The organism is Agrococcus sp. AC640b (assembly GCF_979255995.1).
In genome coordinates this window covers 56,015-151,492 of sequence record NZ_CEEDMM010000002.1, presented here as the reverse complement: position 1 = coordinate 151,492, position 95,478 = coordinate 56,015, and the positions used below count along the sequence as shown (strand labels likewise).

Sequence of the window (95,478 nt, the reverse complement as noted above, 5' to 3'; positions counted from 1 at the left end):
TTCGAGGCTCGCTGCGCTCGCACCTCGAGGAGCGGTTGGTGGGGCGGGTCGTGCGGGGTGAGGAGCGGGAGCGGTTGGTGGGGCGGGTCGAGCGGGAGCGGTTGGTGGACGGGTCGAGCGGGAGCGCCGGTGCGCAGCGCACGTGCGGGGCGTCGTCCCACCGGTCCCTGAGGTGCGAGCGAAGCGAGCCTCGAAGGGCGCCGAGCGTGCCGCGGCCGTGGGCCGGCCGCGCCGACACCCAGCGGACACGCAGCGCCCGCTTCGACGGATGCGGGTGGATGGGTGCAGGATCGTGTGCGTGCCGCACGACGTGACCACCGACCTCCGCGAGATGCGCGACCTGCTGCGCGCGTTCGACGACGAGGCGATCGGCATCCGCGACGCCGCGCAGCTCGACCGGCTCGGCCCGTGCGCCGCAGCGGCCTCGCAGGCGCTCGGCGACACCGACCTCGACCGCTCCGTCGCGATGTGCATCCTCGCCGCCACGCGGGCAGCCGACGAGGCGCAGGAGGCGGCGGCGAGCCACGCGCGTCGCCCCATGCTGCGGCCGATCACCCAGGCGCAGTTCGATGCGCGGATCGACGTCGCGACAGGAGCCATCGAGCTCGCGCTCGCCGACCTCGACGGCGACGCCGAGCGGCCCTCCTAGCGCCGCACGAGGCGGGCGAGCGCCCAGGCCGCGACGGGCGCGTACGCGATCGTCACGGGCAGCGGTCCGCGCAGCACGAGCCGCGTCAGCGTGCCCTCGCGGTGCGTGCCGATCTGCGTCGCCGCGACCACGGCGTGCGCGAGGCGCAGCCGCACCGGCCCGACGCGCACCGTCCACGACCACGTGCGTGCCGCCTCGTCGACGGCATCCACGCGGAAGCGTCCGGCGATGCCGCCGAGCGCCACCACGCGGCCCGTCATGCCGACACGGATGCGCGTCTCGTCGCCGTCGACCTCCACGTCGCGCAGGTGACGCGCCCACCACGTCCACCGATCGGTGCGCACGTAGCGCTCCCACGCGAGCCCCGGATCGATCGGACCGCCCACGGCGAGGTGCACGCGGCCGCGGCGCACCCTCATCGCGGCGACCCGGCGCGGTCGGCCGGCCCAAGGGCGCGGGCGGGCGAGACGTCGACGACGGCGGCTTCGCTCATGACGGCAGGGTAGCCGTCGCGTCCTGCGCGGCTCAGAACCCTGGCGCGCCCAGCAGCCGCGAGATCTCGTCGGCTGCCGCGATCGCGGCAGGCGCGAGCGCCTCGATGGAGGTGCCGGGATGCTCGAGCGCGATCGACGACACCGACAGGCCGTAGGTCACCGCGCCCGTATGGTCGCGGATCGGCGCCGACACGCACACCGTGCCCACCTCGTTCTCGCCGAGGTCCATCGCGTAGCCGCGGGCGGCGACGCGTGCGAGCTCCTCGTGCAGCGCCTCCGGCGTCGTGATCGTCAGCTCGGTGCGCGCAGGCAGCCCCTCGCGGGCGATGAGCTGGTCGACGCGCTCCGGGCTCCACGACGCGAGCACCGCCTTGCCCATCCCGGAGCAGTGCATGGGGATGCCGAGGCCGACGCGCGAGCGCATGCGGTACGGCTTCGACGCATCCTTGCGGATGACGTAGACCATCTCGGCCTCGGTGACGACGCCCACGTGCACCGTGCAGTCGACTCGGGCGACGAGCCGATCGACGATCGGCTCGGCGATCGACGAGATGTCGACGCTCGCGAGCGCTCGCCCCGCGAGGGTCAGCAGGGTCGGGCCTGCGCGGTAGCCGGCGTCGGCGTCGCCCGCGACGAACTCCTGCTCGACGAGGGTCGCGAGGATGCGGTGCACCGTCGCCTTCGCGAGGCCCGACTCGGCGACGATGTCGGTGAAGCGCGGATGCTCGAGCGCTGCCCGCAGCACGCGCAGCGTCTTCTCGCTCGCACCCGCTGTCGGGGCGGGCGAACGATCGATCTCGAGCACCACGTCCATCCCTTTCGTGCTCACCGCATCGCGGAGATCGGCACCGAGTCCATGTCGTCGAACGACTGGTTCTCGCCCGCCATCGCCCACACGAACGCGTAGTTCGCCGATCCTACGCCCGAGTGGAGCGACCATGAGGGGGACAGGATGAGGTCGCCGTCGGCGGCCATGAGGTGCCGCGTCTCCTGCGGCTCGCCCATGAGGTGCACGACGCGTGCGTCGTCGGCGAGGTCGAAGTACAGGTACAGCTCGGTGCGACGATCGTGCGTGTGCGCCGGCATCGTGTTCCACATGCTGCCGGTGTGGAGACGGGTGATGCCCATCACGACCTGGCAGCTGCGGATGCCGTCCTCGTGGATCACCTGACGCAGGGTGCGCCGGTTCGACGTCGACTGGTCGCCGAGCTCGCGGATCGTGCCGTCCTCCGGCGTCGCGAGCGCGTTCGGGAACGACGCGTGCGCCGGCGCCGAGAAGCCGTAGAAGCGTGCGGGCGCTGCGGCGTCGTCGGACTCGAACGTCACCTCGCGCGTGCCGCGACCCAGGTACAGCAGCGCCTCGGGTGCCATGGCGAAGCGCTCGCCGTCGGCGACGATCGTGCCTGCCCCTCCGACGTTCGCGATGCCGATCTCCCGGTGGTCGAGGAAGCGCTCGGAGCGGATCTCGGGCACTGCCTCGAGCGCGAGCGGCGCGTCGGTGGGCACGGCGCCCACGGCGACGACGCGGTCGAAGTGCGTGACGACCGTGCGCACCTCGCCGGGGGCGAGCAGCCCCTGCACGAGGTAGCGGTCGCGCAGCGCGGCCTGGTCGAGGCCCGGGATGTCCTCGGGGCGGCCGGGGCGGTAGGCGGAGGGCATGGTGTTCCTTTCCTGACGGATCACAGGAGGCCGAAGAGCTGCGGGAGCCACAGCGTGATCTGCGGCACGAAGACGATGACGAACAGCAGCACGATGAGCACGAGCATGAACGGCATGAGGTGCTTGATGACGGCCTCGAGCCGCACCTTCGCGACCTGCGCACCCACGAAGAGCACGGGGGCGGATGGTGGCGAGATGACCGCGATCGAGAGGTTGAAGACCATCATGATGCCGAAGTGCACGGGGTCGATGCCGTACGAGACGGCGATGGGCAGGAAGATCGGCGTGAAGATGAGGATCGCCGGCGTCGGGTCGAGCGGGATGCCGATGACGAGCAGCAGCAGCATCATGATGAGCAGCACGACGACCTTCGAGTCCGTCCACCCGAACAGCGCCTCCGACATGAGCTGCGGCAGCCGCGCGTAGGTCATGACGAAGCCGAGGATCGTCGAGACGGCGATGAGGAAGATGACGATCGACGACGTGCGGCACGCCTCGAGCAGGATGCGCGGCAGGTCGCGCACCGAGACGGTGCGGTAGACGAACGACAGCGCGAGCGCGTACAGGACCGCGATGGCCGAGCCCTCGGTGGGGGTGAAGAAGCCGGCGACGATGCCGCCGATGGCGACGACGATGAGGCCGAGCGACGGCAGCGCCTTGAGGAACGTCGTGAGGAACACCGACGCCGCGGGCCACGGCTTGCCCTTGAGCTCCGGGTGGCGGCGCGCGTAGACGAAGACGACGGCGGCGCATGCGAACGCCCACAGGAATCCGGGCACGTAGCCGGCGAGGAAGAGCGCGCCCACCGACGTGCCGCCCGCGGCGAGCGAGTACACGATGAGCGTGTTGCTCGGCGGGATGAGCATGCCCGCGGGTGCGGAGGCGACGTTCGCCGCCGCCGTGAAGGCGGGGTCGTAGCCCTCGCGGCGCTGCATGGGCGACATCGTGGCGCCGACCGCTGCCGCGGAGGCGACGGCCGAGCCCGAGACGGTGCCGAAGATCGCGTTCGCGATGACGTTCGTCTGCGCGAGCGGCGCCGGCATCCTGCCCACGAGCACGCGAGCGAGGTTGATGAGGCGTTCGGCGATGCCGCCGTTGTTCATGATGACGCCGGCGAGCACGAAGAACGGGATCGCGAGGAGCGCGAACGAGTTCGCACCGCGCACCATCTGCTGCGCGCTCGTGACGGCGCCGTTGTCGAAGCCGACGATGAGGAGCATGCAGACGGCGGCAGGCAGGCCGATGCTGATCGACACGGGTGCGCCGACGGAGAGGAGGACGACGAGGCCACCGATGAGGATGGCGCCGATGAGCGCTGGATCGATCATGCGCCGGCCGCCGCGGGGTCCTCGTGGAAGCCCTCGCGTCCTGCGTACCCGGGCGCGAGCGTGCGACCGAGGTGCAGGAGGAGGAACAGGGTGAGCAGGATGCCCGAGATGGGGATCGCGAGGTACAGCTGGCCCTGCGTGAGGGGCAGCACGGGGTTGCGCTGCGCCCATCCCTGCATGGTCTGCTCGAGCCCGCCGAACACCATGACGTACACGACGAACGCCAGGGTCGACAGGTAGGCCAGCACGTCGGCGACGCGCTGGAGCGTCTTGGGCAGACGCTCGACGACGAACTCCATGACCACGTCCGCCTTCTCGCCCACGGCGATCGCGATCCCGATGAGGCTCACCCACACGAACGTGTAGCGAGCGAGCTCCTCGGTCCAGATGCTGGGGTCGCCGAGGACGAGCCTCGTGAAGACCTGCCACGAGACGAGCGCCACCAGCAGTGCGAAGAGCACGACGCAGATGACGCTCAGCACGCGCTTGAGCCAGGTCTCGAACGTGGTCACGGCGTTCGTCATGTCAGCCTCGTGCCGCTTCGATCGCGTCGTAGACGGACTGCGTGAGGTCGGTGGTGACGCGCTCCTCGTGGATGGGCAGCACCTGCTCGCGGAAGAGGTCGACGTCGACGTCGGAGAACGTGGCGCCTGCCTCCTCTGCCGCTGCGACGGACTCCTCGACGGCGTCGGCGAACAGGCCGAGCTCGGTGTCGACGCTGTCGGTCAGCAGCCCCTCGAGGGTCTCGCGGGTGTCGTCGTCGAGGCCCTCCATCACCGACGGGTTCGCGATGAGGTAGTCGGGCATCATCAGGTGCTGCGTGTACGAGTAGTACGGCGCGATCTCGGCGTGCGAGAGCGAGGAGTAGATGAGCTCGTTGTTCTCGCCGCCGTCGAGCACGCCCGACTGGATGGCGGTGTAGACCTCGCCCTGGGCCATCGGCGTGCCGACGCCGCCCATGAGCTCCATCATGAGCACGTTCGTGTCGGAGCCGATGACGCGGATCTTCTGGCCGGCGAGGTCCTCGGGGGTCTCGATGGGGCCGTCGGTCGTGTACACGTTGCGCACGCCGCCGTGGTACGCGGTGAGCACGTCGATGTCGCTGCCGAGCAGGGTGTCGTAGAGCTCGCCGACGACCTCCTGGTCGTTGAGCACCGACATCTGGTGCTCGGGCGACTCGTACAGGTAGGGCAGGTTCACGACCGACATGTCGGGCGAGAAGTTCTCGAGCAGCGAGCCCGCGACGATCGCGAAGTCGAGCGTGCCCGACTGGACCTGCTCGATCGTCGCGGCCTGGTCGCCGAGGGTCTCGTCGGTGAAGAGCTCGAAGCGGTAGGCGCCGTCGGTCTGCTCCTCGAGCTCGTCCGACAGCGCGAGCAGCGCCTGCGCCTGCGGGTGGTCGATGTCCTGGTTGAACGCGACGCGGAACACGGTCTGCTCGGCCGAGCCGCTGTCGCCGTTGCCTCCGCCGCCGGAGCACGCCGCCAGGGCGAGTCCGAGGGTCGCGATCCCGGCGATGGCGCCGAGCCTCATGCTGCGCATGGTTCCTCCTCGTTGAGTGTCACGGTGCTCGCCATGGCGTGGACCGCTTCGGGTACGGTAGCGTGACGAAACGAAGTTCCGCAACGTGGACCTTCGAACGGAAACAGGTTTCACGGATCCGAAGGAGCATCCGCGCATGAGGGCAGCGCAGTACCGCGGCGAGCACCGCATCACCGTCGACGAGGTCGACGCCATCGAGCCCGGCCCCGGCCAGGTGCAGATCGCCGTGGCCTACACGGGCATCTGCGGCACCGACCTGCACGTGCTGCACGGCTCGATGGATGCGCGCGTCACGACGCCGCAGTCCATCGGGCACGAGATGAGCGGCACGATCGCCGCCATCGGCGAGGGCGTCGAGGGCATCGCCGTCGGCGACCAGGTCACCGTCATGCCGCTCGACGCGTGCGGCGACTGCCCGGCGTGCCTCGCAGGCAACGGACACGTGTGCCAGCGCCTCAACTTCGTCGGCATCGACAGCCCAGGCTCGCTGCAGGAGCGGTGGAACGTCGACGCATCGCTCGTCGTGCCGCTGCCCGCGTCGCTCTCGCTGCGCCACGCCGCGCTCGTCGAGCCGCTCGCGGTCGCCTGCCACGACGTCGCCCGCGGCCGCGTCGCAGCCGGCGAGCACGTCGTCGTCGTCGGCGGCGGCCCCATCGGCCAGCTCATCGCCCTCGTCGCCCGCGCGACCGGCGCGCACGTGCTCGTCGTCGAGCCCAACCCCGAGCGCCGCGCGCTCGCCGAGCGCCTCGGCGCAGACACGCTCGACCCCATCGGCGCCGACGTGCCCGCGCACGTCGACGAGCGCACCGGCGGCGCAGGCGCCGACGTCGTGTTCGAGGTCGCGGGCGTCGCCGCCACGGCACTGTCGAGCCCCCACCTCGCCCGCGTGCGCGGCCGCGTCGTCATGGTCGCCATCCACGCGCAGCCCGTGCCGATCGACCTCCACCGCGTGTTCTGGCGCGAGCTCGAGCTCATCGGCGCCCGCGTCTACGAGCGCGCCGACTTCGAGCGCGCCGTCGACCTGCTCGCCACCGGGCAGGTGCCCGCCGACGAGCTCATCACGCGCGTCGTGCCGCTGCAGGACACGCAGGCCGCGTTCGAGGCGCTCGCCGTCGGCGACGCCATGAAGATCCTCGTCGACGTCCAGGGAGCCTGAGCATGAGCACGTCCATCTTCGACCTGTCCGGCACGACCGCCGTCGTCACGGGCGCCCGCCGCGGCATCGGCTTCGCCATGGCCCTCGCGCTCGCCGAGGCCGGCGCCGACATCGTCGCCGCGTCGTCGAGCCAGGAGGCCGACGGCGGCGAGATCGGGCGCCGCGTGCGCGACCTCGGCCGCTCCTTCGAGGGCCACGCCGTCGACTTCTCGGACCGTGCGGCCGTCGAGGCGTTCGGCGCGCACGTGCGGGGCGCCGACATCCTCGTGAACAACGCGGGCACCATCCGCCGCGCGCCCGCAGCCGAGCATCCCCGCGAGTGGTGGGACGAGGTGCTGCAGGTGAACCTGTCGAGCCAGTTCGCGCTGTCGCAGGCCGTCGGCGCCGGCATGCTCGAGCGCGGCTCCGGCCGCATCATCTTCACCGCGAGTCTCCTCACGTTCCAGGGCGGCATCAACGTGCCCGGCTACGCCGCCGCGAAGTCGGGCATCGCAGGCCTCGTGCACGCGCTGTCGAACGAGTGGGCCGGCCGAGGCGTCACCGTGAACGGCATCGCGCCCGGCTACATCGCCACCGACAACACCGAGGCGCTGCGCGACGACCCCGACCGCTCGGCCGCGATCCTCGAGCGCATCCCCGCGGGCCGCTGGGGTCGCGCGGAGGACCTCGGCGGTGCGACCGTGTTCCTCGCGAGCCCCGCCGCCGCCTACGTCACCGGCGCGATCCTGCCCGTCGACGGCGGCTGGCTCGCACGATGAGCGCGCTCGCCGGGCACCGCCTCGTGCCGCTCGCCGCGCCCGAGACGGCCGCAGAGGCCCAGGTGCTCGCCGAGGGGCTCGTCGCAGGCGGCATCGGCATCGTCGAGGTCGCGCTGCGCACCCCGCACGCCATGGAGGCGCTGCTGGCCATCGCGAGCCGCGGCGACCTCGTGGCGGGCGCCGGCACCGTGCTCGACGCCGAGCAGGCGCGCGCCGCGATCGACGCCGGCGCGCGGTTCCTCGTGTCGCCCGGGCTGTCGGCCGACGTCGTCGCCCTCGCGCAGGCGGCGGGCGTCGACGTGCTGCCCGGCGTCATGACGGCGTCGGAGGTCATGGCGGCCCGCGACATGGGGCTGCGCAGGCTCAAGCTCTTCCCCGCGGGCGTCGCTGGCGGCCTCGCGTTGCTCGACGCGTACGCCTCCGTCTTCGCCGACGTCGCCTTCATGCCCTCCGGAGGCGTGAGCGAGGCGACGCTCGAGGCGCATCTGACGCATCCGGCCGTCTTCGCCGTGAGCGGGTCGTGGCTCGCCGCGGGCCCAGCGCTGCGCGACGGCGCGGATGCCGTCGCCGCCATCGCAGCCCGCGCCGTCGCGATCGCCGACTCGGTGCAGGCATGAGCATCGTGACGCTCGGCGAGGCCCTCGGCCTCGTGCTCGCGCGCCGCACGGGCGGCTTCGACGTCGTCGGCGACGCGGAGCTGTCGTTCGGCGGCGCCGAGACGAACGTCGCGATCGCGACGGCGCGCCTCGGCATCCCCACGGCGTGGATCGGCCGCGTCGGCGACGACGCCGTCGGGCGCCGCATCCTGCGCACGCTCCGCGCGGAGCACGTCGAGGCGCACGCGGTCGTCGACGCCGAGGTGCCGACGGCGATCATGCTCAAGGACCGCCCGCACCTGGGGCGCAGCCGCGTGACGTACTACCGGCACGGCAACGCGGGCTCGCGGCTCACGCCGGCCGACGTGCCGCTCGAGGCGATCGCGGCAGCCGACGTGCTGCACGTCACGGGCATCGGCCTCGCGCTCTCGCCGACGTCTGCGGATGCGGTGCTGCACGCCGTGCGCCACGCCCGCGAGGTGGGCACGACCGTCTCGTTCGACGTGAACCACCGCTCGAAGCTGTGGTCGCACGCGATCGCAGCGCCGCGCTACCGCGAGGTCGCGGCGCTCGCCGACGTCGTCTTCGCAGGCGACGACGAGGCGCGCATCCTCGTCGAGGGCACCACCGCGGAGGACCTCGCGCGCGGGCTGCAGGCGCTCGGGCCCGCGCTCGCCGTCGTGAAGCTCGGCGAGCACGGTGCCGTCGGCATCGACGCCGACGACGTGGTGCAGGTCGACGCGTATCGCGTGCCCGTCGCCGACACGGTCGGCGCTGGCGACGCGTTCGTCGGCGGCTACCTCGCAGAGCTCGTGCGCGGCGCAGACCACGTCACGAGGCTGCGCACGGCAGCGGCGGCCGGTGCCGCCGCGTGCCGCGCGGAGGGCGACTGGGAGGCGATGCCGACCCTGGCTGACGTCGCCGAGCTCGTGCGCGGCGGAGGCGACCCCGTCGACCGGTAGCCGCCCCCTGCCCTCCCCCCTCCTGGATGTTGCGTTTCGCAGGCGATCAGGGGTGGTCGAGGGGTATCTTCCCTCGAACCCCCGCGATCGCCTGCAAAACGCAATCGGTCAGGGGTCGAAGGGGCGTGGGAGATGCGCGACGATGGAGCGTGCTCAGCTCCCGTCTCCGCTCCTGGCGTCCCCTGCTGCGCACCGGTCGCGGGCAGCGGAGCCTGCGCTGGCTCAGCCGCCGCTCCGTCACGCAACGCTGGTATCCGCAGGGCGTCGACGTCGGGGACTGGCGCGGCAGGCGCACGCTCGCCGTGAGCTGGTTCCGCCAGGACGCCGAGCGCACGCACCTCGCATCGCGCATCACCCTCGTCGACCTGCGTCGCGGCACGAGCACCGACGTCGCGCTCGCGATCCCCCGCGACGGCGGTGACGGGCTCGAGCCCGCACGCATCCACGCGGGCGGCATCGCCTGGATCGGCGACCGGCTGCTCGTGGCGGCGACGGGCGCCGGCGTGTGGGAGTTCGACCTCGCCGACGTGCGCGAGGTGCGCGGCGCGGAGGCGCGCAGGGTCGCAGGGTCGCGCATGCCTGGCCTCGGCGCCCGGCACCTGGCCGTCGCGCGCACGCGCGTGCACGACGTGCCCATCCGTTGCTCGTTCCTCGGTCGCGCCTTCGACGCCGACGGCACGCCGCTGCCGCGCGTGCTCGTGGGGGAGTACCGCACCGACGACGCGGGCCGCATCGTCGAGTCGGCCGTGCCGGGGCCCGACGAGGCGTGGCCGCCGCTGGAGCCGTGGGCACCTGGCATCTCGCACATGCAGGGCGTCGCGCGTCTCGGCGAGACGGTGCTCGCGTCGCAGTCGCGCGGCACGCAGCCGGGCGCGCTGTGGGCGGGGCCGAGCGGGGCGCTCGAGCGCTCCGGCGTCGCGCTGCCCGTCGGCTGCGAGGACCTCGCGATCGACGTCGACGGCGGGATGCTGTGGACGGTCGCCGAGTATCCGTGGCGTCGCGTCGTGCGCGGCATCCCGCTCGCAGACCTCGCTCGTCGACCCGTGCCGTAGCACGACGCGACGATCGTCGCGCGGCGATGCGCGCGAGGGCGGTCGGCTGGCAGCCTCGAGGCATGCCACACGCCTCCCCGGCCCCCCAGCAGCGCCCGACGAGCGCCGAGCACGGCGCGCCCGCACCCATCCGCGTGAGCGTCGTCGTGCCGGTGTTCGAGCCGGGCGAGTCGTTCGACGACCTCATCGCGTCGCTCGACGCGCAGACGCTCGCGCAGGACCGGTTCGAGGTGCTGCTGTGCGACGACGGATCCGGCCCCGAGACGCAGGAGCGGCTGCAGCGCATCGCGAGCACGAGACCTGCCGTGCGCGTGCAGCACCTGCCGCACTCGGGATGGCCGGGCACGCCGCGCAACCACGGCGTCGACAGCGCCCGCGGCACGTACGTGCAGTTCGTCGACCAGGACGACCGGCTCTTCCCCGAGGCCCTCGAGCGACTGTGCGACTACGCCGACCAGCACGGATCCGACGTGATCGTCGGCAAGGAGGTGGGTGTCGGGCGTGCGCTCCCGCGCCGCATCTTCCGGCGCGACGTGCCACGGGCGCGCCTCGGCGAGCACGCGCTGCTCGAGATGCTCACGCCGCACAAGATGTTCCGCACCGCGTTCCTGCGCGAGCACGGCATCCGCTTCCCCGACGGTCGCGTGCGGCTCGAGGACCACCTGTTCGTCATGCGCGCCTACTTCGCCGCCGACGTGATCTCGATCCTCGCCAGCACCCCCTGCTACGCGTGGGTCAAGCATCCGGGCAGCGCGAGCGCCAAGCGCATCGACCCCGAGACGTACTTCCCGCACCTCGAGGCCGTGCTCGACCTCGTCGAGGCGCACACCGAGCCTGGCGCCCTGCGAGACCGGCTGCTGTCGCACTGGCTGGGCGGCAAGATCCTCAAGCGGCTCTCCGGCAGGCAGATGGCCAGGTATCCGGAGGCGTACCGCGAGCGGTTCCTCGACGTCGTCGAGCCGCTCGTCGAACGCCGCTTCGCGCCGACCGTCGACGCCGAGCTCGCCGTGCCGCATCGCATCCGCGCCGCGCTGCTGCGCAGCGGCCGGCGCGACGACCTGCTGGAGCTCGCCCGCTTCGAGCACGGCGCACGGTGCCACCTCGACGTCGCGTCGGCCGCATGGTCGCGCGGCGGCGGCCTGCGGCTGGAGCTGCGGCTGCGCGAGTCGGAGGGCGACGCGTGGCGTGGGCCGGACTGGCTCGACGAGCTCGCCGCGTCGGTGCTCGGCAGCACGAAGGCTGCCGCGGCGGATCGCGTCGAGCTGCTCGTGCGCCGCGCCGACGAGGTCGGTCCCGGCCGCACGGTCGCGGGCGGCACCCTCGACCGCCGCGGTCGCGCGTCGCTCGCGCTCGACCCGCTCGCCGTGTTCGCACGCGTCGACGTCTCGGAGGCGGCGACGATCGTCGCGCGCGTCCGCCGGGCAGGCGTGCCCATCGATGCGACGCTCGTCGTCGACGACGCCGTCGTCGCGGCAGCCGGTCGCTCGCCGCTGCTCGCGGGCAGCGCGGTCACGCTCACGACGACCTCGGAGGGCGACGTCGAGCTGCGGCGCCGCTCCGCGGGCGGTCTCAGGGACCTCGCCGGACGCGCAGCGCGACGTGCGCGCCTGGCGGCGAAGCCCACCGCTGGGCGCTGACGCAGCAGGCGGGCGCACCAGCGCGGTCGGCGCGCGCGTCGCGGCTGCGGCGTCACGCCTCGATCACGAGCTCCGCGATCCGCTCGTCCTGCAGGCGGAACTGCAGCCGCAGGTCGGCCTCGCCGCCTGGGAAGTCACCACGGAGGTGGGTGCGCACCGTCCACCTGCCGCCGGGTGCAGCCGACTGGCCCGTGCAGGTGGTCGTGTACGTGTACTCGCTCGCGGCGTGCTCGAGCCACGCCCGCACGGCGTCGCGTCCGACGTGCTCGACACCCTCGTCGACGACCCTCGCGGTGTCGGTGAAGACGTCGTCGGCGAGCGCTCGCCTCGCTGCGGGCTCCACCGCGTCGAGGTAGCGGCGGATCGAGTCGGGGAGGAGGTCCGCGTCGAAGGGGTCGTGGTCGGGCATGCTGGCTCGCTCTCGTGCTCGGTGGATGGGCTCGGCGTCGCGGTCGGTCGTCGGCATGCCCCCACGCTCGGGCCTCCCCCGAGGGGAAGGTCAAGCACGTCGGCGCCAGCACCCGACGTCCGTAGGATCGGGCGCGTGACCCATCGCGGCGCGCTCATGACGATCGGCGACTTCTCGCGTGCGACGCGACTGACGGCGAAGGCGCTGCGGCTCTACCACGGCGAGGGCCTCCTCGTTCCTGCGGACGTCGACCCGGCCACCGGCTACCGCCGGTACGCGGTGGCGCAGCTGACGGATGCGCAGGTCATCCGTTCGCTGCGGAGCCTCGACGTGCCGATCGACGAGATCCGTAGCATCCTCGACGCGCCGGACGTCGCATCGAGGGCCGTCGTGCTCGCGGATCACGCCGAGCGGCTCGAGCGGCAGCTGCGTCACACGTCCGAGGCGCTGCGCACCCTGCGGGGCGTGCTCGATCCCGCGCCGCATCGTGCGGCGATCGAGCACCGCGCCGTGCCGGCGACGACGGTGCTCGGCATCGAGGCCGTCATCGACCTCGCCGACCTCGGCAGCTGGTTCCACCGCACGATGGTCGAGCTCCGCACCGCCGTCGAGGCCTCGGGCGCCCGAGCGATCGGGCCGTTCGGCGGAGTGTGGTCGACGGCGCTCTTCCTCGACGAACGGGGCGCGGCGATGCTGCACGTGCCGATCGCGCCCGACGACGCGGCACCCACGGCGCGCGGTCCTGCCAGGCGGCGGACGCTCCCGGCGGCCGAGCTCGCCGTCGCGACGAGCCGCGGAGCCGACGACGCCGTCGCGGCCACGTACGCAGCGCTCGGCGAGCATGTCGCGGCCAACGAGCTCTCGGTCGAGGCGCCCGTGCGGGAGGCGTACCTCGAGGGGCTGCCGGGTGGCGACGCCGACGCGGTCGTCGAGATCGGCTGGCCGATCTTCCGCGTGCACGCGTAGCGCTCGCGGGTGCGCACGGCCGCTGCGTGCGGTGCGAGGATGGAGGGTCACCACGAGGAGAGCCATGTCGACGACGGATGCGCCCCAGACGACGCTGCCACCCCTCGGCGTCGGCCCACACCGGCGCAGGCTCGGGCTCGTCTCGATCGTCGCGTGCCTCGGCGGGCTGCTGTTCGGCTACGACACGGGCGTCATCAACGGCGCGCTGCTGCCGATGACGCGCGAGCTCGGCCTCACGGCGATCACGCAGGGCATCGCGACGTCGTCGCTCGTGTTCGCCGCCGCGATCGGCGCGCTCGTCGGCGGGCGCGTGTCGGATGCGCGGGGCAGGCGCACGACGATCCTCGGCCTCGCGGTGCTCTTCTTCATGGGAGCCGTCGTGGTCGTCGCCGCGCCGACGCTCGAGGTGCTCGTCGTCGGGCGGGTGCTGCTGGGGCTCGCGGTCGGCGGTGCCTCCACCGTGGTGCCCGTGTACCTCGCCGAGCTCGCGCCGCACGAGATCCGCGGCTCGCTGTCCGGACGCAACGAGGTGGCGATCGTGTCCGGCCAGCTCGCCGCGTTCGTCGTCAACGCGATCCTCGGTGCGGCCCTCGGGCACCTCGACGGCGTGTGGCGCATCATGTTCGCCGTCTGCGCCCTCCCCGCCGCCGCCCTGTTCGTCGGCATGCTGCGCATGCCGGAGTCGCCGCGGTGGCTCGTCGACCACGGCAGGCGCGAGCAGGCGCTCGCGGTGCTGCAGCGGCTGCGCACGCCGGAGCGAGCCGCTGCCGAGCTCGCCGACGTCGAGGCCGTCGCCCGCCTCCGCTCCGCCGATCGCGTCACGCTCGGCGACGTCGTGCGCGACCGCAGGCTGCTCGCGCTGCTGCTCACGGGCGTCGGCCTCGGCATCGGCCAGCAGGTCACGGGCATCAACGCGATCATGTACTACGGGCAGACGGTGCTCGTCGAGTCGGGCTTCGAGCGCCAGGCGGCCCTCGTGGCGAACGTCGCGCCCGGGGTCATCGCGGTGCTCGGCGGCATCCTGGCGCTGTGGATGATGGACCGCGTCGACCGCCGCACGACGTTCGCGCTCGGCTTCGGGCTGACGACGCTGTGCCAGGTGCTCATCGGCGTCGCATCGCTCGTGCTCGCCCCCGGCGACCCTGCGCGGCCGTTCGTGATCCTCGCGCTCGTCGTGGCGTTCGTGGGTGCGATGCAGACGTTCCTCAACGTCGCGTTCTGGGTCACCCTCTCCGAGATCTTCCCCGTGCGGATGCGCGGTCTCGGCGTGGGCATCGGCGCCTTCGCGAACTGGGTGACGAACGGTGCGCTCGCGCTCGCGTTCCCGTCGCTCGTGGAGGGCGTCGGCATCTCGGGCACGTTCTTCGGCTTCGCGGTGCTCGGCGCCATCGCGCTCGCGTTCGTGCTGTGGCGGCTGCCGGAGTCGCGTGGTCGCACGCTCGAGTCGCTCGAGGTCGACGCGGTGGGCGCGCACCGCTGACGCGACCTGGTGCGATGCGCGCCTGAGCGGCACGCCGAGTGCGCATGCGGCCCCGAGGGACCGCTGACGTGCGCATCGCACCAGGCCCCGCCAGCATCATCCGCTCGGCGGACGCGATGGCATGCCGCCCTCGCCTACCGTCGATGGCGATGCGCAGACCCTCCGGAGTAGCCCTCGCCGCCACCGGCGTCGCCGCGATCGTCGTCGCAGGACTCGTGACGGGCGGCGTCATGGTCGCGCGCCTCGTCGACCCGCCGAGCCCCACGACGACCGTCACGGACGAGGACGGGCAGGAGGTGGTGCTCGACTGGGCCGACTATCCCGCCGACTCGCAGCACGACCCGGCCGACGTGCTCGCCGCACCGCGGGCCGAGCAGGTGCAGCAGGTGGGCGAGGCGCACCTCGCGGCGCTCGAGGCCTCCGTCGGCCAGGTGGCACCGGAGCTCGACTGGGCGCTCGAGACGGCCGACGACGTGACCTACGAGGCGTTCCCCACCGGCGGCGGCAACGGCTACGGCGGCCCGACGCTGCACTGGATCTACAACTCGCCCACGAACCTCGGCGAGGGGCTCGACGAGGACGCCGACTGGGAGGCGATCGTCGGTGCGCTCGACGCCGAGCTCGTCGCGCTCGGCTACGACCCGATCGCGTGGGAGTTCGACCGCGAGCCGTTCGGCTACGAGACCGAGGCGGAGCGCGACGCCGAGATCGAGCGGGTGCACGGCTCGCTCGACCCCGACGACATGTGGATGTGGTCGGGCACGGCGACGCGCGGCTCGATGTGGGCGTGGGTGTCGATCTGGGACGCCAGACGCGACAGCACCCCCGCCGAGACATGGCAGGACACCGAGACGGGCGTGAGCCTCTTCGTCGGCGGCACGATCGTGTCGGAGGACGACGAGCAGGCGTACGCAGACGGCGTCGCCCCGTTCGAGGGGCTCGCGAGGCCCGAGTCGACGCACTCCGACTGAGCGCAGATGGCAGTCGCACGCGACCGCGTCAGCGGGCGCGGAGCCGCGCTCCAGGGACCGTCCAGACGGCCTCCATAGATTGAGCGGGCCCACTCCCGTCCAGCGAAGGACATCCATGTTCGGTCTCGACCTCGGCGTCGTCGTGCTCATCGCGCTCGCCATCGTCATCCTGCTGCTGCTCATCTTCGGAGCGGTGCGCCGCTACCGCATCGCCGAGCCCGACGAGGCGATCATCGTCACGGGTCGCAAGGGGCGCACGTACATCGACTCGAAGGGCGAGGAGGTCACCGACCTCTCCGGGCAGAAGGTGGTCACCGGCGGCGGCATCTTCGTCATGCCGTTCGTGCAGAAGCACTTCCGCATGTCGCTGCGCAGCCGTCGTCTGCTGTTCAACACGACGGCGCAGACCCGCAACGGCATCACGATCCACGCGCAGGCCGTCGCCGTCATCAAGGTCGGCGGCTCCGAGGAGATGATCCGTCACGCCGCGCAGCGATTCCTGTCGCAGCAGGAGGAGATCGAGTCGTCGACGCAGGAGGTGCTGTCGGGCTCGCTGCGAGGCATCATCGGCTCGCTGACGGTGCTCGAGATCATCCACGACCGCAAGGCGCTCGCCGACGCGGTGCTGCAGGCCGCCGAGGATGCGCTGACGAAGCAGGGCCTCAACGTCGACACCCTGCAGATCCAGGAGATCAACGACACCCAGAACTACATCTCGAACCTCGGCGTGCCCGAGTCCGCTGCGGTGCAGCGGGCCGCGGCGATCGCCAACACCGAGGCGCAGAAGGCGGCCGAGCAGGCGTCGATCGAGGCGAAGAAGCAGATCCTCGAGGCGAACCGCGTGCTGCAGCTGCAGGAGGCGGCCGTGCAGGCCGAGACCGACAAGGCGCTCGCGCAGGCGAACGCGGCGAAGCCGCTCGAGGATGCCGTGCAGCGGCAGGCCATCGTGCAGCAGGAGGAGATCACGGCGCAGCGCGAGGCGGAGCTCAAGGAGGCGACGCTGAACGCGGAGGTGCGCAAGGTCGCCGACGCCGAGGCGTACCGCATCCGCATCACGGCGGAGGCGAACGCCGTCGCGAAGTCGACGGAGGCGAACGCCGACCGTGCCGCGCGCGAGGCGCGCGCCGAGGCGCAGAAGGCGGAGGGCGTCGCAGAGGCGAGCGTCACCGAGGCGCGAGGCAACGCGCAGCGCACGTCGCGCATCGCAGCAGCGGAGGCGCAGAAGGCGGAGGGCGAGGCCGAGGCCGTCGCCGTCGCCGCGAAGGGTCGTGCGGAGGCCGAGTCGATCTCGGCCCGTGGTCGCGCGGAGGGCGATGCGATCGCCGCCCGTGCCGCGGCGCTCGCCGAGAACAGCGAGTTCGTGCTCGCGCAGGAGCTGCTCGAGCGGCTGCCGCAGGTCGCCGAGGCGTTCGCGAAGGCGTATGCGTCGTCGAACATCACGGTCGTGTCGGCCGACGGCACGAACAAGCTGACGTCGGACATGGTGGGCAACATCGCCTCGATGACGACGATGATGAAGGATGCGACGGGCATCGACCTGCAGCAGATCATCAACGCGACCGCGCAGGGCAACGCCGCAGGCAGCGCCGTCGCGGGTGCGCAGCGCCCCTCCGGCTCCGGCGATGCGGCGCGTGCGGCGACCGCCGCGCTCGGCACCGACCGCGGCGGCGCGCACGACTCCGAGGGCTCGGCCGACCGATGACGCAGCAGGCCGTGCAGCAGGCGGTGCCTCCGGGTCTCCCGGCGACGCTCGACGCTGCACGGCCCATGCTCGTCGGACGCGCGCTCTCGGCCGTCGGGCACGCGCTGCGCGTGCGCGAGCTGCGGTTGCAGGGCGTCGAGGGGTACGCCGAGATCGCGCTGCCCGTCGTCGACGGGCTCTACGTCGGTGCCGTGCTCGACCTGCCGACGTCGGACGTGCCGGTCACGACCGAGCTGCTCGGTCGGTGGGGTGCGACGCATGCCGACGTCGTGGGCGCGGCGACCGTCGCCGACCATCCACCCGCCGTCTCGCAGGTCGGCGACGTCGTCGTCGCACAGGGGGCCGCGTCCGTCGCGGCGGCGCTGCGCGACCCGCGACTCGCGGAGCGCCTGCTCGGCGGGGGCGCCGCGTTCCTGCTCGCGCCCGCGGTCGACGTCATGGTCGTCGCGCCGGCCGGCCGCGGCGACGCGATCCTCGCGGCGGCTCGGATCGCCGAGCGCGTGCTCGCCGGCGCCGCGAACCCGTTGAGCGCGACGCCGCTGACGCGTTCGGGCGAGGGGTGGGGCATCGCGTCGTGGCCGGCGCCCGCCGAGCCCGTCGGGCGAGCGCTGCGGGCGAGGCTCTCGGTGGCGCAGCACGCGCGCCTTCGGCAGCTGCTGGAGGCGCACTACGATCGCACGGGCGAGCAGGCGGTCGTCGCCGAGGCGACGCTCGTGCCCATGGACGACGGCGGCGCCGTCACCCGCGCACGCTTCGTGGAGGGGCAGCGCACGGTGCTGCCGCACGTCGACGAGGTCGAGCTCGTGGCCGCATCGGGGCCGTCGCGGGTCGTGCCGTTCGACATGCTCGAGGCGATCGACGGATTGCTGACGCCGCTGGAGGGCACGACGCCGCCGCTGTCGTACCCGACGCGGTTCCCGACCGAGCGCTGACGCGACGCCGAGTGCGCGGTCGCCTCGGCGCTGCGAGCGCACGTCAGGCGGTCGGGGCGCCCCAGTCCGACGGCTTCGAGTCCTTGCCGTCGAGCCACAGCGTCGTCGACTCGTCGCTGTGCGGACCCGTCGAGCCGACGTGCCTCGACGCGACGCCAGGGCCCTTCGTGATGACGTGCACCATCGCCATGCCGTGCCCGCGGCCGAGCCCGTAGGCATCCTGCAGCCACTCGAGGATGGGGGTCGCCTTCGTGTCGGCGCCGAAGCCGAGCCCGCGAGCCTCCTCCACGAGCGCACGCGGGGTCTTGCCGGTCTTCGTCTCGACCGCGTCGAGGTAGGCCTGGAACGACATGGATGCTCCCGTCGGTGCGCGGCCGCATCGTCGCGGCCGTCACCGGCATCCTGCACCATGCGCCCGGCGACCCGTCTCCGGACTGGTCGCGGTTGCACCGCAACCGTGACCAGTCGGGTGCGACCGTGACCAGTCCGGGTGCAACCGTGACCAGTCGCTACGGCAGGGGTGCGAGCCACGACACGTGGCCCTCGCGACGGTTCGCGTCGTCGAAGAGGTGACCGACGCGCTTGTAGTAGTGCAGCAGGATGGCGCGGTCGAGCACGCGCAGCTCGAGGCTCCTGGCCAGCTCGGCCTCCATCGACGCGGCATCCTCGAGCTCGCGCAGCCACACGATGACGTACAGGTTCGACGCGCCACCCGCGAGGGCTGCGCACATGCGCGTCATCGGCAGGTTCGCGATCTGCAGCGCCGTCGCCTCGAGCCGAGCCGCGGGCACGACGAGCCACAGTGCGAGCGCATGCGGCCACATCCGCTGCTCGAGCGACACGTCGATGCGCTGCTGGATCCATCCGCTCGCGAGCAGTCGCCGCACGACGCGGCGCGCGTGCGCCTCCGACGTGCCGAGACGCTCGGCGACGTCGCGTGCGCTCGCGCGCCCGTCGCCCTCGAGGGTCGTCAGCACGGTCCGCCACTGCTCACGGGTCGCGGCGTCGCCATCCGTGCGTCCCTCGTCGAGGGTCGACTGCTGCGGACGGTCGTGCGGCTGGCCGACGGCGCGCCACCGCGAGCCGTCGGAGATCATGCGCGTGACGATCGTGGTGCGCACGCCCGTCACTGCCTCGTGGGTGCCGAGCCACGACTGGATGAGCCTGCGGAACTGCGCCATGTCGTCGGCGAGGATCGTGAGCGACAGGTCGCGGTCGCCCGTCATGCCCGTGACCGAGATGATCTTCGGATGCTGCCGCAGCGTCGCCGCGACGGCGTCGACGGTGCCCGGCCGGCAGCGCACCTCGGCAAGGCCGAAGAGCAGTCCCGCCGAGAAGCCCGCGTACGTCGTGGTCCACGCCGCACCCGCGTCGGCGATGGCCTCCCAGCGGCGCCGCGCCGTCGGCGCGCTCGTGCCGATGACCCGTCCGATCGCCGCCCACGACGCACGCGGCGCGTCCTGCAGCGCCGCCACGAGCGCCAGGTCCGAATCCGACAGGTCGTGGCGATGTGGCGAGACCGTGGGATGCATGTCGAACATGATCGCAGCATTCGAGGTGCGAATCGATCATGCAACACGGATCGTGACATGAGATCGGCAAGATGCCACCCAACGTTCGTCCGCTGCGTCAGCAGCGGGTCCCGACAGCTCGGAGCATGCGATGTCCACCGACTCCACCACGACGCTGACGCTCGCCGACGCCAAGGGCATCGGCGGGCGCATCCTGCGCGGCATCGAACGCGTGGGCAACAGGCTGCCCCACCCGTTCTACCTGTTCCTCATCATCGCGGGCATCGTGGCGGTCGCCTCCGGCATCGCCGCGCTGCTGGGTGCCGAGACGCTCGATCCGGCCACGGGCGAGACCGTGCCGATCCGCAGCATCCTCTCCGGCGAGGGCGCCGTGTACGCGCTGACCACCGCGATCACGAACTTCGTGACGTTCCCGCCGCTCGGCCTCATCGTCACCGTCATGCTCGGCATCGGCGTCGCCGAGCGTCTCGGGCTGCTGAAGGCCGCGATGCGCGGCGCCGTGCTCGCAGCCCCCGGCTGGGCCGTGACGTTCGTGGTCGTGGTCGTGAGCCTCATGGGCAACCTCGCCTCCGACTCGGCGATGGTCATCCTGCCGCCGCTCGCGGCCGCCGCGTTCCTCGCCGCAGGCCGCCACCCGCTCGCCGGCTTCGCCGCCTCGTACGCCGCCGTCGTCGCCGGCTTCAGCGCCAACGTCGTGCCGGCGGGCACCGACGTGCTGCTGTCGGGCATCACGACGTCCGCTGCGCAGATCGTCGACCCCGAGGCATCCGTCTCGCCGATCGCCAACTACTTCTTCATGGCGACGTCGACGCTCATCCTCGCGATCGTCATCACCGTCGTCTGCCAGCGCTACGTCGAGCCGCGCCTCACCCCGTACCAGGGCGGCGACGCCGACGCGGACGCGTCGAAGCCCCTCGAGCCCATCGAGCGCCGCGGCCTGCGCATCGCCGCCCTCTCGACGCTCGTCTACCTCGCGCTCGTCGCGACGGTGCTGCTCGTCCCCGGCTCGCCGCTGCAGGGCGAGGGCGGCCAGATCCTGCGCTCGCCGTTCATGACGGCGCTGCCGATGTTCATCCTGTTCCTGTTCCTCGTCGCAGGCGTCGCATACGGTCTGGGCGCGAAGACGCTCACGAAGGCGACGCAGGTGCCCGAGCACATGACGGCCGCCGTGAAGGACCTCGTGCCCTTCATCGTCGTCATCTTCACCGCCGCGCAGGCCATCGCATGGTTCAACTGGTCGCAGCTCGGGCTGCTGCTGGCGACCTCGGGGGCGGAGGCGATGGAGGCGACGGGTCTCGGCGGCATCGGCGGGCTGCTGCTGTTCAGCCTCTTCTGCACGCTGCCTGCGCTGCTGCTCGCGAGCGGCTCGGCGCTGTGGACGCTGCTCGCACCGATCTTCGTGCCCATGTTCATGCTCGCCGGCATCGACCCCGCCTACGTGCAGGCCGCGTTCCGCATCACCGACTCCGCCACGAACCCGCTCGTGCCGATGAACCCGATGCTGCCGGTCGTGCTCGGCCTGCTGCAGCGGTGGGAGCCGAAGGCGGGTCTCGGCACGCTCTTCAGCCTCGTCATCCCGTTCACGCTCGTCATCTGGGGCGTGTGGCTGCTGCAGTTCCTCGTGTGGGGCCTCTTCGGCCTGCCCGTCGGCCCCGGCCACGGCCTCGAGCTGCAGTGAGCGCGCTCCGCGCGACCCGCGCCACCCCGACCGCCAACCACCCGACCGGCCCCAAGGAGGTCCTCCCCGTGTCCATCACCACCGTGCGCCCCGCCGCGGCATCCGGCATCGCCGCGATGCCCGAGACGATCGCCGAGCTGCAGACGCTGCTCGAGGCGAGGCTGACGACGCTCGTCGACGTCGCAGCCGACCTGCACGCGCATCCCGAGATCCGCTTCACCGAGACCCACGCCGCCGCACGCCTGACGGCGGAGCTCGAGCTCGCCGGGTTCGCCGTCGAGCGCGGGTTCGCCGGTCTCGACACCGCCTTCGTCGGCCGCTGGTCGACGCCGGGCGCAGGCGCCGACGCCCCCACGGTCGCGATCTTCTGCGAGTACGACGCCCTCGAGGAGATCGGCCACGCCTGCGGCCACAACGTCATCGCCGCGTGCGGGCTCGGCGCCGGGATGCTCGTGAAGGACGCGCTCGAGGCATCGCCCGTGCCCGCGCACCTCGTCGTCATCGGCAGCCCAGGCGAGGAGGGCGCGGCAGGCAAGGTGCCCATGATCGACGGCGGCGTGCTCGACGGCGTCGACCTCGCGATCATGGTGCACCCGTCGGGGTCGGATGCGGTGCGCGGATCGTCGCTGTCGCGCGTGGCGCTCGACGTCGACTTCCACGGCAAGGCCGCGCACGCCGCGGCGGCACCCGAGCTGGGTCGCAACGCGCTCGACGCCGCCACGCTGTCGCTCACCGCCATCGGCATGCTGCGCCAGCAGATGACCGACGACGTGCGCATCCACGCGATCATCACGAACGGCGGGCAGGCGCCGAACATCATCCCCGAGCGTGCGAGCCTGCGGATCTTCGTGCGCGCGGGCGACCGAGACCACCTGCTGACCGACGTCGTGCCGCGCGTCCAGGCATGCTTCGACGGCGCGGCGCTCGCGACCGGCACGACGGTCGAGATCGCCGAGAACACCCCGCCGTACTTCTCGCTGCGGTCGAACCCGACGCTCGTCGACGTCGCCGAGGCGGCCTACGGCGTGCTGGGGCGCGAGCTCGAGCCCGACCCGACGCTCGCGGGCTCGACCGACATGGGCAACGTGAGCCACGTCGTGCCGTCGCTGCATCCCATGATCTGCCTCGCGCGCGACGTCGCGCCGCACACGCGCGAGTTCGCGGCGGCGGCGGGCTCTGCGGAGCTGGCGCCGCCTACGATCGCCGACGGTGCCGTGATGCTCGCGGCGACCGCGCTCTCGGCGTTCCGCGACCCGGCGATCGTCGCCGACGCGAAGGCCACCTTCGAGGCCTGACCGTCCGCACGTCGACTGGTCGCCGTTGCACGTCGACTGGTCACCGTTGCACGTCGACTGGTCACCGTTGCACCCGGGACCCGTCGTCTCAGGTGCGACCGTGACCAGTCGACGGCCTGGTCAGCCCGAGAAGGCAGAGATCGCCGACGGGGCGCTGACGCCCGAGCCGGCGCTGTGGTCGCCCACGGGAGCCGGGACCGGAGCGGGTGCGGGTGCGGGGGCGGGAGCCGGAGCCGCGACCGGAGAGGGCGCCGAGTCGACCGGAGCCGGCGCGGGCGCTGCCGGCGCGGGGACGGTCGGTGCAGGCGCTGCGGGCGCCGACGCCGCCGACGAGGCAGGTGCGCTCGGCGCCGAGACGACCGAGGCGTGGTCGCCGGAGATGCGGACGGTGACGCCCGACTTCTCGATGACGCCGGCGCCGGTGACGACGCCGGACTGGGCGACCTGCGTCGTGCCTGCGACCGGCATCGCGTTCGCGGTGGCGAGCGCGCCGACCGCGACGAGGCCGAGGCCGAGGGTGCCGGCTGCGCCGACGGTGATCCAGGTGCGCTTCTCCATGATGATGCTCCTTCGAGGTGGTGGTCCCTGCTGGGTACGACCACTGTCGCGAGCCGCCGTGAGGTGCACGTGACGGCCTCGTGAGAGACCTCTCACGAGCCGCGATGGTGGAGGGGCCGAGGCATCCGCGACGGATGCGTCGGCCCCTCCGAGCCGTCGTCGGTCGCCCGAGGGGGCTGAGACGGGCGTGACGCAGGCTCGGCGCCAGCGGCGCGTCGCTCGCGAGGAACGGGGGCCGTGGCGGTGACACCACGGTCGTCGCCGCGCGTGAGGCGCAGGTGACGCGCAGATGAGAGCCCTCTCACCCTGCGACGGCGCACGGGATGCGGTGCACGAGACGCGGCCGAGGCGGGGTCCCGCGCCCGCAGGCTAGGGCCCTGCGACCTCCACGAGGCGCGCGGCCTCCTCGAGCATCCGCTCGGCGCGCTCGTGCGCGCCCTGCTCGACCGCAGACACCGCATGCGCGACGAGGTGCGCCGCCGTGAGCGCGCGCGAGTGCGGGCCGTCGAGCCAGCGCGCCGACGCGACGTCGGCGAGCACGTGCAGCGCGAGCGCCGCCTCGGTGCGGCCGGCGGACTCCGTGAGCAGCGCGCTCGTGCGCGCGTGACCGATGAACGCCGCGGAGTCCTCGTCGCGATCGCCGACGCCCGCGGTGTCGACGTCGATGAGGCCGCTCACCGTGCCGTCGTCTGCGAAGAACAGCTGCCCAAGGTGCAGGTCGCCGTGCACGACGACCGGCAGCGTCACGTCGCGGCGCCGCTGGTGCACGGCGTCGCGGATGCGGGTGGCGACGTCGGTGCGCTGCGGCCACGCCTGCGCGAGCCGGGCCGCGTACCAGTCGATGCGCGACGCGAGCGCCGGCCGGGCGGCACCCGTCACATCCGCGCGCTCGAGCCCGACCCTCGCGACGTCGACGGCCGCGAGCAGCGCGTCGGGTGCGAGTCGCGTCGCGGCCTTCGGCCCGGGGGTGCCGTGCGCCTGCTCGATGAGCATGCAGCCCTGCGGCGCCCACCTGGGGATGCGCGGCACGGGCACGCCCGCCTGCGCGAACGCCGAGTGCAGCTGCGCGATGTGCTCGGTGACGCCGGGCGGCACGATCTTCAGGAAGTGGTCGCCGTCGGCGCCGCGCAGGCGCAGCACCGCGCGCTTGCCAGGGCGGTAGGCGACGATCTCGGACTCGAACGTGCCCGAGATGCCGAAGCGCTCCAGCAGCCTCGCGGCCGACTCGCCGAACGCGGCGACGGGCAGGGTCGGCAGGCGCGGATCTGCCGGGTGCAGCCAGATGCGCGCCGTCACGGCGTCGCCGACCTTCAGCACCATGCCCGTCTCCTCGGGCACGGCGTCGCCGGAGGTGTCGACGAAGTAGGTCAGCAGCGTGTCGTCGTCGTCGACCTCGAAGCCCGCGATGACGCCCGCGCCGAACGGGTCACGCGAGACGAGACGCCCGGGTCGACCGAGCGCCTGCTCGAGCAGCTGCGACTCCATGACAGCATCCTCCCAGCCGGCGCTGGGCGGGCGCTGACCTTGCGTGAGACCTCTCTCATGTGCGTCACGCTGCCGTGACGCGACGGGCAGGATGGGTGCATGAGCGAGGGGCGCGGGCGACTGCCGGTCGTGAGCGTGCGCACCCGCATCGTCGCGGCGCTCGGGCTCATCTCGGCGCTCGCCGTGCTCGCCGCCGGCGTCACGGCCTACCTCGTCGAACGCAACCGCATCCTCGACCAGGTCGACGCGCAGCTGCAGACCGCCGTGGAGTCGGTGCGCGAGCTCGCCGCCGACCCGCCTGGCGACGCGACGGGGTGGCAGGGCGCCGACGAGCTGCTCGCCACGGCGCTGTCGCGCATCGCACCGGACGACCACACGGGTGCGCTCGGGGTCGTCGCCGGTCAGGCTGCCCTCGAGCCCGGCGTGACGATGGACGTGCGGCTCGCCGACATCGCCGGCCTGCCGGAGCGCGTCTCCGCCGAGACCGGTGGCGCGGCCGTCGTGCTCGGCACGATCGTCGACGACGGCGTCACCCTGCGCTACGTGGCGGTGCCGCTGGAGGTGACGGGGGAGGCCGGCACGTCGACGGCGATCTTCGTCATGGGCTACGACCTCGCCGCCGAGCTCGCAGAGCTCGACGATGCCGCCTCCGTGTTCCTCGTCGCTGCCGCGATCGGCGTGCTCGCCGTCGTCGTCATCGGCTTCGCGATCGCCGGCCGGCTGCTGCGCCCCATCCGCGACCTGCGCCTGCTCGCCGAGCGCATCGCCGCGTCGGGGGTGTCGGAGCGGGTGCCCGTCACCGGCAACGACGACGTGTCGCAGCTTGGCGTCACCGTGAACGCGATGCTCGATCGGCTCGACGGCGCGCTGACGGCGCAGCGGCGGCTGCTCGACGACGTCGGCCATGAGCTGAAGACGCCCGTCACGATCGTGCGCGGCCACCTCGAGCTCATGGATGCGACCGACCGGGGCGACGTCGAGCAGACGCGCGACATCGCCATCTCGGAGCTCGACCGCATGGCGGGCCTCGTCGGCGACATCCAGCGCGCATCGAGCGTCGACGTCGTCGAGACGTACCGCTTCCGACCCACCGACGTCGCCGAGCTCACCGAGCAGATCGCGGCGACGGCCTCCGGCATCGACGGCGCGACGGTGCGGCTCGGGTCGACGACGCCCGTCGTCGCGGTGCTCGACGTCGAGCGCATCACGCAGGCGATGCTGCAGCTCGTGCAGAACGCCGTCACGCATGCGGGCGGCGTGGTCACGGTCGCATCGCGGCGTGCTGGCGACCGCGTCGAGCTCATCGTGCAGGATGCGGGGCCCGGCGTGCCCGACGCGCAGAAGGAGGCCGTCTTCGAGCGGTTCCGACGCGTGGAGACCGGCCGCGGCAAGGCTGGCAGCGGGCTCGGCCTCGCGATCGTGCGTCGCATCGCGGAGGCGCACGGTGGCACCGCACGCGTCGAGGACGCCGTCACGGGTGGATCGGCGTTCGTCGTCGCGGTGCCGCTCGATGCGTCGCTCGCCGATGCATCCGCCGCCGCCGACGCATCGCCCTCCGACGCATCCGCCGCCGACCGGACCTCGGAGGCGGGCGCGTCCACGCGGCGCCCGTCGGTCGTCGGCGAGGATGGGGAGCACGCGTGACCACGCGACGACCGAGGGGAAGCCGATGCCGTCGATCCTGATCGCCGAGGACGAGGAGCGCATCAGCGCGTTCGTCGAGAAGGGTCTGCGCGCCGCTGGCTTCGCCACGACCGTCGCGGCGACGGGCACGGCAGCGCTCGACCTCGCCCTCAGCGACGAGTTCGACCTCGTCGTGCTCGACGTCGGCCTGCCCGGCATCGACGGCTTCGAGGTGCTCGAGCGGCTGCGCGGCTCGGGCGCGACGGTGCCGGTCATCATGCTCACGGCGCGCTCGTCGGCCTCCGACACCGTCGCGGGCCTCGAGGGCGGCGCCGACGACTACGTGCCGAAGCCGTTCCGCTTCGACGAGCTGCTCGCCCGCATCCGCCTGCGCATCCGCCGTGAGGGGGCGGTGGCGTCGACGGAGGTCGAGGCCGATGGCGTGACGCTCGACGTGCGCACGCGGCGCGCCCGGCTCGACGGACGCGAGGTCGACCTGTCGGCTCGGGAGTTCGCGCTCGCGGAGGAGCTCATGCGCAATCGCGGCAACGTGCTCTCGCGCGAGCAGCTGCTGTCGCGAGTGTGGGGGTTCGACTTCGACCCGGGTTCGAACGTCGTCGACGTGTACGTGCGGTACCTGCGTGCGAAGCTCGGCGCCGAGCGCATCGAGACGGTGCGTGGCATGGGCTACCGCTTCCGCTGACCCGCGCCGACGTGTCTGCGGATTGCGTCGTGCAGGCGATCACGGTGGTTCGAGGGGCATCTTCCCTCGGCTACCCCAGATCGCCTGCGAAACGCACTCTGCGCGCGGGGTCGGAGGTCGGAGGTAGCGTCTGGGCATGGTCGACGTCGCGCTCATCCTCCCTCCCGATCAACCGCCCGAGCGCTACCGCGACGTCGCGGTCGCCGCCGATGCAGCGGGGCTCGACGAGCTGTGGGTGTGGGAGGACTGCTTCGCCGAGTCCGGCGTCGCCGCTGCAGCCGCCGTGCTCGCGTGGACGCCGCGCATCCGCGTCGGCATCGGCCTCATGCCGGTGCCGCTGCGCACCGTCGCGCTCGAGGCCATGGAGGTCGCGACGCTCGCGCGCCTGTTCCCCGGGCGGCTGCTGCCCGGCTTCGGTCACGGCGTGCTCGAGTGGATGGGGCAGGCGGGCGTGCGCGTCGACTCGCCGCTCACGCTGCTGCGCGAGCACGTCGACGCGCTGCGGTCGCTGCTGGGCGGTGAGACCGTGACGAGCGACGGACGCTACGTGCGCCTCGACGACGTCGCGCTGCGGTGGCCGCCCGAGGTCGTGCCACCGCTGCTCGTCGGCGCCATCCGCCCACGCACGCTCGAGCTCGCTGGCGAGCACGGCGACGGCGTCATCCTCACCGAGGGCGCCGACGTCGAAGCCGCCCGCGAGCGCATCGACGCCGTGCGCGACGCGCGGCGCGCGGCCGGCCGCGACGGCGAGCCCGCCGCGGTCGTGTTCCTGTCGGTCCCCGTCGACGCGACGGTCGACGTCATCGCCACGCAGGTGCGGGCGCTCGAGGGCGTCGGGGCGACGAGCGTCGCGGTCTGCATCGTCGAGGCCGACGGCGGCCCGCCGATCGGGGATGCGCGCCTCCTCGACGCCGTGCCGGTCGTCGCGGCGGCGCGGGAGGCCGTGCAAGGGAGCTGAGCCGTCAGGGTCCGACGGTCAGGTGCCCGGCGGCGTCAGTCGTCGTCGAGGTCGTCGTCGAAGTCGTCGTCATCGTCGTCGTCGCCAGGTGGGGCGACGGGGGCGACGGGCGCGGGCGCGACCGGTGCGGGCTCGGTGGTGGGCTGCGTCGGTGCAGGCTCCGCGGGCGCCTCGCTCGGGGTGGGCTCGGTGGGCGTCGCGGTCGTGCCCGGCCCCACGATCGGCGCGGCACCCGTCGCCGTGCCCGCCGAGTCCTGCAGGTGCGCCATGGCCGACGCGACGCCCCAGGTGAGCCCCGCGAGCATCGCGACGACCGCCGCGACGGCGACGACGCGTGCGAGCATCCGGGTCATGCTCCGATCCTCGCAGCCTCAGGCGGTGGGGGCCACCCCGCCAGGCAGCGGGGTCGCGTGCTGCGGCACGAGCTCGTCGTCGCGCGGCGGCGGGGGAGGCGTGCCGTCGCCGAACGGCGAGCCGCCGAGCTCCTCGCGGCCGTGCGGCTCGAGCCAGCCCTCGAGCGCCGGGCCCTTCGGCACGATGCCCGACGGGTTCACGTCCTCGTGCACCACGTAGTAGTGCTCCTTGATCTGCGCGAAGTCGGTCGTGTCGCCGAAGCCGGGCGTCGTGAACAGGTCGCGGGCGTACGCCCACAGGTTCGGCATCTCGGTGAGCCGCTGCCGATTCGCCTTGAAGTGCCCGTGGTAGACGGGGTCGAAGCGCGCCAGCGTCGTGAAGAGACGCACGTCGGCCTCGGTGATCGATCCGCCCATGAGGAACCGGCGTGTGGCGAGCCGCTCCTCGAGCCAGTCGAGCGCGGTCCACAGCCGGTCGTACGCGGCGTCGTACGACGCCTGGGATCCGGCGAACCCGCACCGGTACACGCCGTTGTTCACCTCGGTGTAGACGCGGCGCATCACCGCATCCATCTCCTCCCGCTGCGCCGCGGGCAGCAGGTCGGGGGCGCCGTCGCGGTGGTGCGCACGCCATTCGGTCGACAGGTCGAGCGTCATCTGCGGGAAGTCGTTCGTGACGACGGCGCCGGTGGGGATGTCGACGATCGCGGGCACGGTGATGCCCTTCGGGTAGTCGGGCGTCCGCCGGAAGTACGCCTCCTGCAGCCGCTCGATGCCGAGCACGGGGTCGACGCCGCCGGGGTCGAGGTCGAACGTCCACGACCTCGCGTCGTGCGTGGGTCCGCACATGCCCACCGACAGCGCATCCTCGAGCCCGAGGAGGCGGCGCACGATGAGCATGCGGTTGGCCCAGGGGCACGCGCGAGCGACGACGAGCCGGTAGCGGCCGGCCTCGACGGGCCAGCCGTCGGCGCCGTCTGCGGTGATGCGCGACTCGATGTACGCGGTGTCGCGCGTGTACTCCTGGCCGGGGGCGACGTAGTCGGAGGGCATGGTGCTCACGCTACGCGCAGTGCCCATGTGCGCGCCCAGCGCCCGGATCCGTGATCGGTCGCTGCTGTCGTCCGATCGGGCAGCCGTCGTAGCGAGGCGACGCTCGAAGCTGCGACGACTGCCCGATCGCGGTGACTCGGAGTCTCGTGGGCGGCGCGACCGAGCGCCTGGCGGGTCAGGCGCCGACGAGGATCTCCGACAGCGGCTTGCGCGCGCGGGGTGCGTGCTCGCGCTCGCGCAGCACCTCGCCGAGCGCATCGGCGTCGCCGAGGGTGCCGAGCGCCACGACGGTCACGGGCTGCAGGCGCTGCTCGAGGCCGAACGCCTCGCGGGCGGCGTCGGCGTCGAATCCCGACATCTGGTGCACGACGAGGCCGTCGGCGTGCGCCTGCACCGACAGGTGCGCGACGGCCTGGCCGAGGTCGTAGACGGCCGTGCCGTTCGCGCGGCCCTCCTCCGACTCGATCTCGGCGATCGCGAGGATGAGCACCGACGCGTTGGGCGCCCACTGCTGGTTGAACTCGGCGAGGGTCGACACGATGCGGTCGAACGCGTCGGTGCCGCGGCGTGCGACGACGAAGCGCCAGGGCTGCGCGTTGTAGGCGCTCGGGCTCCACCTGGCGGCCTCGATGGCCTTCGACAGGAGGGCCTCGTCGACGGGCACGGGCTCGTAGGCGCGGGGGCTCCAGCGTGCCTGCAGCACGTCGAGGATGTCGTGGTCGGTGGGGGCGGTGCGGTCGACGATCGTCATGTCGGCTCCTGGATTCGTGGACGGATGGACCGGTCGCCGTTGACCCGTGGAGTCCAACGATCCGCGCCCGTCAGCATTCCCGATTCGTTCGAATCCGAACGATCACCTCGTGGCCTCGCGACCGTGATGGTGGCCCGCGAGACGCACGGCCATCTAGGACTTCGTCGTCTGCAGCTCCTCGGTGGGTGCGAGCAGGGTGAGGGTGCCCGTGCGGCTCATGCGGTCGGCGCGACGTTGCCGCGTCCACCAGACCGCCCCGATCGCGAAGGCGATGAGGGCGGTCAGGACCGCGACCATGATCGCCCAGCGGGGCCCGTACGCGTCCGCGACCCAGCCGACGATGGGGGCGCCGATGGGGGTGCCGCCGAGGAACACCGCCGAGTACAGCGCCATGACGCGGCCGCGCATCTCGGGTGCCGTCGACAGCTGCACCGTCGAGTTCGCGTTCGTCATGAACAGCTGCGCCGTGAAGCCCGCGAGGGCGAGGCCTGCGGCGAACAGCCACAGGTTCGGCACCCACGCGAGCGCGGCGCACGCGAGGGCGAACGCGCCGAGACCTCCGATGACGAGCGTCCACCGTGGTCGCTCCGAGCGGGCGGCGAGCAGGGCGCCGGAGACGGATCCGATCGCCATCGACGACGACAGCAGCCCGAACGTGTCGGCGTCGGCGCCGAACTCCACCGTCATCGTGGAGATGAAGATCGGGAAGTTGAGCCCGAACGTGCCGAGCGTGAACGCCATGACCATGACGATGACGATGTCGTGCCGCCTGCCGACGTACTTCATGCCCTGCACGATGTCGCCGAAGCCGCGGGCGCCGCGGGGCGCGGGTTGCAGCTCGCCACGGCGCAGTCGCAGCAGCGCGACGATCATCGCGACGAACGTGAAGGCGTTGAGCAGGAAGACGGGGCCGGCGCCGATGAGCGCGATCGACAGGCCGGCGACGGCGGGGCCTACGAGTCGGGCGCCGTGGAACGAGGCGGAGTTCAGCGCGACGGCGTTCGAGATGTGGTCCTGGCCGACGATCTCGGAGACGAAGGCCTGCCTCGCGGGGTTGTCGAAGGCCTGCGTCGAGCCGAACAGGGCTGCGAAGCACCACACCATCCACAGCTCGAGCACGCCGGTCACGGCGAGGACGCCGAGCGCGAGCGACAGCACGCCGAGCGTCGACTGCGTCACGAGGAGCACGTTGCGCTTCGGGAAGCGGTCGGCGACGAGGCCGGAGATCGGCACGAGCAGCAGCTGCGGACCGAACTGCAGCGCCATGGTGACGCCGACGGCCGTGGCGTCCTGGTCGGTGAGCTCGGTGAGGGTGATCCACGAGATCGCGGTCGCCTGCATCCATGCGCCGACGTTCGAGATGAGGGCGCCGACGAACCAGGTCCGGTAGTTGAACAGGCGCAGGGAGCGGAACATCACGCGTGGGCCTCCGTCGCGACGGGGCCGTGCAGCCGGGTGCGGTCGTGGGTGGGATGCGGGGTGCCGACGATCATGCGTCGGACTCGGCGATGCGCTCCATGATGCGCGCGGCGTCGTGCAGCGTCGCGCGCTCGTCGGCAGTGAGGGCGTCGAGCCGCGTCGCGAGCCACGCGTTGCGGCGCCTGCGGGTCTCGTCGATCATCTGCTGGCCGGCGTCCGTGATGACGAGCAGCTGCTTGCGCCCGTCGGTCTCGTGCGGCGTGCGGTCGACGTAGCCGTGGTCGACGAGGCCCTGCACGGTGCGCAGCATGCTCGGCGGCGTCACGCGCTCCTTCGCGCTGAGCTCCTGCAGCGTGACGGGGCCGCACTTCTGCATGGTGCCGAGCGCCGACATGTGGGGGAAGCCGAGCGTCTCGTCGGCGACCGATCGGCGCAGGCGCCTGCTCAGGCGCGCGACGGCGATGCGGAGGTCGTTGGAGAGTGCGAGAGAACGAGGCATGCCATTCGTTAGCCTAACGAATCTCCAGCCGACGCGCCAGCGAGCGCTCGCGGCGGCGAGGCTCCCGAACGCGCGCGACGACGTGGGTCGACCCGTCCACCTGTACCCCTCGTTCCCTGCGGTTCGCCTCGCGCTCGACGGCCGAGCGCGCCGCGCTGCTATACCAACGACACCGCATCTCGGCAGCGGGGGAGGCGGAGCAGGGCCGGCGTCGTCGGCCAGGCATCGACCGCCCCGCAGCCAGATCCGCGGACGGCGACGAGCACACGATGGAGGTGGGCGATGCGCATGGAGGTCCTCGGCCCCGAACCGTCTGGCCGCCGCCGCTGGCTGCAGGTGCTGGCCGGCTGGCCGACGCCCGAGCCCTTCGCGCACCCGACGTTCGTCGAGCTCTTCGCGCCCCTCTGCGCACCCCGCCCGACGCCGCTCGACGACGCGGGTCTGGCCCTCGGAGACGGGGGAACAGCCGGGGCACGCTTCGGGGGACACTGCACGCGGCACGCATCGTGCGACGCCGCCGAGGCGCGACTCGCGGTGCTCTCGCTCGACGACGGCACCGTCGCGCTGCCCTTCACGCTGCAGCGGAACGCGCTCGGCGCCGACGTCGTCGGGGCCTACGGCTACGGCGGCGCCTTCACGTGGGGCGTCGCGCCCCCCGTCGAGGAGTTCTGGGCCGAGTTCGACGCGTGGTGCCGCAGCGCGGGCGTCGTGTCGGAGTTCCACCGCATCCACCTGTTCGACGACGCCATCGCGCCGTTCCCCGACGGCGTGCGCGTGCGATCGACGAACGTCGTGTGCGACCTGCGTCCCGAGTGGGATGCGATCTGGGCCGACGTCGACCGGTCGGTGCGCAAGAACGTGCGACGCGCCCAGAGCCAGGGCGTGCGCGTGGAGGTCGATCGCGGTCCGCGCCTGCTGCCCGACCTCGCCCGCATCTACGCCATCACGATGCAGCGTCGCGAGGCGCACGAGCGGTACCGATTCCCGGCCGAGACGTTCGACCGGCTCGCCGACGAGCTCGCCGACCACGTGGTCGTCGCCGCCGCGTCCCACGGATCCGTCGTGGTCGCCGCCGAGCTGCTGCTGCTGTCCGGCACGCGGCTGTTCTCGTTCCTCGGCGGCTCCGACGTCGACGCGTACGCCCTGCGGCCCAACGACCTCGTGAAGGTCGAGCTCATGCGCTGGGGGCGCGCCCACGGCGTGACCGATCTCGTCCTCGGCGGCGGGCACCGGCCCGGCGACGGCATCGAGCGGTTCAAGCGCCGCTTCGCACCGACCGGCATCGTGCCGTTCCGCACCGCCGAGCGCATCCACGACGTCGACGCGTACGCGGCGCTCAGCGTCGGGCTCGACGACGCGGTCGAGCACTTCCCCAGGTACCGGGCGCCCGCGGCGGTGGCGCGGTGAGGCTCGGGCCCGGGGTCGTCGGCCCCATGATCGAGTCCGGCGCATGGGTCGTCGGGATGCTCGGCGCAGCGTGGAGTGCGCAGCTGCTCGTCGGGGATGCCTCCCTGCTCGCCGTCCTCGTCGCGACGCTCGCGCTCGCGACGATGCAGCTGCTCGCGGGTCGCGTCGCGATGCGCCTGCGGCTGCGCAGCCCCTTCGCCGCCATGCCGTCGCTGCTCGTGAGCGTCACGTCGTTCGTCGCGTGCGGCGTCGCGGGCACCCTCGCGGCCGTCGTGGCGGTCGGCGGCATGCTGCCCGTCGTGCTCGTGCCCACGGCGACGCTGCTCGCGATCGTGCTGCACGCCGCGAGCAGGCACGTCGTCGAGCAGGTGCTCGACGTCGTGCGGCGCCGCGCGAGGCACGAGCGCGCGCTCGTCTACGGCGCAGGATCGCTCGGTGCCGTCAGCGTCCACCAGATGCACGCAGACGACTCGTCGACGTTCGTCGCGGTCGGCATGCTCGACGACGACCCGCGCGTCGCGAACCGCGACGTCGAGGGCGTCCGCGTGCTCGGCACGCTCGCCGACCTCGCCAGGACGGCGACGGCGACGCGAGCGACGACGCTCGTCGTCGCCGTCGCGCACGCCGATGCGGCGCTCCTGCAGCGTGCGACGGCCGCAGCGACCTCCGCGGGGCTCGCGACGAAGGTGTTCCCGTCGCTCGCCGAGGTGCTCGGCGGCCGCACCCAGCTCGTCGACCTGCGCGACGTCGAGGTCGCCGACCTCATCGGCAGGCGACCGATCGACACCGACCTCTCGCGCGTCTCCGACGTCGTCGAGGGCAGGCGCGTGCTCGTGACGGGCGCGGGTGGCTCGATCGGCGCCGAGCTGTGCAGGCAGCTCCACCGGCTGCGGCCCGCCGAGCTGCTCATGCTCGACCGCGACGAGACGGTGCTGCAGTCGCTGCAGGTCGACCTGCACGGCGACGGACTGCTCACGAGCCCCAGCGTCGTGCTCGCCGACATCCGCGATCGCGACGCGATCGCGGCGCTCATGCTCGAGCTGCGCCCGGACATCGTGCTGCATGCGGCGGCCCTGAAGCACCTGCCGCTGCTCGAGCGCTACCCCGAGGAAGCGTGGAAGACGAACGTGCTCGGTACGCGCAACGTGCTCGAGGCCGCGGCAGCAGCGGGCGTGCGCACCTTCGTCAACATCTCCACCGACAAGGCCGCCGACCCCACGAGCGTGCTCGGTCGCTCGAAGCGGCTCGCGGAGGCGCTGACCGCGTCGCACGCGCAGCGCACGGGCGGCAGGTACCTCTCCGTGCGGTTCGGCAACGTGCTCGGCTCCCGTGGGTCGATGGTGCCGCTGTTCGCGCGACTCATCGCCGAGGGCCGGCCCCTCACGGTCACGCACCCGGACGTGACCCGCTACTTCATGACGATCCCCGAGGCGTGCCAGCTCGTCATCCAGGCGAGCGCGATCGGCGCGGGCGGCGAGGTGCTCGTGCTCGACATGGGCGAGCCCGTGCGCATCCTCGACATCGCCGAGCGCATGATCGCGATGTCGGGCAGGGACGTCGAGATCGTCTTCACGGGGCTGCGGCAGGGCGAGAAGCTGCACGAGCGCCTGCTCGGCGTCGACGAGCTCGACCAGCGGCCCTTCCATCCGCTCATCTCCCACACGTCCGTGCCCGCGCTCGACCCGGAGTCGCTCGCCTCGGTGCGTCTCGGGTGGCTGGGCCCCGTGCCGAGAGGCGTCGTCACATGACCCGCATCTTCCTGTCCCCACCCGACGTCGGCGAGCACGAGCGGCTCGCGGTCGTCCGTGCTGTCGAGTCCGGCTGGGTCGCCCCCGCCGGTCCCGAGCTCGAGGCGTTCGAGCGCTCGCTCGCCAATCGCGTCGGCGTCGCGCACGGCGTCGCCGTGTCGTCGGGCACCGCCGCGCTGCACCTCGCGCTGCTCGCGGTGGGCGCGCGCGCCGGCACCGTCGTCGTCACGGCGACGCTGACGTTCGTCGCGACCGTCAACGCGATCCTCTACACGGGGGCGACGCCCGTGCTCGTCGACTGCGGCGACGACGGCATGATCGACGCCGCCCTCCTGTCCGAGGCGCTCGACCGGCTCCGCGGCGAGGGCGCCGTCGTCGCGGCGATCGTGCCGGTCGACCTGCTGGGCGGCACCGCCGACTACGCGGCGATCGAGCCGCTCGCCGCCGCGCACGGCATCCCCGTCGTCGTCGACGCCGCCGAGTCGCTCGGCGCGCGTCGCGCAGGCAGGCAGGCGGGCTCGTTCGGCGCCGTCTCGATCGTGTCGTTCAACGGCAACAAGATCATGACGACGTCGGGAGGGGGCATGCTCCTCACCGACGACGCCCGCATCGCCGATCGGGCTCGGCACCTCGCCGGGCACGCGCGCGAGCCCGTGCTGCACTACGAGCACCACGAGGTCGGCTTCAACTACCGCATGAGCAACGTGCTCGCCGCGCTCGGTCGCGCGCAGCTCGAACGGCTCGACGGCATGATCCTGCGCCGCACGGCCATCCGCGCGCGCTACCGCGCCGTCGCATCCGGCACGACCGCGCACGTGCTCGGCGACGACGACGATGCCGACAGCTGCTGGCTGACGGCGCTGCTGCTGCCCACGGAGCACGAGGCAGCCGCCCTGCTCGACCACCTCGCCGCCGCCGACGTCGAGGCACGACCCCTCTGGAGGCCCATGCACCTGCAACCCGCCCATCGTCGGCTGCGCGTGCACGGGGGCGCGGTGAGCGAGCGGATGTCGCGCACGGGCGTCACGCTGCCGAGCGGCTCCAGCATGTCGGCCGACGACATCGACCGCGTCTGCGCCGTGCTCGACGAACGGCTGCGGGCATGAGCCCCGTCGCCTACGACCGCGTGAAGCGCGTCGTCGACCTGTCGGTCGCCCTCGTGGCACTCGTCGTGCTCGCGCCGCTGCTGCTGCTCGTCGCGCTCGTCGTCGCGGTGGGGCTCGGGCGTCCCGTGCTCTTCCGGCATCCGCGGCCCGGCATCCACGGGCGCACGTTCACGCTCGTCAAGTTCCGCAGCATGCTCTCGATCGACGAGGCGCGCGGGCTCGTGCGCGACGAGGATCGCGTCACGCGGCTCGGTGCGGGGCTGCGGGCGACGAGCCTCGACGAGCTGCCGTCGCTGTGGAACGTGGTGCGCGGCGACATGAGCCTCGTGGGGCCGAGGCCGCTCGAGCTGCGCTACCTGCCGAGGTACGACGCCGTGCAGGCGCGTCGGCACGACGTGCGGCCGGGGATCACGGGGCTCGCGCAGGTGCGGGGGCGCAACGCGCTCGACTGGGAGCGCCGCCTCGCCCTCGACGTCGAGTACGTCGAGCGCCGCAGCCCCGCGCTCGATGCGCGCATCGTCGCCGAGACGATGCTGCAGGTCGCGCGCCGCGACGGCATCGCGATGCAGGGGCACTTCAGCGCACCGGAGTTCCTCGGAACGGGGCGAGCATGACCCGCACGATCGTCATCGTCGGCGCAGGAGGGCTCGGCCGGGAGGTGCTCGACATCGTCGAGGCATGCAACCGGCAGCAGCCGCGTCGCTACCGCGTGCTCGGCATCGTCGACGACGGCCCGTCGGTCGTGAACGCCGGCCGGATGGCCGCGCGCGAGATGCCGCTGCTCGGCACCGTGGCCGAGTGGGCGGCGAATCGCAGCGGCGCCGACTGCATCATCGCGATCGGCGACCCAGCCGCGCGTGCGCGCGTGCACCTCACGCTCGGCGACTCGGCGCGCAGGAGCCCGGAGGTCGTGCATCCCACGGCGACGCTCGGCAGCCTCGTGCGGCTCGGGCCCGGGGCGATCGTCGGACCGGGGGCGCAGATCGCGTCGAACGTCGAGATCGGCGAGCACGTGTACCTCGGCACCGGCTGCATCATCGGCCACGACGTGACGCTGCGTCCCTTCGCGACGGTGCTCGCGGGCGCCGTCGTCTCCGGCGACGTCACGCTCGGCGCCGCGAGCGTCGTCGGCGCGCGCGCCGTCGTGCTGCAGGGGCTGACGATCGGCGCGCACGCGACGGTCGGGGCGGCCGCGTGCGTCACACGCGACGTCGAGCCGTCGACGACCGTCAAGGGCGTGCCGGCCCGATGAGCCGTCGGCTCGCGTTCGTCGTCACGGACGAGGTCACGGCGGCCGCCTTCCTGCGGGGCTACCTCGCGTCGCTGCGCGACGACGGCTGGGACGTGACGGTCGTCGCCTCGTCGAGCACGGGTGCGCTCGCGCGCCTCGCCGCACGCGAGGGCGTCGCCGCCGCCCCCGTGGCGATGCGCCGCGAGCCCGCGCCGCTCGCCGACCTGCGCTCCCTGTGGCGGATGCGGGCGACGCTGCGCGCGCTCGCACCCGACGTCGTCGTGGCGGCGACGCCGAAGGCGAGCCTGCTCGCGATGCTCGCGGCGCGCACGCTCGGCGTGCCAGCACGCGTCTACCAGGTGTGGGGGCTGCGGCTCGAGACCGTCGCGTGGCCCGCGCGCATCCCGCTGCTCGCGCTCGAGCGGCTGACGGCGCGCGCGTCGACGCTCGTCGTCGCGAACAGCGCGAGCCTCGCCGACGCGCTCGTGGCGCACGGCATCGCGGGCGACGTCGTCGTGCCGGGTGCGGGCAGCTCGCACGGCGTCGACACCGCACGGTGGTCGCTGGATGCGGTGCTGCCGCAGCCGCCCGTCGAGATGGGTCGAGCTGGCGACGACGACGCGCTCGTCGTCGGGTTCGTCGGGCGCGTGCACCGCGACAAGGGCATCGACGTCGTGCTCGACGCCGTCGCGCTGCTCGCGACGCCCGTGCGGCTCGTCGTCGTCGGACCGAGCGAGGATGCCGCCGTCGAACGGCGCCTCGCCGCGAGCCCGCACGTCGTCCGCGTCCCGTTCGTCGACGACCCGCGCGGCATCGTCGCCGCGCTCGACGTGCTCGTGCTCGCGACGCGGCGCGAGGGGTTCCCCAACGTCGTGCTCGAGGCCGCGGCGCTCGAGGTGCCGACGATCACCACCGACGCCACCGGCGCACGCGACGCCGTCGTCGACGGCGAGACCGGGTGGATCGTGCCCGTCGACGATCCGTCGGCGCTCGCGGTCGCGCTCGACGAGGCACGCGATCCGGTGCTGCGCCGCAGTCTCGGCTCCGCTGCGCGGGCGCGCGTCGTCGCGGAGTTCGAGCAGGTCGACGTCTGGCGCGCTCAGCGTCGCACGCTCGCCGAGCACGTGGGCGTGCGGGCATCGCGATGATGGCCCCCGGCATCCTCGACGGCGTCGCCGACCCCGAGGTCGTCGCGAGCCTGCTCGTGCTCGGCGTCGTCGGCGCGCTGCTGCTGGGTGCTGCGACGCGCGGCGAGGCCGGCTGGCTGCGTCGCCCTGCGCTCGTCGCCGTCGCCTGCTCGGTGCTCGTGCTGTGCGCGCGGCTCGTCGTCGACGTCACGATCGCCGACGACGAGGTCACATGGCACCACCTGGGCGTGCAGGCCGCCGAGCAGCTGCTCGGCATCACCGAGACGCAGCTCGACTACGTCGACGGCAAGGAGGGCTACCTGTGGCTGCTCGGCGCCGTCTACGCCGTCGCGGGGCCCGCGCCGATCGTGCCGATCGCGCTCAACGTGCTCGCCCACGCGTCGCTCGTCGTCGTCGTCGGTCGCCTCGCGATGCACGTGGGCGCCGAGCTCCCGAGGCTCGACGACGAGGCGCGGCTGCTGGGCGCGAGGGCCGCGGCGTGGGCGACCGCGACGCTGCCGACGATCGCGTTCTGGGTGCCGCGCGAGCTGCGCGAGACGATCACGGCGCTCGCGGTCGCGGTGGCGGCGCTCGGCGTCGTCCTCGCGATCCGGCGGCGCACGCCCGTGCCGCTCGCGATCACGGCGCTCGCGATCGCCGCGCTCTGGCCGATCCGCGAGACGACGGCGACCGCGGTGCTCGCGGCGGCCGCGGTCGCGGTGCTCGTCGGGTGGGCGCTGCATCGTCGTCGACCGAGCCTGCATCTCGCGCTCGTGCTGCCGATGGTCGCGCTGCTCGCCGTCGCGGCGTGGCAGCTCGCCGACGGTGCGGTCGGGCTGGCCCCCGACGAGATCGCGTTCCGCAACCGAGACCTCGCGACGGCCGACAGCGCCTTCGCGGGCGCGGCGCTCGAGGGCGGCGACTCGCTGCTCGACATCCTCGCCATCGGGCTGCCGCGCGTGCTCGCGGGCCCCTTCCCGTGGGAGGTGTCGCTCTCGCCCGTCATGCTGCTCGCCGCCGCGGAGGGCGCCGTGTGGGTCGCGACCGTCGTGCTCGCGATCGTGCTCGTCGCGGCGGGAGGCGGCGGTCGCTCCGCCGTCGTCGTCGCGCTCCTCATCGTCGCGGCGACGCTCGTGGGCGCGCTGACGATCAGCGTCGCCAACTACGGCCTCCTCGCGCGTGCGCGACTGCTGCCGCTCGTCGTGCTGCTGCCGCTCGCGGGCCTCGCGATCGGATTGCTGCGGCAGCGGCGCCGTGCCCTGCAGACGCGCCTCGCATGGCGTCGCCGGCCGATCGTCGAACGCGAGTCGACGTGAGCCGCGTGCTCGTGCTGCACTGGGGCACGCGCGGGGGAGGGCCGCAGCTGCACGCGGGCCTCGTCGACGAGCTCCGCCCGCGGGCGTCGCTCGCGATCGGCGTCGACCGTGCGAGCGAGTGCGCGGCGTCGCTCGAGGCGCAGCGGCTGCCCACGTTCCGCATCGGCGGCCGATCGCGGCTGGTCCGCGTGCTGCAGCAGCCGCTCGACGCCGTCCGGCTCGCGAGGTTCTGCCGTCGCACGGACGTCGACGTGATCGTCGAGGTCATGGACCATCCGCTGCACATTCTGCCGCGCATGCTCGCGCGGCGACTGGGGGTGCGGGTCGTGGGTGCCGTGCACGACGCGACGCGACACCCGGGGGAGGAGAGCGTGCTGCTGGCCGCGGTGGCCGCGTGGTCGCTGCGCACGCTCGACGCCGTGCTGGTCTTCTCGAGCGGCGTCGCCGAGTCGGTCGGCGCGCGCACCGACGCGCCGATCGTGCAGACGGTCCACCCGGCCTTCGGCGTGCCGAGCCCGCCGCGCACGGCGCCGGACGGCGGCACGGTCGTCGTCGGGCTCCTCGGCAGGCTCCTGCCCTACAAGGGCGTGCCGCGCCTGCTCGACGCCGTCGCCGCGCTGCGAGCCCGCGGCATGGACGTGAGGGTGGCGATCGTCGGATCCGGCTCCCTCACGCTCGACGACGCTGCGCTCGCCGCAGCGGCGGCGACCGTCGATCGACGATGGGTGCCCGTCGCGCTCCTCCAGCAGGAGGTGCTCGGCTTCGACGTGCTCGCGCTGCCGTACGACGAGGCGAGCCAGTCGGGGGTCGTGGGACTCGCGTGGAGCAGCGGGGTCCCCGTCGTGGCGACGCCCGTCGGCGGGCTCGCCGAGCAGGTCGGGCTCGGCGGCGGCGAGGTCGCGGCCTCGATGGCGGCGTCGGCGTTCGCCGATGCCATCGCCGCCGTCGTCGGCGACGCCGAGCGGTACGCCGCGTCGTCGCGAGACGGCCTCGCGGCGGCGGCGTCGTCGTGGGGCCGCATCGGCGACGACGTGCTGGACGCCGTCGAGCTCGTGCGCGCCGGGAGGCGGTCGCGATGACGTGGGGTCGTGCGGCACGCCTCACGGTGTGGAACGCGCTCGCGAGCATCACGGCGCAGCTGCTCGCGGTGCTGACGCTCGGTCCTGCCGACTTCGGCACGTTCGCCCTCGCGACGCTCGGGTACGGCCTCGCGTCGTCGCTGAGCCTCACGCTCGTCGGCGAGGCGTGGACGCGCGACGGCCGCCACGATCCGTGGGCGCGATGCTCGACCGTGCTCGTCGCGCTCGCGGCCGTCGTGACGATCGCGGGCCTCGCGGTCGCGCTCGTGCTCGCGTCGTGGACGGCGTGCATCCTCGCCGCGGCCATCGGCCTCGCGACGTATCGGCTCGGCGCCCGATTCCACGCGCTGAGCGTCGGCGACCTCCGTCACGTCGGACGCGCGGACGTCGCCGCGTTCGTCGTGACCCTCGCGACGTGGGCGGCGGCTGCGCAGATCGTGGATGCGCTCACGGCCGTCGCCGTCGCGTGGCTGCTGGGCTCCGCGGCATCCGTGGCGCTCTCGCGCCGTCCGCGCCGCGAGCGCGGCGCGCTGCGGCGATGGGCGACGCTCCACGCGCGCAGCATCCGCGCGCTCGCCCTCGACGCCGCGATGCTCGACGCGAGCGTCATCGGCGTGCCGCTGCTGCTCGCTCCCATGCTCGGCCTCGGCGACTTCGGCACCTACCGGGCGCTGTCGAGCGCCGCGGTGCCCGTGCGGCTCGTGCTCTCGCCCCTGCGGCCGATCCTCGCCACGGTGCCGCTGCGCACCTCGATGGCGCCGCGCTCCCTCGCGCTGCTCGTGGCCGCGGGCGTGCTCGTCGGCGGCGGCGTCGGCGGCGCGATCGCCGTGCTCGGCCACATGCCCTTCGTGCAGGGCACCGTGCTGGCGGCGCTCGCCGAGCACGCGCTCGTCGTCGGGGCGTTCACCGCCGCGAGCATGCCGCTCTACGCGGCGCAGATGATCGCGCGGTCGCGGCTCGAAACGCGTCCGCTGCTGGCCTTCCGCCTGTCGAGCCTCGTCCTCGGCGTCGCGCTGCCGTTCGCGGGCCTCTCGACCCTCGGCCTGCCCGGCGTGCTGTGGGGTGCGACGGTCGCGGCCGTCGCCGACGCCGTCGTGGTGCTCCTGCTGCTGTCGCGCGCTCGCCGACGTGCCGACGTCGTCGGATCCGGTGCGGCGTGACGACGCGCGCGGGAGGGTCAGGGCTGCGCGTCGGCGGGCTCGCGACGTCGGCGGCGCAGCGCACTGGCCCCGGGTGCGAGCAGCACGACGCCCAGCAGCGCGGCGCCCGCACGGTCGAGCGCGTCGATGGCGCGTGCGAGGTCGGGCGTGCGCGTGCGGCGCTCGCGCACGATCAGCAGCACGCCGTCCGAGTGCTGCGCGAGCACGGCGGCGTCGGTGACGGCGGGGAGCGCGGGGGCGTCGAGCAGCACCCAGTCATACACGGAGCGCGCCTCGTCGAGCAGGTCGACCATGGCAGCGGAGTCGAGCAGCTCGCTCGAGTGCGCGACGGACGCGCCCGCTGCGAGGACGTCGACGGAGGTCTCCTGCCACGGGGTCGTCGCGTCGACGAGCTCGGCGTCGTCGCCGAGCATGTCGGAGAGGCCGACGGCGCCGACGGCTCCTTGCGGCTCGGGACGCGCGTGGTCGCCCAGGTGCGCGTCGATCACGAGCACGCGAGCGCCGGACTCGGCGAGCGCCACGGCGAGCCGCATCGTCGTCGCGGATGCGGCGCGACCCTCGCTCGCGCCCGAGCCCGCACCGACCACGAGCACGGCTCGAGCCCCGGCGTCCAGCCCGAGCGAGCGGATGCTCGTGCGCAGCGACCGGAAGTCCTCGGCGACGACGCCCGCGGCGCTCGGCTCGCGGCCCGACGACGCGATGCGTCCGAGCACGGGAGCGTCGACGAGGCGGCGCAGATCGTGCTCGGCCTCGATGCGCGGATCGGTGCTCGCGCGCACGATGGCGATCGCGATGCCGAGCAGGAGGCCGAGCAGGAACCCGAGCCCGAGCGACAGCTCGAGGCGGGGGCTCGCGGCGCTCGAGGGCACCGTCGCGGCGTCGGTCACGGTGAGCGCGATGGGGCTCGCGGCCTGCGCCGTCGACTCGAGCTCGACGACCGCGGCCTGCAGGCTGCGCGCCGTCGCGTTGGCGACGTCGGCGGCCTCGTCGGCGGAGGGTGCGTCGACGCGCACCTCGATGAGCGCGGTCGAGGGCACGACGACGCCCGTGACGCGCCGCGCGAGCTCGCTCGTCGACTCGTCGAGGCCCAGCTCGTCGATGACCTGGCTCAGCACGAGGTCCGAGCCGACGAGCTGCGCGTACGTCTCGACGCGGGAGATCGCGAAGTCGTTGCCCTGCAGGATCTCGGCCGTCGTCGCGGCGGACTCGGTCGACACGAGCACCTGCGCCGTCGCACGGAAGACGGGCGGCTGGGCTGCGAACGCGACCGCGCCGATCGCGAGCCCGACGAGCGCGACGGCCACGACGAGCACCCAGGAGCGTCGCAGGAACCCCACGACTGCTCCGACCTCCATGGCGTCCCTCTCTCCGGTGTGGACATCATGCCCGCGAAGTCCCGGGATCCTCGCCGATCCGCCGCATCCGGGGGACGGTCGTCCCCCGGCATCGGGGGACGGTCATGACGGGGATGCGCGTGCTGCTCGTCGGCGGCGCCGGCTTCATCGGCACGCACGTCGCCACGAGCCTCGCTGCCCGCGGACACGAGCCCGTCGTGCTCGACGACCTCTCGAACGCGCACGCCTCGGTCGCCGGTCGGCTGTCCAGGATCGTCGGCGGCACGGTGCCGTTCGTCGTCGGCGACGCCGCCGACCCCGCGGTGGTCGAGGCCACGTTGCGCGCGCACCAGCCGGATGCCGTGATCCATCTCGCGGGGCGGAAGGCCGTCGGCGAGTCGGTCTCGGTGCCGCTCGGCTACTACCGCGTCAACCTCGGCACCCTGCAGACCGTGCTCGCCGGCGTGCTCGACCACGGGATCGCGCGCTTCGCGTTCAGCTCGTCGGCGACCGTCTACGAGCATCCCCGTGCGCTCCTCACCGAGTCGGACCGCACGGGCCTCGCGCTCACGAGCCCGTACGGGCGCACGAAGGCGATGGCCGAGTGGATCGTGCGCGATGCGTTCGCGGCGTGCCCGGGCGCATCCGCGACGCTGCTGCGCTACTTCAACCCGGTCGGGGCGCACCCGAGCGGCCTCATCGGCGAGGACCCGCTCGGCCCGCCCAGCAACCTGCTGCCCGCGGTGTCGCAGGTCGCCGCAGGTCGGCGCGACGAGCTGCTCGTGCTCGGCGACGACTACCCGACGCCCGACGGCACCGGCGTGCGCGACTACGTGCACGTGCTCGACCTCGCCGACGGGCACGTCGCGGCGATCGAGCGCGCGCCGCAGGGCGTGACGGCCATCAACCTCGGCACCGGCACCGGCGCGTCGGTGCGCGAGGTGCTCACGGCGTTCGAGCGCGTCGTCGGGCGTCCCGTGCCCGCGCGCGTCGTCGCCCGTCGCCCTGGCGACGCGGCGATCGCGACGGCCGATGCGACGCTCGCGCGCACCCTGCTCGGCTGGGTGCCGACGCGGACGCTCGACGACGCCTGCGAGGATGCGTGGCGCTGGCAGCGGCTGCACCCCGGCGGGGGCGGATGACGCGGGTCAGTCGTCGTCGACCGCTGCCGACTCGCACTCGCCGAGGAGCGTCGAGCGGACGGGCGCGAAGATGCCCTCGAGGTGCGTGGCGTCGTCGTCCGAGATGCGCGAGAGGAACAGCTCCTCCACGTGCCGCGCGTGCAGCGGCCGCGCCCTGCGCAGCATGCGGCGCCCGGCATCGGTGAGCACCGCGTCGGTGCCGCGACGGTCGGCGGTCGACGCCTCGCGGCGCACCCAGCCCTTCGTCTCCATCTGCTGCATGCGGTAGGTGAGGCGTCCGGGCGCGAAGGCGAGCTGGCGCGCGAGCGTGCCCATGCGCAGGCGCTCGCCGTCGGCCTCCGACAGCAGCAGGAGCACGTTGAAGTCGGCGAGGTCGAGGCCGCACGCGTCCTTCAGCCGCCGTTCGAGGGCCGCCGCCAGCATGGCGCTGCCCTCGAAGTAGGCGCGCCACGCCTCGGATGCCGCGGTCATGCCTCGAGGGTACGGCGCGAGGCTGGTGGTCGGCTCCGTCGTGGAGCCCGTCATCGACCCAGCATCGACGCGAAGTCGTCGAACGCGCCGCCCTCGGGGTCGAACGGGTCGGTCTTGGGCGCGCGCGGCATCTGCGTCACGAGGCGGGCGAGCTCGCGGCCCGCGCGGTCGATGCGCGACTGCAGCGCCGCATCCTGCCCCCAGTCCTCGGTGGCCGCGAAGACGCCCGTGGGGGCCACGACCGCCCCGAGGTACGCGAAGAGCGGGCGCAGCGCCGTGTCGACGACCATCGAGTGCCGCACGGTGCCGCCCGTCGCGGCCAGCAGGGTGGGGATGCCGGCGAGCTCGCGCTCGGCGATGCCGTCGATGAACGACTTGAACAGCCCCGAGTACGACATCGTGAACACCGGCGTGACGGCGACGATCGCGTCGGCGGTCGTGACGCGGCGAACGGCGTCGTCGAGCGCGGGTGGCGCGTGGCGCGTGACGAGGTTCGTGGCGATGTCGTGCGCCAGGGGGCGCAGCTCGATCGCGTCGAGCGTCGCGGTGGTGCCGGAGCTGGCGAGCGCCGCCTGCGTCGCGGCGCCGAGGCGCTGGGCGAGCATCGTCGTGGTCGACGGGTCGCCGAGGCCCGCGCTCACGATGGCGATGCGGATCGGTGCGGTGTCGGTCATGGTGTCCTCCTGCAGGTCCAACGGGCGCGAGCGACGCGCGATTCCGGTGGGGATGTGGTGGGCCCGGGGCTCAGGCCCGATCGGGCGCGATCGCCGCTGCGGTGTCGACGTCGTCGCGCACGGCGGCGTCGGCGTCGGCGGGTGCTGCCGCCGCAGCATCCCGGGCGGCGACGAGCGACGCGTGCGTCGGGGCGTCGGGCACGCCGGGCGCGCGCAGGCGGTCGAACTCGGCGCGCAGCGTCGGCACGACCTCGCGGCCCAGCATCTCGAGCTGGTCGAGCACGACCTCGAGCGGCAGGCCCGCGTGGTCGATGAGGAACAGCTGCCGCTGGTAGTCGCCCGCGTAGTCGCGGAACGACAGCGTCTTCTCGATGACCTGCTCGGGCGTGCCGACGGTCAACGGGGTCTGCGCCGTGAAGTCCTCGAGGCTCGGGCCGTGACCGTACACGGGGGCCTCGTCGAAGTACGGGCGGAATCGACGCTTGGCCTCGGCCTCCGTCTCGGCCATGAAGATCTGGCCGCCGAGGCCGACGATGGCCTCCTCCTGCGCGCCGTGCCCGTGGTGCTCGAAGCGCCTGCGGTAGAGCTCGACCATCTGCTGGGTGTGCTCCTTGTTCCAGAAGATGTTGTTGTGGAAGAAGCCGTCGCCGTAGTAGGCGGCCTGCTCGGCGATCTGCGGCGTGCGGATCGAGCCGTGCCAGACGAACGGCGCGACGCCGTCGAGCGGCGCGGGCGTCGAGGTGTACCCGGTGAGCGGGGTGCGGTGCTTGCCCGACCAGTTCACGACCGGCTCGCGCCACAGGCGGCGCAGCAGGTCGTAGTGCTCGATCGCGAGCGACAGGCCGTCGCGGATGTCGTAGCCGAACCAGGGGTAGACGGGGCCCGTGTTGCCGCGGCCGAGCGTGAGGTCGACGCGGCCGTCGGCGAGGTGCTGCAGCATCGCGTAGTCCTCGGCGATCTTCACCGGGTCGTTCGTGGTGATGAGCGTCGTGGCCGTCGAGAGCTGGAGCGTCGTCGTCTGCGCCGCGATGTAGGCGAGCGTCGTGGTGGGGCTCGAGGAGAAGAACGGCGGGTTGTGGTGCTCGCCGAGCGCGAAGACGTCGAGACCGACCTCCTCGGCCTTCCTCGCGATCGCGACGACGTCCTGGATGCGCTTCGCCTCGCTGGGCGTCTGCCCGGTGGTGGGGTCGCGGGTGATGTCGCTCACGGTGAAGATGCCGAACTGCATGCTGCTCATGGCCGCCTCCTGCTAGGTCTGCCGATCCAAGTATTTCGAATCTGAAGCAATCTAACCAGTGTCTGCCGGATCCATTCCCGCAGCGCGAACCGTGCCGTGCGCCCGGGCGTGGCGTCGGGACGCGGCGTCGGGACGCGGCGTCAGCGCGTCGTCGAGGCTGCATTCCACCCGAAGGCCCGCGCTCGCCGCATCGCGACGCTCCAGCCGTCGACATCCACCCCCGGCGGTGGCACCATCGCAGGCATGCAGCCCATCACCGAGCTCGCACCCGACGAGATCTTCGTCTTCGGCTCCAACGCGCGCGGCGTGCACGCCGCCGGCGCCGCCAGGACCGCGCACGAGCGATTCGGCGCCGTCTGGGGCGAGGGCGACGGGCTGCACGGCCAGTCGTACGCGATCGACACCATGAGCGGCGCCGACGTGCTGGCCGACCGCGTCGCCGCCTTCCTGCGCTTCGCGGACGAGCATCCTCGCCTGCGCTTCCTGCTCACGCCGATCGGCACCGGCATCGCAGGCCATGCGGCCCACGAGGTGGCGCCGCTGTTCGCGGCCGCGCCTGCGAACGTCGTGCTGCCCGCCGAGTTCGCAGACCTGCTGTAGCGGCCCATCCACAGGCTGCGGCGCATGGCAAGCGCGTGCGAGGCACGCGCGGATGCGAGTACCGTGCCGTAGCCGAACCTTGTGCGCCCGCCCGCGGAGGCCATCCGTGCGACGTGCGCCGCACCAGCGGAAGGGACAACCGAACATGACCACGCAGCAGAGCACCGAGCCGGACGGCGGCGCAGCGTCGCACGGCAGGCTCGAGGTCGACGACGTCATCGTCGTCGAGCGCAAGAAGGTCCGAACCGCCATCTCGGGCACCGTCGTCGGCAACTTCATGGAGTGGTTCGACTTCGGCATCTACGGCTACCTCACCGTCACCCTCGCCGCGGTGTTCACCGCCGACCTGCCCGACCCGTGGGGGCTCCTCGTGACGCTCCTCGGCTTCGCGATCTCGTTCATGGTGCGCCCGCTCGGCGGTCTCGTGCTCGGTCCGCTCGGCGACCGCATCGGCCGCCAGAAGGTGCTGTTCTTCACGATGGCGATGATGGCGACCGCGACGGCCCTCATCGGCGTGCTGCCGACCTCGGCGCAGATCGGTCTGTGGGCGATCGTGCCCCTCTACCTGCTGAAGATGCTGCAGGGCTTCTCCACCGGCGGCGAGTACGCCGGTGCGACGACGTACGTCACCGAGTTCTCGCCAGACAGGTCGCGCGGGTTCTGGGCGTCGTGGCTCGACGTCGGCTCGTACGTCGGCTTCGCTGCGGGCGCCTCGGTCGTCGCGCTCACGACCCTCGCGACGAACGCGATCTCCGGACCCGACGCGATGGTCGAGTACGGCTGGCGCATCCCGTTCCTCCTCGCCATCCCGCTCGGTGCGGTCGCGATCTGGTTCCGCCTCCGCATCCCCGAGACGCCGTCGTTCGAGGTCGCCGAGCAGGCGGGCTCCGTCGCGAAGGACGCAGGCGACCCGCTCGCGCGGCACGGCATCCTCGGCATCCTGCGCCACCACTGGCGCCCGATCCTCATCGCGATCGCGCTCGTCGCCGCGACGAACAGCGCCGGCTACGCGCTCACGAGCTACATGCCGACGTACCTCGAGACCGAGGTGGGCGTGTCGAACCTCATGGCCGCCGTCGCGACCGTGCCGGTGCTCATCCTCATGTCCGCCTTCCTGCCGCTCATCGGCAGGCTGTCGGATCGCATCGGCCGCAAGCCCGTGTACGGCATCGCCGTGATCTCGACGCTCGTGCTCATGGTGCCCGCGTTCGCGATCATGCAGATCGGCGAGGAGTGGGCGGTGTTCATCGCGCTCGCGATGGTCGCGATCCCCGTCGCGTTCTACGTCGCGATCTCGGCGTCGGCGCTGCCCGCGCTCTTCCCGACCGCGACGCGCTTCGGTGCGATGGGCATCGCCTACAACCTCGCGGTGTCGCTGTTCGGCGGCACGACGCCGCTGTTCTCGCAGGGGCTCATCGAGCTCACGGGCAACACCTTCATGCCGGCGTTCTACATCATGTTCTTCGCAGCCCTCGGCGGCATCGCGATGCTCACGATGCGCGAGTCGGCCAACCGCCCGCTCATCGGCTCGGTGCCCGCGGTCGAGACGCGCGAGGAGGCGGAGGCGGTCGTCGAGCGGCAGGACACCGACCCGCTCATCGACACGTCGCAGATGCCGGTCGTCACCGCGCGCGGCTGACGCTCAGCGCTCGCCCTCGGCTGCGAGGGCGAGCGCGAGCGTGGCTCTGCCGAGCGCCTCGGAGGCGCGGACGCCCGTGAGGGTCTCGATGCGGGCGATGCGCTTGCGGATCGTGTTCTCGTGGGCGAAGAGCGCGTCGGCGACCGCCGCGACGCGCCCGTCGAGCCTGCACAGCGCCTCCGCCGTCGCGACGAGCTCGCCGTGGTGCCGGACGTCGTGGTCGCGCAGCGGCGCGAGCACGTGGTGCCGGAACGGGCCGAGCTGCTCGGGGGTGAGCCGCTCGACGAGCCCATCCCACGTGGCGAGGTCGCGCGGCCCCGCCGCGCCGTCCCGGCGGGCGGCGATGCCGAGCGCTGCGCGCGCCTCGCGGATGCCGCGCGCGAGATCCCGCAGGCGGATGCCGTCGGTCCAGCCGTGCGCCACCCCCTCGAGGCGATCGCGCGCACCGACCCGCGAGGGCATGACGACGATCGAGACGTCGTCGAGCCTGCCGACGAGCGCGGGCACCGCATCGAGCGGCACGGGCTCGCGCGTCGCGACGACGACGAACTCGTCGCGGCCCGGCGCGAGGCCGAGGAGGCGGTCGCGCAGCACGAGCGGGCTCGCGAGACCCTGCTGCACGGCGTCCATGAGGAAGCCGACGCGCTCGTGCTCGCGCTCGACCTCGCGGCTGTCCGCGAGCGTCGCGGCGACGCGCTCGCTGATCGCGACGAACGGCGTCGACGGCGGCACCGTCAGCACGCAGAGGCCCACGGCGTTCGCCGCCTCGACGAGCTCGGGCGGCGCGTCGTCCCTCACGACGCCGAGCGCGTAGCCGATCGCCGCGGGCCTCGAGCCGAGCACGGCGTGCACGAAGTCGCGGTGCTCGTCGCCGTGCAGCATGACGCCCGACACGAGCAGCAGCTCGTCGCCGCGGAGGTAGGGGCTCGGGTCGGGCAGATCGGTGGGGAGCGCCCACCGCACGGGGCGATCGAGGCCTACGGGGCGCCCCGCGATCGCGAGGCCGAGGTCGGGCCACGCCGCGACGTCGCCCACGACGAGGCCGGATGCGCGCTCGAGTCCCACACCGCGACGCTACGACGCAGGTGTGACCGCCGCGTTTCCGCGTCGTTACCCGCGGTGGAGATCCCTCCACCCGACGAGGCGCGGCACGCACGGTTCCCACCGAGTCTCGGTCGAGCCGGCCGCTCGGCGCCTCGCAGCGGGTGCGATGGAGCATCCCGACCGAGAGGCACCCATGTCCACCATCGCCCCCGACGCCGCTTCGGCGCCGACGACGCAGGAGCGCGTCGACCAGGACTTCCCGTTGGCGCGCGTGCCCGCGCACGCGCGACGCGGCTGGTTCTCGATCTTCGTCGTGATCGCCGGCTTCCTCTTCTTCACGCCGACGATGGTGACGGGTGGCCAGGTCGCCGGCTCGTTCGGCTTCGTCGGCTTCGTCGGGCTCGCGCTCGTCGCGACCTCGATCCTCGCGCTCTACGTCGCGACGCTCGCTGCGGTGAGCGCGTCGACGGGGCTCTCGACGGTGCTGCTGTCGCGGCTCGTGCTCGGTCGCATCGGCGGCAAGTGGGCGTCGATCGTGCTCGGCGGCACGCAGATCGGCTGGTACGGCATCACGGTCGGGGTCCTCGCCAACCTGCTCGACGCCGCGTGGGGCTGGCCCGCGTGGATCTCGTCGATCGTCGGCGGCATCGTCATGGCGACGACGGCCTACTGGGGCTTCAAGGGCATCGAGGTGCTCTCGTGGGTCTCGGTGCCGCTCATGCTCGTGCTGTGCATCTGGGTGTCGGCGCTCTCGCTCGACGAGGTCGGCGGATGGGCGGGCATGCTCGCGACCGAGGGCGACGGCTCGATGCCGGTCGGCCTCGCGCTCACGGCGATGATCGGCACGTTCATCTCGGGAGGCACGCAGGTGGGGAACTGGACGCGCTTCTCCCGTCGAGCCTCGACGGCGTTCGCGATCGTGCTCGGCACCGTCGTCGTCATCGAGCTCGCGATGCTGCTGTTCGGCGGCATCGGCGCCATCGCCTTCGGCGAGGCCGACTTCACGACGCTGCTGCTGAGCCTCGGGCTCGTCGGCCTCGCCGTCTTCCTCCTCGTGTTCAACCTGTGGACCACGAACGACAACGCCGCGTACGCCTTCGGCGTCGCGGGTGCCGAGCTCTTCGGCAAGGGCGACAAGCGTCCGTTCATCGTGGGAGGCGTCGTGATCGGCATCGCCCTCGCCGTCACGGGCGTCGCCGACTCGATGACGATGTTCCTCGTGCTGCTCGGCACCGTCATCCCGCCGCTCGGCGGCGCGATCATCGGCACGTTCCTCTTCGTGTGGCGTCGGCGCGACCCCGGGCTCTCGGTCGACGACGTGCCGCTCGTGCGCTGGCCCGGCGTCGGCGCGTACGCGCTCGGCACGGCGGCCGCCGTCGTCGGCTCGGTCCTCGGGCTCGGCAGCCCTGCGATCCAGGGCGTGCTCGTCGCGCTCGTCGCCGCGCCGGTCCTCGCGGCGATCGCCGAGCGCTCGGCGGCACGGCGATGAGCGGCTCGGTGCGGATCGTCGGCGCCGAGTGGATCACGATGACGGGCGCCGACACGGCCCCCGAGCGCTGCGACGTGCGCATCGTCGACGGCGTGATCGCCGAGATCGGCCTCGACCTCGCGCCCGAGGCGGGCGAGACCGTGCTCGACGGCCGCGGACTCCTCGGCACCCCGGGGTTCGTCAACGCCCACACCCACTCGTGGGAGTACCTCTACAAGGGTCGCTACGACAACCTGCCGCTCGAGCTGTGGATGCTGTCGTCCTACCCGATCCTGGGCCAGCATCCGCTGTCGACCGACCTCATCCGGCTGCGGTCGCAGCTGTTCGCCGTCGAGGCGATGCTCGGCGGCACGACGACCCTCGTCGACGACGTGCTCGAGATGCCCGGCCAGGATGCCGCGCAGCTCGCCGCCGTGTTCGAGGCCTACGAGGCCGTCGGGGTGCGCGCGAACGTCTCGGGCCACATCATCAACCGGCCGTTCGTCGACACGCTGCCCTTCGTCGAGGCGTACCTGCCTGACGAGGTGCTCAGCGACGTGCGCGCGCAGGGCATGGCCTCCGCCGAGGAGTACCTCGCCTTCTCCCGCGAGGCCTTCGCGACGCACGATCGGTCGGCGGGTGGCCGGCTGCGCTACATGGTCGCGCCGTCGGGGCCGCAGCGCTGCACCGACGACCTGCTGGTCGGCGCCGCCGACCTGGCGCGCGAGCACGCAGCGGAGTGCCACATCCACGTGCTCGAGACGAAGGTGCAGGCCGTGACGGGCCACGAGCTCTACGGCTCGACGCTCGTCGAGCACCTGCACGCGATCGGTGCGATGGGACCGCAGACGACGTTCGCGCACGGCATCTGGCTCACCGACTCGGACCTCGACCTCGTCGCCGCGACCGAGACGAACGTCTCGCACAACCCGATCTCGAACCTCAAGCTCGGCTCGGGCGTGCTGCCGTGGCGGGCGTACCACGACCGCGGCGCGACGCTCGGGCTCGGGACCGACGGCTGCTCGTCGAGCGACACGCCTCGCATCCTCGAGGTCGTGAAGATGGCAGCGCTGCTGCACAAGGCATCGGGACCCGAGTACGACGCGTGGCCGACCGTCGCGGAGGTGCTGCGCGCGGCGACGATCGGCGGTGCGCGCACGGCGAGGCTCCACGACGCGATCGGGTCGATCGAGGTCGGCAAGCGCGCCGACGTCGTGCTCTTCGACACCGAGACGCTCGCGTTCACGCCGCGCAATCGGCTCGACCAGCAGCTCGTCTACAGCGAGAACGGCTCGTCGATCGCCTACGTGCTCGTCGACGGCGTCGTGACCGTCGACCACGGGCGCACGACGCTCGTCGATGCCGAGGCGCTGCGTCGCGAGCTCGCGGGCGTCGCCGACGAGATCCGCGCCCACCAGGACGGCCTCGATCGCGTGAACGCCGTGTTCGCGCCCGCGTTCCGTCGCATGCATCTCGAGAGCGCTGCGATCGACGTGGGCGTGCACCGGTGGATCGGCGACGAGCGCGCGCTCGTCGCGTCGCGGGGCTGAGCACGGCCGCCCTCCGGCGGCCTGCGAGATGGTTCGGCGCTCTGCGCGCGAGTCGCTCGCGGGCCGCCGCTCGACGGCCCGGGCGTGTCGGGAGCGACGGGGACCGCCGGGATCCCATGTCTCGACTGGGCAGACGGCGGGAGGCGACACGCCCGGGATGCATGCCGCCGCCGGCATGGGCAGCCAGCGAGGAAGTTGTTCGCGTGGCTAAGGTCCTATGACCGTTCGGGGCTTCGAGCCCATCCCTTGACTCCAGGAGAGCCATGCCCCACGGCGACGCGCACCATCCCACGACCTCCGACGCACCGGCTGCGGGAGTCGATCCAGGAGGGCGTCGCCTCGAGGTCGACGACGTGATCGTCGTGCCGACGTCGCGGGTCAAGAAGGCCATCTCGGGCACCGTCGTCGGCAACTTCATGGAGTGGTTCGACTTCGGCATCTACGGCTACCTCGCCGTCACGCTCGCCGTGGTCTTCACCGCCGATCTGCCGGAGCCGTGGGGCCTGCTCGTCACGTTGCTCGGCTTCGCGATCTCGTTCCTCGTCCGCCCCCTCGGCGGCCTCGTGCTCGGTCCGCTCGGCGACCGCATCGGCCGCCAGAAGGTGCTCTTCCTCACGATGGCGATGATGGCGATCGCCACGGCGCTCATCGGCCTGCTGCCGACGTCGACGCAGATCGGCCTGTGGGCGATCGTGCCGCTCTACCTGCTGAAGATGGTGCAGGGATTCTCGACCGGCGGCGAGTACGCGGGTGCCTCGACGTACGTCACCGAGTTCTCGCCGGACCGCTCCCGCGGATTCTGGGCGTCGTGGCTCGACGTGGGCTCCTACGTGGGCTTCGCGGCCGGAGCCTCCGTCGTCGCGATCACGACGGTGCTGACCGAGTGGCTCGCGGGCCCCGGCGCCATGGTCGAGTTCGGCTGGCGCATCCCGTTCCTCGTGGCCATCCCGCTCGGTGCCGTCGCGATCTGGTTCCGCCTGCGCATCCCCGAGACGCCCGCGTTCGAGGCCGTGCACGCAGAGGGCGCCTCGCGGCCGAACGACCCGCTGGCCCGCCACGGCATCCTCGGCACCATCCGCCACCACTGGAAGGCGATGCTCGTCGTCGTCGCCCTCGCGGCTGCCACCAACACCGTCGGCTACGCGCTCACGAGCTACATGCCGACGTACCTCGAGCGCGAGGTCGGTGTGTCGAACCTCCTCGCGGCCATCGCGACCGTGCCGGTGCTCATCGCGCTGTCGGCGCTGCTGCCCGTCATCGGCCGCATCAGCGACCGCGTCGGCAGGAAGCCCGTCTACGTCGTGGCCGTGGCGTCGACGCTCGTCGTCATGGTGCCTGCGTTCGCCATCATGCAGATCGGCGAGCTGTGGGCCGTGATGGTCGCGCTGTGCATCGTCGCCGTGCCGGCCGCGCTGTACATCGCGGTGTCGGCGTCGGCGCTGCCCGCCATGTTCCCGACGGCGACGCGGTTCGGCGCCATGGCGATCGCCTTCAACATCTCGGTGTCGCTCTTCGGCGGCACGACGCCGCTGTTCTCGCAGGCGCTCATCGAGCTCACCGGCAACACGTACATGCCGGCGTTCTACATCATGCTGTTCGCGGCGCTCGGTGGCGTGGCCCTGCTGTCGATGCGGGAGTCGTCGAACCGTCCGCTCGTCGGCTCCGTGCCGACGGTCGAGACGAAGGCCGAGGCCGTCGCCGTCGTCGAGCGGCAGGACGCCGATCCGAGCATCGACCTGCGCTCGATGCCGCTCGAGGTCATCCGGGCGAACGACGCCGGCGCCGACGACGATCGCGAGCTCACGCGCGCCTGACTCGCGTCCTCGATCGGGCAGGAGCCGCTGCGATCCGGCCTCCGACTCCGCAGCTCCTGCCCGATCAGGCGTCAGAGGCGACCAGTCGCGCGGTGGTCGCGCGGGGCACGGCGCCGTGGGCGGCGCGCTGCCGACGGATGGGCGAGGGGCGCCTCCGAGGAGTACGCTGCACGCCGGAGCAGTCGGAGGTAGGCAGTGCCCAAGTTCGCCGCGATCCGGCAGGACCACACGTTCGTCGACCTGCAGGGCGTCACCATCCACTGGTACTCGTGGATGCCAGGCAAGCCGAAGGCGATCGTGCTCATCGTGCACGGCGTCGGCGAGCACGCGCTGCGCTACGAGCACGTCGCGCAGCACCTCGTGCAGGCAGGCTTCGGCGTCGCGGCGCTCGATCAGCGCGGGCACGGCGCCACGGGGCTCGAGCAGACCGGCGGCGACGTGAGCCGGCTCGGCAGGCTCGGCCCGGGCGGGGGCGCGGCGGTCGTCGGCGACGTCGTCGCGCTCGTCAAGCGCCTCCGCGGCGAACGCCCCGGCCTGCCGCTCGCCGTCATCGGCCATTCGTGGGGGTCGCTCACGATGCAGCGGTTCCTCAATCGTCACGCGCCGCTCATCGACGCCGCAGTGCTGTCGGGCACGGCGTACCGCCTGCCCGGCTGGATGACGGCCGGCGACCTCAACGTGCGCCACAAGCACCTCGGCGACACCGGCTACGAGTGGCTCTCGCGCGACCCCGCGGTGCAGGAGGCGTTCGCCGCCGACCCGCTCACCTTCCCCGCCGACGTCATCAGGCTCTTCGGGCCCATGGAGGCTGCGCGCCTGCTCGGCGTGCCGGCTCGCTCGCTCGGCGTCGACATCCCGCTGCTCGTCGCCGTGGGCTCCGACGACACCCTCGGCGGCGAGGCGTCCGCGCGTCGGCTCGTGCGGGCCTACGAGGAGCGGTCGGGGCTCACCGACGTCACCCTGCGCGTCTACCCGGGCGCACGGCACGAGATCTTCAACGAGATCACGAAGGCGAAGGTGCTCGACGACCTCACCGCGTGGCTCGACGCGCACGTCGCGCCCGAGCGCGAGGGCCGTCTCGGACGCAGCTCCACCCCGGCGCCGTAGCCCGGCACCTCGCGCGGGGCGCGGCTCGCGGGGCGGATGTGCTGCGCGAACGGCCGCTGCGGGAGCACCATGGGTGCATGGACGAGGTCCCGCACCCGCGGGCATGGCGCATCGCCGCGCCGGCCCTGCTCGGCTGGAACGTGGTCGGCGGCGTCGTGGGCGGTGCGCTCGTGGTCGTCGCGGTGCACCTCTCGCCCAGCGGAGGCACCGGCGCGTTCGCGCCCGGTGCGCTGCCGCTGACGATCCTCGTCGTGGGCGTCGCGGCCATGCTCGGCGCCGTCGGTGGCCTCCTCGGTGGCGGCACGCTCGTGCTCGCGCGCGGACGCAGGCCGACGCGTCGCACGGTGGTGCGCGGCATCGCCGCCGGCCTCGCGGTGTGCGCGCTCGTCGCGGGCGCCGCGATCGTCGCGCCGATCATGCCCGACGCCACGCGGCCGCTCGCCGTCGCGATCGGCCTCGCCATCGGCGCCGTCATGCTCGGGCTCGCGTTCCGCTCGCGCGAGGTGCACTGGCGCGAGGACGCGCCAGGCGGCGCCACCGTCGCCACGGGGTCGGGCGCGGGTGCGCGACCCAGCGACGACCCCATCCGCGACCTCGTCGACCCGCCCGCCGATCGCTGAGCCGTAGGCTGGGAGGCGGTCCCACGCAGGCGAGGAGGCGCGCGATGCACGGCGAGTACAAGGTCCCGGGCGGCAAGCTCGTGGTCGTCGACGTCGAGTCGGACGACGACCGCATCACCGAGTTCCGGCTGTCCGGCGACTTCTTCCTCGAGCCCGACGACGCGCTCGAGCAGATCGACGCGGCCGTGCTGGGCATGCCCGTCACGGCGACGGCAGCCGAGATCGGCACCGCCATCCGCGAGGGGCTGCCGGAGGGCGTCACGATGCTGGGCCTCACGCCGGAGGCCGTCGGCGTCGCGCTGCGCCGTGCGCTCGCGAAGGCCACGTCGTTCGCCGACTACGAGTGGACGATCGTCGACGACGAGCCGCGTCTGCCCATCCAGCACGTCGCGCTCGACGAGGTGCTCGCGAACGAGGTCGGCCAGGGACGCCGGGGCCCCACGCTGCGGTTCTGGAACCTGTCGGGCCCAGCCGTGTACATCGGCTCGTTCCAGTCGTACCGCAACGAGGTCGACCCCGAGAGCGCCGAGCGCTTCGGCATCCCCGTCATCCGTCGCATCTCCGGCGGCGGGGCGATGTTCTCGGAGCCCGGCAACGCCATCACCTACTCGCTGTACGTGCCTGCCGACCTCGTGCAGGGCATGAGCTTCGCCGACTCGTACGCGTTCCTCGACGCGTGGGTGATCGAGGCGCTGCAGGCGCTCGGCATCGACGCGAGCTACGCACCGCTCAACGACATCACGTCGCCGCAGGGCAAGATCGGCGGCGCGGCGCAGAAGCGCCTGGGCTCCGGCGGCGTGCTGCACCACGCGACGATGTCGTACGACATGGATGCGGAGAAGATGGTGCAGGTGCTGCGCATCGGCCGCGAGAAGCTCTCCGACAAGGGCACGACGAGCGCGAAGAAGCGCGTCGACCCGCTGCGATCGCAGACGGGCATGGCGCGCGAGGCCGTGCAGGAGGCGCTCAAGGCCACCTTCCGGCGCCTCACGAACGCGACCGACGGCGAGCTCACCGCAGCCGAGCTCGCGGAGGCCGACGCGCTCGTCGCATCGAAGTTCTCGACCGAGACCTGGCTGCACCGCGTGCCGTAGCCGGTCGGCGGTCGACGTGGGTGCCGTCCAGGCGGCGCCTCAGATGCTCGACGTGCTCCCCACCAGCAGCGCGACGAACGTCACGAACCAGCCGATCGACCATGCGATCGAGCCGAGGATCGCGAGGATCGACAGCACGATCGCCCAGACGGCGAGCCCACCGCCGCCGAGACGCTGCACGCGTGCAGCGATCGCGATCTGCAGCGCGGGGATCGCGACGGCGAGCGTGAACAGGCCCAGCAGCGGGATCGCCGAGACGACGCATGCGACGATCGCCCAGGTCAGCGCGCGCGTCGCGACCCTCGTCGAGCGCTGCGAGGCGAGCATCGCGTCGGGGATGGGCTGGAACTGCTGCGGCGGGGCGAAGCGGTGCTGCTGGGGCTGGGGCTGACCGGGCTGCGGTGCACCCCATCCGGGGCCTGAGCCTGCACCAGGTGGCGGGGGAGGCATGGTCACCGGCTCATCGTGGCACGCGCGCCCGCGTGTTCCCAGCGAATCTCGGCCAAGATCGGACCCATGCTTGACTTCTCCCTCGAGTTCACGCCCGACCTGGTCGCCGTGTTCCTCACCCTCTTCGTGCTCGAGGTCGTCCTCGGCGTCGACAACGTCATCTTCATCTCGATCCTCGCCGCGAAGCTGCCGGTCGAGCAGCAGGCGAAGGCCCGCAACCTCGGCCTCACGCTCGCGATGGTCATGCGCGTGCTGCTCGTGCTGCTCGCCGGCTGGATCATCACGCTCACGCAGCCGCTGTTCACGCTCGGGTTCCTCGACGGCTCGCCGTTCGATCCCGAGTTCTCCGGCAAGGACCTCATCCTCATCCTCGGTGGCGGCTTCCTGCTGTACAAGGCGGTCACCGAGATCCACCACAAGCTCGAGGGCGCCGACGACCACGGCTCGACCGGTGGTGCCGCGAAGGCGACGTTCGGCGCCGTGCTGGCGCAGATCCTGGCGCTCGACCTCGTGTTCTCGCTCGACTCCGTCATCACCGCGGTCGGCATGACCGACCGCATCGTCGTCATCATCACCGTCGTCGTGCTGTCGTTCGGTCTCATGCTCATCGCGGCGAAGCACATCTTCACGTTCGTCAACAACCACCCGACGGTGAAGATGCTGGCGCTCGCGTTCCTCGTGCTCATCGGCGTCTTCCTCGTCGCGGAGGGCTTCGGCTTCCACATCGAGAAGGCCTTCATCTACGGGCCGATGGCGTTCGCGGTGCTCGTCGAGGTGCTGAACCTCGCGTACGCGGCCCGCAAGCGCAAGCGTGCTGCGGCTGCCGAGGCGGCGAAGCCCGAGCCCGTGCGCCTGCACTCCGGCTACACCGTCGAGGAGGAGCGGGAGGCGCTGCAGGCCTCGTCGAAGGCCGCGACCGCCGAGCCCACCCCGGAGCGGTAGCGCGTGCTCGACGTGACGCTCAGCGGCTCGTCGAGGGCGATCTTCCCTCGGCGGCCCGCACGGCGTCACATCCGGCCCGCCGGCCAGCGTCGTCCGCACCCAGCCGCGGTGGCGTACGATGGCTCTCGCTGCCGCAGGGCAGCGCTGGGGATGTAGTTCAATGGTAGAACTGGTGCTTCCCAAGCACCCAGCGCGGGTTCGATTCCCGTCATCCCCTCCAGTGGGCAGCGCGATCGCGATCCGATGCGGGCCCGACTGACGACGCGGTCGCATCCGCTCGGCAGACCCTCCTCGCGGACCAGCATCCGCCGTCGAAGGCCAGCTTCACGAGGGGATGCCATGTCCGAGCCGATCACCGTCGCCATCGAACGCCACGTCGATCCGACGAAGCAGCGCTACGCGCTCAGCTGGGTGCGGCAGGGCATCGACCTCGCCCACACGCATCGCGGATTCCTCGGATCAGGATGGGTGCAGGCTCGCCCTGGCAGCGACACGTGGCACATGCTGTACCGATTCGACACCGCAGCGAACCTGCACGCGTGGGAGGCGAGCGACGAGCGCCGCCTGTGGCTCGACGCCGGGGCCGACTTCGCCCGCGAGGCGAGCGTCGAGCGTCGCAGCGGCATCGAGGGATGGTTCGACTCCGCCGCAGGCGAGGGCGTGCCAGGGGACCGCGTCGAGGTGCGCGCCGCCGAGCCCGTGCCGCCGCGGTGGAAGCAGGGCGTGGTCGTGTGGCTGGGGTTCTTCCCCGTCAACGTGCTCGTCACGCTGCTGCTGGGCCTCATCCCCGGCTTCTCCGGCGTGCCCATCGTGCTGCGCCTGCTCGTGACGAGCCTCGTGCTCACGCCGATCATGGTGGGCTTCGTGCTGCCGGCGATCACGCGGCTCTTCCGCCCGTGGCTGCTGCGCGGCCGCGACTGACGCACCGCATCCCTCGTTCCGAGGTGCGCCTGCTGCGCTGAGGTGCGCGTGCAACCGCACCTCGCTGCAGCAAGCGCACCTCGCAACGGGATCTGCGACCGGGACGGCGCGCGCACCGACCTCGTCGGACGCCGGCTACGCGGATGCGGGGGCGAGCACCTCGACGCGGTTGCCGAAGCCGTCGAAGCAGTGGAACCGCTCGTAGCCGGGGAACGTGCGCCGATCGGTCCAGACGACCTCGAAGCCACCGTCGGCGACGCTGGCACCGAGCCGCTCGAGCTCGGCGACCGACTCGACGACGACAGCCGGATGCGCCTTCCGCGCAGGCACGAACGGATCCTCGCGCCCCATGTGGATCTCGACCACGACGGCGCCGGCGTCGTCGTACGCCCGGAACCAGCAGCCGCCCCGCGCCGCCATGGGCTCGGGCTTCGGCACCTCGGTCAGCCCGAGGCGGTCGCGCCAGAAGGCGCGCGCCTCGTCCTCGCCGCCGATGGGCATCGCCACCTGCACGTGGTGGTGTCGCACGCGTGCCTCCTCGTTCGTGGATGGGCGTCGTCGCCCGGGCGCGACGCTACCGGGAATCGGCGGCGCATCCGAGGGTTGCATCCTCCATGCGACTCGTCATCCTGCACGGCTACGGCGCCTCGCCGGCCTCCCACTGGTTCTCGTGGCTCGCCGACGAGGTGGGCGACGCGGCCGACGCCGTCATCCCGGAGCTGCCCGAGTCGGATGCGCCCGAGCGGGGCGCGTGGGTCGCCGCCGCGCATGCCGCGATCGGCGACGAGGGCGACGTCGTGGTCGTCGGGCACTCCCTCGGCACCGTCGCGGCGCTGCTCGCGCTCGCGCACGTCGATCGTGCCCGACTGCGCGGCCTCGTGCTCGTGTCGCCGTTCTGGGAGCCGGTGCCGACCGTGCCGGGCGTCGACGCGTTCCTCGCCGACCTGCCTGCGACCCCCGACCTGCGCGACGTGCCGCTGGTCGTGCTCGCGAGCGACGACGACCCGATCGTCGACCCCTCGCTGTCGGCGAGGGCTGCGGCGCTGCTGGGCGTGCCCGTGCAGACGGTGCCCGGTGGTGGCCACTTCCTCGACCGCGAGGGCTGGACGGCGCTGCCCCAGGTGCGCGACGCGGTGCTGGGGATGCTCGCGCGCGACTGACTGCGGGCGCGGCTGTGGCGCGGAGCGACGCCGCAGGTCAGGCCGTGGGGATGCTCGGCCACTCGACGACGCCGAGCTCGACCCACACGAGCGTCGCCGCGACGGCGAGCACCGCGACGAGCGCGAGGGTGCCCGCGAGCGCGATGTACGCGCGGCGGCGCCTGCCGGTCGTGATGCGCTGCATGCTCCACGACAGCGGTGCCGCGACGAGGGCGACGAGCACCGCGATCGACGGAGCGACGAGGTGGGGGATGCACGCGAGCACCGCGAGCACGATCGTGCCGACGATCGCGGGCCACGGGGGTCGGTCGGCGTGCGCCGCCGCGGCTGCGGCGTCGGCGTCGTCTGCGGCGTCGGAGGTCTCGTCGAGCTCGATGCGCTGCGGCAGCGGCACGCGGATGATCGGCGGCAGCTCGCCGCGGCGCAGCCGTTCGATCTCGTCGCTCACGCATCCATGATCGCGCGATCGGCTGCCGACCGCGCGCCGGGCCGCCGCCCGCGGGCGCGCGTGCTCGATGGCGGCGACACGAACCGTCGCGGTCGGTCGTCATCTGGTCGCGAGGCATAGCATGTGGCACATGGCACAGGACTCCTCCGCGCACCGGATCGCTGCGCCGGAGAGCCTTCGCGAGCAGGCGGAGCGCTCGGTGTCGTCTCGCATCGTCACCGGCGAGTTCCGTCCGGGGCAGGTGCTGACGGTGCCGTCGCTCGCCGCCGACTTCGGCGTGAGCGCGACGCCGGTGCGGGAGGCGCTGCTCACGCTCGTGCGCCGCGGGTTCCTCGCGCCGGTGCGCAACAAGGGCTTCCGCGTCACGGAGGTGACGGTCGACGAGCTGCGGGAGATCACCGCGGTGCGCCGCATGCTCGAGGTGCCGCCGATGCGCACGGTCTCCGGTCGCATCGACGAGGCGCTCGCCGAGGATCTCGCACAGCTGGCGTCGGCGATCGAGGGCGCGTTCGAGTCGCGCGACTTCGAGGCGTATCTCGCCGCCGACACGGCCTTCCACCTGCGCATCCTCGAGGTCGCGGGCAACCGCAGGCTCGTGGAGCTCGTGGCCGACCTGCGCACGCAGACGCGGCTCGTGGGCCTCGTCGAGGGCGACGTGGAGACGCTGCGCGACTCGGTGCACGAGCATGCCGAGCTGCTGCAGGCGCTCGTCGCCGGCGACGCCGAGGCGGCGGCGGCGATCATGGATCGCCACCTCGACCACATCGGCGGCGTGTGGAGCGGTCAGGCGGAGGACGCCGCGGGCTGATCGAGCGCCACCTCGCAGTGGTGTGTAACATGCTACCCACGGCGGAGGGGGTGGCATGCGACGGACCGGGATGCCCTCGCGCCGCCTGCCTGAGACGGTGGGCGCATGCGCGTCGTGATCGTGGGCGCCGGCATCGTCGGCGCCGCCTGCGCGGAGCTGCTCACGCGCTCGGGGGCCGACGTCGTCGTGGTCGACCGTGCAGGCATCGCCGCCGAGACCTCGAGCCGCTGCGAGGGCAACCTGCTCGTCAGCGACAAGGAGCCAGGGCCCGAGGCGCAGCTCGCGCTCGTCTCCGGCGAGATGTGGCGCTCGCTCGCCGCGCGGCTCGACGGCGAACGGCGCCCTGGCCAGCCGCCCACCGAGCTCGAGCAGAAGGGCGGCATCGTCGTCGTCTTCGACGGCGGGCAGGTGCCGCTGGCCGACCTCGCCGGGCGGCAGCGCGCCATCGGCATCGAGGCGGAGCCGCTCGACGCCGCCGCGCTGCGCGCCGCCGAGCCCGACGTCGCCCCGGACGTCGCGGCCGCGATGTGGTACCCGCAGGATGCGCAGCTGCAGCCGGCCTTCGCGACGATGGCCCTCATGGCCCATGCGCAGGCGCGCGGCGCGCGGCTCGTCCGCGAGGAGGTCGTCGGCGGCATCGTGCGCGGCGGCAGGCTGTGCGGCGTGCGCACCGCGACGGGCGCCATCGAGGCCGACGTCGTCGTGAGCTGCGCCGGCCCCTGGGCGGCCGACCTCGCAGCCGTGCTCGGCGGCCACGCGCCGATCCTGCCGCGGCGCGGGCACATCCTCGTCACGACGCCCATGCGGCAGCGCGTCCATCACAAGGTCTACGACGGCGACTACGTCGGCGCGGTCGGCTCTGCGGATGCGGCGCGGCAGACGTCGACGGTCGTCGAGTCGACCCCGGCGGGCACGGTGCTCATCGGATCGAGTCGAGAGCGCGTCGGCTTCGACGCGGTGCCCTCGCTCGCCGCCATCTCGCAGATCGCCGCGAAGGCCGTGCGGGTCTTCCCGTTCCTCGAGCGCACGACGCTGCTGCGCTCGTACACGGGCTTCCGCCCGTACGCTCCCGACCACGTGCCGATCATCGGCGAGGACGCGCGCCTGCCCGGTCTCGTGCATGCCTCGGGGCACGAGGGTGCCGGCATCGGCCTCGCCCCGGCCACGGCTGCGCTCGTGGCGCACGCCGTGCTCGGCTCGGCGGCCCCGATCGACCCCGAGCCGTACCTGCCGACGCGACCGACGCTCCAGGAGGCGGCATGACGACCATCCGATTCGACGGCGACGACCTCACCGGTGGCGAGGGGCGCACGATCGCCGGGATCCTGCTCGAGCACGGCATGGTGTCGTGGCGCACGGCGGCGGGCGCGCAGCGCGGCATCTTCTGCGGCATCGGCGTCTGCCACGACTGCCTCGTGACCGTCGACGGGGTCGAGGGCGTCCGCGCGTGCCAGCGCGAGGCGGTCGACGGCGCCGTCGTCGAGCGGGAGGAGCGGGCGTGAGGCACGTCGTCGTGCTCGGAGCGGGCCCCGCTGGCCTCGCTGCGACGCGGGCTGCGCTCGCCGCTGGCGCTCGTGTGACGCTGCTCGACGAGGGCGAGCGTCCCGGAGGGCAGTACTGGCGGCATCGTCCTGGCGTCACGGATGCGCGTCTGCAGCACGACTGGTCGCGCTTCCGCAGGCTCGAGGCGGCGGCGGCGGGCGCCGACGTGCGGCATGCGACGAGCGTCTGGTCGATCGAGGTGCGAGACGGCCTGCGGGTGCACGCCGTCTCCGGCCCGGCCGACGCCGCGGGCCGCGCGCGCGTCGTGGTCGACGCCGACGCGCTCGTCATCGCGACGGGCGCGCACGACAGGGCGCTGCCCGTGCCGGGCTGGACCCTGCCGGGGGTCTCGACGGCGGGGGCTGCGCAGGCGCTCGCGAAGCGCGACGGGGTCGCGATCGGTCGTCGCACGCTCGTGTCGGGCTCCGGGCCGTTCCTGCTGCCGGTCGCGCAGTCGTTGGCGGCCGTCGGCTCGACGGTCGTCGAGGTGCTCGAGGCCTCGCGCGTGCGAGGGCTCGCGGCGGGCTGGTCGTCGCGACCGTGGGAGCTCGTCGGGCTCGCTGGCAAGTCGGGCGAGCTCGCCGGCTACGCGCGCGAGCTGCTGCGCCACCGCATCCCGTACCGGGTGGGGCAGGGGGTCGTGGCGATCCACGGCGATCGTCGCGTGGAGTCGGCGACGGTGGCGCGGCTCGACGCGCGGTGGCGGCCGATCGCGGGCTCCGAGCGGGAGGTCTCGTGCGACGCCGTCGCGCTGGGTCACGGCTTCACGCCGCGGCTGGAGGCGGCGATCGCCGCTGGGTGCGCGATCGGGCCGGATCGCTTCGTCGTGGTCGATCGGTCGCAGGCGACGAGCGTGGCGGGCGTGTACGCCGCTGGGGAGGTCACGGGCATCGCGGGCGCGGACGCCGCGCAGGCCGAGGGGCTCGTCGCAGGCTTCGTCGCAGCCGGGGGTCGTCTCGACGATCCGCGCGTGCAGGCCGCGTCGCGCGCGAGCGCCAGGGGCCGGCGCTTCGCGGCGAGGCTCCTGGCAGCGCACGGCATCGGTCGCGGCTGGGTGTCGTGGCTGCGCGACGACACCGTGCTGTGCCGGTGCGAGTCGGTGCCGGTCGGCGCGGTGCGGGCGGTGGCGCAGCACGCGCATCGTCCGATGCGGCTCGCGTCGCGCGCGGGTCTGGGCGCCTGCCAGGGGCGCACGTGCGGGCGCGCCGTCGAGGATGTCGTGCGCGCGTGCGGCGGCGACGCCGACGGCGCGCTCGATCGACGGCCGGTCCTCGGCTCGGTGCGTCTCGGGGAGGTCGCGCAGGCCGGGATCGTCGATGACCGAGACGTGATCGAGACACGTTCGTAACGTCGAGACGCTTGACTCGACCGCATCACCATCTGAAATATGTGACAGGTCACACTCTACGAGAGGCGGATGCGATGGAGACCCTGCGGAACGTACGAAGCACGGCGCTCGTGGCGGTCGCCGCCGCGACCGCGCTGGTGCTCTCCGGCTGCGGAGGCGGCGGCGACGCCGACTCGCAGGGGAGCGACGTCGACCTCACCGACGCCGGATTCGCGCTCGAGCGTCCCGAGCCCCAGCAGGGCGGCGTGCTGACGGTGCTCGGCTCCGTCGACCTGTCGCACCTCGACCCGGCGATGGGCAACGACGGCAACGTCAACAACGTCTACAACCTCATCTACCGGCAGCTCACGCAGTACGTCTACGACCCCGAGACCGCCGAGCTCGAGCTCGTCGGCGACCTCGCGACCGACACGGGCACGCCGAACGACGACGCGACGGAGTGGACGTACACGCTCCGCGACGACATCTTCTTCGAGGACGGCACGCCCATCACCTCCGCCGACGTGCGCTTCGGCATCGAGCGCTCGCTCGACCCGGCGCTCGCGATCGGCAACGACGAGCACCTGATCCTCCAGGGCGCGAGCTCCTACCCGGGGATCTACCAGGATCCCGCCGGCCTCCCGTCGATCGCGACGCCGGACGACCAGACGATCGTGTTCACGCTCGAGCAGCCGCTGGCATCGTTCGCAGACGTCGCCGCCACCCAGGTCTTCACGCCGTTCCCGGCTGGCGAGGTCGACGCGCAGCAGCTCGACGCCATGCCGATCTCGTCGGGGCCGTACCGCGTCGAGTCGTACCAGCGAGGCGACAGCCTCTCGCTCGTGAGGAACGAGGAGTGGGTCGCCGAGACCGACGAGATCCGACCCGCGTACCTCGACGGCTACGAGTTCCTCTTCGGGCTCGACCCCAGCACGATCGACCAGCGGCTCCTGTCCGCGCAGGGCGACGACGTGAACGCGATGGCGGCGTCGACGAACGGCCTGCTGCCTGCGAACCTCGCGCAGGCGACGGCCGACACCGCGCTGTCGTCGCGCATCGTGCAGTCGCTGCCCACGTGCACGATGTACATGGCGATGAACACGACGACCCCCGGGCTCGACGACGTCCGGGTGCGACAGGCCATCAGCTACGCGATCGACCGGTCGAGCGTCGTGACCGCCACCGGCGGCCCGTCGATGGCGCAGACCGCGAGCGACATGCTCACGCCGCAGGTGCCGGGCCGCGTCGAGTTCGACCTGTACCCGAGCGAGGGCGACGGCGGCGACGTCGAGACCGCGGTGCAGATGCTCGAGGAGGCCGGCTACGGCGAGGGAGACCTGTCGTTCACGATGGACGTGCGCAACCTGCCGAAGTGGCAGGCGCAGGCGCAGTCGGTGCAGCAGTCGCTGCAGGCCGTCGGCATCGACGTCGAGCTGAACGTCATCGACGCCGCGACGTTCTACGAGGTCGTCGCGACCCCCGCCCAGCAGAACGACCTGACCGTGACCGGCTGGTGCTCCGCATGGCTGTCCGGCAACCCGCTGCTCACGCCCCTGTTCGACGGCGACAGCATCACCGAGACCGGCAACACGAACATCGCCCAGCTCGACGACCCCGAGATCGACGCGATGTTCGACTCCGTCGAGGCGATCGTCGACATCGACGAGCAGAACGACGGCTACGCGCAGCTCAACGAGATGATCATCGAGCTCGCGCCCGTCGTGCCGCTCGTGCGCGAGACGCCGCTGCAGATGGTCGGCTCCAACGTCGGCGGCGCCTACGCGCACGCGGGTCGGACGGGCTACATCGACTACGCATCCGTCGGGCTCATCGACCCGGAGGGCTGAGCATGAGCGTCGCCTCCCAGCTCGCTGCGGAGGACGTCGAGGCGACCGCGGGCGGGGCACGTCCCCCCGCCCGCGGGCGCGCCTGGCTCGCAGAGCTGCGGCGGCCGACCGTGGTGCTCGCGATCACGTTCCTCGTGCTCGTCGTGCTCATGGCGCTGCTCGCCCCCGTCCTCACCGGCATCACCGGCAACGGCCCGAACGCCTTCAACGAGGACCGCATCGACCCCGCTCGCGGCGGCATCCCGATCGGTCCGTTCGGCGGCATCTCCGCGCAGCACTGGTTCGGCGTCGAGCCGCTCAACGGCCGCGACATCTTCGCCAGGATCGCGTTCGGCGCGCAGACGTCGCTGCTGATCGCCGCGTCGGCGGCGCTGCTCACGACCGTGCTCGGCGTCGCGTTCGGGGTGCTCGCCGGCTACCTCGGCGGCATCGTCGACCAGGTCATCAGCCGCGTCATGGACTTCCTCATGGCCTTCCCGGCGCTCATCTTCATGATCGCCGTCCTCTCGGCGATCCCAGGAGGCAACCGCCCGCTGCTGCTCGTCGTCGTGCTGTCGGTGTTCGGCTGGCCCGCGATCGCGCGCGTCGTGCGGTCGCAGGCGATGTCGGTCGCGTCTCGAGACTTCGTCGAGGCCGCTCGCGCCTCGGGAGCGGGCAGGCTGCGGATCGTGTTCGGCGAGGTGATGCCGAACCTCGCCGCGACGATCATCGTCATGGGGACCCTCACCGTCCCGACGTTCATCGCGACGGAGGCGGGCCTGTCGTTCCTCGGCGTCGGCGTGCAGCCGCCGGCACCGTCCTGGGGGCAGATGATCGCCTCCGCGGTGCAGTGGTACGCGTCGAACCCCATGTTCTTCGTCGTGCCAGGCACCTTCCTCACGCTCACGGTGCTGTCGTCGATGGTGCTCGGCGACGCGATGCAGCGGGTGCTGGCGAAGGGGGCGCAGGGCTGATGGCCTGGTACGTGGTCAAGCGGCTGCTCGCCGCCGTCGGCGTGCTGTTCGCCGTGGTGCTGTTCACGTTCGTGATCTTCTTCTGGCTCTCGCCCGACCCGGCCGCGAGCATCTGCGGGCAGACGTGCAGCCCGGAGCGCATCGAGAGCATCCGGTCGATGCTCGGCGTCGACCAGCCGTTCCTCGTGCAGTTCGGCACGTTCCTCGCGGGCATCGTCGCCGGACGCTCGTACGGCGAGGGCGCGTCGGCGATCCTGTGCGACGCTCCATGCCTCGGCTACAGCTTCCAGACCCGCGAGTCGGTCGTCGCGATGATCGCCGATCGCCTGCCCGTGAGCGTCACGGTCGCCGTGGGCGCCGCGGTGCTCTGGCTCGTCGTCGGCGTGACCGCCGGCCTCGTCGCCGCCGTGAAGCAGGGCACGTGGTGGGATCGCGGGGCCATGGCGCTCGCGCTCGCCGGCATCGCGCTGCCGAACTACTTCGTGGCGCTCATCCTGCAGTACGTGCTCGTCGTCGAGCTGCGCGTGCTGCCGTTCCCGCAGGCGGTGCCGTTCGCCGACGATCCGCTCCGATGGCTGCAGGCGTACATCATGCCCTGGATCGTGCTGTCGCTCATGTACGCCGCGATGTACACGCGGCTCACGAAGGCCAACGTGGCCGACACGCTCGCGGAGCCGTTCATGCGCACCGCGCGCGCAAAGGGCCTCTCGCCGCGCGTCCTCATGACGAAGCACGCGCTGCGCCCGTCGCTCACGCCGGTCGCCACGCTCTTCGGCATGGACTTCGCCGCGCTGCTGGGCGGTGCGCTCATCACCGAGACGGTCTTCGGCCTCAACGGCGTCGGCAAGCTCGTCTACGACGCGATCGGCACGAACGACCAGCCGGTCATCATGGGCGTCACGATCCTCGCGGGCGTCGCCGTCGTGCTCATGAACATCGTCGTCGACCTCGTCTACCCCGTGCTGGATCCGCGCGTGCGGACGGGGGCGGCCCGATGAGCGCGCTGCTCGAGGTCGAGGGGCTGCACGTGGAGTTCGGCCCGGAGTCCGCGCCGACGGTCGTCGTGCGCGACACGTCGTTCACGATCGAGGCGGGAGCGACGCTGGGCGTCGTGGGCGAGTCGGGCTCCGGCAAGTCGATGACGTCGCTCGCGATCATGGGGCTGCTGCCGCGCGGTGCTCGCGTCCGCGGCTCCGTGCGCTTCGACGGCGAGGAGCTGCTCGGCCGCACGGACGCGTGGATGCGCAAGCGGCGCGGCGACCGCATCGGCATGGTCTTCCAGGATCCGCTGTCGTCGCTCCACCCGTACTACGCGGTCGGGGCGCAGATCGCCGAGGCGTACCGCGCGCACCGTCGGGTGTCGCAGGCGCAGGCGCGGCGGGTGGCGATCGAGGCCATGGAGCGCGTGCGCATCCCGGAGGCCGCCTCCCGCTACGGCCACTTCCCGCATCAGTTCTCCGGCGGCATGCGGCAGCGCATCATGATCGCGATGGCGCTCGTGTGCGAGCCCGAGCTGCTCATCGCCGACGAGCCCACGACGGCGCTCGACGTGACGGTGCAGGCGCAGATCCTCGAGCTGCTGGCCGCGGTGCAGCGCGAGACGGGCATCGGCATGCTGTTCATCACGCACGACCTCGCGGTCATCAGCGAGCTCGCCGACCATGTGCTCGTCATGCAGGGCGGAGACGCGGTCGAGTCGGGCACCGCCGAGCAGATCTTCTCGGATCCACGGCACCCGTACACGAATCGGCTGCTGGACGCGACGCCGCGCATCGACGAGGAGGTCGCGCCGTGAGCGAGCCGCTGCTGACCGCGAGGGATCTCGTGAAGGAGTTCGCGCCGAGCGGGCTGCGCGTGCGCGCACGGACCCCGTTCCGCGCGGTGGACGGGGTGAGCATCGACGTGCACGCGGGCGAGACGCTCGCGATCGTCGGCGAGTCGGGCTCCGGCAAGTCGACGACGGCGCGCCTCGTCGCGCGCCTGCTCGATCCGACGAGCGGCACGATCGCGCTCGAGGGCGAGGACGTCACGCGTGCGACCGACGCGCGCCTGGCGTCCCTGCGCCGCACGGTGCAGTTCGTGTTCCAGGATCCGTACTCCTCCCTCAACCCCCGGCACGACGTCGCGCAGATCGTGTCGGCGCCGCTGCGCTACCAGGGCATCCGCTCGTCGGTGCCGCACGCGACGCGCGTGCACGAGCTGCTCGAGCGCGTCGGGCTGCAGGCGTCGGACGCGAAGAAGTACCCGCACCAGTTCTCGGGCGGGCAGGCGCAGCGCATCGGCATCGCGAGGGCGCTCGCGGTCGATCCGAAGGTCGTCATCTGCGACGAGGCGGTGTCGGCGCTCGACGTGTCGGTGCAGGCGCAGGTCATCGACCTCCTGCGAGGCCTGCAGCGCGACCTCGGCATCGCGTTCGTGTTCATCGCCCACGACCTCGCGGTCGTGCGGCAGATCGCGCACCGCGTCGCCGTCATGCACGGCGGTCGCATCGTCGAGCAGGGCACGCGCGACGAGGTCTTCGACGCGCCGCGCGAGGAGTACACCAGGGCGCTGCTGGCAGCGGTGCCGAGGATCCGCCCCGAATGGGAGCAGAGCAGAAGGAGCAGGACGCAGCATGACGACGGCCACTGACACGCGCACGAACGCCGAGGCCCGGTTCCGCGAGGTCTCCGAGGAGGAGTGGGCGTGGCGGCTCGTCGACCTCGGCGAGCAGCACCACGGCGGCGAGGTCGTCGACGACTTCCTCCCCGACGAGACCGCGGCCGCCTGGACGGCACGCGGCGAGCGGTGGCGCGCGACGATCGCGCAGGTCGAGGCCATCGATCCGGCCGAGCTCGACGACGCCGCGCGCGTCGACCGAGAGGTCTACCTCGACCAGCTGCGCACGCTCGTCGCCCGCGTCGACCACGGACTGCACGAGCGGCCCGCCAACGCCGACTCCGCGTTCTGGACCGACCACATGGGCAGGGCGCGGCGCGCACGCACCGACGAGGACGACGCGCAGCGACTGCTCGCGCAGCTCGCGCAGCTGCCGCGCTGGTTCGACGAGCACATGGCGAACATGCGCGCGGGGCTCGCGCGCGGCTTCGGTCCGGCACGGATCTCGATGGTCGGCAGGCAGGAGCCCGTGCGCGGCGTCGCCGAGGCGCTCGACGCGCAGTCGACGCCGTACTGGCTGCCGTTCGCGCAGCTGCCCGCGAGCGTGCCCGGCGACCGGCTCGCCGCGCTGCGCGCGCAGGCGGAGCAGGTCATCGGCGAGCACGTGATCCCCGCGTACCGCAGCCTGCTGGCGTTCCTCGAGGAGGAGTACCTGCCGGGGCTGCCCGAGACGGTCGCGGCGACCGAGGGTCCGGACGGCGCCGCGTTCTATCGCAGCCAGCTGCGCGAGTTCACGACCACCGACCTGTCGCCGGAGGAGATCCACGCGCTCGGCCACGCCGAGGTCGCCGCGATCCTCGCCGAGATGCGCGAGATCGCCGTCGAGACCGGCTTCGACGGTGACGTGCCCGCGCTGCTCGCCCACATGCGCACCGATGCGTCGTTCTACGCCGCGACGCCCGAGCAGCTGCTGAAGGAGGCGGCGTGGGTGTGCAAGCGGTTCGACGCCGTCGTGCACCGCTGGTTCGGCACGACGCCTCGACAGCGCTTCGGCATCGTCGAGCCGCCTGCGGACCTCGCGCCGTTCTACACGTTCGGGCGCGGCGGCCTCGACGCGTACACGCTCAACACGTACAACCTGCCTGCGCGACCGCTGTACTCGCTGCCTGCGCTGACGTTGCACGAGGCTGCTCCCGGACACTGCTTCCAGATCGCGCTCGCGCACGAGGCCGACGCGATGCCCGGCTACCGTCGTCGCATCTACATCTCGGCGTTCGGCGAGGGGTGGGCGCTGTACACCGAGCGCCTCGGCGTCGAGATGGGCATCTACGAGACCGCGTTCGAGCGCATGGGCATGCTGAGCTTCCAGATGTGGCGCGCCGCTCGGCTCGTCGTCGACCCCGGCATGCACGCCTTCGGGTGGTCGCGCGAGCGCGCGCAGGACTTCCTGCGCGACCACACCGCGATCGCCGAGCACGAGATCGTCACCGAGATCGACCGCTACATCGCGTGGCCGGGGCAGGCGACGGCGTACCACGTGGGGCAGCTCACGATCCTTCGGCTGCGTGCGGCGGCCGAGGAGCGCCTCGGTGCGCGCTTCGACGTGCGCGCGTTCCACGACCTGGTGCTGGGGCTGGGCAGCGTGCCGCTGTCGGTGCTCGAGCAGGAGGTCCATCGAGCCATCGACCGCTGGGAGGCTGCAGCATGACCGCCATCACCATCACCGACGCCGTCGTCTTCGACGGGTCCGACGTGCTCGAGGGGCGCGTCTCGGTCCGTGCCGTCGACGGTGTGATCGTCGCCGTCGGCGACGTCGCTCCCCAGCGCGGCGACGTCGTCGTCGACGCCGCGGGGCGCACGCTGCTTCCCGGTCTCATCGATGCGCACATGCATGCGTACGGCACGAGCACGAGCCAGCTCGAGATCGGGCAGTCGCGGCTCAGCTACGTCGCGATCGCGGGGGCGCAGCGGCTGCGGCGTGCGCAGGTCCGCGGGTTCACCACGATCCGCGACGTCGCAGGCGGCGACCCCGGGTTCGCGCGCGCCATCGCGGAGGGACGCACCTCGGCACCGCGCTACCTGTACTCGGGGCCGGCCATCAGTCAGACGGGCGGGCACGCGGATCCGCGCCCTGCGGAGGTCGAGGAGTGCGGGCACAGCCACACGGGCGAGGTCGTCGACGGCGCGGACGCGATGCGCCGCGCCGTGCGCGAGCGGTTCCGCACGGGCGCGCACTGCGTGAAGATCATGACCTCCGGCGGCGTCATCTCGCCCACGGATCCGCTGCGGCTCGTGCAGTTCAGCACCGAGGAGGTGCGCGTCGCGGTCGAGGAGGCGACCAGGCGCGACTCGTACGTCGCGTCGCACGCGTACTCGCCCGCCGGCATCGCGCACGCGGTGACGAACGGCGTGCGCACGATCGAGCACGGCAACCTGCTCGATGCGCCGACCGCTGCGCTCATGGCCGAGCACGGCGCGATCCTCGTGCCGACGCTCGTCGCGTACGACGCGATGGATCGGCGCGGCGAGGCGATCGGGCTCGCGGCCTCCAGCCGCGACAAGAACCGCGAGGTGCTGGATGCCGGCAAGGAGGCGATCGCGCTCGCCCGGGCGGCGGGCGTCGTCATCGGCTTCGGCTCCGACCTCATGGGCTCGCTGGAGGACGATCAGCTGCTGGGCCTGCGCCTGCAGTCGGAGGTGGAGGGCATGCTCGAGACGCTGCGCTCGGCGACGAGCGTCAACGCGGGCATCCTGGGCCTCGACGACGTCGGCACGGTCCGCGTCGGCAGCCGGGCCGACCTGCTGCTCGCCGACGGCGATCCGCTCGCCGACGGTGCCGTGCTGTGGGATGCGGCGCGTCCACGCCTGGTCGTGCAGGACGGCCGCGTGGTCGCGGGCGACGAGACGACTGCCGCCACAGGAAATGTGTAACATATGACACATCAGACGGGATCGGCGTCGCATCGCGCCCACGGGAAGGCTCACCGCATGACCAGCATCGACCTCGGCGGCGTCGTCGTCGCCACCACGCTCGCGTTCCGCGAGGACGCCGCAGCGCCTGCCGGGCTCGCCGTCGACTACGACCGCTTCGGTGAGCACGTCGACTTCCTGATGTCCAACGGCGTCCACGGCGTGGGCCCCAACGGGTCGCTCGGCGAGTACTCCTCGCTCACCGACGCCGAGCGCCGTCGCGTCATCCAGGTCGCCATCGAGGCCGTCGACGGCCGCGGCATCGTGATCGCAGGCGTCCACGGCGTCGGCAGCCACCAGGCGCGCGCATGGGCAGAGACCGCGGCGGAGGACGGCGCCGACGGCGTGCTGCTGCTGCCGCCCACCCTCTACCGCGCGAGCGACGCAGAGGTCATCGCCCACTTCGAGGAGGTCGCGAAGGTCGGCCTGCCGATCATGGCCTACAACAACCCGTTCGACACGAAGGTCGACCTCACGCCAGCGCTCGTCGCCCGTCTCGCCGAGATCCCGGAGGTCGTCGCGATCAAGGAGTTCTCCGGCGACGTGCGACGCGTGTACGAGATCGCCGAGCGGTGCGACATCGACATCGTCGCGGGCGCCGACGACGTGCTCTTCGAGTCGCTCGTCAACGGCGCGGTCGGCTGGTTCGCCGGCTACCCCAACGCCTTCCCCAAGGAGGCCGTCGCGCTCTACGAGCTGTGCATGCGCGGCGACTGGCACGAGGCCAAGGCGCTCTACCAGCGGCTCGTCGCCGTGTTCCGCTGGGACTCGCGCACCGAGTTCGTGCAGGCCATCAAGCTGTCGATGGACATCTGCGGCAACTCCTACGGTGGGCCCACACGGCCCCCGCGCGGGCCGCTGACGCCCGAGCACGCCGCCCAGGTGCGCGCGGACACCGAGCGGGCGCTCGCCGCGATCTCCGAGATGCAGGCAGCATAGGCCCGTGCGCGCCTCTCGGGTCTTCAGTGCGGTCGACTCGCACACGGAGGGCATGCCGACGCGCGTCGTGACCGGCGGCATCGGCGTGATCCCCGGTGCCACGATGAACGAGCGGCGGCTGCACGCCATCGAGCACCTCGACCACGTGCGCGGTCTGCTCATGCACGAGCCGCGCGGGCACGCGTCGATGTCGGGCGCGCTGCTGCAGCCCTCGACGCGCGACGACTGCGACTGGGGCGTCGTCTACATCGAGGCCAGCGGCTTCCTGCCCATGTGCGGCCACGGCACGATCGGCGTCGCGACGGTGCTCGTGGAGACCGGGATGGTCGAGGTCGTCGAGCCCGTGACGACGATCGCGCTCGACACGCCGGCGGGCAGGATCGTGGCGCGCGTCGACGTCGTCGACGGCGCCGCCGAGCGGGTCACGATCGAGAACGTGCCCGCGTGGGTCGAGCGTCTCGACGCGACGATCGACGTGCCCGGCCTCGGCACCGTGCCGTACTCGGTCGCGTTCGGCGGCAACTTCTACGCGCTCGTCGAGCTCGACGACCTCGGGCTGCCGTTCGACCGTGCACGCAAGGACGACCTGCTGCGCGCCGGCCTCGCGATCATGGACGCCATCAACGAGCAGGCGCCGCCCCGGCATCCCGAGATCGATGGGGTCGACCACGTGCACCACGTCGAGCTCATCGCCCCCGGCTCCGACGCCATCCGCTCCCGCCACGCCATGGCGATCCATCCCGGCTGGTTCGACCGGTCGCCGTGCGGCACCGGCACGTGCGCGCGCATGGCCGAGCTGCACGCGCGCGGCGCGCTCGCGCTCGAGACCGACTTCGTGAACGAGTCGTTCATCGGCACCGAGTTCACGGGCAGGCTGCTCGGCACCACCCGCGTCGGCGGAGCGGATGCAGTGCTGCCGCAGATCAGCGGCCGCGCCTGGATCACGGGCATGGGCCAGTACCTGCTCGACCCGCGGGATCCGTTCCCGTCGGGCTTCGAGTTCTGACGACCGACCGCGGGCGGCACGCCCGCAGCATCTGGAGGACAGCCATGCAGGCACCCACGACCGACGTCGACGCCGTCGCGACCGCTGCGGCGGGCGCCGCCGACGCCTTCGCAGCGACCGAGCCGCGCGCACGCGCCGCGGCGCTCGTCGCCGCTGCCGACGCGATCGACGCCGCAGGCCCCGACCTCATCGCCATCGCGATGCGCGAGACGGGGCTGCCGCTGCCTCGGCTGCAGGGCGAGGTGCGTCGCACGACGGGGCAGCTGCGGCTGTTCGCAGAGGTCGTGGCCGACGGCGGGTACCTCGACGTGCGCATCGACGAGGTCGACGCCGACTACGCCGTGGGTCCTCGGCCCGACGTGCGCCGCATGCTCGAGCCCGTCGGGCCCGTGCTGAACTTCGCCGCGTCGAACTTCCCCTTCGCGTTCTCGGTCGCGGGCGGCGACACCGCCGCCGCCCTCGCGGCGGGATGCCCCGTCGTCGTCAAGGCGCATCCCGGCCACCCCGACCTCGCCGACGCGACCGCCGCCGTCGTGGCCGACGCGCTCGAGGGCGCGGGCATGCCCGAGGGCGTGCTGCAGCTCGTGCACGGCGACGACGCGGGCGTCGAGCTGCTGCGCGACGAGCGCATCCGGGCTGGCGCGTTCACGGGCTCCGCACGCGTCGGGCGACTGCTCGCCGACGTCGCCGCCGCGCGCCCGCGGCCCATCCCGTTCTTCGGCGAGCTCGGCTCGGTGAACCCCGTCTACGCCACCGCTGCCGCCATGGCGCTCGAGCCTGACCTCGTCGCGCAGTTCCTCGCGTCGGTCGGCGGCTCCGCCGGGCAGCTGTGCACGAAGCCCGGGTTCCTGTTCGTGCCGGCCGACGCCGACCTCTCGGGGGTCGAGGCGGCGCGCGACGCCGAGCCGCAGCGACTGCTCAACGACGGCATCGGGCGCGGCTTCGCGGCGCGTCGCGCCGCCGTGCTCGAGACGCCGGGCGTCACGACGCTCGTCGAGGGCGTCGTGCGTCGCGACGACGGGCTGGCGTGGGCGTCTCCGACGATCGTCGAGACGACCCTCGACGCGCTCGAGTCAGCAGGCGACGCCCTGCTCGAGGAGTCGTTCGGACCGTTGTCGATCATCGTCAGGTACGACGACCTCGACGCGCTCGCCGTGGTCCACGAGCGGCTCTTCCCAGGCAACCTCACCGCGACGGTGCACGCGGGCCCCGACGAGGCGGAGCGCATCCGACCGCTCGTCGGCGCCCTCGCGCGCACGAGCGGACGCGTGCTGTTCGGCGGCTGGCCGACGGGCGTCGCGGTGACGGCGGCGATGCAGCACGGTGGGCCGTACCCCGCGACGACCACCGACGGCACGAGCGTGGGCACGGCGGCGATCGGGCGGTTCCTGCGCGGCGTCGCGTATCAGTCGGCGCCGCACCCGCTGCTGCCGCCTCCGCTGCGCGACGACAACCCGTGGGACGTGCCGCAGCGCAGGCACGTGGCCGGTCGCTCGCAGTCGTGGGGCTCGCTCACCGGCGTGTGACGCGCGCTACTGCTGCACGATCGCGCCCGTGTCGGAGGTGATGGGGGGCCGCCGCGCGGTGAGGGCGATGCCGGCGGCCGCGACCGCGACGAGGCCGAGCGCCACGACGTCGAGCGCGCCGAGCAGCTCGCCGACGACGAGCAGCGCGAGCACGGCTGCCACCGCGGGCTCGAGCGCCATGAGCACGCCGAACACGCGAGGCGGGATCCGCCGCAGCGCAGCGAGCTCGAAGCCGTACGCGATCGCGCTCGACAGGATCGCGACGCCCAGCACGGGCAGCAGCAGCCAGGGCTGCGCGCTCACGCCCGTCACGGCCCCGCCCACGCCGAACGGCGTCGTCAGCACCGCCGCGATGCACATCGCCGCCGTGAGCCCGCCGACGCCGGGAACGAGCTCGCCCACCCGGTGCGACGCGAGGATGTAGCCCGCCCAGCACACGCCGGCTGCCAGGGCCAGCAGCACGCCCGCGACGTCGAGGGCGCCCGCGAGCGACTGCGCGCCGATGATGCCGACGCCTGCGGCGGCGAGCAGCACCCAGGCGGCCTCCGTCCATCGTCGCGACAGCGCGAGCGACAGCACGAGCGGGCCCAGCAGCTCGCACGTGACGGCGAGCGCGAGGGGGATGCGGTCGGCGGAGAGGTAGAACAGCAGGTTCATGCCCGCGAGGGCCACGCCCAGCAGCACGACCGCGCGCCACGTGCGCCGATCCCACGAGCGCACCTTCGGGCGAGCGATGGCGAGCAGGATGAGCGACGCGAACCCGAGCCGCAGCCACGTCACCGCCGACGGGTCGAGATGCTCGAACAGCAGCTTCGCGACCGAGGCGCCCGCCTGCACCGAGCAGATGCCGGCGACCACGAGCGCGATGCCCACGCCGCCGCTCCTGTCCATCCGCACAGGACGACGCTAGGGGATGCGGGGCGCTGCGGGGTGCTCCGCCGCCGACCGCTCCACGCGGTAGAGCGCGAACGGGATCGCCGACAGCAGCGCGCTCGCCGCGGGCACGAGGGTGATCGCCACGAACACCGTCTGCCGCATCGCGTCGGTCACGACGACGCCGGACTCGTAGCCTGCGGCGGCGACGAGCAGGCCGAACACGAGCAGCGACAGCGCCGTCATGATCTTCGCCGCGAACGTGAGCGTCGCGAACGAGATGCCGTCGCCGCGCACGCCCGTGCGCCGCTCGGCGTCGTCCACGGCGTCGGCGATCATCGTGGCCTGCACGACGAGGAACAGCCCGAGCGCGAGGCCGTGCACGACGATGCATGCGACGAGGCCTGCGACGTCGGGGTAGCCGACGAACCACATCGCGGTCGACACCGCGGCCGACACGAGGGCGCTGCCGACGGCGACGGCGCGCGGCGACACGCGCCGCAGCAGCAGCGGTGCGAGGAACGCCGACACGACCATGCCGGCGATGATCGCCGCCCCGACGACCGTGAACACGCCCTCGTCGCCGTAGGCGATCACGACGAACACGGCGCCGCCCGACTGCACGACGAACCTGCCGAACCCGAGCACCGACCCGACGAGCACGAGCATGAGCGGGCGATTGCCGACGAGCGTCGCGACGAGGATGCGCAGCGGCACGCGCTCGGCGGCGACGGCGCGCTCGCGCGTGTGCGTGAAGGCGAGCAGGAACAGGCCCATGCCGACGACGGACACGAGGGCGACGGCCAGCGTCCACCCCGTGGCGCTCGGCTCGCCCTGCGGCGACAGCAGCCGTGCGAGCCACGGCATCCCGAGCGTCGCGACGCCCAGCGAGATGGCTCCGAACGCGCGCACGTTCGCGATGACGCGCGTGCGCCGCTGCGGATCGGGGAAGGCAGAGCCGATGAGCCCCCAGAACGGCACGTCGCACATCGCGTACGCGAAGCCCCACAGCACGTAGGCGACCCCGAACCAGGCGAGCTGCAGCGCTTCGTCGAGCCCGGGCGGCACGGCGAACAGCAGCGTCGTGAGCACCACGAGCGGCAGCGTCGATGCGAGCACGTACGGCCGCATCCTGCCCCATCTGGTGCGCGTGACGTCGACGATCGACCCCATGACGGGGTCGGCGACGGCATCGACGATGCGCGTGATCGTGACGAGCGCCGTGACGACGGCGACGCCGGCCGACGACAGGCCCGCGTGCTCGATGAGGTACACGAGCATGAACGTCGTCACGGTCGTGAGCACGAGGTTCTGGCCGATGCCAGCCGTCACGATCGCGGTCGCCTGCGTGCGGCCGGGCAGGTCGCGCAGCAGCCACGGCGCGCGGGACCCGGATGCGAGCGAGGGCGCGGACGCCGACGCCGGCGCGTCGTCGGTCACGGCGAGGCCAGCACGAACGTGGCGATCTCGAAGGGTCGCAGCGCGATCGCGGCGAGGTCGGCGGGCGCGCCGTCCGCGTCGACGCGGCGCTCGAGCATGTCGGTGCGCCATGCGGCACGGTGGGGGATCGACGTGGTCAGCGACGTGGTCGTCGCGCGACCGAGGGCCTCGTAGAGGCGCACGACGGTGCCGTCGGAGTCGTAGGCGGGCGCGATGGTCTCGACGATCACGCCGGGGTCGTCGGCCGTCGCGAGCGGACGCAGGGCACGGGCGCGGCCGGGCACGACGCGCACGGGCGCCTGCAGCCGATAGCCGTCTGCGACGACCTCGTGCAGCGCGCCGGGCGCGTACGGGCGGATCGCGTACGTGAACGCGTGCTCGCCGCGGTCGGCAGTCCGGTCCGGGAACGTCGGGGAGCGCAGCAGGTTCAGCGACACGAGCCCGTGCTTCGCGCGATGCCCGTACTTGCCGTCGTTGAGCAGCGCGAACCCGCCCGCGGCGTCCTCGACGGCGAGCCAGCGGTGGGCGCACACCTCGAACTGCGCGCGCTCGACGCTGTCGCGCTCGGTGGTCGCGCGGCGGATGTGCCCCATCTGGATCTCGCACAGCGCCTCGTCGCCGAACCGCGTCGGCCGATGCTCGGCGCGCAGCATGCGGTGCGTCTGCCGCCAGTCGACGCGCGTCTCGAATCGCACGAGGCTCGAGCCGGCCTCGAGCACGACGTCCTGCTCGATGCGCACCTTCGGTCCGACGAGCACGTGGCGGCGGATCGCGCGCGGGCCGTCGACGTGCCACGACCGAGCGGTCACGCGCAGCGGTCGGCCGGGCGCCGCGGCGGCTCGCGGCGAGATGTCCCACGCATCCCACGGGATCTGCAGCGGGTCGCGGTGCAGCACGAGCCGATTGAGGCCCTCGCCGGCATGCTCGAACCCGTCGGCGTCGACCATCGAGGCGATCGCGCCGGTCGCGTCGTCGAAGCGCAGCGCGAGCACGCCGTTCGCGAGGCCGGAGGCGTCGGCGACGAGCTCGGGATGCTCAGGCTCGACCGTGAGCGCAGCCGTCGCGTACGGCGGCACGTGCGCGCGCATCCAGGTGCCGTCGACCCGCACGGGCTCGTCGCGCGCGACCGGTGCGAGGTTGAGGGCGGCCGGCGCGTCGCCCGCGGCGGGCAGGGCGTCGACGAGGGCCGCGATGCGCGCCTCGACGTCGGCGGCGAGCCGCTCGAAGGTCGCGACCGACTCGCGGTGCACCCGAGCGATCGACGACCCAGGGAGGATGTCGTGGAACTGCTGCAGCAGCGCCTCCTGCCACACGGGCTCGAGCGCATCGCGCACCTGCGCGCGCACCTCGGGGCCGTGCGCGGCGGCGAGGGCCTCGACGTCGTGCAGCAGGCGCTCGAGCGTGCGGTTCCACCGCTTCGTCGCCGCCTGCGTCGTGTACGTGCCCTGATGCTTCTCGAGGTACAGCTCGCCGCGATGCGTGTGGGGCACGTCGCGGGTCGCGAGGTCGCGGAAGAAGCTCGATGCGCTGCCGCGGCGCACGCGCGGCAGGCCGCGGATGCCGGCGCCGTCGATGCCGATCTCGCGATCGAGCACCTCGTGGTGCACCTCGCCGGGTCCGCCGCCGCCATCGCCGCCGCCGTAGACGAGCAGCGCGGAGCCCAGGTCGCGCTCCGGGTGCTGCCGCAGCCCTCGCAGCAGGCCGTCGGCAGCGGCGCGACTGTTGTAGTCGCCCTCCGGCGGCATGTGCACGAGCACCTCGGAGCCGTCGATCCCTGCCCACCGGAAGGTGCGGTGGGGGAAGTCGTTGACCTCGTTCCAGGCGAGCTTGATGGTCTGGAACCACTCCATGCCCGTGCCCCGCAGGATCTGCGGCAACGCCCCCGAGTAGCCGAACGTGTCCGGCAGCCAGCACAGCCGGAGGTCGTCGTCGGCGAGGCCGAGCTCGCGCTGCAGGAAGCGCCTGCCGACGACGGCCTGACGGATGAGCGACTCGCCGCTCGGCAGGTTCGTGTCGGGCTCGATCCAGAACGAGCCCTGCGCCTCGATGCCGCCGGACGCCACAGCATCCTGCAGCTGTGCGAACAGGGCGGGCTGCTCGTCGCGCATCCACTGCATCTGCTGCGGCTGGCTCGTGCCGTAGACGACGTCGGGGCGTCGCTCGAGCGTGCGCAGCTGCCGCACGTACGTGCGCGCGGCCTTGCGGCGCGTCTCTCGCAGGGGCCACAGCCAGGCCATGTCGAGGTGACCGTGGCCGACGGCGGTGTACTGCAGGTCGGCCGTGGCGGGGGCGTCTGCCGCGGGGCGGGCGAGCGCGGGCGCGAGGCAGGCGCGCGCCGCCGCGAGGTCGCCGGCGCGGAAGCACCGCCACGCGTCGTCGAGCGACGCCTGCACGACGCGGGCGAGCACGGCGTCGTCGGTGTGCCCGACGAGCATCGTGAGCGTGAGCGCGTCGAAGTAGAGGGCGTACGCCTCGTCGTCGCGCACCGCGAGGTGGGCGCCGTGGAAGACGGCTCGGCCGACGGGGTAGATGAGGAGGCCGTTGTAGGTCGCGTCGGCGTACAGGTCGATGGGCGACGTCGCGTCGACGCCGCGCACCGTGCGGAAGCGGCCACCAGGATGCGGCAGGTCGCCCTGCAGGTACACGGTCGAGACCGCGTCGAGCACGGCGCCCGCGGCATCGTGCACGAGCGCCTCGCCACGGATGCCGAGCAGCACCTCCGCGCGCGGGTGGGTGGCGGCGGGGCCCGTGACGTGCAGCCATCCGCACTCGAACACCTCGCCCCACGCGGTGCCTGGCCGGATGGGGCGGAAGTCGCGCGCCTCCCACTGCCCGAACGGCGTCGGCTCCTGCGAGGTGAGGATGCGCGTCTCGAGCGGTGCGATGCGGTGCCAGATGCGGGCGCGCATCGCGCGCAGCCTGCGGTACGCCGTCGGCTGCTCGGCGGGGAGGCCGACGAGCCAGCTGGCGAGCGCGCGCACGACACCTCCCGTGGATCGAGGGCCGCCCGGCGTCGTGCGCAGGGCGGTCGCGACACAGCGTAGGCCTGCGCTGTGTCGCGCGGGCTGTGCGCCGCCGCGCCTCGCACCGGGAGCGCGCATGCCGCGGCGGGCATGGGGGGCGCGTGCGAGCATGGCCGGGCGCGCCGAGCACGGCGGGTGACGACGAGGGGATGCGCATGCCGAGCGACCGACTGCAGGCGCCGATCGCACCGAGCGTGCGGCTGCCCGCGCTCGACGACGGAGCGCCCGGCTCGCTGCACGCCGCGGCCGTGCTCGACCGCGTGCGCATCGTCGACGCCGACTCGTCGGGCGTCGACCTCGCCGAGCTGGCCCTCTCCGAGTGCGCCATCGAGCGCTGGCAGGCGACGGGCGCGATCCTCAGGCACGCCCACCTCGTCGAGTCGCGCATCGAGCGCCTCGACGCCGCCACGCTCGACGCGTCGCGCAGCGTGTGGCGCGACGTCGAGGTGTCGGCGTCGCGCATCGGCTCCATCGACCTGTCGGATGCGAGCCTGCGCTCGGTCGAGATCGTCGGCTGCAAGCTCGGGCACGTGAACCTGCGCTCGGCGCGCGTGCGCGACCTCATCCTGCGCGACTGCACGATCGACGTGCTCGACGTCGGCGACGCCGAGCTCGACCGCGTCGCCTTCCCCGGCTCGACCGTCGCGACGCTCGAGCTGCCCCGCGCGACGCTGCGCCACGTCGACCTGCGCGGGCTCGAGCCGCGAGCCGTGTCGCCCGTCGAGTCGCTCGCGGGCGCGACGATCGACGCCGACCAGCTGCACCTGCTCGCACCGGCGTTCGCCGCGCACCTCGGGCTGCGCGTCGTCGACTGAGCCGCTCGCCGCTTGCCGCTTGCCGCTCGCCGCTCGCCGCTCGCCAGTCGTCGGGCTCGTCGCACCCGTCGCGCGTCCCGCGCCGATGCCGCACCGACCCGCATAGGTCGCGCAGAGGTGCGGTGGGAAGACTGCCGCGCGTCCGAAGACGATCGACGCACGAAGGATCCCCATGCGCCCGCTGTCCGCATCCGCTCCGCTCGCCTCCGACGTCGCGCTGCTGCTGCTGCGCCTCGTGATCGGTGGCGTCATGGTCGCGCATGGCGCGCAGAAGCTCTTCGACCAGGGACTCGATGCGACGGTCGCGGGCTTCGCGGGCATGGGGGTGCCTGCGCCCGAGATCGCGGCGCCGTTCGTGATCGGCGTCGAGCTGCTCGGCGGCGCCCTCGTCGTGCTGGGCGCGGCGCTGCCGATCGTGGGGGTGCTCGTGGCCATCGACATGGCCGTGGCGCTCGCGCTCGTGCACGCGCCGTTCGGCGTGTTCGTGAGCGAGGGCGGCTGGGAGCTCGTCGCGGCGCTCGGCGCCGGTGCGCTGGCGCTCGCGGCGGTCGGCGGTGGCCGCATCGGCGTCGACGGCATGGTCGGCGGCCGCTCGCGCAGCCGTCGCCGCGCCGCAGCCTGATCGGCCGCGGCCCGGCGGGGCAGCCCTGCGCCCCTGCGCGGCATGCGGCGCGCGAGGCCGTGCCTGAGTGCAGGATGGATCCCGTGACGATCCCCGCGAAGGCCCTCGCCATCCAGCAGCAGCTGCGCGATCTCGGCGTCGACGTCGAGATCATCCGCTTCCCTGGCGGCGTGCACACCGCGAGGGCCGCTGCGGAGGCGCTCGGCATCGAGGTGGCGCAGATCGCGAACTCGCTCATCTTCTGGATGGCGGATGCGCCGCTGCTCGTCATGACGAGCGGCGCGCACCGCGTCGACACGGCCAGGCTCGCGGCCGACCTGGGCGAGGGTCCCATCGAGCGTGCGACGCCCGACCAGGTGCGCGCGGCGACGAGCCAGGTGATCGGCGGCGTCGCGCCGCTTGGGCATCCCGTACCCATCCGCACGATCGTCGACGTCGCGCTCGCCGACCACGACCGCATCTCGGCGGCGGCGGGCACCCCAGACACCGTGTTCCTGTGCACGTTCGACGAGCTCGTGCGCGTCACGGGCGGCGAGATCCGCACCGTCGGCGACTGACCTCCACCGTCGCCGACACCCTCCCTGTTCCGAGGTGCGCGTGCTGCACTCAGGTGCTGTTGCAACCGCACCTCGCCGCAGCAAGCGCACCCCGCAACGCTGCAACCGCACCTCGCCGCAGCGACCGCACCTCGCAACGCCGCAACCGCACGTCGCTCACGCAGCAATCGGTCGTGAACGCAAGTCCAGCGGATGCACGCCCGACGCCCCGTAATGTCGACGAGGTGAGCGACGCACCTGAGGTCTGGCCCGGCACCGCCTATCCGCTGGGAGCCACGTACGACGGCAACGGCACGAACTTCGCCCTCTTCACAGAGGTCGCGGAGCGAGTCGAGCTGTGCCTGTTCGACGAGGACGGCACCGAGACGAAGGTCGACCTCGTCGAGGTCGACGCCTACGTCTGGCACGGCTACCTGCCGAACGTGCAGCCCGGCCAGCGCTACGGCTACCGCGTGCACGGGCCGTACGACCCCGCGAACGGGCAGCGCTGCAACCCGTCGAAGCTGCTGCTCGACCCGTACGCGAAGGCCACGAGCGGCGACATCGAGTGGGGCCAGCCGCTGTTCTCGTACACGTTCGGCGAGCCCGAGACGCGCAACGACGAGGACTCGGCGCCGTACATGACGCACTCGGTCGTCATCAGCCCCTTCTTCGACTGGTCGGGCGACCGCGCGCCGAAGATCCCCTACAACGAGTCGGTCATCTACGAGGCGCACGTCAAGGGCCTCACGCAGCTGCACCCCGACGTGCCGGAGGCACAGCGCGGCACGTACGCGGCCGTCGCGCATCCGAGCCTCATCGCCCACTACAAGAAGCTCGGCATCACTGCCGTCGAGCTCATGCCCGTGCACCAGTTCGTGCACGACTCCACGCTCCAGGAGAAGGGGCTGCGCAACTACTGGGGCTACAACACCCTCGCGTTCTTCGCACCCCACGCCGAGTACGCCGCCTCCGGCACGCTCGGTCAGCAGGTGCAGGAGTTCAAGGGCATGGTGAAGGCGCTGCACGCAGAGGGCATCGAGGTGATCCTCGACGTCGTCTACAACCACACCGCCGAGGGCAACCACATGGGCCCGACGCTGAGCATGCGCGGCATCGACAACGCGGCCTACTACCGCCTCGTCGAGGGCGACCAGCAGCACTACATGGACTACACGGGCACGGGCAACACGCTCAACGTGCGCACGCCCCACGCCCTGCAGCTCATCATGGACTCCCTGCGGTACTGGGTGACCGAGATGCACGTCGACGGCTTCCGCTTCGACCTCGCCTCTGCGCTCGCCCGCGAGTTCTTCGACGTCGACCGCCTGTCCACGTTCTTCGAGCTCGTGCAGCAGGATCCGGTCATCAGCCAGGTCAAGCTCATCGCCGAGCCGTGGGACGTCGGCCCCGGCGGCTACCAGGTCGGCAACTTCCCGCCGCAGTGGACGGAGTGGAACGGCAAGTACCGCGACACGGTGCGCGACTTCTGGAGGGGCGAGCCCGGCGCCGTCGGCGACTTCGCCAGCCGCCTCGCGGGCTCCGCCGACCTCTACGAGGACTCCGGGCGCAGGCCGTTCGCCTCCATCAACTTCGTCACGGCCCACGACGGCTTCACGATGCGCGACCTCGTCTCGTACAACGAGAAGCACAACGAGGCCAACGGCGAGGACTCGAAGGATGGCGAGAGCCACAACCGCTCGTACAACCACGGCGTCGAGGGGCCGACCGACGACCCCTTCATCCTCTCGACGCGCGCGCGTCAGCAGCGCAACCTGCTCGCGACGCTGCTGCTGAGCCAGGGCGTGCCGATGATCCTGCACGGCGACGAGCTGGGCCGCACCCAGCAGGGCAACAACAACACGTACGCGCAGGACTCCGAGCTGTCGTGGATCGACTGGGACAGCGCCGACCACCCGCTCATCGAGTTCACCGCTGCCGTCGCGCATCTGCGGCACGAGCACCCCACGTTCCGCCGCAAGCGCTTCTTCACCGGCTCGTCGGTGCGCACCGGCGACGGGCAGCGGCTCAACGACATCGTCTGGCTCGCGCCGAACGGGCAGCCGATGGAGTCGGACGACTGGCAGAGCCCCGACGACAAGACCATCGGCATGTACCTCAACGGCCACGGCATCGCCGGCCGTGGCGCCCGTGGCGAGCGCATCGAGGACGACCACTTCCTGCTCTACAGCAACGCCTCCGAGCAGGACGTCGTCGTGACGCTGCCGAGCGAGGAGTACGCATCGAGGTGGGCGGTCGCGATCGACACCGGCGGCGAGGTGGGTGCCGAGATCCTCGAGCCCGGTGCCACGGCGACGATCATGGCGCGCAGCCTCGTGCTGCTGCAGGAGTCGCACCCGCCCGCCGAGAGCGACGACTCGTCGGTCGCGGCCTCGGTGGCGAGCTACGCGCACTCGTCGTCGGACGACGAGCCCTCGACCGCGACCGGCGCGATCGCGATCGCGATCGGGCAGAGCCCGCGGTCGGTGCCCGAGCCGCCGGCTGATGCCATGCAGGAGGAGGCCCTCGCCGTGGCCGAGCAGATCGAGCCCGCGCCCGGCTCCGACGCCGACTCCGACGAGCGCGCCTGATGCGCACGCCCACGAGCACGTACCGGCTCCAGATCACCGCGGAGCAGACGCTGCACGACGCCGCAGCCAGGCTCGAGGCGTTGCACGACCTCGGCGTCGACTGGGTGTACCTCTCGCCCATCCTCGCCGCCGAGCCCGGATCCGACCACGGCTACGACGTCGTCGCGCACGACCGCGTCGATGCCTCGCGCGGCGGCCCGGAGGGGCTCGCAGCGCTCTCGGCGGAGGCGCGCAGGCTCGGCATGGGCGTGCTCGTCGACATCGTGCCGAACCACGTGGGCGTCGCGACGCCCGAGCAGAACGCAGGGTGGTGGGACCTGCTGCGGCTCGGCCGCGACTCCGCGCACGCGGAGGCGTTCGACGTCGACTGGTCGCAGCACGACGGACGCATCCTGCTGCCGATCGTCGGCGACGACGACGACCTGGGCGGCGGGCGCGTCGACCACGTGACGATCGACGGCGACGTGCTGCGCTACTGGGACACGGCGCTGCCCATCGCGCCCGGCACGGAGCCGACGGGCGACGAGGACGCGAACGCGGTGCTCGCACGCCAGCACTACCTGCTCGGGCACTGGAGGCGTGGCGACGACGAGCTCGCGTACCGCCGCTTCTTCGCGGTGACGACGCTCGCGGCGATCCGCGTCGAAGATCGGGCCGTGTTCGACGCCTCGCACGTCGAGATCCGCCGCTGGTTCGACGAGGGCCTCGTCGACGGCCTCCGCGTCGACCATCCGGACGGCCTCCGCGACCCCGAGGGCTACCTGCGCGACCTCGAGGGCCTCACGGGTGGCGCGTACGTGCTCGTCGAGAAGATCCTCGAGCCCGGCGAGGAGCTGCCTGCCTGGCCCACGGCGGGGACGACCGGCTACGACGCCCTCGCGCTCGTCGACCGCGTGCTCACCGACGCGAGCGCCGAGCAGCCGCTCGATGCGATCGACGCGCGGCTGCAGGGCGAGCCGACCGACTGGCACGCCCTGATCCACGGCACGAAGCGCGGCATCGCCGACACGATCCTGCGCGCAGAGGTGCTGCGGCTCGAGCGCGAGGTGCGTGCCGCGCACGCCGACGCCCCTGGTGACGTGGCCGACGCGCTCGCAGAGCTGCTCGCGTGCTTCCCCGTGTACCGGTCGTACCTGCCGGAGGGTGCCGAGCACCTGCAGCATGCCGCGGACGCGTCGGCACGGTGGCGGCCCGACCTGTCGGCGACGATCGCCTGGCTGCTGCCCATCCTGCTCGACCCGTCGGAGGAGGCCGCGCGGCGCTTCCAGCAGACGAGCGGCATGGTGATGGCGAAGGGCGTCGAGGACACGGCGTTCTACCGGTACTCCAGGCTCACCTCCCTCAACGAGGTCGGTGGCGACCCGAGCGTCTTCGCGCTCGAGCCGGCGGCGTTCCACACGGCGATGGCGAGGCGGCAGGAGCAGTGGCCGCACGCGATGACGACGCTGTCGACGCACGACACGAAGCGCGGGGAGGACGTGCGCGCCCGCATCTCGACCATCGCGGAGGTGCCGGCCGAGTGGGACGCCCTGCTCGAGCGGATGCTGCCGCACGCGCCTGCGCAGGACCGGCCGTTCTCGAGCCTGCTGCTGCAGGCCGTCGTCGGCGCGTGGCCCGCGAGCCGGGAGCGGCTGCACGCGTACGCCGAGAAGGCGGCGCGCGAGTCCGACGCGACCACGCACTGGACCGCGCCGGATGCCGCGTACGAGACTGCGCTCGCCGCGTTCGTCGACGCGTGCCTCGAGGGGGAGGGGCGCGCTGCGATCGAGGACCTCGTCGCCGCCGTCGACGCCGGCTGGCGCTCGAACGTGCTGTCGGCGAAGCTGCTCGCGCTCGCGATGCCCGGCGTGCCCGACGTGTACCAGGGCTCGGAGGTGCGCGAGCTGTCGCTCGTCGACCCCGACAACCGTCGTCCGGTCGACTGGGCGGAGGCGGATGCGCTGCGCGCGCGTGCCGCGGCGGAGCCCGCGCACGTCGACGACCTCGAGCACGCGAAGGTGCGCCTCGTGCGCGAGACGCTGCGGCTGCGTCGCGACCGGCAGGAGCTCGTCACGTCGTACGCGCCGGTGCTGCCGCACGGCGACGCCGCCGAGCACGCGCTCGCGTTCGACCGCGGGGGTGCCATCGCGGTCGTGACGCGGCTGCCGCTCGGGCTCGCCCGTCGCGGCGGGTGGGGCGAGACGACGCTGCCGGTGCCCCAGGGGCGCTGGGTCGAGCTGCTCTCGGGCCGTCAGGTCGACGGCGGGTCCGTGCGGCTCGCCGACCTGCTGCGCGACCTGCCCGTGGCGCTGCTGGCACCCGCGTCCTGACGCAGACGTCCTGACGCTCGCGCGTCGGCTCCCAGCCGCCGCGCGACCGAGGGGGCTAGCGTCGCGCCATGCGCACGACGAGCGACGACCAGGCCGAGCCCGCCCACGGCGATGCACCGCGGCGCGCGTCGCCGCGCTTCATCGTGCCCGTGCCCGTCGGCAGCGTCGCCCCCGCGGCATCCGAGTAGGCGGCGACCGCTCCTCGAGCGCCGATGGGGCCGGCGCCCGCGCGGCCGGACGCCGTCGCGTTCGCGGTGACGCTGCTGCGGGTCGCGCTCGCGCTGTCGGTCGTCGGGCTCGGCGCGCTCGTCGTCGCCACCGCGATCGCCGCGCAGGTCGCGGCGCGGTCGGGCGTCGGGTCCGACGCCGTCGCGGTCGGCGCCGTGGTGCTGCTCGGGGCGGGCGCCGTCGTGCTCGTGGCGCAGGTGGTGCTCACGGTGCTCGTCGCGCGGGGCGTCGACGCGGCGCGCGCGTGGCTCGTGCTCGTCGCGGCCGCCGCCGTCGTGCTCGCGCTCCTCGCAGGCGGCACGGGCGCTGCTGCGCTCGGCGCCGTGGTGCTCGTCGTCGCGGTCGCGGCGCTGTTCGTGCCCTCGTCGTCGGCGTGGTTCCGCCAGATGCGCGCTCGCTCGGGTCGGTGATGCGCACCCAGTCGGCATCCGGCCCGCGCCGATAGCGTCGCGCCATGACGACTGCAGACGGTCCCGCGCCGCGGCTCGGCGACGAGGCGCGGGCGGGGATCGGCCCCGTCGATCCGCCCGAGCAGGTCGCGCCGCTGGGCCAGGGCGAGGCGCCACCGTCGCTCGGCGCCGTGCCGACGTGGGATTGGCGCTCTGGCACCGACTTCTCCGGGCTCGGCGGGCGCTCGTCGGCATGGGAGCCCAAGCCCTACGATCGCGGCGGCGACGACGTGTCGGTGCCCGACGAGGTGCCGCCCGTCGCGATCGTCGACCCGTCTGCGGGCCTGGCCGCGATCGCTCCGCCCGCCGCGCAACGGCATCTGTCGCTGCCGGGCGCCATCGCCCCCGAGATCGCGGATGCGGCCGCTGCGGCCCGCGCCGAGGCGGCGTCGGTCGCGCTCGGCGCGCGCACGACGACGTCGGCAGCGTGGTCGTCGACGTCTGCGGCGCGCGACGTCGCCGCGCGTGCGGCGTCGACGGGCGCCCGTGTCGCGCCCGGCGCGGTCGTGGCGGCGCGCATCGCGCTGTGGGTCACGGCCGTGGGCACCGTGGTCGGCACGGCGGCGCTGCTCGCGCTCGAGGCGGCAGGCGGCGCGCGGCTCGACGAGGACGCCGTCGCCATGCGCGTCGTGCCGGCGCTCCTCCTGCTCGTCTCGACGCTGGGCGCTGCGGCGCTCGTGGCGCGGCGGTCGCCGAGCGCGCGCATCATGGCGGTCGTCGCCGGCGCGATCGCCGTGGTCTTCGCGGGCGTCCTGCCGATCGTCGTCGTGCCCGTGCCGGTCGCGGCTGCGCTCCTGCTGCTCCTGCCCTCGTCGCGCACGTGGTGGCGGCGCGACGCGTAGGCATCCAGCCGGCATCCACACGACGTCCAGCCGACGGTGGCGATCGTCTCGTACGGTCGGAGCATGACGATCTCGAACGAGCCCTCCCGCCACGACGAGCCGCACGGTCAGGCGACTCCGCAGCCGTTCGGCATCGCCTCCGGATTCGAGCAGCGCACCGGTGGGCGCTTCGTGCAGAAGCCCGGCACGGTGAAGTGGGGCCTCGGCATCCTGTGGGCGGGCGTCGTCCTCACCGTCATCTTCGCGATCATCGCGATGCTGCTGCTCGCCGGTGCCGGCGCGAGCGCCGTCTCCTCCGGCGGCGGCGAGGTCCTTGGCGTCGCAGCGATCTTCCTCGTCGTCGCGATCGCGATCGTCGTCGTGCAGGCCGTGCTGCTGGTCTTCGCGGGCAGGGGGCGGGGCTGGGCGCGCATCGCGCTCGCCGTCGTCTCCGGGCTCAGCCTGCTCACGACCCTCGTGAGCGGCGACAGCATCAACGTCGGCTCCGTGCTCACGATCGTCGCCGTCGTGCTGCTCTTCCTGCCCGCCTCGAACGAGTGGTACGCCTCCGAGTCGCAGCGCGGTCGCTGACCACGTGCCCTCGCTCGCGTCGGGTGCGCAGCCGCGCACCGTCCGCATCGCCCGCGTCGTGCTGCACGTCGTCGCCGTCGTGTGCGTGCTCGCCGGCGTCCTCCACGCCGTGGTGCGTCTCGGCGAGCCCGAGCGCGACGGCGGCGCGACCACGGTGCTGCTCGCCGCCGCGAGCATGGCCGTCGTCGGCGTCGTGGTCGAGGTCCTCGCCATGCGTCTGCGTGCGAGCGCGGTCTGGGTGCGCACCGCCCTCGTCGCCGTCATGCTCGCGACGCTGCTGCTGCCGTGGATCGGCCTGCCGTCGATGACCCTCGCGACGATCGGGCTGCTCGTGGCGATCGCGCTGCTGCTCACGCGCGATGCCAGGCGCTGGTTCGACGCCGGCTCCCGCGCGTCCCGCTAGCACGTCGCGCGCACCCCTGTCGCGTCCAGCCGACGTGCGCCAGGCTGGAGGCATGGTCGACCACGAGTACCGAGTCTGGGCCCCGCGCGCGACACGCATGCGCCTCGTCACCGAGGGTGCCTCCACCGAGATGGAGGATGTCGGCGGCGGCTGGTGGCGCCAGCTCGGCCCCGCGGGGGAGTACGGGTTCCAGATCGGCGACGACGACGCCGTGCGCCCCGATCCGCGCTCGCGCAGGCAGCCGCGCGGCGTCCACGAGCGGTCGCAGACGTTCGACCCGTCCGAGCACGACTGGCAGGACGGCGACTGGACGGGCAGGCGTCTCGCAGGCGGCGTCGTCTACGAGCTGCACGTGGGCACGTTCACGCCCGAGGGCACGTTCGACGCCGCCGCGACGAGGCTCGAGCACCTCGTGTCCCTCGGCGTGACGCACGTCGAGCTGCTGCCGGTCAACGCGTTCAACGGCACCCGCAACTGGGGCTACGACGGCGTGCTCTGGTACGCGGTGCAGGAGGAGTACGGCGGGCCCGCCGGCTACCAGCGCTTCGTCGACGCCTGCCACCAGGCAGGGCTCGCCGTCGTGCAGGACGTCGTCTACAACCACCTCGGCCCCTCAGGCAACTACCTGCCGCTCTACGGGCCCTACCTCGGCGACGACCGCAACACCTGGGGCGAGGTCGTGAACGTGCGCGAGCCCGAGGTGCGGCGCTTCATCGTCGAGAACGCGCTGTACTGGCTGCGCGACATGCACGTGGATGCGCTGCGGCTCGACGCGGTGCACGCGCTCGTCGACGACCCCGACGACCACATCCTCGAGGCGCTCACGGTGGCCGTCGCGTCGGAGTCGGCGCATCAGGGCAGGCCGCTGACGCTCATCGCCGAGTCCGATCTCAACGAGCCGCGGCTCGTGACGCCGCGCGAGGGAGGCGGCTACGGACTCGACGCGCAGTGGAGCGACGACTATCACCATGCGATCCACGTGGCGCTCACGCGCGAGACGAGCGGCTACTACGGTGACTTCGCGCCGCTGGGAGCGCTCGCGAAGGCGCTCGAGCGCGGCTTCTTCCACGACGGCACGTTCTCGACGTTCCGCGAGCGCGAGCACGGCGCGCCGATCGACGTCGACCGCATGCCGTCGTGGCGACTCGTGGTGAGCGCGCAGAACCACGACCAGATCGGCAACCGCGCCGTCGGCGACCGCATCGTCGACGTGCTCGACGACTCGCAGCTGCTCGTCGCGGCGCTGCTGCTGTACGCGGGCCCGTTCACGCCCATGCTGTTCCAGGGCGAGGAGTGGGCGGCGTCGAGCCCGTTCCAGTTCTTCACCTCGCATCCGGAGGAGGAGCTCGGCAGGCTGACGGCCGAGGGCCGCATCGCCGAGTTCGCGGCGATGGGCTGGGATGCCGACGTCGTGCCCGACCCGCAGGATCCCGAGACGTTCCGCCGCTCGGTGCTGCGGTGGGAGGAGGTCGGCTCCGGCAGGCACGCGCGGGTGCTCGAGGGCTACCGCAGGCTCGCTGCGCTGCGGCAGGAGTGGGCGGCGCTCACCGACCCGTCGCTCGCCGCCAACCGCGTCGTCGTCGACGAGGAGGCCCGCACCCTGCGGCTCACGCGCGGCGGGTCGCTGCGCATCGCCGGCTCGTCCGACGTGGATGCGGCGCCGGGCACGGGGCCGGTCGAGGTGCTCGTGAACGTGGGCGACGCGCCCTGGGATGCTCCGGTGCCGCTGGGCTCGCGGCTGCTGTTCGGCACCGCGGATGCCGTGGCGCTCGACGACGCCGCTGTGCGCCTGCCGCCGGGCAGCGGTGCCCTCGTGGCGCTGCCCATCGCGTGATGCGACGGCCGCATGCGTGCGCGCATGCGGCCGGCACGCTCATGCCTGCGCCGCGGCCTCAGCCGACGGCGTAGACGAACGCCGACCGCGACCGTCCGAGCACGAGGAGGCCGTCGCCGGCGGCGCGCAGCGCCGTCCCCTCGACGGACTGCGTGCGCTGGCGTCCGCTCAGGTCGAGCGCGATGCTCGAGACCGAGGCCACGTCCTCGACGAACACGTACCCGAGCGCGATCGCGGTCACGACGCGCATGTCCTCGGAGAGCGGCTCGGAGGCGGGGCGGGCGGTGCCGTCCACGAGCGACCACAGCGTCCGGGTCGTCGCCGCGCCGTCGTCGGCGCGGACGATCCATGCCGTGAGCTCGCCGCCCGCCCCGTCGTCGCCGAAGCACGGATACGGCTCGCTCCGCTCGAGGAGCGTGTCGCCCGTCGCGATGTCGACGATGCGGGCGTCGCCGTGCTCGTCGATGAGCGACGCCATCGAGCGGCCGGTCACCGTCACGCGCTCGCCGACGCCGGCGTGCCAGAGGGTCTCGCCGCCCGCGCGGGCGAGCGCGACGACGCGGTCGGCGCCGTCGACGCGCTCGAGGCCGAGCACGGCGTCGCCGACGTGCGTCGCGACGATGCCGGGGCGCTCCCAGACGGTCGATCCGTCGGTGGCCGCGAGCGCGACGACGCGGGCCGCATCCGCCTCGACGGGAGCGGCGTCCGGCACCCCGGCGGCACCGACCTCGCCGACGTTCGCGAAGCACCGGTCGTCGTCGGCGTCGACGACGGTGGCCGTGACGGGGAACGCCTCCGTCGTCATGCGCACGTGCCAGCGCGTCGCACCGGTCGCGATCTCGAGCGCAGCGATCCCGTAGCCCTCGTCGAGGTCGGTCACGTCGGGGGCGCACGGCTGCCCCGACCAGCACATGTCGATGTACGTCGCGACCATCGTCACCCCTGCGGTGCGCGACGCGGCGACGCGCGTCGGCGGGCGCGGGTGCAGGCGCGAGCCCTCCGCCGCGAGCCGCGCCTCGACGTCGGCGAGGGTCCACAGACGCGCGCCGGTCGCGGCGTCGACGACGACGAGACCGCCGCTCGCCTCCGCCGGCGACGTCGAGTCGTCGCGCAGCAGCATGGCACCGCCGACGATCGCGATGCCGGCGCTCTCGACGCCGAGGTCGTCGGAGTCGTACAGCGGCACGAGGTCGAGGTCGGGCGACGGATCGTCGATCGGGTCCGGTGCGGCCGGCGTGGGCGTCGGGCTCGGGGGCGAGGGCGATGGGGTCGGTGCGGTGCAGCCGACGAGCGCGGCGAGCGCGACGGTGCCGGACAGGCCCAGGAGGGCGTCTCGGC

At 73.0% G+C, this 95,478-nt stretch carries 90 protein-coding genes and 1 tRNA gene (1 of these 91 running past the window's edge); 63 read left to right on the top strand and 28 right to left on the bottom strand.

Annotated elements, in window-relative coordinates; translation table 11 throughout:
• The first annotated feature begins 298 nt into the window (after window positions 1–298).
• Window positions 299–649 (top strand): hypothetical protein, encoded by a 351-nt coding sequence (locus ACZ6H8_RS01650; RefSeq protein ID WP_464143725.1) that lies wholly within the window; start codon window positions 299–301, stop codon window positions 647–649.
• Here the strand turns inward: ACZ6H8_RS01650 and ACZ6H8_RS01645 are convergent.
• From ACZ6H8_RS01645 to ACZ6H8_RS01620, 6 genes are all read right to left on the bottom strand, one after another.
• Entirely contained in the window at window positions 646–1,068 is a 423-nt protein-coding gene (locus tag ACZ6H8_RS01645) for an SRPBCC family protein (RefSeq protein ID WP_464143724.1), read from the bottom strand. The two genes, ACZ6H8_RS01650 and ACZ6H8_RS01645, sit on opposite strands and share 4 nt — an antisense overlap.
• A gap of 106 nt (window positions 1,069–1,174) precedes the next feature.
• Complete coding sequence (locus ACZ6H8_RS01640) at window positions 1,175–1,957, bottom strand: IclR family transcriptional regulator (protein WP_464143723.1); 783 nt, start codon at window positions 1,955–1,957, stop codon at window positions 1,175–1,177.
• An 11-nt stretch (window positions 1,958–1,968) separates the two neighbouring features.
• On the bottom strand, window positions 1,969–2,802 hold the full coding sequence (gene kduI, locus ACZ6H8_RS01635; protein ID WP_464143721.1) for a 5-dehydro-4-deoxy-D-glucuronate isomerase: 834 nt from the start codon (window positions 2,800–2,802) through the stop codon (window positions 1,969–1,971).
• Between the two features lie 20 nt (window positions 2,803–2,822).
• Window positions 2,823–4,130 carry a TRAP transporter large permease gene (locus ACZ6H8_RS01630; RefSeq protein WP_464143719.1) on the bottom strand — a complete coding sequence of 436 codons (1,308 nt, stop codon included), beginning with the start codon at window positions 4,128–4,130 and terminating at the stop codon, window positions 2,823–2,825.
• Window positions 4,127–4,654, bottom strand: a complete 528-nt coding sequence (locus ACZ6H8_RS01625; RefSeq protein WP_464143718.1) for a TRAP transporter small permease — start codon at window positions 4,652–4,654, stop codon at window positions 4,127–4,129. Before ACZ6H8_RS01625 ends, ACZ6H8_RS01630 begins: the two co-directional genes overlap by 4 nt.
• Before the next feature lies 1 nt (window position 4,655).
• Window positions 4,656–5,672 (bottom strand): TRAP transporter substrate-binding protein, encoded by a 1,017-nt coding sequence (locus ACZ6H8_RS01620; protein ID WP_464143716.1) that lies wholly within the window; start codon window positions 5,670–5,672, stop codon window positions 4,656–4,658.
• 136 nt (window positions 5,673–5,808) lie between these two features.
• Here ACZ6H8_RS01620 and ACZ6H8_RS01615 point away from each other — a divergent pair, with 136 nt between their 5' ends.
• The 6 genes from ACZ6H8_RS01615 to ACZ6H8_RS01590 all read left to right on the top strand — a co-directional run bounded on the left by ACZ6H8_RS01615 (window position 5,809) and on the right by ACZ6H8_RS01590 (window position 11,833).
• Window positions 5,809–6,828, top strand: a complete 1,020-nt coding sequence (locus ACZ6H8_RS01615) for a zinc-dependent alcohol dehydrogenase (RefSeq protein WP_464143715.1) — start codon at window positions 5,809–5,811, stop codon at window positions 6,826–6,828.
• A 2-nt stretch (window positions 6,829–6,830) separates the two neighbouring features.
• A complete protein-coding gene (locus ACZ6H8_RS01610; protein WP_464143713.1) occupies window positions 6,831–7,586 on the top strand; it encodes an SDR family oxidoreductase in 756 nt (251 codons plus the stop codon).
• Window positions 7,583–8,203, top strand: a complete 621-nt coding sequence (gene eda / locus ACZ6H8_RS01605) for a bifunctional 4-hydroxy-2-oxoglutarate aldolase/2-dehydro-3-deoxy-phosphogluconate aldolase (protein WP_464143711.1) — start codon at window positions 7,583–7,585, stop codon at window positions 8,201–8,203. Before ACZ6H8_RS01610 ends, eda begins: the two co-directional genes overlap by 4 nt.
• Window positions 8,200–9,144 (top strand): sugar kinase, encoded by a 945-nt coding sequence (locus ACZ6H8_RS01600; protein WP_464143710.1) that lies wholly within the window; start codon window positions 8,200–8,202, stop codon window positions 9,142–9,144. Before eda ends, ACZ6H8_RS01600 begins: the two co-directional genes overlap by 4 nt.
• A gap of 149 nt (window positions 9,145–9,293) precedes the next feature.
• Entirely contained in the window at window positions 9,294–10,196 is a 903-nt protein-coding gene (locus ACZ6H8_RS01595) for a hypothetical protein (protein ID WP_464143708.1), read from the top strand.
• A gap of 62 nt (window positions 10,197–10,258) precedes the next feature.
• Window positions 10,259–11,833: a glycosyltransferase family 2 protein gene (locus ACZ6H8_RS01590; protein ID WP_464143707.1), complete on the top strand. Its 1,575-nt coding sequence runs from the start codon at window positions 10,259–10,261 to the stop codon at window positions 11,831–11,833.
• Between the two features lie 52 nt (window positions 11,834–11,885).
• Here the strand turns inward: ACZ6H8_RS01590 and ACZ6H8_RS01585 are convergent, their stop codons facing one another.
• Complete coding sequence (locus ACZ6H8_RS01585; RefSeq protein ID WP_464143705.1) at window positions 11,886–12,299, bottom strand: nuclear transport factor 2 family protein; 414 nt, start codon at window positions 12,297–12,299, stop codon at window positions 11,886–11,888.
• A 78-nt stretch (window positions 12,300–12,377) separates the two neighbouring features.
• Between ACZ6H8_RS01585 and ACZ6H8_RS01580 the strand changes: the two genes are divergently transcribed.
• From ACZ6H8_RS01580 to ACZ6H8_RS01560, 5 genes are all read left to right on the top strand, one after another.
• Window positions 12,378–13,208 carry a MerR family transcriptional regulator gene (locus ACZ6H8_RS01580; protein ID WP_464143703.1) on the top strand — a complete coding sequence of 277 codons (831 nt, stop codon included), beginning with the start codon at window positions 12,378–12,380 and terminating at the stop codon, window positions 13,206–13,208.
• 64 nt (window positions 13,209–13,272) lie between these two features.
• Window positions 13,273–14,688, top strand: coding sequence for a sugar porter family MFS transporter (locus ACZ6H8_RS01575; protein ID WP_464143701.1), 1,416 nt, complete (start codon window positions 13,273–13,275; stop codon window positions 14,686–14,688).
• A gap of 149 nt (window positions 14,689–14,837) precedes the next feature.
• Complete coding sequence (locus ACZ6H8_RS01570; RefSeq protein ID WP_464143700.1) at window positions 14,838–15,659, top strand: hypothetical protein; 822 nt, start codon at window positions 14,838–14,840, stop codon at window positions 15,657–15,659.
• A gap of 115 nt (window positions 15,660–15,774) precedes the next feature.
• A complete protein-coding gene (locus ACZ6H8_RS01565; protein WP_464143699.1) occupies window positions 15,775–17,361 on the top strand; it encodes an SPFH domain-containing protein in 1,587 nt (528 codons plus the stop codon).
• Window positions 17,358–18,293 (top strand): hypothetical protein, encoded by a 936-nt coding sequence (locus tag ACZ6H8_RS01560; protein ID WP_464143698.1) that lies wholly within the window; start codon window positions 17,358–17,360, stop codon window positions 18,291–18,293. Before ACZ6H8_RS01565 ends, ACZ6H8_RS01560 begins: the two co-directional genes overlap by 4 nt.
• A gap of 43 nt (window positions 18,294–18,336) precedes the next feature.
• Here the strand turns inward: ACZ6H8_RS01560 and ACZ6H8_RS01555 are convergent, their stop codons facing one another.
• Together ACZ6H8_RS01555 and ACZ6H8_RS01550 are read right to left on the bottom strand one after the other, a co-directional pair.
• On the bottom strand, window positions 18,337–18,645 hold the full coding sequence (locus ACZ6H8_RS01555; RefSeq protein WP_464143696.1) for a DUF4287 domain-containing protein: 309 nt from the start codon (window positions 18,643–18,645) through the stop codon (window positions 18,337–18,339).
• Between the two features lie 157 nt (window positions 18,646–18,802).
• Window positions 18,803–19,834 (bottom strand): Lrp/AsnC family transcriptional regulator, encoded by a 1,032-nt coding sequence (locus ACZ6H8_RS01550; RefSeq protein WP_464143694.1) that lies wholly within the window; start codon window positions 19,832–19,834, stop codon window positions 18,803–18,805.
• Window positions 19,835–19,955: 121 nt separating this feature from the next.
• Between ACZ6H8_RS01550 and ACZ6H8_RS01545 the strand changes: the two genes are divergently transcribed.
• Both ACZ6H8_RS01545 and ACZ6H8_RS01540 read left to right on the top strand, forming a co-directional pair.
• Window positions 19,956–21,503, top strand: coding sequence for an AbgT family transporter (locus ACZ6H8_RS01545; protein WP_464143693.1), 1,548 nt, complete (start codon window positions 19,956–19,958; stop codon window positions 21,501–21,503).
• Window positions 21,504–21,571: 68 nt separating this feature from the next.
• The gene (locus ACZ6H8_RS01540; protein ID WP_464143691.1) at window positions 21,572–22,798 is read left to right on the top strand and encodes an amidohydrolase; all 1,227 of its coding nucleotides are present in this window, start codon (window positions 21,572–21,574) and stop codon (window positions 22,796–22,798) included.
• A gap of 120 nt (window positions 22,799–22,918) precedes the next feature.
• On the opposite strand, the gene ACZ6H8_RS01535 is transcribed toward ACZ6H8_RS01540, so the two are convergent.
• Together ACZ6H8_RS01535 and ACZ6H8_RS01530 are read right to left on the bottom strand one after the other, a co-directional pair.
• The gene (locus ACZ6H8_RS01535; protein ID WP_464143689.1) at window positions 22,919–23,356 is read right to left on the bottom strand and encodes a hypothetical protein; all 438 of its coding nucleotides are present in this window, start codon (window positions 23,354–23,356) and stop codon (window positions 22,919–22,921) included.
• 369 nt (window positions 23,357–23,725) lie between these two features.
• Window positions 23,726–24,841 carry a phosphotransferase family protein gene (locus tag ACZ6H8_RS01530; RefSeq protein WP_464143688.1) on the bottom strand — a complete coding sequence of 372 codons (1,116 nt, stop codon included), beginning with the start codon at window positions 24,839–24,841 and terminating at the stop codon, window positions 23,726–23,728.
• Window positions 24,842–24,940: 99 nt separating this feature from the next.
• On the opposite strand from ACZ6H8_RS01530, the gene ACZ6H8_RS01525 reads away from it, so the two are divergent.
• The 3 genes from ACZ6H8_RS01525 to ACZ6H8_RS01515 all read left to right on the top strand — a co-directional run bounded on the left by ACZ6H8_RS01525 (window position 24,941) and on the right by ACZ6H8_RS01515 (window position 28,125).
• The gene (locus ACZ6H8_RS01525; protein ID WP_464143686.1) at window positions 24,941–26,485 is read left to right on the top strand and encodes a sensor histidine kinase; all 1,545 of its coding nucleotides are present in this window, start codon (window positions 24,941–24,943) and stop codon (window positions 26,483–26,485) included.
• Window positions 26,486–26,510: 25 nt separating this feature from the next.
• Window positions 26,511–27,167, top strand: coding sequence for a response regulator transcription factor (locus tag ACZ6H8_RS01520; RefSeq protein ID WP_464143684.1), 657 nt, complete (start codon window positions 26,511–26,513; stop codon window positions 27,165–27,167).
• Window positions 27,168–27,303: 136 nt separating this feature from the next.
• Window positions 27,304–28,125 carry an LLM class flavin-dependent oxidoreductase gene (locus ACZ6H8_RS01515; RefSeq protein ID WP_464143682.1) on the top strand — a complete coding sequence of 274 codons (822 nt, stop codon included), beginning with the start codon at window positions 27,304–27,306 and terminating at the stop codon, window positions 28,123–28,125.
• Between the two features lie 35 nt (window positions 28,126–28,160).
• Here the strand turns inward: ACZ6H8_RS01515 and ACZ6H8_RS01510 are convergent, their stop codons facing one another.
• From ACZ6H8_RS01510 to ACZ6H8_RS01490, 5 genes are all read right to left on the bottom strand, one after another.
• The gene (locus ACZ6H8_RS01510; RefSeq protein WP_464143680.1) at window positions 28,161–28,478 is read right to left on the bottom strand and encodes a hypothetical protein; all 318 of its coding nucleotides are present in this window, start codon (window positions 28,476–28,478) and stop codon (window positions 28,161–28,163) included.
• Window positions 28,479–28,496: 18 nt separating this feature from the next.
• The gene (locus ACZ6H8_RS01505; protein ID WP_464143678.1) at window positions 28,497–29,531 is read right to left on the bottom strand and encodes a glutathione S-transferase family protein; all 1,035 of its coding nucleotides are present in this window, start codon (window positions 29,529–29,531) and stop codon (window positions 28,497–28,499) included.
• A 175-nt stretch (window positions 29,532–29,706) separates the two neighbouring features.
• Entirely contained in the window at window positions 29,707–30,282 is a 576-nt protein-coding gene (locus ACZ6H8_RS01500) for a nitroreductase family protein (protein WP_464143676.1), read from the bottom strand.
• Between the two features lie 153 nt (window positions 30,283–30,435).
• Window positions 30,436–31,698, bottom strand: a complete 1,263-nt coding sequence (locus ACZ6H8_RS01495; protein WP_464143734.1) for an MFS transporter — start codon at window positions 31,696–31,698, stop codon at window positions 30,436–30,438.
• A 73-nt stretch (window positions 31,699–31,771) separates the two neighbouring features.
• Window positions 31,772–32,200 carry a MarR family winged helix-turn-helix transcriptional regulator gene (locus ACZ6H8_RS01490; protein WP_464143674.1) on the bottom strand — a complete coding sequence of 143 codons (429 nt, stop codon included), beginning with the start codon at window positions 32,198–32,200 and terminating at the stop codon, window positions 31,772–31,774.
• Between the two features lie 282 nt (window positions 32,201–32,482).
• Between ACZ6H8_RS01490 and ACZ6H8_RS01485 the strand changes: the two genes are divergently transcribed.
• The 9 genes from ACZ6H8_RS01485 to ACZ6H8_RS01445 are packed head-to-tail and all read left to right on the top strand — an operon-like array spanning window position 32,483 to window position 42,374.
• Window positions 32,483–33,607, top strand: coding sequence for a GNAT family N-acetyltransferase (locus ACZ6H8_RS01485; RefSeq protein WP_464143672.1), 1,125 nt, complete (start codon window positions 32,483–32,485; stop codon window positions 33,605–33,607).
• A 26-nt stretch (window positions 33,608–33,633) separates the two neighbouring features.
• Window positions 33,634–35,355, top strand: a complete 1,722-nt coding sequence (locus ACZ6H8_RS01480; RefSeq protein ID WP_464143670.1) for a polysaccharide biosynthesis protein — start codon at window positions 33,634–33,636, stop codon at window positions 35,353–35,355.
• The gene (locus ACZ6H8_RS01475; RefSeq protein ID WP_464143669.1) at window positions 35,352–36,461 is read left to right on the top strand and encodes a DegT/DnrJ/EryC1/StrS family aminotransferase; all 1,110 of its coding nucleotides are present in this window, start codon (window positions 35,352–35,354) and stop codon (window positions 36,459–36,461) included. The genes ACZ6H8_RS01480 and ACZ6H8_RS01475 overlap by 4 nt, the downstream gene beginning before the upstream one ends.
• The gene (locus tag ACZ6H8_RS01470) at window positions 36,458–37,075 is read left to right on the top strand and encodes a sugar transferase (protein ID WP_464143667.1); all 618 of its coding nucleotides are present in this window, start codon (window positions 36,458–36,460) and stop codon (window positions 37,073–37,075) included. Before ACZ6H8_RS01475 ends, ACZ6H8_RS01470 begins: the two co-directional genes overlap by 4 nt.
• Window positions 37,072–37,713: an acetyltransferase gene (locus ACZ6H8_RS01465; RefSeq protein WP_464143665.1), complete on the top strand. Its 642-nt coding sequence runs from the start codon at window positions 37,072–37,074 to the stop codon at window positions 37,711–37,713. The genes ACZ6H8_RS01470 and ACZ6H8_RS01465 overlap by 4 nt, the downstream gene beginning before the upstream one ends.
• Window positions 37,710–38,840: a glycosyltransferase family 4 protein gene (locus ACZ6H8_RS01460; protein ID WP_464143663.1), complete on the top strand. Its 1,131-nt coding sequence runs from the start codon at window positions 37,710–37,712 to the stop codon at window positions 38,838–38,840. Before ACZ6H8_RS01465 ends, ACZ6H8_RS01460 begins: the two co-directional genes overlap by 4 nt.
• Complete coding sequence (locus tag ACZ6H8_RS01455; protein WP_464143661.1) at window positions 38,837–40,135, top strand: hypothetical protein; 1,299 nt, start codon at window positions 38,837–38,839, stop codon at window positions 40,133–40,135. The genes ACZ6H8_RS01460 and ACZ6H8_RS01455 overlap by 4 nt, the downstream gene beginning before the upstream one ends.
• Complete coding sequence (locus ACZ6H8_RS01450) at window positions 40,132–41,214, top strand: glycosyltransferase (protein ID WP_464143659.1); 1,083 nt, start codon at window positions 40,132–40,134, stop codon at window positions 41,212–41,214. Before ACZ6H8_RS01455 ends, ACZ6H8_RS01450 begins: the two co-directional genes overlap by 4 nt.
• A complete protein-coding gene (locus ACZ6H8_RS01445) occupies window positions 41,211–42,374 on the top strand; it encodes a hypothetical protein (RefSeq protein WP_464143658.1) in 1,164 nt (387 codons plus the stop codon). The genes ACZ6H8_RS01450 and ACZ6H8_RS01445 overlap by 4 nt, the downstream gene beginning before the upstream one ends.
• A 17-nt stretch (window positions 42,375–42,391) precedes the next feature.
• Here ACZ6H8_RS01445 and ACZ6H8_RS01440 read toward each other — a convergent pair whose 3' ends face one another.
• Window positions 42,392–43,729: a tyrosine-protein kinase domain-containing protein gene (locus ACZ6H8_RS01440; RefSeq protein WP_464143656.1), complete on the bottom strand. Its 1,338-nt coding sequence runs from the start codon at window positions 43,727–43,729 to the stop codon at window positions 42,392–42,394.
• A gap of 104 nt (window positions 43,730–43,833) precedes the next feature.
• Here ACZ6H8_RS01440 and galE point away from each other — a divergent pair, with 104 nt between their 5' ends.
• Window positions 43,834–44,850, top strand: a complete 1,017-nt coding sequence (gene galE, locus ACZ6H8_RS01435; RefSeq protein WP_464143654.1) for a UDP-glucose 4-epimerase GalE — start codon at window positions 43,834–43,836, stop codon at window positions 44,848–44,850.
• Between the two features lie 6 nt (window positions 44,851–44,856).
• Here galE and ACZ6H8_RS01430 read toward each other — a convergent pair whose 3' ends face one another.
• From ACZ6H8_RS01430 to ACZ6H8_RS01420, 3 genes are all read right to left on the bottom strand, one after another.
• Window positions 44,857–45,321, bottom strand: a complete 465-nt coding sequence (locus ACZ6H8_RS01430) for a MarR family winged helix-turn-helix transcriptional regulator (RefSeq protein ID WP_464143652.1) — start codon at window positions 45,319–45,321, stop codon at window positions 44,857–44,859.
• Between the two features lie 50 nt (window positions 45,322–45,371).
• Complete coding sequence (locus tag ACZ6H8_RS01425; RefSeq protein WP_464143651.1) at window positions 45,372–45,995, bottom strand: CE1759 family FMN reductase; 624 nt, start codon at window positions 45,993–45,995, stop codon at window positions 45,372–45,374.
• A 70-nt stretch (window positions 45,996–46,065) separates the two neighbouring features.
• Window positions 46,066–47,223 (bottom strand): LLM class flavin-dependent oxidoreductase, encoded by a 1,158-nt coding sequence (locus ACZ6H8_RS01420; RefSeq protein WP_464143732.1) that lies wholly within the window; start codon window positions 47,221–47,223, stop codon window positions 46,066–46,068.
• A gap of 252 nt (window positions 47,224–47,475) precedes the next feature.
• Here ACZ6H8_RS01420 and ACZ6H8_RS01415 point away from each other — a divergent pair, with 252 nt between their 5' ends.
• On the top strand, window positions 47,476–47,832 hold the full coding sequence (locus ACZ6H8_RS01415; RefSeq protein WP_464143650.1) for an A1S_2505 family phage non-structural protein: 357 nt from the start codon (window positions 47,476–47,478) through the stop codon (window positions 47,830–47,832).
• A gap of 145 nt (window positions 47,833–47,977) precedes the next feature.
• On the top strand, window positions 47,978–49,471 hold the full coding sequence (locus tag ACZ6H8_RS01410; RefSeq protein WP_464143649.1) for an MFS transporter: 1,494 nt from the start codon (window positions 47,978–47,980) through the stop codon (window positions 49,469–49,471).
• Between the two features lie 3 nt (window positions 49,472–49,474).
• On the opposite strand, the gene ACZ6H8_RS01405 is transcribed toward ACZ6H8_RS01410, so the two are convergent.
• Window positions 49,475–50,536, bottom strand: coding sequence for a PucR family transcriptional regulator (locus tag ACZ6H8_RS01405; protein ID WP_464143648.1), 1,062 nt, complete (start codon window positions 50,534–50,536; stop codon window positions 49,475–49,477).
• A gap of 172 nt (window positions 50,537–50,708) precedes the next feature.
• Between ACZ6H8_RS01405 and ACZ6H8_RS01400 the strand changes: the two genes are divergently transcribed.
• The 6 genes from ACZ6H8_RS01400 to ACZ6H8_RS01375 all read left to right on the top strand — a co-directional run bounded on the left by ACZ6H8_RS01400 (window position 50,709) and on the right by ACZ6H8_RS01375 (window position 58,168).
• Complete coding sequence (locus tag ACZ6H8_RS01400) at window positions 50,709–52,004, top strand: cytosine permease (protein ID WP_464143647.1); 1,296 nt, start codon at window positions 50,709–50,711, stop codon at window positions 52,002–52,004.
• Window positions 52,001–53,533 carry an amidohydrolase family protein gene (locus tag ACZ6H8_RS01395; protein ID WP_464143645.1) on the top strand — a complete coding sequence of 511 codons (1,533 nt, stop codon included), beginning with the start codon at window positions 52,001–52,003 and terminating at the stop codon, window positions 53,531–53,533. Before ACZ6H8_RS01400 ends, ACZ6H8_RS01395 begins: the two co-directional genes overlap by 4 nt.
• A gap of 263 nt (window positions 53,534–53,796) precedes the next feature.
• Window positions 53,797–55,347 carry an MFS transporter gene (locus ACZ6H8_RS01390; RefSeq protein WP_464143643.1) on the top strand — a complete coding sequence of 517 codons (1,551 nt, stop codon included), beginning with the start codon at window positions 53,797–53,799 and terminating at the stop codon, window positions 55,345–55,347.
• Between the two features lie 195 nt (window positions 55,348–55,542).
• Window positions 55,543–56,454: an alpha/beta fold hydrolase gene (locus ACZ6H8_RS01385; protein ID WP_464143642.1), complete on the top strand. Its 912-nt coding sequence runs from the start codon at window positions 55,543–55,545 to the stop codon at window positions 56,452–56,454.
• Window positions 56,455–56,531: 77 nt separating this feature from the next.
• Window positions 56,532–57,074 carry a hypothetical protein gene (locus tag ACZ6H8_RS01380; protein WP_464143641.1) on the top strand — a complete coding sequence of 181 codons (543 nt, stop codon included), beginning with the start codon at window positions 56,532–56,534 and terminating at the stop codon, window positions 57,072–57,074.
• Between the two features lie 44 nt (window positions 57,075–57,118).
• Complete coding sequence (locus tag ACZ6H8_RS01375; protein WP_464143639.1) at window positions 57,119–58,168, top strand: lipoate--protein ligase family protein; 1,050 nt, start codon at window positions 57,119–57,121, stop codon at window positions 58,166–58,168.
• 39 nt (window positions 58,169–58,207) lie between these two features.
• Here the strand turns inward: ACZ6H8_RS01375 and ACZ6H8_RS01370 are convergent, their stop codons facing one another.
• On the bottom strand, window positions 58,208–58,624 hold the full coding sequence (locus tag ACZ6H8_RS01370; protein WP_464143637.1) for a hypothetical protein: 417 nt from the start codon (window positions 58,622–58,624) through the stop codon (window positions 58,208–58,210).
• A gap of 60 nt (window positions 58,625–58,684) precedes the next feature.
• Here ACZ6H8_RS01370 and ACZ6H8_RS01365 point away from each other — a divergent pair, with 60 nt between their 5' ends.
• The 3 genes from ACZ6H8_RS01365 (at window position 58,685) to ACZ6H8_RS01355 (ending at window position 60,481) form a co-directional block, all read left to right on the top strand.
• Window positions 58,685–59,560 (top strand): TerC family protein, encoded by an 876-nt coding sequence (locus ACZ6H8_RS01365; protein WP_464143635.1) that lies wholly within the window; start codon window positions 58,685–58,687, stop codon window positions 59,558–59,560.
• 146 nt (window positions 59,561–59,706) lie between these two features.
• Window positions 59,707–59,780, top strand: a tRNA-Gly gene (locus tag ACZ6H8_RS01360).
• Between the two features lie 119 nt (window positions 59,781–59,899).
• On the top strand, window positions 59,900–60,481 hold the full coding sequence (locus ACZ6H8_RS01355; protein ID WP_464143633.1) for an antibiotic biosynthesis monooxygenase: 582 nt from the start codon (window positions 59,900–59,902) through the stop codon (window positions 60,479–60,481).
• A 135-nt stretch (window positions 60,482–60,616) separates the two neighbouring features.
• Here ACZ6H8_RS01355 and ACZ6H8_RS01350 read toward each other — a convergent pair whose 3' ends face one another.
• A complete protein-coding gene (locus tag ACZ6H8_RS01350; RefSeq protein ID WP_464143632.1) occupies window positions 60,617–61,009 on the bottom strand; it encodes a VOC family protein in 393 nt (130 codons plus the stop codon).
• 86 nt (window positions 61,010–61,095) lie between these two features.
• Here ACZ6H8_RS01350 and ACZ6H8_RS01345 point away from each other — a divergent pair, with 86 nt between their 5' ends.
• Window positions 61,096–61,641: an RBBP9/YdeN family alpha/beta hydrolase gene (locus ACZ6H8_RS01345; protein WP_464143631.1), complete on the top strand. Its 546-nt coding sequence runs from the start codon at window positions 61,096–61,098 to the stop codon at window positions 61,639–61,641.
• Between the two features lie 37 nt (window positions 61,642–61,678).
• Here ACZ6H8_RS01345 and ACZ6H8_RS01340 read toward each other — a convergent pair whose 3' ends face one another.
• The gene (locus ACZ6H8_RS01340) at window positions 61,679–62,089 is read right to left on the bottom strand and encodes a hypothetical protein (RefSeq protein WP_464143629.1); all 411 of its coding nucleotides are present in this window, start codon (window positions 62,087–62,089) and stop codon (window positions 61,679–61,681) included.
• 130 nt (window positions 62,090–62,219) lie between these two features.
• On the opposite strand from ACZ6H8_RS01340, the gene ACZ6H8_RS01335 reads away from it, so the two are divergent.
• From ACZ6H8_RS01335 to ACZ6H8_RS01270, 14 genes are all read left to right on the top strand, one after another.
• On the top strand, window positions 62,220–62,897 hold the full coding sequence (locus ACZ6H8_RS01335; protein ID WP_464143627.1) for a GntR family transcriptional regulator: 678 nt from the start codon (window positions 62,220–62,222) through the stop codon (window positions 62,895–62,897).
• Between the two features lie 105 nt (window positions 62,898–63,002).
• Window positions 63,003–64,160, top strand: coding sequence for an NAD(P)/FAD-dependent oxidoreductase (locus ACZ6H8_RS01330; RefSeq protein ID WP_464143625.1), 1,158 nt, complete (start codon window positions 63,003–63,005; stop codon window positions 64,158–64,160).
• Window positions 64,157–64,399, top strand: coding sequence for a (2Fe-2S)-binding protein (locus ACZ6H8_RS01325; protein WP_464143623.1), 243 nt, complete (start codon window positions 64,157–64,159; stop codon window positions 64,397–64,399). The genes ACZ6H8_RS01330 and ACZ6H8_RS01325 overlap by 4 nt, the downstream gene beginning before the upstream one ends.
• On the top strand, window positions 64,396–65,787 hold the full coding sequence (locus ACZ6H8_RS01320; RefSeq protein WP_464143621.1) for an FAD-dependent oxidoreductase: 1,392 nt from the start codon (window positions 64,396–64,398) through the stop codon (window positions 65,785–65,787). The genes ACZ6H8_RS01325 and ACZ6H8_RS01320 overlap by 4 nt, the downstream gene beginning before the upstream one ends.
• Before the next feature lie 74 nt (window positions 65,788–65,861).
• Window positions 65,862–67,613 carry an ABC transporter substrate-binding protein gene (locus ACZ6H8_RS01315; protein WP_464143619.1) on the top strand — a complete coding sequence of 584 codons (1,752 nt, stop codon included), beginning with the start codon at window positions 65,862–65,864 and terminating at the stop codon, window positions 67,611–67,613.
• 2 nt (window positions 67,614–67,615) lie between these two features.
• Window positions 67,616–68,566, top strand: coding sequence for an ABC transporter permease (locus ACZ6H8_RS01310; RefSeq protein WP_464143617.1), 951 nt, complete (start codon window positions 67,616–67,618; stop codon window positions 68,564–68,566).
• Entirely contained in the window at window positions 68,566–69,564 is a 999-nt protein-coding gene (locus tag ACZ6H8_RS01305) for an ABC transporter permease (RefSeq protein ID WP_464143616.1), read from the top strand. The genes ACZ6H8_RS01310 and ACZ6H8_RS01305 overlap by 1 nt, the downstream gene beginning before the upstream one ends.
• Window positions 69,561–70,361, top strand: coding sequence for an ABC transporter ATP-binding protein (locus ACZ6H8_RS01300; protein ID WP_464143614.1), 801 nt, complete (start codon window positions 69,561–69,563; stop codon window positions 70,359–70,361). Before ACZ6H8_RS01305 ends, ACZ6H8_RS01300 begins: the two co-directional genes overlap by 4 nt.
• A complete protein-coding gene (locus ACZ6H8_RS01295) occupies window positions 70,358–71,197 on the top strand; it encodes an ATP-binding cassette domain-containing protein (protein WP_464143612.1) in 840 nt (279 codons plus the stop codon). Before ACZ6H8_RS01300 ends, ACZ6H8_RS01295 begins: the two co-directional genes overlap by 4 nt.
• Window positions 71,181–72,872 (top strand): DUF885 domain-containing protein, encoded by a 1,692-nt coding sequence (locus tag ACZ6H8_RS01290; protein WP_464143610.1) that lies wholly within the window; start codon window positions 71,181–71,183, stop codon window positions 72,870–72,872. The genes ACZ6H8_RS01295 and ACZ6H8_RS01290 overlap by 17 nt, the downstream gene beginning before the upstream one ends.
• Window positions 72,869–74,095 carry a metal-dependent hydrolase family protein gene (locus tag ACZ6H8_RS01285; RefSeq protein WP_464143609.1) on the top strand — a complete coding sequence of 409 codons (1,227 nt, stop codon included), beginning with the start codon at window positions 72,869–72,871 and terminating at the stop codon, window positions 74,093–74,095. Before ACZ6H8_RS01290 ends, ACZ6H8_RS01285 begins: the two co-directional genes overlap by 4 nt.
• Window positions 74,096–74,152: 57 nt before the next feature.
• Entirely contained in the window at window positions 74,153–75,073 is a 921-nt protein-coding gene (locus tag ACZ6H8_RS01280; protein ID WP_464143608.1) for a dihydrodipicolinate synthase family protein, read from the top strand.
• Between the two features lie 4 nt (window positions 75,074–75,077).
• Window positions 75,078–76,079 carry a proline racemase family protein gene (locus ACZ6H8_RS01275; RefSeq protein WP_464143606.1) on the top strand — a complete coding sequence of 334 codons (1,002 nt, stop codon included), beginning with the start codon at window positions 75,078–75,080 and terminating at the stop codon, window positions 76,077–76,079.
• A 29-nt stretch (window positions 76,080–76,108) separates the two neighbouring features.
• The gene (locus tag ACZ6H8_RS01270; RefSeq protein WP_464143731.1) at window positions 76,109–77,605 is read left to right on the top strand and encodes an aldehyde dehydrogenase family protein; all 1,497 of its coding nucleotides are present in this window, start codon (window positions 76,109–76,111) and stop codon (window positions 77,603–77,605) included.
• A 6-nt stretch (window positions 77,606–77,611) separates the two neighbouring features.
• On the opposite strand, the gene ACZ6H8_RS01265 is transcribed toward ACZ6H8_RS01270, so the two are convergent.
• The 3 genes from ACZ6H8_RS01265 to ACZ6H8_RS01255 are packed head-to-tail and all read right to left on the bottom strand — an operon-like array spanning window position 77,612 to window position 82,899.
• Window positions 77,612–78,478 carry an EamA family transporter gene (locus ACZ6H8_RS01265; RefSeq protein ID WP_464143604.1) on the bottom strand — a complete coding sequence of 289 codons (867 nt, stop codon included), beginning with the start codon at window positions 78,476–78,478 and terminating at the stop codon, window positions 77,612–77,614.
• Between the two features lie 33 nt (window positions 78,479–78,511).
• Entirely contained in the window at window positions 78,512–79,918 is a 1,407-nt protein-coding gene (locus tag ACZ6H8_RS01260; RefSeq protein WP_464143603.1) for an MFS transporter, read from the bottom strand.
• Window positions 79,915–82,899: an alpha-mannosidase gene (locus tag ACZ6H8_RS01255; protein ID WP_464143602.1), complete on the bottom strand. Its 2,985-nt coding sequence runs from the start codon at window positions 82,897–82,899 to the stop codon at window positions 79,915–79,917. Before ACZ6H8_RS01255 ends, ACZ6H8_RS01260 begins: the two co-directional genes overlap by 4 nt.
• 197 nt (window positions 82,900–83,096) lie before the next feature.
• Between ACZ6H8_RS01255 and ACZ6H8_RS01250 the strand changes: the two genes are divergently transcribed.
• The 10 genes from ACZ6H8_RS01250 (at window position 83,097) to treZ (ending at window position 94,140) form a co-directional block, all read left to right on the top strand.
• Entirely contained in the window at window positions 83,097–83,756 is a 660-nt protein-coding gene (locus ACZ6H8_RS01250) for a pentapeptide repeat-containing protein (RefSeq protein ID WP_464143600.1), read from the top strand.
• A 172-nt stretch (window positions 83,757–83,928) separates the two neighbouring features.
• Window positions 83,929–84,378, top strand: a complete 450-nt coding sequence (locus ACZ6H8_RS01245) for a DoxX family protein (RefSeq protein WP_464143599.1) — start codon at window positions 83,929–83,931, stop codon at window positions 84,376–84,378.
• Between the two features lie 74 nt (window positions 84,379–84,452).
• Window positions 84,453–84,935, top strand: coding sequence for a YbaK/EbsC family protein (locus ACZ6H8_RS01240; RefSeq protein ID WP_464143597.1), 483 nt, complete (start codon window positions 84,453–84,455; stop codon window positions 84,933–84,935).
• Between the two features lie 224 nt (window positions 84,936–85,159).
• A complete protein-coding gene (gene glgX / locus ACZ6H8_RS01235; RefSeq protein WP_464143596.1) occupies window positions 85,160–87,505 on the top strand; it encodes a glycogen debranching protein GlgX in 2,346 nt (781 codons plus the stop codon).
• A complete protein-coding gene (gene treY / locus ACZ6H8_RS01230) occupies window positions 87,505–89,814 on the top strand; it encodes a malto-oligosyltrehalose synthase (RefSeq protein ID WP_464143594.1) in 2,310 nt (769 codons plus the stop codon). The genes glgX and treY overlap by 1 nt, the downstream gene beginning before the upstream one ends.
• Window positions 89,815–90,026: 212 nt before the next feature.
• On the top strand, window positions 90,027–90,452 hold the full coding sequence (locus ACZ6H8_RS01225; RefSeq protein ID WP_464143592.1) for a hypothetical protein: 426 nt from the start codon (window positions 90,027–90,029) through the stop codon (window positions 90,450–90,452).
• Between the two features lie 44 nt (window positions 90,453–90,496).
• A complete protein-coding gene (locus tag ACZ6H8_RS01220) occupies window positions 90,497–91,333 on the top strand; it encodes a hypothetical protein (protein ID WP_464143590.1) in 837 nt (278 codons plus the stop codon).
• A gap of 63 nt (window positions 91,334–91,396) precedes the next feature.
• Window positions 91,397–91,903, top strand: coding sequence for a hypothetical protein (locus ACZ6H8_RS01215; RefSeq protein ID WP_464143588.1), 507 nt, complete (start codon window positions 91,397–91,399; stop codon window positions 91,901–91,903).
• Between the two features lie 4 nt (window positions 91,904–91,907).
• Entirely contained in the window at window positions 91,908–92,306 is a 399-nt protein-coding gene (locus ACZ6H8_RS01210) for a hypothetical protein (RefSeq protein WP_464143586.1), read from the top strand.
• 52 nt (window positions 92,307–92,358) lie between these two features.
• Window positions 92,359–94,140, top strand: coding sequence for a malto-oligosyltrehalose trehalohydrolase (gene treZ, locus ACZ6H8_RS01205; protein ID WP_464143584.1), 1,782 nt, complete (start codon window positions 92,359–92,361; stop codon window positions 94,138–94,140).
• Between the two features lie 58 nt (window positions 94,141–94,198).
• Here the strand turns inward: treZ and ACZ6H8_RS01200 are convergent, their stop codons facing one another.
• On the bottom strand, window positions 94,199–95,478 hold the 3' portion of the coding sequence (locus ACZ6H8_RS01200) for a PQQ-binding-like beta-propeller repeat protein (protein ID WP_464143582.1). 16 nt of this gene lie beyond the right edge of the window; only the last 1,280 of its 1,296 coding nucleotides appear in the window; its start codon lies off the right edge, out of view; the stop codon is at window positions 94,199–94,201.

Excerpts from the sequence above, each read along its gene's own strand:
- ACZ6H8_RS01645 (WP_464143724.1), bottom strand. The coding sequence starts at position 1,068 with ATGAGGGTGCGCCGCGGCCGCGTGCACCTCGCCGTGGGCGGTCCGATC.
- ACZ6H8_RS01640 (WP_464143723.1), bottom strand. The coding sequence starts at position 1,957 with ATGGACGTGGTGCTCGAGATCGATCGTTCGCCCGCCCCGACAGCGGGT.
- kduI (WP_464143721.1), bottom strand. The coding sequence starts at position 2,802 with ATGCCCTCCGCCTACCGCCCCGGCCGCCCCGAGGACATCCCGGGCCTC.
- ACZ6H8_RS01630 (WP_464143719.1), bottom strand. The coding sequence starts at position 4,130 with ATGATCGATCCAGCGCTCATCGGCGCCATCCTCATCGGTGGCCTCGTC.
- ACZ6H8_RS01625 (WP_464143718.1), bottom strand. The coding sequence starts at position 4,654 with ATGACGAACGCCGTGACCACGTTCGAGACCTGGCTCAAGCGCGTGCTG.
- ACZ6H8_RS01620 (WP_464143716.1), bottom strand. The coding sequence starts at position 5,672 with ATGCGCAGCATGAGGCTCGGCGCCATCGCCGGGATCGCGACCCTCGGA.
- ACZ6H8_RS01615 (WP_464143715.1), top strand. The coding sequence starts at position 5,809 with ATGAGGGCAGCGCAGTACCGCGGCGAGCACCGCATCACCGTCGACGAG.
- ACZ6H8_RS01610 (WP_464143713.1), top strand. The coding sequence starts at position 6,831 with ATGAGCACGTCCATCTTCGACCTGTCCGGCACGACCGCCGTCGTCACG.
- eda (WP_464143711.1), top strand. The coding sequence starts at position 7,583 with ATGAGCGCGCTCGCCGGGCACCGCCTCGTGCCGCTCGCCGCGCCCGAG.
- ACZ6H8_RS01600 (WP_464143710.1), top strand. The coding sequence starts at position 8,200 with ATGAGCATCGTGACGCTCGGCGAGGCCCTCGGCCTCGTGCTCGCGCGC.
- ACZ6H8_RS01590 (WP_464143707.1), top strand. The coding sequence starts at position 10,259 with ATGCCACACGCCTCCCCGGCCCCCCAGCAGCGCCCGACGAGCGCCGAG.
- ACZ6H8_RS01585 (WP_464143705.1), bottom strand. The coding sequence starts at position 12,299 with ATGCCGACGACCGACCGCGACGCCGAGCCCATCCACCGAGCACGAGAG.
- ACZ6H8_RS01575 (WP_464143701.1), top strand. The coding sequence starts at position 13,273 with ATGTCGACGACGGATGCGCCCCAGACGACGCTGCCACCCCTCGGCGTC.
- ACZ6H8_RS01570 (WP_464143700.1), top strand. The coding sequence starts at position 14,838 with ATGCGCAGACCCTCCGGAGTAGCCCTCGCCGCCACCGGCGTCGCCGCG.
- ACZ6H8_RS01565 (WP_464143699.1), top strand. The coding sequence starts at position 15,775 with ATGTTCGGTCTCGACCTCGGCGTCGTCGTGCTCATCGCGCTCGCCATC.
- ACZ6H8_RS01560 (WP_464143698.1), top strand. The coding sequence starts at position 17,358 with ATGACGCAGCAGGCCGTGCAGCAGGCGGTGCCTCCGGGTCTCCCGGCG.
- ACZ6H8_RS01555 (WP_464143696.1), bottom strand. The coding sequence starts at position 18,645 with ATGTCGTTCCAGGCCTACCTCGACGCGGTCGAGACGAAGACCGGCAAG.
- ACZ6H8_RS01550 (WP_464143694.1), bottom strand. The coding sequence starts at position 19,834 with ATGTTCGACATGCATCCCACGGTCTCGCCACATCGCCACGACCTGTCG.
- ACZ6H8_RS01545 (WP_464143693.1), top strand. The coding sequence starts at position 19,956 with ATGTCCACCGACTCCACCACGACGCTGACGCTCGCCGACGCCAAGGGC.
- ACZ6H8_RS01535 (WP_464143689.1), bottom strand. The coding sequence starts at position 23,356 with ATGGAGAAGCGCACCTGGATCACCGTCGGCGCAGCCGGCACCCTCGGC.
- ACZ6H8_RS01530 (WP_464143688.1), bottom strand. The coding sequence starts at position 24,841 with ATGGAGTCGCAGCTGCTCGAGCAGGCGCTCGGTCGACCCGGGCGTCTC.
- ACZ6H8_RS01525 (WP_464143686.1), top strand. The coding sequence starts at position 24,941 with ATGAGCGAGGGGCGCGGGCGACTGCCGGTCGTGAGCGTGCGCACCCGC.
- ACZ6H8_RS01520 (WP_464143684.1), top strand. The coding sequence starts at position 26,511 with ATGCCGTCGATCCTGATCGCCGAGGACGAGGAGCGCATCAGCGCGTTC.
- ACZ6H8_RS01515 (WP_464143682.1), top strand. The coding sequence starts at position 27,304 with ATGGTCGACGTCGCGCTCATCCTCCCTCCCGATCAACCGCCCGAGCGC.
- ACZ6H8_RS01510 (WP_464143680.1), bottom strand. The coding sequence starts at position 28,478 with ATGACCCGGATGCTCGCACGCGTCGTCGCCGTCGCGGCGGTCGTCGCG.
- ACZ6H8_RS01505 (WP_464143678.1), bottom strand. The coding sequence starts at position 29,531 with ATGCCCTCCGACTACGTCGCCCCCGGCCAGGAGTACACGCGCGACACC.
- ACZ6H8_RS01500 (WP_464143676.1), bottom strand. The coding sequence starts at position 30,282 with ATGACGATCGTCGACCGCACCGCCCCCACCGACCACGACATCCTCGAC.
- ACZ6H8_RS01495 (WP_464143734.1), bottom strand. The coding sequence starts at position 31,698 with ATGTTCCGCTCCCTGCGCCTGTTCAACTACCGGACCTGGTTCGTCGGC.
- ACZ6H8_RS01490 (WP_464143674.1), bottom strand. The coding sequence starts at position 32,200 with ATGCCTCGTTCTCTCGCACTCTCCAACGACCTCCGCATCGCCGTCGCG.
- ACZ6H8_RS01485 (WP_464143672.1), top strand. The coding sequence starts at position 32,483 with ATGCGCATGGAGGTCCTCGGCCCCGAACCGTCTGGCCGCCGCCGCTGG.
- ACZ6H8_RS01480 (WP_464143670.1), top strand. The coding sequence starts at position 33,634 with ATGATCGAGTCCGGCGCATGGGTCGTCGGGATGCTCGGCGCAGCGTGG.
- ACZ6H8_RS01475 (WP_464143669.1), top strand. The coding sequence starts at position 35,352 with ATGACCCGCATCTTCCTGTCCCCACCCGACGTCGGCGAGCACGAGCGG.
- ACZ6H8_RS01470 (WP_464143667.1), top strand. The coding sequence starts at position 36,458 with ATGAGCCCCGTCGCCTACGACCGCGTGAAGCGCGTCGTCGACCTGTCG.
- ACZ6H8_RS01465 (WP_464143665.1), top strand. The coding sequence starts at position 37,072 with ATGACCCGCACGATCGTCATCGTCGGCGCAGGAGGGCTCGGCCGGGAG.
- ACZ6H8_RS01460 (WP_464143663.1), top strand. The coding sequence starts at position 37,710 with ATGAGCCGTCGGCTCGCGTTCGTCGTCACGGACGAGGTCACGGCGGCC.
- ACZ6H8_RS01455 (WP_464143661.1), top strand. The coding sequence starts at position 38,837 with ATGATGGCCCCCGGCATCCTCGACGGCGTCGCCGACCCCGAGGTCGTC.
- ACZ6H8_RS01445 (WP_464143658.1), top strand. The coding sequence starts at position 41,211 with ATGACGTGGGGTCGTGCGGCACGCCTCACGGTGTGGAACGCGCTCGCG.
- ACZ6H8_RS01440 (WP_464143656.1), bottom strand. The coding sequence starts at position 43,729 with ATGGAGGTCGGAGCAGTCGTGGGGTTCCTGCGACGCTCCTGGGTGCTC.
- galE (WP_464143654.1), top strand. The coding sequence starts at position 43,834 with ATGACGGGGATGCGCGTGCTGCTCGTCGGCGGCGCCGGCTTCATCGGC.
- ACZ6H8_RS01430 (WP_464143652.1), bottom strand. The coding sequence starts at position 45,321 with ATGACCGCGGCATCCGAGGCGTGGCGCGCCTACTTCGAGGGCAGCGCC.
- ACZ6H8_RS01425 (WP_464143651.1), bottom strand. The coding sequence starts at position 45,995 with ATGACCGACACCGCACCGATCCGCATCGCCATCGTGAGCGCGGGCCTC.
- ACZ6H8_RS01420 (WP_464143732.1), bottom strand. The coding sequence starts at position 47,223 with ATGCAGTTCGGCATCTTCACCGTGAGCGACATCACCCGCGACCCCACC.
- ACZ6H8_RS01415 (WP_464143650.1), top strand. The coding sequence starts at position 47,476 with ATGCAGCCCATCACCGAGCTCGCACCCGACGAGATCTTCGTCTTCGGC.
- ACZ6H8_RS01410 (WP_464143649.1), top strand. The coding sequence starts at position 47,978 with ATGACCACGCAGCAGAGCACCGAGCCGGACGGCGGCGCAGCGTCGCAC.
- ACZ6H8_RS01400 (WP_464143647.1), top strand. The coding sequence starts at position 50,709 with ATGTCCACCATCGCCCCCGACGCCGCTTCGGCGCCGACGACGCAGGAG.
- ACZ6H8_RS01395 (WP_464143645.1), top strand. The coding sequence starts at position 52,001 with ATGAGCGGCTCGGTGCGGATCGTCGGCGCCGAGTGGATCACGATGACG.
- ACZ6H8_RS01390 (WP_464143643.1), top strand. The coding sequence starts at position 53,797 with ATGCCCCACGGCGACGCGCACCATCCCACGACCTCCGACGCACCGGCT.
- ACZ6H8_RS01380 (WP_464143641.1), top strand. The coding sequence starts at position 56,532 with ATGGACGAGGTCCCGCACCCGCGGGCATGGCGCATCGCCGCGCCGGCC.
- ACZ6H8_RS01375 (WP_464143639.1), top strand. The coding sequence starts at position 57,119 with ATGCACGGCGAGTACAAGGTCCCGGGCGGCAAGCTCGTGGTCGTCGAC.
- ACZ6H8_RS01365 (WP_464143635.1), top strand. The coding sequence starts at position 58,685 with ATGCTTGACTTCTCCCTCGAGTTCACGCCCGACCTGGTCGCCGTGTTC.
- ACZ6H8_RS01355 (WP_464143633.1), top strand. The coding sequence starts at position 59,900 with ATGTCCGAGCCGATCACCGTCGCCATCGAACGCCACGTCGATCCGACG.
- ACZ6H8_RS01345 (WP_464143631.1), top strand. The coding sequence starts at position 61,096 with ATGCGACTCGTCATCCTGCACGGCTACGGCGCCTCGCCGGCCTCCCAC.
- ACZ6H8_RS01335 (WP_464143627.1), top strand. The coding sequence starts at position 62,220 with ATGGCACAGGACTCCTCCGCGCACCGGATCGCTGCGCCGGAGAGCCTT.
- ACZ6H8_RS01330 (WP_464143625.1), top strand. The coding sequence starts at position 63,003 with ATGCGCGTCGTGATCGTGGGCGCCGGCATCGTCGGCGCCGCCTGCGCG.
- ACZ6H8_RS01325 (WP_464143623.1), top strand. The coding sequence starts at position 64,157 with ATGACGACCATCCGATTCGACGGCGACGACCTCACCGGTGGCGAGGGG.
- ACZ6H8_RS01315 (WP_464143619.1), top strand. The coding sequence starts at position 65,862 with ATGGAGACCCTGCGGAACGTACGAAGCACGGCGCTCGTGGCGGTCGCC.
- ACZ6H8_RS01310 (WP_464143617.1), top strand. The coding sequence starts at position 67,616 with ATGAGCGTCGCCTCCCAGCTCGCTGCGGAGGACGTCGAGGCGACCGCG.
- ACZ6H8_RS01305 (WP_464143616.1), top strand. The coding sequence starts at position 68,566 with ATGGCCTGGTACGTGGTCAAGCGGCTGCTCGCCGCCGTCGGCGTGCTG.
- ACZ6H8_RS01300 (WP_464143614.1), top strand. The coding sequence starts at position 69,561 with ATGAGCGCGCTGCTCGAGGTCGAGGGGCTGCACGTGGAGTTCGGCCCG.
- ACZ6H8_RS01290 (WP_464143610.1), top strand. The coding sequence starts at position 71,181 with ATGACGACGGCCACTGACACGCGCACGAACGCCGAGGCCCGGTTCCGC.
- ACZ6H8_RS01285 (WP_464143609.1), top strand. The coding sequence starts at position 72,869 with ATGACCGCCATCACCATCACCGACGCCGTCGTCTTCGACGGGTCCGAC.
- ACZ6H8_RS01280 (WP_464143608.1), top strand. The coding sequence starts at position 74,153 with ATGACCAGCATCGACCTCGGCGGCGTCGTCGTCGCCACCACGCTCGCG.
- ACZ6H8_RS01250 (WP_464143600.1), top strand. The coding sequence starts at position 83,097 with ATGCCGAGCGACCGACTGCAGGCGCCGATCGCACCGAGCGTGCGGCTG.
- ACZ6H8_RS01245 (WP_464143599.1), top strand. The coding sequence starts at position 83,929 with ATGCGCCCGCTGTCCGCATCCGCTCCGCTCGCCTCCGACGTCGCGCTG.
- ACZ6H8_RS01240 (WP_464143597.1), top strand. The coding sequence starts at position 84,453 with ATGGATCCCGTGACGATCCCCGCGAAGGCCCTCGCCATCCAGCAGCAG.
- treY (WP_464143594.1), top strand. The coding sequence starts at position 87,505 with ATGCGCACGCCCACGAGCACGTACCGGCTCCAGATCACCGCGGAGCAG.
- ACZ6H8_RS01225 (WP_464143592.1), top strand. The coding sequence starts at position 90,027 with ATGGGGCCGGCGCCCGCGCGGCCGGACGCCGTCGCGTTCGCGGTGACG.
- ACZ6H8_RS01220 (WP_464143590.1), top strand. The coding sequence starts at position 90,497 with ATGACGACTGCAGACGGTCCCGCGCCGCGGCTCGGCGACGAGGCGCGG.
- ACZ6H8_RS01215 (WP_464143588.1), top strand. The coding sequence starts at position 91,397 with ATGACGATCTCGAACGAGCCCTCCCGCCACGACGAGCCGCACGGTCAG.
- treZ (WP_464143584.1), top strand. The coding sequence starts at position 92,359 with ATGGTCGACCACGAGTACCGAGTCTGGGCCCCGCGCGCGACACGCATG.